The sequence below is a fragment of the Polynucleobacter sp. P1-05-14 genome, assembly GCF_018881675.1.
Taxonomy (GTDB): Bacteria; Pseudomonadota; Gammaproteobacteria; order Burkholderiales; family Burkholderiaceae; genus Polynucleobacter.
Map to the genome: position 1 here is coordinate 55,954 of NZ_JACVPV010000007.1, position 112,048 is coordinate 168,001.

Sequence of the window (112,048 nt, forward strand, 5' to 3'; positions counted from 1 at the left end):
TCAGTGAAATATTCAGCGATCTGAGGGTCTTGGTCAAGAAATATTCCGATACTGCTTATCAGGCAGTAGATGTTTTAGCTTGGTTCAACCGTGCAGATGTTTGGCGTAAGCCAGATCGAGCCCAAGCACTTTTGAATCTTGCGGACAAATTGGGAATGCCTGTTTCCCCTTTGATCAATGCAATGCGCACCACTCAAGCCATCAATACCGCCGAAATAATTGCTGGGGTTGCTGCAGAAGATCGATCTAATGGTGAGCGCATTGGTAGTGCATTTGAGTCTGCTCGGTTGTCTGCAATTGCTGCTGCTCTAGCGGCTTAAAAAACTTCTACAGCCTATTTCTGCCGCGTAGACCTGGCAGATCTTCAAGTACATATCCCGGTAGTAGGCTCTCTAATTTCTTAGAAAATGCAAAAGTTTTAAAGAGTTCGCCCATCTCTGCTTCAGACAATAATTTTTGCAAAGAATTTGAGATTGGCAGGAAGGTTTCTGGATCGCTTGGATCGCCAATTTCTAAAGCAATTTCACCAATACCAGCATCCAATAGATACGCAGCCTGGTTTGTAAGATATACATCATCTACATTTTCAGCCAATGCGCTACGAGCAATTTGCGACCATTCAACGTGTGTTGTTAAATCACAAAGACCAGGTAGATGAAATGGATCTTGAATTGCATGATGGCGATGGTGGGCCATTAAGGTGCCTTCAAGTCTTTGCTGGTGGTAATACTCGCTTTCTGGAAAGCCATAGTCAAACGTGAGGAATAGGCCGGCATCTAAATGTTTTGCAACCTGTTGCATCCATGCATTTGCTGGCGCGTGTAGTTCAGTGATATAGTCTTCAGAGAAGTTGCCGCTGAGAAGGCCTTTAGGAAGTAGTTGTTGCTCGACTGGCAAGCCTGCCCTCCAAATGAGCTTATCGTTTTCAAATGCAACACCGTACCAATACCAAAATCCATTTTGATAAATGATGGCATCACAAGGAATGGCATCGATCACTTCATTGGCCAGAATGATGCCTTTGAAATTTTCAGGCAACTCCGTTAACCAATTGCATTGCGTCTTAAGATTGAGTAGCCCAACGGAGCCTCCAATTCTTTCTTGTTGTCTCTGGGCTAAGTCAGGTGAAATTTCGATAATGTCGTAGCGATCCAAATGAAAGCCGAGATCATTAAGACGAGTGAGTATTGAAGTGGCGAGCTTGCCCGTCCCGGCGCCAAACTCTAGGAGTTGAGTGGGAAGACCTTTTCCCCTTAACCCCTCGAGCACTGGCAAGAGAGTAGAGCAAATAGCTGCGCCAAAGAGGGGGCTTAATTCCGGGGCAGTAGTGAAATCGCCGCCGGCACCTAGTTTGTGAGCGCCAGCGCTGTAATAACCCATTCCGGGCTCATATAAAGCCATCTCCATATAGCGAGAGAATGGCAGCCAGCCGCCCTTTAGGGCGATTTGAGAGGCTATTTTGCCCTTTAGAAGAGCACTATGCTCCGTTTCAAGGCTGGTCAAGGTAATATCCATAGCTCGCTAGTCTAAGAGAATTTAATTGAACCCTAGTTCAAAGCCCCTATCCCAGCAAGGAAAAGCAGTTTTAGTGACTGGCGCCGCAAAGCGTCTAGGTCGCGAAATTGCCTTGCAGTTTGCCCGTCAGGGCTGGGATGTTGCCGTTCATTATGGGCGATCTGAGCAGGAGGCCCAAGAAACTGTCAGAGAAATCGAAATGATGGGTGTGAAAGCCCAAGCTTTCCAGGCGGACTTGGCTGATGAGGTCGCCACTAAAAATCTTTTTTTAGCTATTAGCAAGACATTCCCTAATTTGGTCTGCTTAGTAAATAGCGCGTCTATCTTTGAATATGACCGCGCCAACTCCAGCACCCCGTTAAGTGGGAAAAGTTTGCAAGACCATATGCAAGTCAATTTGACTACACCAATTTTGTTGTCTCAGATGATGTTTGAGTTTCAAAAAAGTAAGCCAAATACATCCGATACGATCTCAGCATTGATTCCAGTAGTAATTCAATTGCTAGATCAAAAGTTGATTAACCCTAATCCAGATTATTTGTCTTACACATTGTCTAAAGCAGCGTTACTTTCTTCCGTTGAATTATTGGCAATGGATTTTGCGCCTCATCTAAGAGTCGTTGGATTAGCGCCCGGAATCTCTTTGCCATCAGGTGATCAAACAATGGATGGTTTTTCCAAGGCCCATCAAATGACGCCGCTAGGTAGATCCTCATCGCCTGCAGATATTGCAAAGGCAGCCGTATTTTTGGCTGACTCTAGTGCCATCACCGGAACTACCTTATATGTAGACGGCGGGCAACATTTATTGCCATCATCACGTGATGTGATGTTCAAAACTAATTAAGTATTTTAAAAAGCAAATATACATGCACGCTATTCTTTCTCATCCCGCCCTTGTCGACTGTCGCCGTTTATTTCTCCGGGACTATGAGATTTATATCAACATCGGAGTTCATGACTTTGAGAAAAAAGCAGAGCAGCGCGTCATACTCAATGTGGACTTATATATTCCCCTTGAAATGAATACGCCAACCAATGATCAGTTGGATGAGGTGGTCGATTACGACTTCATGCGTGAAACTATTAAGGCTCGGGCCTTTCAGGGGCATATTCATTTACAGGAAACCTTTTGCGATGACATCGTGACGGCAATGTTGTTACACCCAAAGGTGTTGGCTGCGCGTGTGAGCACTGCTAAGCCGGATGTCTATCCTGATTGCCACTCTGTGGGTGTTGAAGTATTTCGTATCAAGACTTCTTAAATAGAATTTAGAAAAGAACTCTTATGGGCGATATTCGTAAAGTGGTCTTCGAAGAAAATAAGCTAGAGAAAAAACTCTGTCGCTTGGTAGGTCAGGCCATTGGCGACTTTGGCATGATTGAAGAGGGCGACAAAGTGATGGTGTGTGTATCGGGTGGCAAAGATAGCTATGCCATGCTCGATATCCTGATGAAGTTGCGAGAGCGCGCACCGATCAATTTTGAAATTATTGCAGTGAACTTAGATCAAAAGCAGCCTAATTTCCCCGCTGAAATCTTGCCCAATTATTTGAAGAGTTTAGGTGTTCAGTATCACATTGAAGAACAAGATACTTACAGCATTGTGAAGCGCGTTATTCCAGAGGGTAAAACCACTTGTGGATTGTGCTCACGCTTGCGTCGTGGCATTTTGTATCGTGTGGCGGATGAGTTGGGCGCAACGAAGATTGCTTTAGGTCATCATCGTGATGACATTCTAGAAACTTTGATGCTCAATATGTTTTATGCGGGCAAGCTAAAAGGGATGCCGCCCAAGTTGCGCTCAGATGATGGCAAACATATAGTGATTCGCCCCTTGGCATATGTCCCCGAGAAACTGCTTGAACGTTATGCGGCAGACATGAATTTCCCGATTATTCCGTGCGATTTATGTGGAAGTCAGCCTAATTTGCAGCGTCAGGTCATGAAAGAAATGCTGCGCGATTGGGAAAAAAAGCATCCAGGACGGGTAGAGAACTTATTTCGCTCTATGCATCACATTGTCCCCTCCCATTTGATGGATGGCGAAGCTTTTGATTTCAAAAATCTGGAGATTTCCACCGAGTTAGCGGGTATTGCTGCTAGATCTTCTGGCGACAGGGCAATTGATGAGGCCGAATTGGATGAATTAGCCTGTGGAACCATGATTCAGGGGACTTATAATCCCCCTTTATGAATATCGTCATTTTGGCTGCTGGGCAAGGAAAGCGGATGAAATCCGCGCTGCCCAAGGTCCTGCAAATTCTCGCAGGCAAGCCCCTGCTCCAACACGTTCTCAATACCGCGCTTTCACTACAAGACAAGAAGTCTAAATCTGGCCCCGTTGTAGTGATTGGTCATGGCGCAGCAGATGTAAAAACATTCTTGCTAAACACAAGCAAGGAAGACCCAAGCTTTGACAAAGTAAGCACTGCGCTGCAAGCTGAACAAAAAGGAACGGGTCATGCGCTATTGCAAGCCTTGCCTAAATTAGATGTTCAAGAGCCCACTTTAGTTTTATATGGCGATGTTCCCCTCACTACAAAAAAGACACTAGCCAAATTAGCGAAGTTAGCTGATGGTGTTCGCGGTCAAGACAGTGCACTCGCGCTCCTAACTCAAAACCTTGCCAATCCAACTGGATACGGCCGGATTGTTCGTGATGCAGATGGTTCTGTGAAAGAGATCATCGAAGAAAAGGATGCGACGCCTGCACAAAAATCGATTCAAGAAATTAATACCGGCATCATGGTATTGCCAACGAACTCATTAAAGAAGTGGCTCAAGTCTTTACGCGCCAGCAATGCACAGGGCGAGTACTACTTGACTGACGTGATTGCCATGGCTGTTAAAGATGGCGTGCCGATTCGCACAACGCAAGCTGATGATGAGTTTGAAACGATTGGTGTCAATAGTCGTGATCAACTCGCCGCATTAGAGCGTGTGCATCAACTCAATATTGCCCATCAATTAATGGATGCTGGCGTATCGCTTGCTGACCCTGCACGTATTGATGTGCGCGGTACCTTAGAGTGCGGCACTGATGTATCAATTGACGTGGGGTGCGTATTTGAAGGTTGTGTCACTCTAGATGCTGGTACGAAGGTGGGACCATATTGCGTTATTCGCAATAGCGTGATCGGCAAAGCCGTAGCTATTCATGCATATAGCCATGTGGACGGCGCAAGAGTCGGCAATCAATCATTGATTGGCCCCTATGCTCGTTTGCGTCCTGGCGCAGATTTATCAAATGATGTGCATATTGGTAATTTTGTGGAAGTGAAGAACAGCAAAATTGCAGCCAATAGCAAGGCTAATCATTTAGCTTATGTTGGTGACTCCATTGTTGGTTCACGAGTCAATATTGGTGCTGGCACCATTACTTGTAACTACGATGGCGTTAACAAACACCAGACCATTATTGAAGATGATGTCTTCATTGGCTCTGATACTCAGTTGGTTGCACCAGTGCGTGTTGGCCGTGGTGCCACATTGGGCGCAGGAACAACCTTGACTAAAGATGCGCCTGCCAATCAGCTTACAGTATCCAGAGCAAAACAAATTTCCTTACAGTGGCAACGCCCTGTAAAGCAAGAAAAGAAACCAGTGAAAAAAGTTGCCATCAAGAAAGCAACCTCTAAAAAATCAGCAGTAAAGACGGCTGTGGATAAGCCCGTCAAGAAGACGGTTAAAAAAACTGCAAAGGGTAAAAAATAATGTGCGGTATTGTTGGCGCGGCCTCCCATAAAAATATTGTTGATGTTTTGGTTGAGGGTTTACGTCGCCTAGAGTACCGTGGTTATGACTCTTGTGGTTTTGCGGTCATTAATGGCGAGGATGCCAAGCACCCCATCGAAAGAGCTCGAACTACCGCACGTGTTTCTGAATTAGGTGAGCAAGGTAAGGATTTTTTCGGCACCCTGGGTATTGCACACACACGTTGGGCTACCCATGGCAAGCCAGATACCCAAAATGCACACCCACATACTTCAAATGACTTAATTGCTGTCGTACATAACGGCATTATTGAGAACTATGAAGTTCTGCGTTCAGATTTAAAAGCTGCTGGATATGTGTTTACCTCTGAAACAGATACCGAAGTTATCGCCCATTTAATTCACCAGCAATATGTTGCTAGTGGCCAAAAGGATATTGCGGCATCAGTAAGAGCAGTGCTTCCTCAGTTGCATGGTGCATACGCTATTGGTGTGATCGCACAAGATAATCCAAGCACTTTAGTAGGCGCTCGCGTTGGATCCCCTCTAGTGGTTGCTATTGGCGACCATGAGCACTTCTTAGCCTCTGATGCTTTGGCTTTAGCAGGACGTGCTCATTCCATGATGTATCTGGAAGAGGGTGATGTCGCCGTGCTTAAGGCAGATTCCGTTGAGGTAATTGATCAAGCTGGTAAGGGCGCTCAAAGAGAGCTGAAGCCTATGCCTGCTCAAGCTGACTCAGTTGATCTTGGCCCTTATCAGCATTACATGCAAAAAGAAATCTTTGAGCAGCCTAGAGCAATTGGCGACACGCTTGCCAATATCGCTGACTTTGGTCCTGGGCTATTTGAAGCAAAGCCAGAAGATTGGAAAGCTTTTGAGCAGATTTTAATATTGGCATGTGGCACAAGTTATTACTCCGCATGTGTTGCTAAATATTGGCTAGAAGATATAGCTGGTATTCCAACACAAGTAGAAATTGCTAGTGAGTATCGCTATCGCACAACCGTACCTAATCCAAAAACACTCATTGTGGTGGTTTCACAATCTGGTGAGACAGCAGATACCTTGGCAGCATTGCGTCATGCCAAGAGTTTGGGTCACCGCTTTACATTGGCTATTTGTAACGTTGCCAGTAGCGCCATGGTCCGTGAAACCGATTGGCATTTCTTGACCAAGGCTGGTGCTGAAATTGGAGTGGCCTCAACAAAGGCATTTACTACGCAGCTTTTAGCGCTTTATCTCTTGGCGGTTTCGATTGCTAAGCGCGATGGCAGAATTTCTCCAGAAAAAGAGAAAGAGCTCCTGCGTGAATTGCGTCACCTGCCAAAAGCATTGCATGCAGTACTGGCGCTTGAGCCACAAATCATTGCCTGGAGCGATGCTTTTTCTAAGTGTGAAAATGCATTATTCCTTGGGCGTGGAATGCACTACCCAATTGCGCTTGAAGGTGCATTAAAGCTCAAAGAAATTTCTTATATTCATGCTGAGGCATATCCAGCAGGTGAGTTAAAGCATGGGCCGCTTGCTCTAGTTACAGACAAGATGCCGGTTGTTACTGTTGCACCTAATGACGTCTTATTGGAGAAACTCAAATCCAACATGCAAGAAGTCAAAGCGCGTGGTGGCAAGCTTTATGTGTTTGCTGATCAAGATACTCATATCTCTAGCAGCGACGGCATCAATGTCATCAAGCTGCCTGAGCACTATGGCAACCTCTCACCAATATTGCATGTAGTTCCCCTACAGCTATTGGCTTATCACACAGCCTGCGCACGCGGCACTGATGTTGATAAACCCAGGAACCTGGCGAAGAGCGTTACGGTCGAATAATTTTTTACTTGTTTGACTTTCATCTAAAGTTGTGAACAAAATTCAGTAGATAAATCAGGGCTTTACGAAGCTCTGATTGCATTTCTGTGGTCAAATAACCCTTGTAAAAGAGGATATTTGTTGTAACTTATGTTTCTGTCGATACCCCATCTTTCAGGTTTGAAATTGCTTCCGCTAATTTGTGCGCTAGCTCTCTCTGCATGCGCGGTCGGTCCAGACTTTAAGCAACCCGAGGCGCCCAACACATCTTCCTATACTGAAACCCCTCTAGCTAAGAAGCTCGCTACTGCGCCTGGTGTGCCAGGTGGTACAGATCAAGAGTTTGTTGAAGGTGCAGATATAGGGGCGCAATGGTGGGAGCTTTATAAATCTCCTGAGCTTGATGCGCTGATTAAAAGAGCGCTTGAGCAAAATCCAAATTTAGGTGCAGCAGACGCAGCATTGCGTGCTGCGCAAGAAAATGTCAACGCACAGATTGGCGGCCAATACTTTCCAGCGATTGGTGTTGGTGCAAATGCCATAAGACAGAAACAACCTTCAGCCGTATATGGCATGAACTACGGTTCTGATACTTATAACCTCTACAACGCCACAGTTAATGTGACTTACAAGTTAGATGTGTTTGGCGGAGCTCGGAGAGCGGTTGAAGGTGCGCGCGCGCAAGCAGAAGTTGCACAGTTTCAATTGGAAGGCGCTTATCTTTCGTTAACGGCTAACGTAGTGACGAGCGCTGTTAAAGAGGCCGCACTACGTGCACAGATGCAAGCTACCGAAGAAATTCTGAAGGCTCAAACGAATCTTGCCGAAGTAACTGAAAAGCAATTAATCATTGGCACTGTTTCTAGGGTAGACGTCACTTCACAGCGTACCTTGGTATCGAATTCTCAAGTGGATCTCTTCAGCTACGAAAGAAACCTCGCATTTGCACGCAATCAATTGGCAGTGCTAGTGGGAGAGATTCCGAGCAACGCCAATATTGCCAAATTTGATCTGGCCAATTTGCATTTGCCAGAGAAGCTACCTCTATCGGTGCCTTCCAGCCTGGTGCGTCAGCGCCCTGATGTGCGGGCAGCCGAAGCCCAGTTAAAAGCGCAGAATGCTTTCGTGGGTGTTGCAACTGCCAATTTATTGCCGCAATTTAATATCACGGGATCTATTGGTGCGGCCGCGCTGACATCTAGTGGGCTGTTTGGGCCGAACTCTGCCTTATGGAGTTTGGGTGGCGGCATCTTGCAGCCTTTATTTCAGGGTGGTGCTTTGCTGGCGCAACGTCGTGGCGCGATTGCGAACTACGAGCTAGCAGCATTTCAATATCAAGCAACCGTCTTAAATGCATTCCAAGAAGTAGCCAATGCATTACGCGCACTAGAGACTGGTGCACAGGCACTCAAGGCAGCTTCAGATGCAGAGCGTTATGCCTACGAAACTCTGGACTTAGTGCAGCAACAGTACAAACTCGGTACAGCCAGTTATTTAGCAGTGCTCTATTACCAAAATCAGTATCAGCAAGCAAAAGTGAAATCTGTTGCAGCACAAGCAACTCGCTTCTCAGATACGGCAGCTTTATTTGCAGCATTAGGTGGCGGCTGGTGGAATCGTGAAGGCCCTGCTTTTAAACCAAAAGACATAGCGAACAAAGATCAAAATGAAACTTCTGGAACAAATTAAGAACAAGCTCGTTGCTTTGGTTCTTGCCTTGTGGGCATGGACGCAACGTAAAGCAATTGAATGGAAATTACGTGAGAGAGCAATTGCTCTGTGGGAAAAGACCAGGGCCTTTTGGGCGAGCATGGGTCAAAAATGGCGCGGTACCAAGGCTCATGAAAAGCTCATGGCAATGGAGCCCTTGCAACGTCGTATGACCATCATGCTTTGCGGTGTATTTTTATTATTGGGCCTGATCTTCGCTTTCAATCAGCTGAAGACTTTCATGATTAAGCATTTCATTGCGGGCATGGGATTGCCTCCTGCAACGGTATCCACCCTGGTGATTACAAATGCAGAATGGCAGCCTAAATTAACCAGCGTAGGTAATGTCCGTGCATTTAGGGGTGTTGAGCTCAGCACTGAGATTGGCGGCTTAGTGCAGACTGTACCCATTAAGTCAGGTCAAGACGTTAAAGAGGGGGAACTCCTCATTAAATTAAACGATGCATCTGATGTAGCTCAGCTGAATTCTTTAAAAGCAATGGCTGATCTAGCTAAAGTCATTAATGAGCGAGATAGACAGCAGTTAGCAATTCAGGCAATTAGTAAGAACGTATTTGATACGAGCGCTGCTGATTCCAAATCAAAACAAGCGCAGGTTGAGCAACAAACTGCTTTAGTAGCCAAGAAAAACCTCAAAGCGCCATTTAGTGGTCGTGTAGGTATTGTTTCTATCAATCCAGGGCAGTATGTAAACCCTGGCGATAAGTTACTAACGCTACAAACCTTGGATCCTATTTTTGTAGATTTCAACTTACCGCAAAACAATGCCGAACTCATTCAGGTTGGCCAAGAGGTTGAGGTGACTACCGATGCATTTAAGGATGCAAGCTTCACAGGCAAGATTACTGCTGTTAGTCCAAAGGTCGATACCAATACACGCAATATTCAAGTGGAGGCGCAACTCGCTAATCCGGATAAGAAAATTTTGCCGGGCATGTTTGCTAATGTGAATATCAAGCTAGGTGATCAAGTGAAATACCTGACCCTGCCTCAGACAGCAGTTACTTATAACCCATATGGCTCGACCATCTTTATTGCTAAACCTACCGGCAAGAAAGATAAGCAAGGCAATCCAGCCCTTGAGGCACAACAGGTATTTGTAACGACTGGATTAACTCGTGGTGATCAAGTGGCTATTTTGAAGGGTGTTGATGAAGGCGCAACGGTGGTTACTAGTGGCCAGCTCAAACTCAAGAATGGCACGCCGTTGATTATTAACAACAAAGTGCAGCCAGCTAACTCACCCGATCCAAAGCCGCAGGAATAAATAGCAGATGAATTGGACTGACATATTCATCCGTAGGCCAGTGCTCTCCATGGTGGTGAGCGCTCTTGTATTGATTTTTGGTTTGAAGGCAATTGGCTCTTTACCTGTAAATCAATATCCGCAAACGCAAAATGCGATTGTGACCATCACTACGGCCTACTATGGTGCCGATCCTGAAACGATTGCAGGCTTTATTACTCAGCCTCTTGAGGCATCTATAGCTCAGGCGCAAGGGATTGATTACTTATCTTCTGCCAGCGTGAGTGGAGTCTCCACCATTACTGCAACGCTCAAACTGAACTATGACTCAAACGCGGCATTAACGCAGATACAGACTCAAATTAGTGCGGTAAAGAATCAGTTGCCACCACAGGCGCAACAACCTATTTTGACAGTGCAGGTAGGGCAATCTACTGCCGCAATGTACATGGGTTTCTATAGCGATGACATCCCCAACAATGCTATCACCGACTATCTACTGCGAGTTGTAAAGCCAAAGCTGGATTCTGTTGAAGGGGTTCAGAATGCAGAGATCACTGGCGGACGTAAATTCGCCTTACGCGCCTGGTTGGATCGAGAGAAGATGGCCGGTCTTGGTGTGGGCGCCGATGATGTGTATAACGCCATGTCAGCCAACAACTATTTATCAGCAGTTGGAAGCACTAAAGGCGAGATGGTCTCGGTTGACTTGGTTGCCGGTACCGACTTACATACTCTGGATGAGTTTCGCAAGTTAGTCATTAAAAAAGATGGCGTGAATATTGTGTATTTAGACCAGGTGGCTAATGTCACCATGGGGTCTGAGGACTACAACACGAACGTTGCCTTTAGCGGTAAGAGGTCAGTGTTTATTGCTATTAAGGTTGCGCCGCAGGCCAACCTGTTAGACGTGGCACAAAGGGTCCGCGATGTCGTACCAGATATTCAGAAGCAATTACCCATTGGCATGACAGGCAAGATTGTTTACGACTCTACTAAATTTATTACCAGCTCTATTGATGAGGTAGTGTCCACCTTAATAGAGGCCTTGGTGATTGTGACTGTGGTGATCTACCTCTTCTTGGGTAGTGCTCGTGCGGTTGCTGTTCCAGTGATTGCAATGCCTTTATCGCTCATTGGTACTTTCTTCCTCATGCAAGTGCTGGGCTACTCGATTAATTTGCTTACCCTATTGGCTTTAGTGTTGGCAATTGGATTAGTGGTGGACGACGCCATCATCGTGGTGGAAAACGTTGACCGCCACATGAAAGAAGGTAAGTCACCGCTAGAGGCATCTTTAATTGCTGCCCGCGAATTAGGCGGACCTATTTTGGCAATGACAGTGGTACTGATTGCGGTGTATATCCCGATTGGCTTTCAGGGTGGCTTGACGGGTGCGCTATTTACTGAGTTTGCCTTTACTTTGGCTAGTGCCGTAGCTGTTTCAGGATTAATTGCCTTAACACTCTCGCCCATGATGTGTTCTCGCATCTTCACAGAGGAGCAAGAGGCGTCACCTTTTGTGCAGAAGATTGATCGCATATTTGAGAAGGTGCATCACAGCTATCAAACTACTTTACGTGATTTGCTCAGCACTTGGCAGGTCATTATCGTGATGGGAGTCATCTTGCTGGGGGGCGTAGCTTATTTATATTCAACTGCGCGTGCTGAATTAGCGCCAACCGAAGACCAGGGCATTGTTTTGATGCAAGCATCAGGACCCCCTAATAGTACGGTGACGCAAATGCAGACTTATGCAGATCAAATTTACGCAATTGCAGCTGCAGAACCAGAATACGAACAGGCTTTTCAGATCACCAGCCCAACTTCGAGCTTTGGCGGTATCTTGCTTAAAGACTGGGGTGAGCGCAGTCGTAATGCAACCAAGTTCCAAGAAGATATGCAGCAAAAGTGGAACTCTATTGCAGGCGCACGCGTGGCTGCCTTCCAGTTCCCGGCTTTGCCGGGCGCTCAAGGCTTGCCTGTGCAGGTTGTTATTAATACAACAGAATCTTATGCAGCGTTAAATGAAGTCTCGCAAGCAATGCTTGATAAAGCGCGCCGCAGTGGCAATTTCTTCTTCGTAGATTCTGACCTCAAGATTGATAAGCCACAAGATGTTTTAGAGATTGATCGAGAAAAAGTTGCTGCCCTAGGCATGACTCAGCAACAAGTCGGTTCAGCCTTATCTGCTGCTTTAGGAGGTGGATATGTGAATTACTTCTCGGTGGCCGGACGCTCTTATCGTGTGATTCCACAAGTAAAGCAAGTGGATCGTCTCAATCCAGATCAAATATTGGATTACTACATACGTACACCAAGTGGCGCGATGGTTCAAGCGCGCACTATCGCAACGATTAAACAAAGGGTGGTGCCGCAGTCTATTAATCACTTCCAGCAATTAAATTCAGCAACAATCTCGGGTGTAAGCACACCATTTATTTCGCAAGCGGATTTATTGGAGTACATGCGTCAGACCCTGAAAGAGGTTGCGCCTAATGGTTACACCATGGACTACGCAGGTCCGTCACGTCAATTTATGGCTGAATCTGGCGGCTTCTTAGTTACCATGTTCTTTGCGATTCTGATTGTGTTCTTGGTGCTTGCAGCACAGTTTGAAAGTTTCCGCGATCCCATTGTAATTTTGGTTTCTGTGCCGCTAGCCTTATTTGGCGCCTTGATATTTATTAATTTGGGGTTCACGACCTTAAACGTCTATACCCAAGTTGGCCTAGTCACACTCATGGGCTTGATTAGTAAGCACGGTATTTTGATCGTGGAGTTTGCGAATGAACTTCAGGAAGCAGGGCGCAGTAAGCTCGATGCCATCGTTGAAGCAAGTAGCGTTCGTTTGCGCCCGATTTTGATGACAACTGCAGCAATGGTTTTAGGCGTATTGCCTTTGGTGATTGCTTCTGGCGCGGGTGCCGCAGGACGCAAATCTATGGGCATTGTGATTTTCACTGGCCTATCAATTGGTACGCTGTTCACACTCTTTGTAGTGCCGGCAATGTACTTATTTATTGGTGCCGATCACCACGCCAAGAAATTTAAGCAGCAGTAAAAATGAAAGACAGAAAAACTATTTAACGATATTGAGTTCTTTTTCAACAATATCGTTAAAGTAGGTTTCTATTTCTAGCCGCTGCAACCAGGCATCGATATTCTTAAGAGGCGCACGCTCGCCAGTTTGCTGCGGGAAGGCTTGATTCAGAAGAATCCAACGGCTGACACAAAGGGCTAAAACAATATCTCCAGGCTGAAATTGATTGCCCGCGCAATAGCTTTGCTTAGACAATGTTTGATCTAGCAATCCAAGCAGCCGATTAGTTTCTTGATATCCCTTGAGAATCGATTCGAATTGACGTTCTACCTCGGGTGTTCTAGTAAGACCCAGAAATGCTATGCGCAGCGCTGGCCACATTGTGCCCAACTGCCAATCCATCCATTTCTCGGATTCGTAATGAGTCTTAATATCTGCTGTAAAGCGCCCAGCTTGATCATGCTGATGGCTTAAGTAGCGCATGATGGTATTGGATTCCCACAGCACAATTGCACCGTCTTGTAGCGTCGGTACTAAGCCATTGGGATTGAGTTTTAAAAACTCTGGAGTGTTATTGATTCCAAATTGTAGGCCAGCATCGATGCGCTCAAAGTCTTTGCCTTCTTTTAGTCCAAGCTCAGCAAGACACCACAATACTTTTTGAACGTTAATAGAACTTTTGCGACCCCATAAACGCATCATGGCATTTCCTTACAAAGAAGAATTGGTATTAGCTAGCTTAGTTTCTGTGAAATCGAGACCAACAAACTGACTGCGCGCAAAAATGAGCGGCTCTCGTTCAGGATGATTTTTTAAGTTAATTACTTTGGCAACAATGATGTTGTGATCGCCGCCTATATGAACACATACAGTTTCACATTCATAGTAAGCAACGCAATGATCTATTTGCGTTAGTCCACTAGCTGCTGGCTTGTGATCAATTCCCTTGAATTGATCTGTCTTCACGGTAGCGAAATGCATTGCCAGATTCTCTTGCGAGCGCTCTAGCACATGAATCAGATGTTTCTTGCCAAGCTCAACCCAAGGCATTAGACGTGAATGCTTCTTGAGACTCCAAAGAATGAGTGGTGGCTCGAGTGAGACAGTGTTGAAGGAGCTAATCGTAATGCCGTGAGAATTGTTTTCCTCATCCAGGCAGGTGATAACAGTGACCCCAGTTGCAAATGATGCGAAACCTTTGCGTAGCTCTTGTGAAGTAAATGGGGTCATTAATCTTTACTTATTTAGCTTCAGCTTTTGCTGTAGCGGTCAGTGTTGTGCCGGGAACGGGATTTAAAACTTCATTCTCTTCAGCTTTTACGCACTTGAAGCTATATTCTTTGCCTGCCTTGGACAGAAAGCTGGCGCCTTCATAAAAATCATCTTTACAGGTCTTAGTGGCGAAATCCATGACATCCTGCGGTGCAGCGCTAGAGGTGATCAGACGCATATTGCCCATGGACATATTAATTTGGGTGGAATAGCAGCCAGACAGCGCCAAGCCAGAAATCGTAGTTAATAGTAGAATTTTTTTCATGGAAACCTCCATAATCAGCAATGCTCGTTAGGATAAACCTATTAAGCAATTGCTGCGGGGAAATACCTCGCTCTAAAAGGAAGAGACATGTTTAAAGCAATATTGGTAAATAAGGATGACCAAGGGTATCGCGCAGAATTAGCCCAGGTCGATGAGGCTAACCTCCCAGAGGGAGATGTTCGCGTAAAGGTCCTGTATTCCACCCTCAATTACAAGGATGGCCTGGCTATCACGGGCAAAGGTCCGGTGGTTCGCAGCTTCCCAATGGTGCCAGGCATCGATTTTGCCGGTGAAGTGATGGAGAGCACCAACCCCGACTTCAAGACTGGCGACATGGTGCTTCTCAACGGCTGGGGAGTTGGGGAAGGGCATTGGGGTGGCTTAGGTCAGCAGGCTCGTGTGAAGGCCGATTGGTTGATTCCGCTGCCCAAGGGGTTTACTGCTAAACAAGCATTAGCCATTGGCACTGCAGGCTATACCGCCATGCTCTGCGTCATGGCGCTACAAAAGCATGGGCTTAAGCCAAGCGATGGTGAGGTTTTGGTCACTGGTGCTGCAGGCGGTGTTGGCAGTTTTGCCATCACGCTTCTCAGCAAGCTAGGTTTTACTGTTGTCGCGAGTACAGGCCGTATGGCCGAAGCAGAGTACCTGAAGAAATTGGGTGCAACTGAAGTGATTGATCGCGCCATCTTATCTGCTCCTGGCAAGCCATTGGCAAAAGAGCGTTGGGCTGCAGTAGTTGATAGTGTGGGCAGTCATACCCTGGCTAATGCGTGTGCGCAGACCAAGAGCGATGGCGCAGTAGCTGCTTGTGGCTTGGCTCAGGGCATGGATTTTCCTTCAAGTGTTGCACCATTTATTTTACGCGGCGTGACTTTGTACGGCATTAATAGTGTGACTGTGCCACGTGCAAAACGCATTGCTGCCTATGAGCAGTTGAGTAAGTTAGTGGATCTGAAAACCTTAGATGAAATCTCTCATGAGATTACGCTTGAGGAGTCAATAAAATACGCGCAAGAATTAATGGCAGGAAATGTACGCGGGCGCTTGATTGTCGACGTCAATAAATAAAAAAGAAATAACAAGCAACTAAAGATTAGCTTTACTGGGGTGCTTGGGGTTTGCGACTAGGTAGTTTTGACCAAACCTCAAGCTTCTCAGGATTAGTCAGCTCGGACCAATCAGCAATTTCGGTCAGGGTGCGATAGCAGCCGCGACAGTAACCATTTTCAGGATTAATGTCACACCAATTAATGCAAGGCGATGGAACTGTTGTCAAAGCAAACCTAGAAGTAAAAAATCAATCAATAACACTAAGCCATGAATACTCAAAACAAAGCAAGCGCTGAAGCTGCAGTTCATTATCCCTTAGGAGACGTCCTTCCGGAAGTGGGTAGCAGCATAGAGGTTGCGCCAGGTGTTCGCTGGATCAGAATGCGTCTGCCCTTTGCTTTAGATCACATCAATCTTTGGCTGCTGCGCGACGAAATTGATGGTCTTGCGGGTTGGACGATTGTGGACTGCGGTATTGCTAATGAAGAGACAAGAAACTCTTGGGAACAAGTGTTTGCTACTCAGCTTGAAGGCATGCCAGTCTTGCGCGTCATCGTGACGCATATGCATCCTGACCATGTGGGTCTATCGCAATGGCTCTGTGAAAAATGGCATGTCCCCATGTGGATTTCCATGACAGATTATTTAACTGCCCAATGGTTAAGTTGCAAAGAGGGTGGCGCCGCAGTTGGTTCACGCGCTGGCAGTGGCGGTTCTGCAGATCACTTTCAAAGACATGGTTTAACGGGCTCAGAAGATTTAGAAAAAATTCGCGGGCGCTCCAATTACTACAGCAATATGGTTCCTGGAGTGCCGCGTCAATATCGCCGCATTATTGATGGCGAATTGATTTCAATAGGTGGTCGTACCTGGCAAGTCATTATGGGCTATGGGCATGCGCCTGAGCATGCTTCACTATTTTGTAAAGATCTTGGAGTGTTGATTTCTGGAGACATGTTGTTGCCTCGCATCTCTACCAATGTAAGTGTCTATGATGCAGATCCAGATGCAGATCCGCTAGGCTTATATCTTGATTCTATTGAAAAATATTTAGTATTGCCTGAGGATGCATTGGTACTTCCTTCACACGGCAAACCATTTACTGGAATTAGGCCGCGTGTTGCGCAACTAAAAGCGCATCATGATGATCGCTTGGCGGATACTTTGGCCGCATGTAAAAAACCGGCACATGCCAGAGAGATTGTGCCGGTCTTGTTTAAACGTGAATTAGATATTCATCAACTCACATTTGCAATGGGTGAGGCTATTGCTCATCTGAATTACCTACTTCGTCGAGGAAAGTTGCGTCGCCAGCTTTGCGAGGACGGCGTGTTGCGGTTTTCCGTGGTTTAGCGCTAGTTGTTTTAGTCTTGGATTCTTCCTTTGGGGCGCTTGTTGAGCTGGCTGCAGCGCCAGCCGCTGAGACGGCATCACCAAAGGATTTGAGCGCCATCATGGTGGCATGCTGAACTTCAAGACCCTGAATAGTTGATTTGAGGATGTTGAGGTTCAAATTGAGCCAGTTTTCAACGCTTTTCAGGTCCTTGATGCGCTTTTCAAGCTCATCTACATCCAAGCCAGGAAAAGCCGATGCAAAGCCGCCAGCAGCCTTAGAGGGGTCTGCCGTGAAGGGGAACTGTCCGGCCTGACCTACAGCGCCTTGTCCCCACATGGTTTTAAACATATCTAGGCTTTGATTGAATTCTGGAATGGTTCCAAACATAAGGGCTCCGGGGTGAATGAAAAGTGGCTTTTCCAATAGAATAAGGGATTCTAGAGATTAATCCCGGTTTAACAATGCAATCTAATGGTTTGTCCCAGCCTTATACCCGTGGTCAAAAGCTTCCCGAGCTTTTGAAGCAGCGCATCCTCATTTTGGATGGCGCCATGGGCACCATGATTCAGCAATATAAGTTGACCGAGGCCGACTATCGTGGTTTGCCGGGAAATACCCGATTTGCCGATCATCCTGGCGATATCAAAGGTAACAATGAGCTCTTAGTTTTGACTCAGCCGCAAATTATTAGCAAGATCCATGAGCAATATTTGGATGCTGGCGCAGACATTATTGAAACCAATACTTTTGGTGCAACCTCAGTGGCGCAAGAGGACTACAAAATGGCTGGCTTGGCTCGTGAGATGAATGAAGTCTCTGCCAAATTAGCGCGCGCAGCTTGTGAAAAATACACTACTCCAGAAAGACCTCGTTTTGCCGCGGGCGCAATTGGACCTACACCAAAGACAGCGAGTATTTCACCGGATGTTAATGATCCGGGTGCGCGCAATGTGACCTTTGATGCTTTACGTGCTTCGTATCGTGAGCAGATTGAAGGATTATTTGCGGGTGGCGTTGACTTATTTTTGGTTGAAACTATTTTCGATACGCTCAATGCCAAAGCGGCACTCTTTGCCCTCGATGAATTTTTTGAAGAGACCGGTGAGCGTTTGCCGGTAATGATTTCTGGAACGGTGACAGATGCATCTGGCCGTATTTTGTCTGGTCAAACAGTTGAGGCGTTCTGGAATAGTTTGCGTCACATCAAGCCACTCACCTTTGGTTTGAACTGTGCATTAGGGGCTGCTTTAATGCGCCCCTATATTGCAGAGCTAGCAAGAATTTGCGATGCGGCAGTGTCTTGCTACCCCAATGCGGGCTTGCCTAATCCGATGAGTGATACGGGCTTTGATGAGACCCCAGAAATCACTTCTAGCCTAGTAGATGGTTTTGCTAAAGATGGCTTAGTTAATTTAGTAGGCGGCTGCTGCGGCACGACACCCGATCACATTCGCGCAATTGCTAATGCGGTTGCCAAACGGAAGCCACGCGCTTTCTATCGTGAGAATGCGGAGGTATCAGCATGAGCACGACGGAGAAAAAAGCGATGCCAGCGATGAAGCTTTCTGGTCTTGAGCCATTTAACGTTACAGCAGATGTTGGCTTCGTCAATATTGGTGAGCGTACCAATGTCACAGGCTCCAAAGCATTCTCTCGCATGATTTTGAATAATCAGTTTGATGAAGCGCTCGTAGTGGCGCGTCAGCAGGTTGAGAATGGCGCACAGGTTATCGACATCAATATGGATGAGGCGATGTTAGATTCTGAGGCGGCGATGACTCGCTTCCTCAACTTAATCGCTTCTGAGCCTGATATTGCTCGTGTTCCCATCATGATCGACTCCTCCAAGTGGAGCGTGATTGAAGCGGGTCTGAAGTGTATTCAAGGTAAGCCAATTGTGAACTCGATCTCCTTAAAAGAGGGTGAGGAGTCCTTCAGAAAGCAAGCGCGTTTAATCCGTCGTTATGGTGCTGCCTCAGTGGTGATGGCTTTTGACGAGGTAGGGCAAGCTGATACCTTTAAGCGTAAGACAGAAATCTGTCAGCGCTGCTATGAGATCTTGGTAAACGAGATTGGCTTCCCAGCAGAAGACATTATTTTTGATCCGAATATTTTTGCAATTGCTACCGGCATTGAAGAGCACGACAACTATGCGGTCGACTTTATTAATGCCACCCGCTGGATTAAAGAAAACCTACCGGGTGCTAAGGTTAGTGGCGGCGTTTCCAATGTGAGCTTCTCGTTCCGCGGTAATGACCGTGTTCGTGAAGCAATTCATACAGTGTTCTTGTATCACGCTGTCCAAGCTGGTATGGATATGGGCATTGTGAATGCTGGTCAATTAGGTGTGTACGCTGATTTAGATCCAGAGTTGCGTGAGCGTGTTGAGGACGTTGTTCTCAATCGCTTTAAAGAAAAAGATGGCAAAACACCTACCGAGCGTTTGCTCGATATTGCTGACCAATTTAAGGGTGGTGGCGCTAAGCAGGTCGAGAACCTAGTGTGGCGTGAAGCGCCTGTACGTGAGCGTCTAACGCATGCCCTAGTGCATGGCATCACCACCTTTATCGAAGAAGACACCGAAGAGTTGCGCGCAGAAATTATGGGCGCTGGCGGCAGACCTATTGAGGTCATTGAAGGCCCTCTGATGGATGGTATGAATGTCGTGGGCGACTTGTTTGGTGCGGGCAAGATGTTCTTGCCTCAGGTAGTCAAAAGCGCCCGCGTGATGAAACAAGCGGTTGCCATCTTGATTCCGTACATCGAAGAAGAAAAGCGCCAACATATTGCAGCAGGCGGCGAAGCCAAAGCTAAGGGCAAGATTGTCATGGCAACCGTGAAGGGCGACGTGCACGATATCGGTAAAAATATTGTGACTGTTGTTCTGCAATGTAACAACTTTGAAGTAGCCAATATGGGTGTGATGGTTCCCTGTGCAGAGATTCTCAAGCGTGCCAAAGAAGAGAATGCAGATATTGTTGGTTTATCTGGATTGATTACACCTTCGCTAGAAGAGATGACTTATGTTGCGCAAGAGATGCAACGTGATGATTGGTTTCGCGAACGCCAAATTCCGCTGATGATTGGTGGCGCAACAACTTCACGCGTTCATACGGCGGTAAAGATTGCCCCGCATTACGATGGCCCAGTGGTGTATGTGCCTGACGCATCTCGTTCAGTTTCAGTGGCTTCCAGCTTGCTTTCCGATGAAAGTGCTAAGAAATTTATTCAAGATTTGCGCGATGACTATGTACGCATTCGTGAACAGCATGCCAATAAGAAGGCGGCGCCAACGATTTCTTTAGAAGCAGCACGTAAGAATCGCGAGATGATCGACTGGTCTGCTTATGTTCCAAAGAAGCCGAAGTTCATTGGCCGTCGTGTATTTAAAAACTTTGCACTGAGCGATATTGCTAAATATATTGACTGGACACCATTCTTTCAGACTTGGGACCTTGCAGGTAAATTCCCAGCAATTCTGGATGATGAAGTTGTTGATGTTGAGGCTCGCAAGGTGTTTGCTGACGCCCAAGCTCTGCTCGATAAGTTGATTAAGGGGCAATGGCTACAAGCCGATGCGGTGGTGGCTTTCTATCCCGCTAATACCGTTGGCGACGATATCGTTTTGTATAGCGATGAAGCACGCGAGCATCCTTTGTTTGTTTGGCATAACTTGCGTCAACAATCCGAGCGTCCAGTTATAGAGGGTGTACGCAGACCTAATCGTTGTTTGGCCGACTATGTTGCGCCAAAGGACTCGGGCGTCGCTGATTACCTGGGTTGTTTTGCAGTGACCACCGGTCATGGTGTTGAAAAGAAAGTAGCTGAGTTTCAGGCAAAGCACGATGACTACAGTGCCATTATGTTGAAGGCCTTAGCTGACCGATTGGCAGAAGCGTTTGCTGAACTCATGCACCATCGTGTGCGCACTGATCTGTGGGGCTATGCAACAGATGAGATTTTGACCAATGATCAGATGATTAATGAGGAATACCGCGGTATTCGTCCGGCACCTGGTTACCCAGCCTGTCCTGCACATGAAGTTAAAGAAGATCTATTACGAGTCATTGGCTCTGAAGATATTGGCATGACTCTGACCGAGTCAATGGCCATGAATCCAGCTTCAAGCGTGAGCGGTTTCTATTTAGCCCATCCGGATGCGCGCTACTTTAATGTGGGCAAGCTATCGGATGATCAGGTTGAAGACTTGGCTAAACGCCGCGGTCAAAGTATTGAAGACACCCGTCGCCAGCTGGCGAGCTTGCTAGATTAGACGCCCCACATGACGGGTTCGTCTGTGGCTTTGGATTGCTTCATCAACTCCAGGAATGGGTAGGCTCGCTGTCCAAGGCGATCGGCCAGCTTAGGCTTCTCAGCACCCTTCTCGGACTCGTCATTTGCTTTAGCCCGCTCCTCAAGATCTTTGAGGATGGCAGTTTCTAGGGCAGTGATGAGGTCAGGAAGTTGCTCAACGGTCAAAATTCCGCGAGGCTCCAGGGGGCGCCCCAAAATATCAAAAATTCGTTTAGTCAGATCCGCCAGCATGATGACATCTGGACCAGCCTTTGAGCGAAATTGATAGATCATTTCGATAGCTTACCACCTGATAAACTCACTAATCTATGTTGTTAACCAATAAAAATCGTTTAATTCAAATGCTGAGTGCTGCGCTTGCAGGCTTGGCTCAGGAGCGCGACCTAGGAGAGGCTCCTACCCCCCGTTTGGAGCGTCCCAAGGCTGTTGACCATGGTGATGTCGCTTGTAATGTCGCCCTTCAGCTAGCAAAGGCTTGGAAGCTGAACCCGCGTGAGCTGGCACAGGCTTTGGTAGAACGCTTGCAGCAGCAAGCGGGATTCAATGAGCTGATTGCATCCTGTGACATCGCTGGTCCTGGCTTTATTAATTTTCGCCTTAGTAATGCAGCTAAGACTACCGTAGTTCAGGAGATACTTGCTGCAGGGACTCATTTTGGTGAGTCTGTGCAAGTCGGCGAGTCTGTTCCAAACGCCATGATTGAGTTTGTCTCTGCCAATCCAACTGGACCATTGCATGTTGGTCACGGTAGACAAGCAGCGCTGGGTGATGCCTTAGCTAATTTATTAGCCACCCAGGGAATCAAAGTTCATCGTGAGTTTTATTACAACGATGCCGGTGTGCAGATTGCGAATTTAGCCCTGTCTGTTCAAGCTCGCTTACAGGGTTTGAAGCCTGGTGATGCCAAGTGGCCTGAGCAGGCATATAACGGCGAATATATTGCAGAGATTGCTAGTGCATTTCAAACTTCTCCAGAATTTAAAGATGATCTTGAGGCCATTCGCCAATTTGCTGTTGCTTATTTGCGTAATGAACAAGACATTGATTTGAAAACTTTTGGCGTGAAATTTGATTGCTATTACTTAGAGTCCTCTCTATATACCGACGGTAGCGTTGCACAAATTGTTGGCGACTTACAAAGCATTGGTAAGACATATGAATCCGAAGGTGCGCTCTGGTTGAAGAGTACGGATGATGGCGATGATAAAGATCGCGTGATGCGTAAGTCTGATGGTAGCTTTACCTACTTTGTGCCTGATGTGGCCTATCACACCAGCAAGTGGAATCGCGGCTTTCAGAAAGTAATTAATGTGCAGGGTAGCGATCACCACGGCACCATTGCCCGTGTCCGCTCAGGCCTGCAAGGCGTAGCACAGAAGCGTGGCTGGGATATTCCTAAAACGTATCCAGAGTATGTGCTGCATAAGATGGTTACGGTTATGCGCCATGGTGAAGAAGTCAAAATTTCTAAGCGTGCGGGCTCATATGTCACTGTGCGTGATTTGGTTGAATGGTCAGGCGGCGTTACTCCAGAGATGACGCCAGAAGAGAGGGAATTGGCTTTGCAGCGCGGTCGCGATGCCGTGCGCTTTTTCTTGATTTCGCGTAAAGCAGATACCGAGTTCGTTTTTGATATTGATTTAGCCTTGCAGCAAAACGATGAGAACCCAGTGTTCTATGTTCAGTATGCGCATGCGCGAATTAATTCAATCTTGCAACAGTGGGGTGGCCAAGTATCGGATTTGGCTACGGCTGATTTATCGCTTTTGCAAAGCAAGGCATCTGATCATTTGCTGCGTCGTTTGGCAGAATACCCAGAGGTTCTGACGGCCGCTGCCGAAGAATTAGCGCCCCATGCATTGGCTTTTTACCTGCGTGACTTGGCTGGTGATTTCCATACCTTCTATAACGCGGATCGTGTCTTGGTTGACGATCAAAACTTAAAGCAAGCGCGTCTTGCATTGCTGCTAGCAACCCGACAAGTTCTACAAAATGGCTTAAAAGTACTCGGGGTATCTGCGCCAATAAAGATGTAATAGCGAGGTATGAAGTGAAGATGTAAGATGAGGAAATGATGAAAACACCGAATCAACAAAACTCCCAATACGGCGGCACTATTCTCGGCTTTATTTTGGGTTTGGGCGTCGGCCTTGGAATCGCCTTTGTCATTGCCTTTTATCTTTCTAAAAATACCCCTCAAGAAAGACCGGGGATGCGTGCCCCAAGTCTGCCTTTGATGATTAAGCCTTCTACAGCACCTGCGGAGGGTGAAGCGGGCGCCCCTGCTGAGCCTGTAGATTTGAATAAGCCGCTCCAGGGTAAATCACCCGCCCCTGCGTCACCCGATCCGATTGGAGATTTGGTAAATGGCAAGAAAACTGCTGACAAGCCAGCGGACGCATCCCCTGCAAGCAAATCAGACGCCATGTATTTCTTGCAAGTGGGTGCGTTTACAAAGCGTGCTGATGCAGATGCGCAAAAAGCGAATTTAGCTATTCAGGGAATTCAAGCCCAGCTAAGTGAAGTCACAAGTGACGGGAATACTCTTTGGCGCGTACGTGTAGGTCCTTACAACAGTGTTGATGAGAGTAACTCAGTGCGAGATAAATTGAGTGGCATTGGCATTAAACCAACCTTAATCAAATCCAGTAAATCATGATTTCATTCAGCAAAAGATTCATTACTTTATTAGCACTGCTTTCTTTAAGTAGTTTCGCTAGCGCACAAGCTCAAAAAATCGAAGAAGGTTTTGATTACCGTATATTGCCTGTTGCGCAGCCGGTCGAAACCAAGGGAAAAGTAGAAGTTATTGAATTCTTTTGGTATGGTTGCCCACATTGCTATGACTTTGAGCCTGAGCTCAGTAGCTGGGTAAAGCGTCAACCTAAAGACGTTGTTTTCAAAAGAGTCCCTGTAGCCTTTCGCGATGACTTTTTGCCGCATAGTCAGATGTACTACGCTCTAGAGTCGATGGGCAAAGCTGATGCTCTAAATGAAAAAGTCATGTACGCAATACACAAAGAAAATAAACATCTCCTCACGGAGACGGAGATCGCAGATTGGGTTGCGTCTCAAGGCATTGATCGCAATACCTTCTTGGCGACCTATCGCTCTTTTGCAGTAGTTTCTAAAGCACGTGCTGCCAAGCAATTGACGGAAGCCTATCGTATTGATGGAGTGCCAACCGTTGTGATGCAAGGCAAGTACGTAACATCACCATCCATTGCTGGATCTAAGGCTAAAGCAATCGCAGTAATGGGTTATCTAGAAGAGAAAATTCGTAAAGATAAGTACAAGTAGTAAATTCGAAACAGCTTGCTACGTAACACTTTAGCGCCGCTTAAATTTTGACGAAGCGGCGCACAATCCAAAAGTAGATTGGGTAAGGCAAGATTCTCAGAAACTTTAAGAATCTTGTGAATCGCTTAGGGAAGTGAATATCAAACTCTCCCTTCTGAATGCCGGCCAATATCTCACTGGCTGCTTCCTCGGCACTAATTAAGGCTGGCATTTCAAAGTCATTTTTTGCGGTAGCCTCAGTAGCTACAAATCCTGGCGAGATCATGTGCACACTGACTCCTGTCGGCAGCAAGTCGTAATATAAATTCTCACAAAAATTAATGATGGCAGCTTTACTTGGGCCATAAGCCAAAGCTTTTGGCAGACCGCTATAACCTGCAACACTGCCAACAATAGCAATATGTCCTGAGTGAGCTTTGAGCATTTCCGGTACCACTAGAGCAACCGCTCTCATTGGTCCTAAAAGGTTTGCATCAATGATCTTCTCGGCAACCTTGATATCAAAATTGTCTGCGCGTAGTGGTACATACATGCCCGATACAAAAAGGAGCAGATCAACCCCATCCCAGGCCTTCACAATGGTTTTATAGCCATCTTGCAGTTGAGCATCATCTGTGACATCCAATGGAATAACGAGTGATTGATCAACCTCTGCAGTACTGGCAATTTCATTTAATCGTTCAGCTCTTCGGCTGGAAAGCGCTACTTTAGCGCCCTTGAGAAGAAGGGTTTTCGCACAAGCTTCACCAATACCGCTGGATGCGCCTATGACCCAGACTCTTTTGCCTGAGAAGTGAGCTATTCCGCTTTGTTTCATGCGCTTAATGTATCAGAAGATGCTGGTGAAGATTGATGGCTCAATGTGAATTGCACTACATCGATATTACGCTCAGTAAAGCCAGCGGCACAATACATGAGATAGAAGTTCCAAAGACGTATAAATGCTTCATCAAAGCCAAGTTGGCGTACCTCTTGCAGTTTTTGATTAAAGCTATCACGCCACAAGCAAAGAGTTCTTGCATAATCTCCGCCAAAGGCGAACTCGTCATCAATTCGTAATCCAGCTTTAGCAGCGCTCGCTTTAAAACTTGCCCTAGAGGGTAGCATGCCACCAGGAAATACATACTGTTGAATAAAGTCAGTGTTGCGTCTGTAGCGATCAAAAAGATCCTCGGCAATCACAATCGTCTGAATGCAAGCTTTGCCACCCGCTTTTAGGCAATGAGCAATCGTTTCAAAATACTCCGGCCAATGTTTTTCACCAACTGCCTCAAACATTTCGACGGAAGCAATGCCATCAAATTTTTCTTGGCAATCACGATAGTCCTGAAGGCGCACTTCAAATCTAGGAGGGTTAGCAATTTGACTTTGCACTTCTAGCAAACGTTTCTCTGCAAATACTTTTTGCTCTGTAGATAGAGTTAGGCCAGTAATGGCTCTCTTGTTACGAAGAGACTCCTCCATAACGCCGCCCCAGCCACAACCAATTTCAAGTATGTGCTCCCCTGGCGTAGTCTTTAAGGAATCTAGAATGCGCCCAATCTTCGCACGCTGCGCATCAGCTAAGACTTGCTGAGCGCCTTCAGAAAACCAGGCGCTCGAGTAGCTCATCGTGGGATCAAGCCACAGCGTATAAAAAGCATTGCCTAGGTCATAGTGCGCATGAATATTCTTGCGACTTCCCGCTTTGCTGTTATCACGCAACCAATGCTTTAGTCGATAAAAAATCGAGCCATACCAATTGCCATAGATGGCTTTTTCTAAAATGGTTCGGTTGCGTATGACTAGCTCAAGGAGCGCCTTAAGGTCGGGGGTATTCCATTTGCCCTGAATGTAGCTCTCGGCAAATCCAATATCTCCGTGGGACATGATCTCTTTAAATACAGACCACTCCAAGATATGAATTTCCGCATGTAATTGATCACTTTGAATGCCAAACTCGCGCTTTTCGCCATTGGGAAGGGTAAGCTTTAAATGGCCACTGCTTAGCTTCGTCAAAAGAGTTAGGAGTGCCTTAGCTTTAATTTGGTGTTGTGGCGAAGCGCTATCCCGCCCTTGCGGACGAGAAAAGTTGAGTCTGGAGAGAAGGGATTGTCCTGGACGATTCATCTGCTAACTTCAAGTTCTGGTGGTTTAGGCTTTGAGTGAAAGGGTACACCTTTTACCCACAATTTCAATGCTTGCCAATGTATTCGAAAAATGACGCCCACGCTCATTAAAGGGTAGCGAAGTAAGGCCAGAATGATATTGGCGCGACTAAGTGGGTGGCTGATGCCACTAATGCTGGTGTTGATGAGGGGTTGGCCGTCCTCATGAAGCTCAATGCGACAGACATTATTCTTGCCGCTACTACTATCTTGCGGAAATAAGAAGCGGAAATGGTAATCACCACGTACCGCGCAAAATGGTGAAACGTGAAATACCTTTTCACTACTAAGTGTTTCGCCAGAGTGCAATGCCTTACCCGAATCTTTGTGTAGTAAATAGCAATGACGCTCACCAAAGGTATTGTTAACCTCAGCCAGTACCGCTTGTACTTTGCCGTCAGCGCGCGTGCAGATCCAAAAGCTCACGGGATTAAAGACGTAACCCAATACCCTTGGAAAAGTCTGAAGCCAAATTTCTCCATCGATATGCTGTACATGATTATCTGCCAGAATCTTTTCGATCCAAGCAAGGCTATTGGATTCTCCTAAGCCATGGTCCTTATCAAAAAATGCACAGAGGCCCCAACGGTTATCGCTTAAGCCGTTCTGACTCAGTAAATTCGGGTTAGCATTGCGAGTACGCATAGGGATGGAGATGGTGAAAACCCCATAACCAAAGGCATTCTTAGCCGGCCTCAAGCGCTGGTGTTTTACTACCCCAAAGTTAATTTTGGCATCTGACATCAACTACACATCTTGTTTGGTTTTGATCGGCTGATGAATGCTTTCAATTAAAGCTTCTGCCACTAATTCTCCGGAGCGTAAACCATCTTCATGAAACCCAAACCCCGTCCAGGCGCCGCAATACCAAATCGATGCTGTGCCCTGAATTAAGGGTAGCTCCTTCTGAGCTTGTATCGCACTCATATCAAAGACAGGGTGTGAATAGTGAATCTCTTGATACACAAGCTTTGGATCTGGCTCTTCCGAGGGATTTAAGCTCACAATAATTTGGGTATCTTGAAGTTGAGCTGGCAGAGGTTGTAGACGATTAATTAAGTAGTTAACGCTGACATGTTGCTTTGTGTCTGGTTTGGCACCAGATTTGGCGGTGTAATTCCAGGCAGCCCAACAACGTTTTGCGTCTGGCAAGAAGCGAATATCGGTATGTAATATTGCTCGATTCTTTTGGTATGGAACTGATGCCAGGATATTTCTTGATTGTTGGTCAATGCCATGAACTAAATCTAGTGTTTGGTCGCTATGACAAGCCATGATGACTTCATCGAAGTGAGCCGAGCCAGCCTGACTGATAACCTCAACTGGCCCGCCATCATGACCTGTATTTACTCTCAGGACACATTCCCTTTTAATGGCAACCCCATGCTTTTCTAGTGCTGTCACAAGGCGCTTTACATATTCTCGTGAACCGCCCTTGATGGTCAACCATTGCGGACGATTTTGGATTTGCAAAAGGCCGTGGTTATGGCAGAAGCGCACCATGGTTTGAATGGGGAACTCTAGCATCTGTTCGATTGAACAAGACCAGATGGCACCGATCATGGGTAAAAAGTAATTTTCTTTAAAGCTTTGGCTGAAGCGATGACGTTTTAAAAAATCGGCAATTTTTTCATCAGGCTCTTTATATTGATGACCAGCTTCAATTTGATCATGCGCTAACTGAGTGGCCAAACGATTAAAACGCATGATGTCATAAGTCATCCTCCAAAATGATGGAGACAGGAGATTGGATCTTTGTCCAAAAAAAGAATTGATGTCATTACCAGCCCATTCAATCTTTTTCCCCGTCCCAGATTTGTTGGCTGTATCAATCGATACGGAAAACGACATTTCTGAGGGGGCTACTGGCGCTTGAATTTCTTCGAATAAACGAACGAGACGTGGATAAGTTTTGCGGTTAAATACCAGGAAACCAGTGTCTACGCCATGTGTGATGTCTTTGCCACCGATATTGCAAGTGATATCAACGGTATTGCTGTGGCCACCAATGTGATCGCCAGCTTCATATAAGGTAATTTCAAATTCAGGATGTTGTCTTAAGGCGTAGGCACAGCCTAATCCAGAGATGCCTGCGCCAATAATGGCAATTCTTTTTTTACTCACTGAGCTTTTTCTCCTAAAAGCTTTTCAACTTCATTTGTCATGCTGCTACTGGTGGGTTTGGTAACGCTTCCAAACGAATCAACCACGTTACCATTTCGATCGATTAAATACTTATAAAAATTCCATTTTGGAGTTGTGCCAGTTTTAGCTATCAACATCTTAAATAATGGATTTGGGTTGCTGCCGGAAACCCCACTCTTAGCAAACATCGGAAATTTCACGTCATAGGTGTTCTTGCAGAAATCGGCTATCTCTTTATTGCTGCCAGGCTCCTGTTGCCCGAAGTCATTAGAAGGAAAGCCCAGAATGACAAAGCCTTGCTCTTTGTATTTGGCGTAAATCTTCTCAAGACCTTCATATTGGCTTGTAAAGCCGCAAAAGCTGGCTGTATTTACTACCAATATGACTTTCCCTTGGTATTGACAAAGGTTTTGCGGCGCTTCATCCTGCAGGCGAGGAAAGGTATGGGAGAGCAGGGGGCTGCAAGTGGGCGCAGCATTGGCAAGCTGAAATCCAGACAAGAATGCAAATAGCCCAAATAGGCAGTTCATTACAAAACGAGGCATATTGCACCTTTTTTATTCACGAGTGAGAAGCCAAGTCTAAGACATTCTGGGTAATATCGCTGGCCTCGCAAGATTGCCATTAATATTGGGTTATGAGTCATTTGCCACCCCCCTCTTTTGAAGCAAAAGTCTGCTCACCAGAACAGCTTGCTGCTCGCCTGGAAAATCTTCCTAGACCATTGGTATTTACTAATGGAGTCTTCGATATCCTGCACCGTGGCCATGCCAGCTATTTGGCCCAGGCCCGCGCCTTGGGGGCTAGCTTGGTCGTGGGTGTGAATTCTGATGCCTCAGTGAAAATGTTGGGTAAAGGCGACGACAGGCCTATTAATTCAGAGGCTGATCGCCAGGCATTATTGGCTGCATTGGAAAGCGTGGATATGACGATGTTGTTTACTGAACAAACACCAGTCAATTTGATTGAAAAAATTCGTCCTGATATTTACGTCAAGGGTGGTGATTACGATATCGACACTTTGGCAGAAACCCATCTGGTAAAAAGTTGGGGTGGTAAAGCAGTTGCGATACCTTTCCTATATGAGCGCTCAACTACAAGCCTGTTGGGTAAGATCCGCTCTTAGAGGCTTTGCAGTAACCACGCCCAGATACCGCGAAGTACTAATCCTTCAGTTACTTCCACGGATTGCTTGATTGGTAAATTAGTTTTTGTAATTTCTTGCGCTAGGACCTTGGCATTACCGCCATCAAGCCAAATTTTTTCGATGGGAAAATTTAACTCTTTTGCATGTTGTATGCCATAGAGGATTGCACCAATTTGCGCCGCATCACATCCTCCGATAATTGCGTCATTGGTAGAGCATCCAAATCCATGATGTTCCGCACGCTTCGCCAAGCCTAACTGCGCAGTATTACTTGCCAGACTTTCTTGCATTAATCCTAAGCCAGGCAAAATCCATCCGCCGTAATGTACGCCGTTAGAACCCAATAAGTCGATGGTGGTGGCAGTACCGGCATTCACAATCAAGGTGTTTTTATTTGATAAGACGCGTGCCCCAATCAGCGCGGCCCAGCGGTCAGCGCCGAGCTTTCTGGGATCTTGATACAGGCTACGCATCCCAGCATAAGCGCTATCCCCTTTGAGCTGCCTCCAATCCAAATCACTCCATTGCGGAAATAGTGATTTGAGATTGGCCATGGCTGCTTGGCCAGCAACGCAGGCAAAACCAATAGCTGTAGGTTTCGGTAAGGTTTTAGCAATATAGTCAGCCAACTCAGCTCGATGTTCTGCTGATTGTAAAGACTTGCTACTAATGGAGCCCGAGTATGCCCACAATTTTTTTTGTTGAGCGCTAGGATTTTGTGTTGACTCCACAGCCGCCCACTTCAGGCGCGTATTACCAACATCAAAAAATAAATAAAGGCTCATGATTGAATCCGCAAAGAAACATCACCCGCATGAATGGCGATGATTTTTTTTTCTTGTTGCAATAGTAATGCCCCTGTCTCATCCACACCTTTTGCAATGCCATAAATAGCCTCTTTACCAGCGCCCGAAATGTACACGGCCTGATCTCGATAAGCATCCCAGCTCATCCAACGTTCTTTGTAGAACTTAAATCCATGCAGGTCAAATTCTGCAAGACTATGTTCGAGTGAGGCGATTAGTTTGAGCCAGAGATATTCTGTATCAGGAAGTAATTTTGTCAGCTGAGCAAGTGAGCCCACTTTCAGTCCAGTATCTAGATTTGCTTCAATTGTTTCTGGATTGCGCAAGTTAATACCAACCCCAATAACCATCCAAGTAAGATCACCCGATTTTGCTTGGCCGCCTTCAATAAGGATGCCGCCGAGTTTATGCTTGTTCAGCAATAAGTCATTGGGCCATTTCAGTTGCAGGCCGGCCTGTTGAAGCTCTTCCTCGCTCAGGTTGCAAGCTTGTGCAATACCGTCTATCACTGCAAGACCAACCAATAAACTCAGTCCGCTGAGTTCGGCCGGAGTTCTTTTAAATGGAAATGCGAGAGAGAAGCAAAGTGAGTCCTCGGGGTTGGCTAGCCATGCTCGGCCTGCCCGGCCCTTGCCCGCAGTTTGTTTGTGGGCAATCCGAGCCACTGGATCAATGAGTTCCCCTGCACGCCAGCGACTCATAAGATCATCATTGGTGGATTTAGTCTCAGTAACGCGCTCAAGTATGCAATTTGCAGTCATTCCGCCATTGTAGAAAGGTCTGACCTAGAATTGTGGGATGGATCAAAAAGATCAACGACCTCGGAAGCTGGTATGGCCACTACAGGCTATGCCCTTAGCGAGGGCTATGAGCTTAAGCTACGCGCTTTTGATCATCTACGTAAGCCTGAACCCCTTTGACTTTGATTTTCAGAATGGGATCTTTGCTTGGGCATGGTTGGATGCTCCTTTGCCTCGTTTTATGACTTTATTTGATGTATCGGTCAATATCTTGGCTTACATTCCATTCGGATTTTTGGTGATGTTTGCTGCCTATCCCCGTTGGCGTAACTACGTAGCTCTTGGAATTGCCCTTAGCTTGAGTGCTGGCCTGGCGCTAGGTGTAGAAACTTTGCAGTCTTGGCTGCCTACTCGCATACCGAGTCAGATGGACTGGTGGGCCAATATATTAGGAGGGTTGTTAGGTGGCTTATTAGCGATTCCGCTAGGACCACAATGGCTTTCTGGAAGCGCAATTCGTCGGCGCTTTGATCAATGGTTTGGCCTTAATTGGGCAGCGTGTGCCCTGTTCTTATTGTTTCCCTGGTCACAAATTTATCCACAAAGCTCTTGGCTTGGCACAGGTGTATGGGGCCATGCCATATTTGGCTCGGTCGATTGGGGTACTGTGGTGATTAATCAGGTTATTCAAGAGGCGGCAATCACCTCGCTATGCTGGCTTGGAGTGGCCTTGTTGCTATCTCTAGGATTGCGCACTAAAGCCCCCCAGTGGCGCATTCTCAATGGACTGCTTGGTCTAACCGTGATGGTGAAGATTCTATTTACCGCCCTTCAATTTGGCGCTGAGTTTAGTTTGATCTGGCTTACGGCTGGAGCTCTATGGGGAATGGTAATAGGCGGCATCTTATTAAGATGGACGTTAAAGCTCAAGCAAATGACTAAGTTTTGGTTAGCTTTGATTTGCTTGCTGGGAACCACAATAGCGGTCAATGTTTTGCCTGACAATCCATATTTCATTCTGACGCTCAGACACTGGTATCAAGGGCGCTTATTGCACTTTAATGAGTTGATGCAATGGGTTTCCGTAGTATGGTTACCTCTGGCACTGATTTGGATGGTTCGAAGTGCCGTGGAATTTAAACCGAAACATTGATGAATATAATTTTCCTATGAGTTTTTCACACCACCTATTTTTTTGTCTCAATCAGCGTGCCAATGGTGAAGATTGTTGCGATCAACATAATGCTTTTGCTTTGTTTGACTACGCCAAGAAAAGAGTGAAAGAGCTTGGTCTTGCGGGCCCAGGAAAAATTCGGGTGAATAAGGCGGGATGCTTGGATCGCTGTGCTGATGGCCCAGTCATGGTTATCTATCCAGAGGGTATTTGGTACACCATGGTTGATGTGGATGATGTTGAAGAAATTATCCAGTCCCATTTAATCGAAGGTCGTCCAGTAGAGCGCTTGCAATTAGCTTAGTCATTTCAGAGAGTTGAAAGTTTTTTATGAATAGCCGTACAAAAGTAATTCAGATTGAAGGCATTGTCGGATCAATGGAAATGTCTATTGATCTGCCGGATGAATTAAAAAATGATCCTGCATTTGCTGTGCGTGGCTTGGCCCTCGTGGCACATCCCCATCCATTGATGGGTGGCACGATGGATAACAAGGTGGCCCAAACTATGGCGCGTGCTTTTAACCAGTTGGGTTACGTCAGCGTGCGCCCAAACTTTCGCGGTGTAGGTGGAACTGAGGGTGTTCATGACGACGGTGTTGGTGAGTTAGAGGACTTGCTACATGTAACCGATTGGATGCGAACACCATCAAGTTGGAGTCAATTTGAAGCAACGGCGAATCATTCCTGGACAAGGGAGGCGAATACGCTACCGCTAGTAGTTTCAGGTTTTTCTTTTGGAAGCTTTGTTGGTAGTCACTTAGTGCAACGGCTTTCACAATTAGGTCGTCCAGCTGAGCGCCTAGTGATGGTGGGTAGTGCTGCAGGCAAATGGACTCTAGCCCCAGTGCCTGCCGATACGATTTTGATTCATGGGGAACTGGATGAAACCATTCCCTTGATTGATGTTTTAGATTGGGCGCGTCCGCAAGAGTTGACTGTGCAAGTAGTGCCTGGCGCAGATCACTTTTTCCATCGCCGCCTACATTGCATTCGCAACATCATTACTGGCGCGTGGTTAGGCATGCCAGATCATCGTAAGTAATTAGAAATAGAAAGACTATATGGCCGAAGAAAAATCATTAATCGAGTACCCATCATTATTTCCTATCAAGGTCATGGGTAAAGCAAACCCAGAATATCTTCCAGCGATAGTGCATATTGCCAAACAATTTGATCCTACGTTTGATGAGAGTAAGGTCGAGCAGCGTCCTTCTAAGGATGGAAATTATTTAGGCATTACTTTGCCAATTACTGCGACTAGCCGTGAACAGTTAGATGAGTTGTATAGAACCTTGTCCACTCATCCATTAGTTAGTGTTGTTCTGTAATTGAATTCATGCCAGCTTTAGTAAAACAACTGGGTTTAGCAGATTACGCCTCTACATATGAGGCGATGAAACTTTTTACTAAAGAGCGTACTAGTGAAACGCCTGATGAAATTTGGGTCCTAGAGCATCCCCCTGTTTTCACTTTAGGTTTGGCAGGTGATGCGGGTAACTTGCATACACCCAGCAATCAAATTCCACTCGTGCAAGTAGATCGGGGTGGAGAGATTACCTATCACGGGCCAGGTCAAATTGTGGTTTATCTTTTGCTAGATCTAAAGCGTCTAGGGATCTTTGTAAAAGAATTGGTCTCTCGTATAGAGCAGGCGCTGATAGATACGTTGTCAGATTTCGGGATTAAGGCTGAAAGGCATCCGGGGGCTCCGGGAATTTATGTCTCTGAGCAGTCAGGAGTGCCCTCAGAATGGATTGGCGCCAAGGTGGCTGCCTTGGGTCTCAAAGTCTCCAAAAGCTGTTCCTATCATGGTCTAGCCCTGAATGTCGCTACCGATTTAGAGGCCTTTCAGCGTATCCACCCCTGTGGGTATGAGGGTTTAAAGACGGTCGACATGCAAACTCTTGGGATCAAGGACAATATAGACACTATTAGCCAAAGGCTTTTGCAGCATTTACAAAAGCAACTGATGCCATCATGACCACAAATAAGCCTGACACCAAGACACCTATCGAGGCGCGCCAAGATCTCAATTACGACGCATCACGTAAACAAAAATCAAGCGAGAAAACTGCGCGCATTCCGATCAAAATCATTCCTTTAACAGAGGTATTAAAAAAGCCTGACTGGATTCGGGTGAAGGCGGCCTCTAATAATTCCCGCTTTTCTGAAATTAAAAAGATTTTGCGCGAGAACGAATTGGTAACCGTTTGCGAAGAGGCCAGCTGCCCCAATATTGGTGAATGTTTTGGTAAAGGGACTGCCACATTCATGATCATGGGGGACAAGTGCACGCGTCGTTGTCCATTCTGTGACGTAGGACATGGCAGACCAGATCCTCTTGATGAAAAAGAGCCTGCTAATTTAGCGCGCACTATTGCCGCTCTCAAACTGAACTATGTGGTGATTACAAGCGTAGATCGTGATGATCTTCGTGATGGTGGCGCAATGCACTATGTTGATTGTATTTCTCAATCACGCGGACTCTCCCCAAATACCCGAATTGAAGTGTTGGTACCAGATTTCCGTGGTCGTCTAGATAAAGCCTTAGATATTTTTGCTGAGCATGCGCCTAGTGGTTTGCCTGATGTGATGAATCACAACCTCGAAACAGTGCCACGTTTATACAAACAGGCTAGACCAGGTGCAGATTATTTGCATTCTTTAAAGCTCTTGAAAGATTTTAAAGAGCGCTTTCCTCATGTCCCAACTAAAAGCGGTCTAATGGTGGGTCTTGGTGAAACAGATGATGAGATTTTGGAAGTCATGCGTGATATGCGTGAGCACAACATCGACATGCTCACTATTGGTCAGTATCTTGCCCCGTCAGGACATCATCTACCTGTTACGCGTTACGTTCATCCCGACGTCTTTAAGATGTTTGAAGAAAAGGCGTATGAAATGGGCTTCTCTCATGCGGCTGTAGGCGCTATGGTGCGCTCAAGCTATCACGCAGATCAACAGGCGCACGGAGCTGGGGTTGTTTAGAGAGATATTCAAAGCCGCCTCCTTACTAGCGACCTTCATTTTTCTCATTGCATGTAGTCCTAAATTAGATTGGCGTACAGTCCAAGCGCCGCAAGAAAGATATACCGCTTTATTTCCTGGCAAGCCAGATAAATTAGAGCGCCGCATTCCTTATCTTGATCAAGAACTCTTACAGACACTTGAGGCGGTAAAAATTGATGATGATATTTACTCGGTTAGCACTATCCAGTTGCCGGCCAATCAAAGTGCCTCACTAAGTAAGTTACTTTCGCAATTACAGGCTAACTTAATTGACAGGGCAAAAGCATCTGGTGGCGATGTCACTGTTGAGGATGCTTTTTATAAAACAGCAGATCGACAGCGTTTACCGATTAAAGATTATTTTCTGGATTTGAAATCCAACGGTAAATCGCAGCAACTAATGCGCGTTCGTTGGATTAATCGAGTTGCGCCGAATGGCGATAACTGGATTTATCAGATCTCAGTCTTGCATGCAAATCCAGGTGCAGACAGTGCAAAAACTTTGTTGTCTAAAGAAGAGTACGAAAATTTCTTTAGTGATTTCTCTCCAGAGTAGCCTGAAGAGAAGATCATGTAATTATTGTTTTTCTAGTACGGCAACTTTAGCCTCAAGCGCCTCTAACTTTTCACGCGTCTTAGCAAGTACTTTACTTTGAAGATCAAATTCTTCACGCGTTACCAAGTCCATCTTCTGAAATCCTTGATTCATCATGGCACGTACGTTCTTCTCAATTTCTTGAGCTGGTGAATTGCGGATTGCATCACCAACTTTGTTCTGCATATCGTTGGCGATACGTTGGATTTGTTCGAGGATTTCGCCTGGTTTTTGCATGATGAGAGATCGCAGTTCTATTGAGAGTTGCAGAAAAGATACACATTCGTATTTTAAGTTGTATGCGTAAAACTGCCCAAAAAGGGGTTAAAACCCGAAAAATGCCCCATATTCACTCATTCGGTGCAATATTTAGCACCAAAAAAGAGCATTTGCCTTATTTAGGGGATTTGTGACAAGGCCATGAACCCCTGGGGATTCAATATCACCCCATGCAATAAGCATTCAACCCATTTTTTTATTACAACCAGTAAGGAGTAGTTCATGAAAACTTTGCAAAAGACAGCAATCTCTGCGGCAGCAGTAGCTTTGTTGGCAGGCCTTTCATCTGCAGCATTTGCAGCAGATGAGCCAGCAGCACCAGAAGTAAGCCCAATCACTGCTAACGTAACTGTGGCAAGCAACTATATTTATCGTGGTATCACACAGACGAATAACAAGCCAGCCATCCAAGGTGGATTTGACTATGCGCATGAGAGCGGTTTCTATGTGGGTAACTGGAACAGCTCAATTAGTTGGATTGGTGATGGCTATGGTTCAGCTGTTAATTCAAATGGTTCACCTGCTAAGACTCAGTCAACCGCCTCAGCTCCAGTAGAGATGGACTTCTACGCAGGCTTTAAGAAGGAATTCATCGGCGAAGGTTTTGCTAGTGACTTCGGTGTACTCCAGTATTACTATCCAACTACTGGCCTGGGTGGGGTTCAAACACAAGCTTATGTTGCTACAAACCCTAACTTACGCCAGGCTTCTGGTGTGAACCCAAGTACAACTGAGTTGTATGCAGCACAAAACTTCACATTTGGCCCGGTTACTGGTTTTGGTAAATTCTCCTACGCTGTTTCAAATTTATTCGGCCTTCAAAACAGTAAAGGCGCTTTCTATCCAGATTTGACAGCTAACTATGACACTGGTTTTTACGGTATTACTGTAAATGCACACGTTGGTTATCAATATGTTCCTAATAACATTGTGACAACTACTGCAGCTACTGGTTACAACGGTACCTGGAATGCAAGCTATGCTGACTGGAAGTTGGGCTTGACTAAAGACTTTGGTGGCGGCTTATCTGGCTCTGCTTACTATACTGGCACAAGTGCTCAGAAAGTTGGCAGCAATTATGTGTATGCAACTCCAAACGGCGGCAACGCTGGTCGTGGTAACGCAGTTGTAGCTTTGACAAAAACTTTCTAATTTCCACTCTGAACGGAGAAACACATGAAATTAATTACCGCAATCATCAAGCCCTTCAAGCTTGACGAAGTGCGCGAAGCTCTCTCGGAAGTGGGAGTTTCGGGCATTACCGTCACTGAAGTTAAAGGCTTTGGTCGTCAAAAAGGTCACACCGAGTTGTATCGTGGTGCTGAGTATGTTGTCGACTTTTTACCTAAAGTAAAAATTGAAGCTGCTGTTGAAGATGGCATCTTGGAGCGTGCGATTGAAGCAATTGAAAAATCAGCACGTACTGGCAAGATTGGCGATGGCAAGATTTTTGTCTCTCCAGTTGAGCACGTCATTCGTATTCGCACCGGTGAAACCGGCGCGTCAGCACTTTAAAGAGAGGTTCAAAATGTTAACTTGGATGAAACGACTCGTTGCTGGTGGTGCTATGGCTTTGGCTATTGGCGCTACTGGTGTAATGGTTACTTCGCCAGCGCATGCTGATGAAGTAAAAAAACCAGCTGTAACAGCTCCTGCTGCTACTCCTGCTGCTGCAGAACCTGCTCCTGTTCTTTGCTCTGAAAAGTGCAATAAAGGTGACACTGCTTGGATGATGGTCTGTACAGCATTAGTGCTGTTGATGACTCTTCCTGGCTTGGCGTTGTTCTACGGTGGTTTGACACGTAGCAAGAACATCTTGTCTATCTGTATGCAATGTTTCATGGTCTTCTCTTTGATTTCAGTGCTATGGGCGATTTATGGCTATAGTTTTGCATTCACGGAAGGCGGGGCATTCATCGGCGGATTAGATCGTCTCTTCTTGGGCGGTATGAATCCAGACTCAGTAGCGGCAACCTTTAGTAAGGGTGTTGTGATTCCTGAGTATGTATTTATGGCTTTCCAAGCGGTGTTCGCAACAATCACTTGCTGCTTGATCATTGGTTCTTTTGCTGAACGCGCTAAGTTTTCTGCAATCTTAGTGTTTATGGTGATTTGGTTTACTTTCAGCTACTTACCAATCGCTCACATGGTTTGGTTCTGGCCTGGTCCAGATGACATCAAAGATGCTGCATCACTCGAAGCAATTACTGCTCGTGCTGGTTGGTTGTGGCAAAAAGGTGTTCTCGACTTTGCTGGCGGAACTGTTGTGCATATCAATGCTGCGATCGCTGGTTTGGTTGGCTCCTTTGTTATCGGCAAGCGTTTGGGCTACGGCAAAGAAGCAATGAAGCCACATAACTTAGTTTATGTAATGGCTGGCGCTGCTCTCTTGTGGTTCGGCTGGTTTGGTTTCAATGCTGGTTCAGCTCTTGAAGCAAACGGTAGTGCTGCCTTGGCATTCGTGAATACTTATTTAGCTACCGCTGCTGCTGTATTGGGTTGGTCAGTTGCTGAGTGGGTTCTCAAAGGTAAGCCATCAATGTTAGGTGCTGCATCTGGTTGCGTAGCTGGTTTAGTTGCAATTACTCCTGCTGCTGGTTTCGTTGGCCCAATGGGTGCAATCGTAATCGGTGTTATCGCTGGCGTAATCTGCCTCTGGGGTGTTACTGGTCTCAAGAAGATTTTGGGTTCAGATGACAGCTTGGACGTGTTTGGTGTTCATGGTGTAGGTGGTATTACTGGTGCATTATTGACTGGTGTATTCGCTGACCCAGCTTTGGGTGGAACAGGTATCTGGGATTATGTAGCCAATGCAGTTGCTCCTGATTACTCTGTTGCTAGCCAATTGTGGATCCAGGCTCAAGGCGTGATTACCACTGTAATTTGGTCTGGCGTAGTTTCTTTCGTAGCCTTCAAATTGATCGATATCGTGATTGGTTTGCGCGTTAAGGAAGAAGAAGAGCGCGAAGGCTTGGATATCAGCTCACACGGTGAGACTGCTTACGAGTCTTAATCAGTAGAATTACCCCTCACTGGGCGGCCCTAGTTGGCTGCCTAGTTTTAAGCGCGGGATCCTCGGATCCCGCGTCTTTCTTTTAATAATCTTACAATGGTGGAATGGTTCCACATCTCATTACTGCACTCACCGGCCCTTTGCTCGAATTAGAGTCAAAGGTTCTAGAAGCGACCCCAACCATTGAGCGTTGGTTCAGGCTGGAATGGCAAGAACATACCCCGCCTTTCTACTGTTCTGTCGATTTACGCAATTCTGGCTTTAAGTTAGCTCCAGTTGATACCAATCTTTTCCCTGGAGGGTTTAATAACCTTTCGCCGCAGATGTTGCCGCTTGCTGTTCAGGCTGCCATGGCTGCCATTGAGAAGATTTGCCCTGAGGCCAAAAACTTATTGCTGATACCAGAACGACATACACGCAATACTTTCTATTTGCAGAACATTGCGCGCTTGTCTTCGATTTTGCGTCAAGCTGGCTTAAATGTTCGACTAGGTACTTTCTCTGAAGAAATTAAGAAGCCAACCTGGATTGATTTACCCGATGGCAATCGCTTGTTGATGGAGCCACTTTCTCGATTAGGTCTCAAGAAACAACGTTTAGGGTTAAAAGATTTTGATCCTTGCTCGATCCTGTTAAATAACGACTTATCCGCAGGCATTCCTCCGATTCTGGAGAATATCTATGAGCAGTACTTGCTGCCAGGCTTGCACGCTGGTTGGCATGTGCGTCGTAAATCTAATCACTTTGCCGCATATGAAGAGGTGGCAAAGAAATTTGCCAAAGTAGTGGATATCGATCCATGGATGATTAATCCTTACTTTACTAGTTGCTCCAATATTAATTTCCACGAGCGTAAGGGTGAGGACGAACTTCAAACTGCTGTAGAGCAAGTTTTAAAAAAGACCGCTAAGAAGTATCGTGAATACGGTATTAAAGAGAAGCCTTATGTTGTCGTAAAAGCTGATGCCGGTACTTACGGCATGGGCGTGATGGTAGTGAATGATCCCTCGCAGTTAAAGGGCTTGAATCGTAAGGACCGCAATAAGATGAGTGTGGTCAAGGAAGGTCTTGAAGTTAGTGATGTACTGATTCAGGAGGGTGTTTATACCTTTGAGAAGGTCAATGAAGCGGTTGCTGAACCGGTGGTGTACATGATCGATCGTTATGTCATTGGCGGCTTCTATCGCGTTCATACTGACCGTGGACCAGATGAGAACCTGAATGCTCCAGGTATGCATTTTGTGCCTCTAGCCTTCGAGCAAAACTCGATGCCTGATCTCGGAGCTAAGCCGGGTAGTGCCGCTCCAAATCGCTTCTATCTATATGGTGTGGTTGCTCGCTTAGCGCTGCTTGCTGCATCATTGGAGCTAGAGCGAACTGATCCCAATGCTGAAGCCGCATAAATAAATCACTAATCTCTCAATAGAAATAATGAACCTTCTTTTTATTGCAGATCCCCTTGAATCTTTTAAGATTCAAAAAGATTCCACACTCGCAATGATGCGAGCAGCGCAAGAGGCAGGCCACCATTTGTGGTTTTGTCAAAGTCGCAATGTGTTGTGGAGAGATGATTTCGTAGTGGCTGATTGCCAATCTTTAGTGATTAAGCCCAGCTCCACTCACTGGTTTGAGTTAGGTGATATTGAGTCTCGAACACTCAAGTCTTTTTCTGCTGTGCTTATGCGCACAGATCCTCCTTTTGATATTGAATATCTCAATACCACTTGGTTGTTATCGGCCGCAGCACGTCAGGGCGCGAAAGTATTTAATGAGCCAAGCGCTGTTCGAGATCATTCAGAAAAACTATCCATCACAGAGTTTCCAGAGCTGATTCCGCCTACCTTAGTCACGCGTGAATTAGCTGCAGTAGAGCTTTTTCATCAAGAACATCGCGATATCGTGATTAAACCGTTAGACGGCATGGGCGGCATGGGTGTATTTAGAGTTGGGGCTGATGGCCTTAACCTTGCGAGCATTGTAGAAACCCTTGGTGAGAATGGCGCAAGAACCCTGATGGTTCAACGCTTTCTTCCAGAAATTGCCCAGGGTGATAAACGGGTACTTTTAATTGGTGGAGAGGTGGTGCCATTTGCGCTAGCCCGCATTCCGCAGGGTAGCGAAATTCGGGGTAATTTGGCTGCCGGCGGCAAAGGCGTAGCGATGCCTTTAACCGAGACTGAAAAAAGGATTGCTGAAAAATTAGCACCTGTTTTAAATCAGCGTGGATTATTCTTAGTTGGGCTGGATTTAATTGGTGGTTATCTCACTGAAATTAATGTGACGAGCCCTACTTGTTTTGTAGAAATTACTGACCAAAGCAACTTTAATGTTGCGCAATTTTGGTTAGCAGCGCTAGAGAAAGCATTGGCATAAATATGGTTGGAATTGTCATCGTTGCTCACACACCGGTTGCCAGCGCAATGCTGGGGTTTGCTGAGCATACTTTTGGTGTATTGCCTGAGCGTGTTCGAGCAGTGGATATCCCTCCTCATGAAGATACCAAGGCAAGCTTTGATCGCGTAATGAAGGCGGCTTATGGTGTGAACACAGGCAATGGCGTCTTGATCCTGACAGATGTCATGGGCGCAACCCCTGCTAATGTGGCTTCCAAGCTAGAGGCCTTGGGCCCTTTATCAGGCTTAAATGCTCCTGTCATCGTATTGGCGGGATTAAACCTACCTATGCTGATGCGTTGCATTTCTCATCGCAGTGAGAATCTAGAAGAGTTAGCGCAAAAAGCCCTTGCCGGTGGGCAGAATGGCATCTTACGCTTAGGTACAAAAGTAAATCAAGAATAGATAAGGTCCAGCACACTATGCCTTCGGCAGAAATCGAAATCATCAATAAATTAGGCTTGCATGCGCGCGCATCTGCCAAGCTATCTCAATTAGCTGCTCAGTTTCCTTGTGAAATATTGTTGTCACGTAATGGGCGTCAAATTAATGCGAAGAGCATTATGGGTGTGATGATGTTGGCGGCCGGTATCGGCAGCACTGTGACCCTTGAGACTGTGGGTGAAAAAGCGGATGAAGCTATGCAGGCACTCACTGCCTTAATTAATGACCGATTTGGTGAGGGTGAGTAATTAGCATGACTTTTGCATTGTACGGAATTCCAGTATCGAAAGGCATTGCCATAGGCAAGGCGGTACTGATTTCTCGTGCAGCATTAGAAGTCAGTCATCACCTGATTGAGGCTGGTAAAGAAGAGGCTGAAGCGCAAAAGCTATTGGATGCATTTGATCAGGTTCGCCTAGAGCTTGAGCAATTGCGCCAAGGATTGCCAAAAGATGCGCCGCAAGAGATGGCGGCATTCTTAGACGTGCACGGCATGATATTGGCGGACCCAGCATTGGCTGAGAAGCCTATTAAACTCATTCGTACGCAACGCTTAAATGCAGCATGGGCCTTAACTACTGAGTTGAATGATCTGTTGGAGCAATTTGCAGATATTGAGGATGCGTATTTAAAGGAGCGTGCTAACGATATTCGGCAGGTTGCCGAACGCGTTATTAAGGCTTTAAATGCCCAGAAAAAAGATCCATTAAACGATGCTGATTTTTTGCCAACCAGCGATATTGGTGTTGAGTCAATTATTGTTGCTCACGATATTGCTCCGCACGACATGCTGCGCTTTAAAGAGCATGCATTTACCGGATTTGTCACGGATCTGGGCGGTAAAACTTCCCATACGGCTATCGTGGCACGCAGTATGGAGATACCCGCAGTAGTTGGCGTACGCCATGCCAGCGAAATGATTCGTCATGGTGATTGGTTGGTGCTAGATGGCGATCGAGGAGTTGTAGTAGTTGCCCCAGATGAGCAGCTGCTAGCCGAATATCGCAAACTACAAGCTCAGGTTCTCAAAGAAGCTCGCAAGCTCCAACAGTTAAAGCATGCAAAAACAGAAACAGCCGACCGTGTTGAGATTGAGTTGTTTGCCAATATTGAATTGCCAGAAGATGCTATTCAGGCGGTGAAGTTGGGTGCTGTAGGGGTTGGTTTATTCCGCTCTGAATTTTTATTCATGGACCGTAAACAGGCTTTGCCAGATGAAGAGCAGCAATATCAAGAATATCGTCGCGTAGTCGATTTAATGCATGGCTTACCTGTCAACATCAGAACGATTGACGTTGGTGCAGATAAGGCATTGGGCGGCGGTGGCGATATTTCTCAAACAGGCACATCACCATTGGGCTTGCGGGCAATCCGCTGGTCTTTAACGGAGCCTGAAATCTTTTTAACGCAGCTCAGAGCAATCCTGCGTGCATCAGCACATGGTCAAGCGCGCATCATGATTCCAATGTTGGCTCATGCTAAAGAGATTGATGAAACATTTAGACTGATTGAAAAAGCGAAACAACAATTGCATCAGCGTGGCAAAGCATTTAATCCGAATATTCAAGTTGGCGCAATGATTGAGATTCCGGCCGCTGCTTTAGTCTTGCCTTTGTTTATTAATCGATTCGATTTTCTTTCTATTGGAACGAATGATTTAATTCAGTACACACTAGCGATTGATCGTGCAGATCATGCAGTTGCCCATTTATATGACCCATTACATCCAGCGATATTGAATTTATTAGCCAATATCATTGAGCAAGCTAAACGTGCCAATGTGCCTGTGGCTGTTTGTGGTGAGATGGCTGGCGATCCTGCATTAACAAAGTTATTGCTTGCCTTGGGCTTAACGGATTTCTCAATGCACTTCAGCCAGTTATTACTGGTCAAGCGAGAAATTCTTCAGGCCAATGTCGGTTTATTAAAAGCCCGCGTTAATAGGGTCTTGAAGGCGTATGAGCCCGAAGAGCAGGAAAAGGCTCTAGAGCGACTGCTGTCTTAACTACTTAGCGAGTTGCTTAGTGGGCTGAGCCGCATACCGAGCACTCGGAATTACGGCTAATACGGATTGCATCGATTTGGGTCGTACGCCCATTCCAAAGCAACATGCGGCCCACCAAGGGCTCTCCAAAACCAATTAATACCTGCAGGGCTTGAGCGGCTTGCATGGCTCCAATGATCCCTACTAGAGGCGAGAAGATACCCATGCTGGAGCAACTGACTTCTTCAAATACTTCATCGGGAGAAAAGATGCAGGCATAGCATGGTGAGTTTGGATTTCGCAGATCAAAGACACTCACTTGACCATCAAACTTGAGTGCTGATCCAGAAACTAGAGGAATTTGATGTTTAACGCAGGCGGCATTAATGAGGTGCCGAGTTGTAAAGTTATCCGTGCAATCGAGAACAACATCAACGCTTGGCAATATTTCATCTAATAGCGAAGCTGTGGCTTTAGCCTGAATGGTTTCAATCTGAATGCTGGAGTTAAGACGTTGTAAAAATTCTTTTCCTGAGACAACTTTACTTTTGCCAACGCTACTTTCGGCATGCATGATTTGGCGCTGCAAATTGGTGAGCTCTACATCATCATGATCTACTAAGGTGATGAGTCCAACTCCGGCAGCAGCTAAATAGGGGGCGGCAGCACTACCTAAGCCGCCGGCACCGATGACTAAAGCATGTGATTGGAGAAGCTTCTCTTGGCCAGCAACATCAATCTCGTCAAGCAGTAAGTGCCTGGAGTATCGAAGTAACTGCTCGTCATTCATGTGCCAGCCGCAGAGATTAAAAGGTTATTCGAGTTTGGATGAAGAGCGCTTCACAGGCTGGCCATTAATAAAGGCCACCGCTTGAGAAAGCATGAAGTCATCCGCACTACCTAGTTCTGTAGGCTTCTTATCTTTCTCTTTCTCTTTTTCTTCAGGAGTCTTCTTGGCATTTTTTTCTTCAATGCGCTGCAACTCTTCGATACGACGTTGTTCCCGATCTTTAATCAACTTATCTTCGGCAGACTGCTTATTGCGGAGATGTTTTTCGCTATCAATCTCACGAGTGATTAATACATCATCTGGATCACCATCTTTGTTTTGATCTACTGGGATATCTGGTTTCACACCAAAAGCCTGAATCGACTTGCCACTTGGGGTGTAGTAATAAGCGGTAGTAATCTTCAGTGCTGAATCATTGGTCAGGGGGCGAACGGTTTGGACGGAGCCCTTACCAAAGGTCGTTTTTCCAATAATGGTTGCGCGTTTATAGTCCTGGAGTGCGCCAGCCACAATCTCGGAGGCTGAGGCGGAATAAGCGTTTACCAAGACCACCATAGGCAATTTCTTAAATATCGCTGGAACACCCGCCAAAGGGTCGCCAGACTCATTTAGGCGATACATCGCTGGCGTTGCATTAAATACCTGTTTTGAATCTGGGGACTGGCCTTTAGTGGAGACAATGACTGCGTCAGCAGGCAAGAATGCTGCAGCCACACCCACAGCTCCTTGTAATAGACCGCCGCCATTGTTACGAAGATCAAGAATGATACCTTTGAGTTTTGGATCTTGATTGGCAATATCAGTTAGTTTCTTGGCAAGATCGGGAACGGTGCGCTCTTGAAAGCTTGTGATGCGTACCCAAGCAATATCGTTATCCAGAATTTTTGTTTTGACTGATTGAACTTTAATCTCTGCGCGAGTGATTGTGACCGGAAAGCTACGCTCCTCACTCTTACGAAATACCGTCAAAGTAATTTTGGTTCCAGGTTCGCCGCGCATAGTCCGCACAGCTTTGTCTAGAGACATACCACGAACAGGTTTGTCATCAAGGCGTGTAATGAGGTCTCCAGCTTGAAGGCCTGCGCGAGCAGCAGGACTATCTTCAATTGGATTGAGTACTTTCACTACACCATCTTCAGAAGTGATTTCAATGCCAAGTCCAGCAAACTTTCCAGAGGTCATCTCTTGCATTTCTGCAAAATCTTTTTTATCTAAGAAAGTGGAATGAGGATCAAGACTACTGACCATTCCTTTAACGGCATCTGTTAGTAGTTGCTTATCTTCTATGGGCTCAACATATTCACGCTTAATTTGGGCAAAGACATTGGAGAGCGTGCGGAGCTCATCCAGCGGTAGCTGAGGGCTTTGCTGGGCGGTCGCGGAGAGCTGGATCGTGGCTGCTACGCCGGCGATAAGGCCAACGGCTATCAGGGCGAAATTCTTTAGAAATTGGCGCATATCTCTTTTGCTTTAATCCAAATAAAAGTGTTGAATGGGTTTGAGGTTGTCGTCTAACTCATAAACAAGTGGCACACCATTAGGTACATTCACTTCCATGATGGCTTCATCAGACATTTGATCTAAATACTTAATGAGTGAGCGAATACTGTTGCCGTGCGCCACTAATAAAACGCGTTTGCCAGCTTTGAGTGCGGGTGCAATAGATTCATTCCACAAGGGTAATACTCGCTCAACATTATCTTTCAGGCATTCGCCCAAAGGAATATCGGAAGGATTGAGCTTTGAGTAACGGGGATCATTTTTGGGGTGACGCTCATCATCATGCTCAAGTAGCGGTGGACGTACATCATAGGAGCGACGCCAAATATGAACTTGTTCATCGCCATATTTAGTTGCCGTTTCAGCTTTATTCAATCCGGTGAGTGCGCCATAGTGACGTTCATTTAAGCGCCAGCTATGAACAACAGGGAGCCACATCAAATCCATGGCATCTTGAACGTGCCAAAGAGTGCGAATGGCACGCCTTAAAACAGAGGTATAGGCGATATCAAATTCATAACCTGCATTTTTGAGGTTTTCACCTGCTGCGATGGCTTGTTCTGCGCCTTTAGGGGTTAAGTCAACGTCCGCCCAGCCAGTAAAGCGGTTTTCAAGGTTCCAGGCGGATTCGCCATGACGAATAAGGACAAGTTGTTTCATAGAGCCATTCTATAATCCGGTGATGAACTTTCTCACGCAAATTGATAATTTAGCGCTTATTGCCCTGTTGTTGGTTTCAGGCATAGCGCTTTTCCTACCCTCATTATCTACGCTTATTGGCGGAAAAGGCTTGTCGCCTACCGAAGCGACGATTTGGATTAATCGACGCAAAGCCTATGTCTTGGATCTGCGCTCGGAAGAGGCCTTTAAATCGGGTCATTTACCTGGCGCCAAATTCGCTAATGCTGCTGGTTTAACGGCAGCGATTGAAAGGCTCAAGCTTGACCGTAAGCACCCAGTAGTCCTGGTTTGTGAAACCGGATCTCAGTCACGCAAACTCGTGGCCGAAGCTCAAAAGTTGGGCTTTGCCGAAGTAGGGGCCTTAGATGGCGGTGTGCAGGCTTGGAAAGCAGCAGCTCTACCATTAGTGAAATAAGGATAAATCGATGCCTCCAGTAATAATGTATAGCACCCAAGTTTGCCCTTACTGCGTCATGGCGGAAAAGTTGCTGGCTAAAAAAGGCGTTGCTAATCTCGAAAAGATTTTGATTGATCGTGATCCGGCCCAACGCGAAGTTATGATGACACGCACTGGCCGCCGCACTGTTCCACAAATCTATATTGGTGATACGCATGTTGGTGGTTACGACGACTTAGTGGCATTAGATCGCGCTGGAAAGCTTGATCCTTTATTAGCTTAATAGATTAACATTCAAAGAAAGTTAGCAATGACTGAACAAACCCCAGCACCTCAGGCAGGCACCGATCAAGCTAAAGAACCTGGATTTCGTATTCAGCGAATTTACTTAAAAGATGTATCTCTTGAGCAACCAAATGCTCCGCAGATTTTGTTGGTGGCTTCTGAGCCACAAGTTCAGGTTGAGATTGATATCTCCGTTGCACCCTTAAGTGAAGGTATCTTTGAGGTAGCTCTAAGCTCCACTGTGACTGCTAAAGTCGATACCAAAGTACTATTCTTGGTAGAAGCAAAACAAGCCGGCATCTTTGAATTTAGCAACATTCCGGTTGAGCAAATTGATCCTATGCTTGGCATTGCTTGCCCAACAATTTTGTATCCGTATTTACGTTCAAATATTGCCGATATTATTAGTCGCGCAGGCTTCCAGCCAATTCATTTGAATGAGATTAATTTCCACGGCATGTACGAACATCGTTTGATGCAAGCTCAACAAGAAGCTGCTGCCAAGGATGGCGCAGCCGCTGAGAGCAAGCCTCACTAAGCTCAACGAGCGAGCCCACAGATCATGAAGGTGACGCTGCTTGGTGCTGGTGCCTGGGGAACGGCGATGGCTGCACAAGCAGCTCGCTTTCTCCAAGAAGGTGATGTTGTTTTATGGTCTCGTAGCAAACAACAGCTAAAAGAAATTGAAGAGAGCGCTGAAAATCGCGCTTATCTTTCAGGCATTCAGTTGCCTGCAAGCCTTAAGTTTGAGAGCAACTTTTCTGCTGCCATCAAGCGACTTTCGAGCAATGATTTATTGGTCATTGCTACACCAATGTCAGGGCTTTCAGAAACTATCGCCCAAGCTTTAAAGATTGCTGAGCACCCACTTAATATTATTTGGCTCTGCAAAGGGCTTGAGCCGAATACCGCCCTATTGCCCCACCAGGTAGTAGAGCGTGAGAGCAAGATGCATTCTCATGGAATAACGCATTCGTATGGTGCCCTATCCGGCCCGAGCTTTGCACGTGAGGTTGGTGCGGGTATGCCTTGCGCTTTAACTGTTGCTAGCAAATCTCCTAAGTTATGTGAAGCAGTGCAAACCGCTTTCCATCACGGCAATATGCGTGTGTATTCAAGTGATGATTTGATTGGTGTGGAGTTAGGCGGCGCTATTAAGAATGTCTTGGCGATTGCTGCAGGTATTGGTGATGGCTTAGATTTGGGCTTGAACGCACGCGCTGCTGTTCTCACACGCGGTTTAGCAGAGATGATGCGAATTGTGAAAGCCGCAGGCGGTAAATCCGAAACTTGCATGGGTCTTACTGGGGTTGGGGACTTGATCTTGACCGCCACTGGAGATCTATCGCGTAATCGGCGCGTTGGTCTTGAGCTTGCTGCTGGTAAGTCGCTGCCTGAGGTTCTTGCCAGTCTTGGTCACGTTGCTGAGGGTGTGCTTTGTGCAGAGGCGGTTGGCGACTTGGCAAAACGCTTAGGGGTTGACATGCCGATCACTACGATGATGGGTGAAGTGCTCTCTGGAAAATTGAAGCCACATGTTGCCGTTAAAAAACTTATGGGGCGTGATCCTAAAATCGAATCGTAATTACAGCATCTGGGTCAATTTCTTATTGACCGCCAGCAAGGCCATTCTGGCGCCATGCTTCATAAACTACGATTGCTACAGTATTTGATAGGTTCAGACTGCGACTACTATCTTGCATTGCCAGACGCATGCGATTCTCATTTGGAATCGAGTCTCTGACTTCATCCGCAATACCTTTGGTTTCAGAGCCAAATACAAAGTAATCATCTGGCGCGTATTTGCCTTCATGAAATTTTCCTGAGCCCTTGGTAGTCAATGCAAAGAGATGCTGAGGATCGGGTTGCTCATCCTTTAAAAACTGTGCCCAATTTTTATGTACTTTGACTCGTGCAAACTCGTGGTAGTCCAGGCCCGCTCTACGCAACTTAGCATCTTCCATCGGAAACCCAAGCGGCTCAATTAAATGCAGCTTGGCGCCAGTGTTTGCACACAAACGAATAATGTTTCCAGTGTTAGGTGGAATCTCGGGTTCGAATAAAACAATATTAAACATACGGCACTCTTTAGATTGGTCGCGCAGCTCGAAGTACTACCCAATTAATGACGCGAGATACACCATTGTCCTTCAGAACGCGCGCAATTTCATTAAGAGTTGCACCACTTGTCATCACATCATCAAACACAATCACAGTCTTGTTTGCGAGCTGATCAATATAACGCTCTTCAAGGTAAAACATTCCCTGAATGGCTAGGTGGCGATTGCTTAAGGTGCTTCCGGCCTGTCGCTCTGCATAATGATGGCGCTGCAGCACATAAGGTGATTTTTGAATATGCACTCCACACTGAATCCGTTTAGCAATTTCCCAACTTTGATTGAAACCACGCTGCGCTAACTTCTCAATACTAAGCGGCACTGGCAGTAAATAATCAGCAGAGATATCTTCAAATTCCTGACTAAAAAGTAAGTTCCATGTTCTGCCAAGGGCATTAGCAAATGCAATGCGTTTTTGATACTTCAATTCATGTAGCGGAGTTTGTAACAATCCATCGTAGCGATCTAAGCAATAGGTTTCATCAAAGCATGGTTGAAAGGTTTGGCATTGCATACAGCGTTGTTGTGCAATTTCTGAAACCTGAAGTGTTATGCCACATTGGTAGCAGCATTGATAGTTCAATAAACCTTCATCGCGAAATTGATTGAGACAGCGATCGCATAGGGATGTTTTTTGGAACCCCTGACAAGCAATGCAAGCTGTCGGCAAAAGCTGTTCACAAATGGCTTGAAAAATGTTCTCTGGAAATCGCATGGGGCGCTGAGTATACTGAGTCAATGACCCAGCCCCTTAGATGGTTACAAGACGAAATTGCAGCTCGCATGCTGCAGAAATTAGACATTGTTAAGCTTGATGTAAAAGACATCTTAGTGGTGCCCGATTTTGCTGGTAAGCATTTAGATACGCTCGCTCAGCGCTATCCAAAGGCGCGCATTTTTAGCATCACCGAAAAAGGTGTTTCAGGATTTCAAATGTGGCGCGCTAAAGCGCTGAGTAATTGGCGTTCTTTATTTGCGTGTAACACTAGCTCCTTGACAAGCTATGCCTCGTCTGGAAGATTCGATATTCCCGATAATTCTGTTGATTTAGTGTTCAGCGATCTTTTGCTGCACGATTTGCCTGATCCGAAGCATTTTTTGCAGGAGTGTTGGCGCGTTCTGCGCGAGGGCGGCTTAATCACATTTAGCTATTTAGGGCCTGATACCGGAAAAGAGTTGCGCGCCTTAGAGCTTTCGGACGTAAAGCTGAAGAATTTATTAAGTCCTTGGGATATGCACGATATGGGAGATGCTTTGCTTGGCGAGCGGTTTTCTGATCCTGTAATGGACATGGAGTGCCTCACTTTGGATTACGAGAAGCCTGCTTTATTGCTGGCCGATATGAGTGCGCTGAAATTGGTGCATTCCACCCCTCCTGAAGTCACTGAAAAAGAGGTTTTGCCGCAAAAAATCACCTTAGAGGTGGTTTATGGGCATGCATGGGCACTCGGAAAGCACCTCGCAAAGGCAAAGGACAACGTCGCCTACATTGATCTAAATCAAATTGGGCACAAGACTAGGCCAGATTCTGCCTAAGTGTAAGTGCTTACTATCATTTAAACCTCGACCAAGATTGGTTCAAGCTGGGTTAACCCGGTTTGTTCTTGCGCTTAATTCACCCTATAATCACGGCTGTAAGTATTAGCTTAAGACCGTTTTTTGGGCATTTTGTGGCATTTTTGCTGCTTTGCTCACGACAATAAACAGAGAATAAGATGAATTTATTTGGAAAAGTCACTAGGGCTTCGCTCTATTTCGCAGTAGCTTTTGGCACTGCATTTGCTCATGCAGCAGAGAATATGCCTGGTGGGCCAGCTGTTAATCAGCTGAATTTTGCGCCTCCTGCTACCAAAATCATGCAAGAAATCCATTGGTTGCATTGGATGATGCTGGTCATTTGCGCAGTGATTTTTATTGGCGTTTTTGGGGTGATGTTTTATTCCATCTTGAAGCACCGTAAATCATTAGGTCACAAATCCGCTTCTTTTCACGAGAGCACAACTGTTGAAATTATTTGGACAGTTGTTCCATTGCTGATTGTTATCGGCATGGCATTGCCAGCAACAAAAACTGTTGTGGCGATGAAAGACACTACCAACTCTGACATCACTATTAAGACCACTGGTTATCAGTGGAAGTGGGGTTACGATTACATTAAGGGTGAGGGTGAAGGCATCAATTTTATTTCCACTTTGGCAACATCACGTGAAGCAATCAATAACTTAGCACCTAAGTCAGATACTTATTTGATGGAAGTGGATAACGAAATGGTTGTGCCAGTTGGCAAAAAAATTCGTTTAATTACTACTGCTAACGACGTTATTCATGCTTGGACTATCCCAGCATTTGGCGTAAAGCAAGATGCGATCCCGGGCTTCGTTCGTGACACTTGGTTTAGAGCTGACAAGATTGGTACATTTCGCGGTCAGTGTTCTGAGCTATGCGGTGCAGAGCATGCATTCATGCCTATCGTTGTGAGAGTAGTGTCACAAGAGGACTACACCGCTTGGGTTGCTGAGAAGAAAAAAGCAATGGGTGCTGGCGGTGACGATCCATCAAAGGTTTATACCTTGGATGAACAAAAAGAGCGCGGCGCTAAAGTTTATGCAGCAAACTGTGCAGCTTGTCACCAGCCGAATGGTAAGGGCGCGGGTGCATTCCCTGCATTGGATGGCAGTAAAGTAGTGAACGGTCCTAAGGAGGGTCAGTTCAATATCTTGCTCAATGGTAAAAATGCAATGCCGAAATGGGGTGGTGTTCTTTCTGATGCCGATATTGCTGCTGTAATTACTTATACCCGTAACTCCTGGGGCAATAAGACAGGCGAAGTGATTCAGACCCAAGAAATCATGACCGCACATGGCGGCAAGTAATCCAGATTAACTAATACAGATAAAAACGAAACCGGAGTAATCCATGAGTACAGTCTCTACTACCCACGATCACGCACACGACCACGCGCATGATGATCATATGCCACACGGATGGCGTCGTTGGTTGTTTGCAACCAACCACAAAGATATTGGCACGATGTATTTGCTCTTCTCATTCATCAGCCTATTAGCTGGTGGCACGATGGCTTTGGGTATTCGCCTGGAATTATTCCAGCCTGGTTTGCAATTCTTCCGCCCTGAGTTCTTTAATCAGCTGACCACCATGCATGGCTTGGTAATGGTATTCGGTGCGATCATGCCGGCATTCGTTGGTTTCGCGAACTGGATGGTGCCTTTGCAAATTGGCGCATCCGATATGGCATTTGCTCGTATGAACAACTTTAGCTTCTGGATTCTACCGGTGGCTGCAACCTTGTTATTGAGCTCATTCCTTGTCCCTGGTGGTGCTCCAGCAGGCGGTTGGACTATGTATGCTCCGCTGACCTCACAAATGGGTCCTGGCATGGACATGGCAATTTTTGCCCTCCACTTATTGGGTGCTTCTTCCATTATGGGTTCGATCAATATCATCGTGACCATCTTGAATATGCGCGCTCCGGGCATGACTTTGATGAAGATGCCAATGTTCTGCTGGACTTGGTTGATTACTGCTTATTTGTTGATTGCTGTGATGCCTGTACTGGCTGGTGCGATCACGATGACTTTGACTGATCGTCACTTTGGCACCTCATTCTTCTCCGCAGTTGGCGGTGGCGACCCAATCATGTTCCAGCATATTTTCTGGTTCTTTGGTCACCCAGAGGTTTACATCATGATTCTTCCAGCATTTGGAATCGTGAGTGAAATTATTCCTGCTTTCTCCAGAAAAACATTGTTTGGTTACAGCTCAATGGTTTATGCAACCGCATCTATTGCGATCTTGTCATTCATCGTTTGGGCTCACCACATGTTTGCAACTGGTATGCCTGTCACTGGCCAGCTTTTCTTCATGTACGCAACCATGTTGATCGCTGTTCCAACTGGTGTAAAGATTTTTAACTGGGTAGCAACAATGTGGAAAGGTTCGATGACTTTCGAAACCCCAATGTTGTGGGCCATTGGTTTCATCTTCGTATTTACGATGGGTGGCTTTACTGGTTTGATCTTAGCAATGGCGCCAATTGATATCGGTTTGCAAGATACCTACTATGTTGTGGCTCACTTCCACTATGTACTGGTAGCAGGTTCATTGTTTGCCATGTTCGCCGGTTTCTACTACTGGTGCCCCAAGTGGACAGGTCGCATGGCTAGTGAAACTCGCGGCAAGATCCACTTCTGGACTTCCATGATTTTCTTTAACATCACATTCTTCCCGATGCACTTCTTAGGCTTGGCAGGTATGCCACGTCGTTACGCTGACTACCCAACGCAATTTGCTGATTTCAATATGGTTGCTTCAATCGGCGCATTGGGCTTTGGCTTGTCGCAGGTCTATTTCTTGATCTTCGTCGTGCTTCCTGCATACCGCGGCCAAGGTGAAAAAGCACCAATGAAGCCATGGGATGGAGCTAAAGGTTTGGAGTGGACTATTCCTTCTCCAGCACCACACCACACTTTTGAAACTCCGCCTAGTGCTGAGCAAATGCATGAAGCAGGAATTTAATTCTTCAGAGAAACAAGCCCTTGCTGCGAAGAATCGCAGGATGGGCCTCATTCTTTTGAGTGTGTCACTGATATTTTTTATTGGTATTGTGATTAAACGGAGTATGTTGGGTTAATCCCGCAATGACGATGGTTTCAACTCAATCACTAAATCGCCAGATTTTATTAAAGCTCTTAATTGCAGCGGTAATGATGTTTGGATTTGGTTACGCACTAGTCCCAATGTATAAAGCCTTGTGTGAAGCTACCGGGATTAATGTTGTAACGAGCAAAAATGACTATGGCGTTAGAGCTTTCAGCCCAAATAGGGTTGGTAATACCCAGGTTAACTATGCTCGCACGGTGATGGTTGAGTTTGACTCCAATAGCCGTGGCCCGTTTACTTTCAAACCAGTAAAAAATTTTTTAGAAGTGCATCCTGGTGAAATGACTGAGATTGTTTATGAAGTCACCAATAATCAAAATCGCCAAGTGCGAGCACAGGCAATACCAAGTTATGCGCCTAAAAGCGCAACAGAGTTTTTTACAAAGTTAGAGTGTTTTTGTTTTCAAGAGCAGATATTAGCGGCAAATGAGACAAAAAAGATGCCGGTAGTTTTTGTGATCGATGCGGGTCTCCCGGAAGATGTGAAAACCATTACTTTGTCGTATACCTTCTTTGAGTTGGGCGCGGGTGGTACACCACCGGCTCCAAAATCAAAGGTGGTGTCGTGAAGAAAAAAAGTAGTTTTATGCAGTCTATGAAAGCCGTAATGTGGGGTTTCTTGGGGGTGCGTAAACAATCAGGTTTGCAGGAAGATGTCGCTTCACTTAGTTTTGTTCACATTATCATTGCAGGTGTTGTTGGCGCCTTGATTTTTATGGGTGTTCTCCTGTTGATAGTGAAAGCAGTTGTTTCCCATTGATTATTTTTTGATTGAATAGAGAGAATAAGATGTCATCCAATTCAACCCCATACTATTTCGTTCCTGGACTATCTAGGCATCCTGCCATGGCCGCCGCCGGCTTAATTGCATTTGGCGCTGGTATGTCTGGCTGGGTAAATCACACTTCTTGGGGCGGTGCCCTAAGTTTGGTTGGTGTGGCATGGGTTCTATTTGTGCTCTATCACTGGTTCGGCGATACGATTGCTGAGTCCAATGCTGGTAAGAATGGTATCAACGTTGATATTTCTTATCGCTGGTCAATGGCTTGGTTCATCTTCTCAGAAATCATGTTCTTCGGCGCATTCTTTGCGGCCCTCTTTTACGCACGCAATATTGCAATGCCTTGGATGGGTGACGTTACGAGCAAATTACTTTGGCCTAATTTCCAGGCTGTCTGGCCAAATGATGGTCCTGCTGGATTGGTTGAGAAGTTCACCACCATGGGCCCATGGCCGATTCCAACTATCAACACATTATTGTTATTGAGCTCTGGCGTGACGATTACTATTGCTCACCATGCATTGGTAGCGAACCACATGAAGAAGGCCATTATTGGCTTGGCTGCAACTGTTGGCCTGGGTTTTATCTTCTTGTGCTTCCAGGTTTTTGAGTACTACCACGCTTACCATGAGCTCAATTTGAAGCTCACATCAGGTATCTACGGCTCTACATTCTTTATGTTGACTGGATTCCATGGTTTCCACGTATTCCTTGGCGGCACTATGCTGGCCATCGTATTGCGCCGTATGATTCGTGGCGACTTTACTGCTAAACACCACTTTGCTTTTGAAGGCGCTGCTTGGTACTGGCACTTCGTTGACGTAGTCTGGCTTGGACTGTACATCGCTGTTTACTGGATGTAGTTTGAATAAAAAATCGGGGCTTTAAAGCCCCGATTTGTTTCAGCGCTCTTGTGTTGTTCGCTAGCGACTAGTTTGTTCCCACCCTGATGCCGGTAGCTTCAATGAGGCCAAAGTAGTGGGCTAGCAAAATTCCTAAAAATAGCGCGACGGACAACCCAATGCGTAGCATCAGTGAATGAACCATACGGGAGCTATTCCCCCTATCTTTCATCATGTAATACAAAGCCGATCCTAAGCTAAAAACAATCATTAGTAGGACAATAGGAATAATCCACTTCATTTCAAATCCCTCAATTGAATAAGCTGTTTTTTGCCCTCGTTGCCAAGCGCATAGTCGCTACTTTATCAGCCTTGCTGGTGATTGGGATCGGCTGTGGTGCTGGGGTCTGGCAATTAAGCAGGGCTGATACCAAAATTGCCTTGGCAGCGAATTTACAGGCTCGCCAACAAATGTCCATCTTAAGTGCCAATGCAACACCATGGACTTTGGAAGAGGCTAGTGAGCGCCGTATGATTGCTCGTGGGCGATATGTTCCTGAGGCAGCAATTTGGCTGGATAACAGGCCAAGACCCATTCCTCCTGTTGGTAGCGCCACTGCACAGTCCGGCTTTTACCTGATGATGCCATTGAGGCTTGAGGGGAAAGACGAGGTTCTTTGGGTGAATCGGGGTTGGGCGCCGCGCAACAATGAAAATCGCGAAACCCTTCCACCCGTGCAAACCCCAAATACAGTAGTCAATATTGAAGGCGTTGTATTTGCTCATCCCGGAAAAGTCTATGAGCTTGGGAGCAGCAAGATTTCTGCTGATATAAACAAACCAAGAATTGAGCAAAATTTTGATTTAACAGCTGAAGGCAAGTTACATGGTTGGAGTCAAGCGCCCTTTATCTTGCGTGAGATTGAGGTTGGCATAGAGGATGGCTTAATCCGCGATTGGGCGCCTCTGACAAGTGGGGTCGATCGCCATTATGCTTATGCATTCCAGTGGTTTGCTTTGGCTTTTGCTGGATTTTTATTTTGGTTGCTAAGTGGCCTGCGGCAATATAAACGACAGGGATTAGTGAATGGGGATCAAGAGTGAGTGATAAAGAGTTATTAATTCCGGCTTCACAGGTGGATGCATCTGCGATTAATGCGCGTACGCGTCGTGGCCGTATTCAGATGTTGTTGTTATTGCTTGCCTGTGCCTCACCAGTCCTCGCTTCTTACTTTGCTTATTACGTGATTAAACCTGAGGGTGGAAAAACCAATTTCGGAACACTCGTATATCCAGCGCAAGAGTTCAATACGGCGTGGCTTAATGCCCCCCTCCAGGGTAAATGGACCCTCTTGGTTGCTCGTCCAGCTGGCGAATGCCACATCAAAGATGAGAAATGCATTGAAGCTTTATTTCTGATGCGCCAAACCAAAGTTGCCATGGGTAGAGAAAGCGAACGCTTGCAGTTGATCTGGGTGAATACAGATGGCAAACCTGTTGACCCTGAAGTCCTCAAGATTTATGACGAAAAGACGGCGGGGCTTAAGGTACTTACATTGCCCTCCGACCCAAAGCAAAGGGCTGACTTTGAGACTTGGTTAAATAAAGAAGGTGTAGGACAGGAAATTCAGTTGATTGATCCAAGTCCTGCCAAGATGATGTATTTCCCAGTGACAAATTCTCCTAAAGAATTTTCTAGCATGAAGAAGGACTTGGAAAAGCTTCTGAAGTTAAATCACAAGGGCGAGAATTTGTAATGCCCAGTTTCATTTTATTTCTGGAGTTGGCAGCCATCGCTATTATTTTTGCTGGCCTACCGCTCTTCTTCATTTGGAAAAAACCTGGCTATAGCTTGTTGCAAAAACTCAATTGGGTCTTGGTCTTCATGACCTTTGATCTAATTGTATTTGGCGCATTTACACGCCTCACTGACTCTGGGCTGGGCTGCCCTGATTGGCCTGGATGCTACGGTACTTCCAATCCTTTTCATGCGCTAACGGATATACAGCAAGCTGAGAGCGCTTGGCCTACCGGGCCAGTCACAACTATTAAAGCCTGGATTGAGATGATTCATCGCTACTTAGCCATGACAGTAGGTACATTGATTTTGGTACAAGTGGCTATTGCATTTTCTAAGCTGAAGTCCTTGGGAAAAAATCCTTTGCTCGGCAGCTTGGGCTTGCTCTTATTGGTCTGCATTCAAGGCGCCTTTGGTGCTTGGACTGTCACCCTGAAGTTGCAGCCAATCATTGTTACAACACACCTGATGTTGGCCTTAGTCTTGTTGGCTTGCTTAACGGCGTATGCGCAGCAGTCATGGGAGAGCAAGTCCTCTGCTATTCGTACTATTCGGGTACGGCCGCTTTCTGCGCAACTCCTCATCCTTTCTTTTATGGTTTTATTCATCCAAATTTTTCTAGGCGCATGGGTGAGTACTAATTACGCTGTATTAGCGTGCCCTGATTTTCCGATGTGTTTGGGAGGTGCTTGGCCTGAGACTAATTGGGGTGAGGGCTTTACTCTCTGGCGTCAGTTGGGCCTTAATGCGCAAGGAGAATTTATCTCTCCAGAGGCCTTGCAAACAATCCACTGGGCACATCGCCTCTTTGCCATGCTGGTATTGGTTGTACTTGGGACCCTGGCCTGGAGAGCTCTTGCGCTGGCAACCCCAGTTCTAGCAGGCCTTAGTCAAGTGGCTAAGCTATTGCTAGGAGTGCTTTTATTGCAAGTCATCACTGGTATTTCTAATGTGGTGTTTCAGTGGCCGTTATTGGCGGCTTTATTACACACTGCCGGCTCTGCGGCTTTGGTATTCTGTTTGGTCAGAATGAGTTATTGGGCTTCTTGGAAGCCTTTCATTCAAAAGAAGATGGCGTAAATATGAGTGACTCTAAAACAAGCGCACCAGTGGCTATGCCACGTTGGCGTCAATATTGGGTTTTAACTAAACCCAGAGTGACTCAGCTCGCTGTTTTTTGTGCAGTGATTGGTATGTTCTTAGCGACGCCTGGCATGGTTCCGTATCCAGTGCTATTTGGTGGCATTGTTGGTATCTGGCTTTTAGCTGGTGCTGCATTTGCAGTGAACTGTTTGATTGAGCAAGCTGTTGATGCCAAGATGAAGCGCACTGCTTGGCGTCCATCAGCCACCGGCGAAGTCACACCTTTTCACATTATTATTTTCTCAATTGTTCTGGGTTCACTCGGAATGATTATTTTGTGGAATTTTTGTAACCCATTAACGATGTGGCTTACCCTTGCTACCTTCGTTGGTTATGCAGTGATCTATACCTGGCTACTAAAGCCTGCCACGCCGCAGAATATTGTGATTGGCGGTTTATCCGGTGCGATGCCGCCGGCTTTGGGCTGGGCTGCAGTGACTAACACCCTTTCTGCAGAAGCCTGGCTTTTGGTTTTGATTATTTTTGTGTGGACCCCTCCACATTTCTGGGCACTCGCTTTGTATCGTCGCGATGACTATGTTCAATCGGGTTTACCAATGCTGCCAGTGACCCATGGCGAGCGTTTCACACTTCTGAATATTGTTCTCTACACTCTTATATTGATTGCAGCTACGATGCTGCCATATATCTATGGCATGAGCGGTATGGTGTATTTAGTTTCGGCAATCGTCCTAGGCTTAATGTTCCTGGCCTATGTCATCGCCTTATTTATTTCCTATAGTGATGCTTTAGCCAAAAAGACCTTCCGCTTTTCTATTACCTATCTTTCGCTACTCTTTGCAGCGCTTTTGATAGACCATTATTTCCTCTGAGAGTCATATGAATTTTTTGCGCATTTGCTTTTTAGCAATTCTTTGTTTTGTATTGACTGCTTGCAGCCCAAAGCCAGAGTTTAAAAATATTGATATCACTGGCAGCACCGCTTTCGGAAAAGACTTTAGTTTGGTAGATCCTGATGGCAAGGTGAGAACCTTGGCGGACTTTAAGGGAAAAGTAGTGGTGATGTTTTTTGGGTATACCCAGTGCCCTGATGTTTGCCCGACCACCTTAACTGAAATGCAGCAAGTTATGACGCTCTTGGGGTCTCAGTCCGATAAGGTGCAAGTACTTTTTGTCACTGTAGATCCTGAGCGCGATACTGCAGAGATTCTCAAGCAGTATGTCCCTGCCTTTGATCCTCGTTTCTTGGGTTTGCGTCCCGCAGATGAGGCAGCTTTGGAGAAGGTGACGAAAGACTTCAAGATTTATTACAAGAAGGTTCCAGGATCTAAGCCAGGCTCTTACACCATGGATCACACAGCGGGTAGCTATGCATTTGATCCTGAGGGTCATCTACGTTTGTATATCAAGCACGCTCAAGGTCCAGAGACCTTGGCGCATGACTTGAAAGAATTGCTGAAGTAAGAGAATTAAAGAAGTTTGCTGCCTGCAAACTTCTTGCTTGATTAAGCTGCTTGCAACAGGCCGCGCATCTTTTTGAGAGCGGCCGTTTCAATTTGACGAACACGCTCTGCTGAGATGCCATATTCGCTAGCAAGATCATGTAACGTCTTAGTGCCATTACCTTCGGCATCCATGGCCAACCAACGAGATTGCACAATATTGCGACTACGCTCATCTAAGGCCATCAGTGCTTGGTCTAGCTTCGGGCCTTGCAAGGCATCTGCTTCAGCGCTAGCAATGCGAGCGGTAGGCTCTTGAGAGTTATCCGCTAGCCATTGAATAGGGGCGTAAGCAGATTCATCATCGCTGTCATCGCCTTCTAGAGCGACATCTCCACCAGCAAGGCGCATTTCCATTTCTTTAACATCGGAACCTTTGACATCAAGTGCTTTGGCCAAGGCTTCAACTTCGCTCGGAGTAAGCGCACTTAATGTAGGTTTATTGCTGCGTAAGTTAAAGAATAGTTTGCGTTGTGCTTTGGTAGTTGCAGTTTTTACTAAGCGCCAATTCTTAAGAATGTACTCATGAATCTCTGCTTTGATCCAATGGATTGCATACGACACTAAACGTGCACCATTGTTTGGGTCATAGCGTTTAACGGCTTTCATCAAGCCAATATTGCCTTCTTGAATTAAGTCAGCATGCGGGATTCCATAGCCAAGATATTGGCGAGCAACAGAAACTACTAGGCGTAAATGAGAGAGCACTAAAGTTTTAGCGGCATCGACATTTTCAGTGCGACGAAATTCCTGCGCAAGATGTAACTCTTCGGCAGCACTAAGCATTGGCACGCGATTAACGTACGAAATGTATGAGTCGAGAGTGCCAACCCCAAGAGTTGGCAGCATCGGAAATGCAGACGCCGACGCAGTCTGCGCGACTGGCAGCGTTTGCAAATTCGGTTTGTCGGATTTCTTTTGAGCCATTTTTTTTATAAATATGATGTATTAGTAGAAGTCTATTTTAGCACTCTTGTCAAGAGAGTGCTAATGGTTTTAATGACCTCTAAGCTATTGAATTAATTGAATAATTCAGATGAATATTGTTCTGCTGTGAAGGGGGCTAAATCTTCAATCCCTTCGCCCTTGCCTAGAGCTAGAACAGCGGGTTTTGGGCCATCTTGTAGGGTGTGGGCTAGGGCGCAGATCACTCCGCCCTTAGCGGTGCCATCAAGCTTGGTAACAATGATTCCAGTGAGGCCAAGGGCGGCATGGAAGGCCTTTACCTGGCTCAAGCCGTTCTGTCCGGTATTGCCATCCAAAACAAGCAGGGTGTGGTGAGGCGCCCCAGGTAGCGCTTTACCAATGACACGTTTGACTTTCTTAAGCTCTTCCATGAGGTTGTCTTGGGTAGCAAGACGCCCTGCAGTGTCAATGATGAGAATATCGTTCTTACGAGAGATGGCAGCATGAATGGCGTCGTGTGCAACGGCTGCTGCATCACCACCTTCTTGAGTAATAACGTCAACCTGGTTGCGTCCACCCCACTCCTGAAGCTGGTTACGTGCCGCAGCTCTAAAGGTATCGCCAGCAGCCAAAAGAACTGACTTACCTTGAGACTGAAAGAGTCGGCAGAGTTTGCCAATAGTCGTAGTCTTGCCGGCTCCATTTACCCCTACAACCAACCACACCTCTGGGGTGTTAGGCTTATCACTTGTAAACAGTGGGTTTGGTAAAGGTTCAATAGCAGTTAATAGAGCGCTGACTTCTTGAATGAGAAGAGCTTGTAACTCCTCTGGACTAGAAGCCTTTTCAGACTTTGCTGCTTTACGTAGTTTGGTGATGAGTTGTTCGGTCGTAGGCAGACCCACATCACTTTGAATGAGTGATTCTTCTAAAGTTTCAAACCAAGATTCATCAATCTTGCTTGATTTAAAAAGGGATCCGAGGGTTTTACGTAAGCCGAACATAATCGATACAATTTAAACCTTGCATCTTATCAATTTAATTCTAGGGATATGGTGATTTAGCAGATGCTTTCCAATTTACTTCGATTTTCCTTTTTATTCTTTGTATTTAGTCAACTTACTTGGGCTGCTGGTCCTGATTCAGAGGATACGCATGAGTATCAGTTGAGCAATGGCCTCAAATTGATTGTCAGGGAAGACCATCGTGCGCCAACGGTAGCTCATATGGCTTGGTATCGTGCTGGATCAATGGATGAGGTCAATGGGAAGACGGGCGTTGCACACGTGCTTGAACACATGATGTTTAAGGGTACCGACAAAGTGAAGGCAGGCGAATTTTCTCGCTTGGTAGCCGCGGTCGGTGGGCGCGAGAATGCATTTACCTCGCGCGATTACACCGCTTATTTTCAGCAAGTTGAAAAATCAAAATTAGAAGACGTGATCAAGCTTGAAGCGGATCGTATGTCTAACCTCAATTTTGATGATGCAGAATTCTTAAAAGAAATTCAGGTCATCATGGAAGAGCGCCGTTTACGAACAGAAGACAATCCTAGTAGTTTGCTCAACGAATCATTAATGGCAACTGCTTATATGAGCTCCCCATATCGCCATCCGGTCATTGGTTGGATGAATGACTTAGAGAATATGAAAGCATCCGATGCGCGAGATTGGTATCGCAGTTGGTATAAGCCAAACAATGCAACCGTAGTCATCAGCGGTGATGTGGATGCTAAAAAAGTGTTGAATATGGTGGAGAAGTACTACGGCGCTGCCGCTGCTCATGAGTTGCCAGTGCGTAAGCCACAAATTGAGCCGCCTCAAAAAGGTATTAAGCAGGTTCAGGTAAAGGCGCCAGCTGATAGCGCTCAATTAGCCATGGCTTGGAAGGTGCCCCGTCTTGAGCATGGCAAGCTGGATGACCCCGAGCCATATGCCTTAGAGCTTCTGACAGCAGTGCTGGATGGCTATGACAATGCCCGCTTAAACCGCACTCTCGTTAAGCAGGAAAAAGTAGTGAATGATGTGGGTGTGGGCTACGACATGATTTCTCGTGGGCCAGAACTATTTTTAATTAGCGCCACGATGGCTAAAGGAAAAACAGTCGATCAGGCTCAGGCAAGCATCCGCAAGGCGCTTGACGAATTAAAGCAAAAAGGAATTCTTGAATCTGAGCTCAAAAGAATTAAGGTTCGCATCCTGTCGGAGCAAATCTATAAGCGCGACTCTATCTTTGGTCAAGCAATGGAAATTGGCAGTACAGAGATGGCAGGATTTTCTTGGAAGGACATCGATTACATACTGGAGAAAATGCAAACCATTACACCTGAGCAAGTGCAAGCAGTTGCAAAAAAATATCTGGTTGATGAGGGTTTGACGATTGCGGTATTGGATCCTCAGGCGCGTCAAGCTGCAGGTAAGGAGAGCAAGTGATGAATCTCTTTGTTAAAGGTATTTCAGTTTGCCTCTTTGCTTTTGGCTTGCTTAGTAACGCGCACGCCATCTTACCGATCGAGAAGTTAGATTCTTATAAGGGTGCCAAGGCATATTTAGTGCAAACCAAAGCGCTGCCGATGGTAGACATTGAAGTGAGCATTGATGCAGGCGATCGCTATGACCCTGCTGGCAAAAGTGGCCTAGCCGATATGGTTGCAGGCCTTATGAATTATGGGGTTAGGGGTAAAAAAGGGGCTCTCACTGAAGCTCAAATAGCTGATGAAATCGCTGATCTTGGAGCCAATATTGGCCTATCAGTGAGCGGTGAGCGAGCAATCTTGCGCATTCGCAGTTTGAGTCGAAAAGACTTGCGCGATAGAGCGGTACAACTAGCCTCTACTATGTTGAGCGAGCCGACTTACGATTCAAAAATTGTTGAGCGTGAGAAACAAAGAACGATAACAAGTTTGCTTGAGGCGGAAACTAAACCCGAGTTTGTTCTAGAGCGTCGTTTTAAAAAGTCAGTGTATGAAAACTATCCTCTAGCTGATTCGCCAACAATAAAATCAGTTGCTGCTGTAAGCGTAAATGACTTAGTGCAATTTCATAAGCAGTTTTATCGCGGTGATCGCATGATTGTGAGTATTGTTGGCGATGTTGACCGTGCTCAAGCAGAAGAAATCGTTAAAGCTTTGTTAAAGCAGATTCCAGCTTCGGGTCAGCCCATCGCAAAGTTGCCCGAACTCGAGCGCTCTCCTGTAGAGCCTCTGGCGCAACGAGAAATTCAAATTCCTTTTGACTCTCAGCAGGCCCACATTGCTATGGGGATGACGGCGGTTGCTCGCAACAACCCTGATTACTTCCCATTGCTGGTTGGTAACTATGTTTTGGGCGGCGGCGGTTTTGTTTCTCGTTTGATGGCTGAGGTGCGCGAGAAGCGCGGTCTTGCGTACAGCGTGTTTAGCTATTTTATTCCTGGAAAAGAGAATGGCATTTTTCAAGCGGGCCTACAAACCAAGAGTGATCAGGCTGCGCTGGCTTTAGAGGTGATGAGTTCTACCACTGCTCAATTTATCGCCGATGGACCTACTCCATCTGAGCTTGTGGCTGCTAAAGCAAACTTAGTGAATGGTTACCCGCTGCGGATTGATAACAATCGTAAGTTGTTGGATAACGTCTCTTCAATTGCATGGAATGACCTGCCGCTCGATACGATGGATGTATGGACTAAGCAAGTTGAGGCGGTAACTTTGGAGCAGGTCAAGACTGCATTCCAAAAATACCTTGCAATGGATCGTATGAAGATTATTGTATTGGGAGCAAAAAATAAATAAGCCCAATAAAGTAAGCAAGCCTTTAAAGACTGAGCCGCCGAAGAAGGTGCGGATTATTGGTGGTAATTGGAGAAGTCGTTTGCTAACGGTTTTGGACCTGCCTGGCCTACGCCCTACAACTGATCGCATTCGGGAAACGCTCTTTAATTGGTTGGGACAAGATTTAACAGGTTTACGATGCCTAGATCTTTTTGCGGGTACCGGTGCTTTGGGTTTTGAGGCCGCATCAAGAGGCGCTGCATTGGTTGTGTTGCTGGAGAAAGAAAAAAAGGCTTACATAAATTTAACAGCCAATTTTGCTTTATTGCAGTCTTCACCAGCTGCTGGCCTTGTAGAAATTTTGCAGCGAGATAGCCTTGAGTTTCTGAAGCAGCAGGCAGATCGTTCTAGCAATTTAATTTTTATTGATCCACCATTCCAGGATTCGGGTTTATTAGATCGCGCCGTTATCCAGGCAGCTAGGGTTTGTGATGACTCGGCAGGCGGTGGTATTTATGTGGAATTTCCCTCTAGTCGACCACGCGAGGAGGTGGAGGCCCTACTACCGGACTGGCATTGTGGAAAATACTTAGAGGCTGGACAGGTAAAAGCCTGTCTATTTCGGGGTGGAAGAGGCTAAACTCTTGCCTGTAGCCGATAAAGCCTTAGGAACGTTATGACAGTTGCCGTATACCCTGGAACATTTGATCCATTTACTCGTGGTCACGAGGACTTGGTCCGCCGCGCATCGAGCATTTTTACGGAGTTGATTGTGGGTGTTGCCGACAGTCGCAGCAAACGTCCATTCTTCAATTTAGAAGAGCGCATTGCTATCGCCAAGGAAGTACTTGGCCACTATCCGAATGTAAAAGTCGTTGGCTTTACTGGCTTATTAAAAGATTTTGCACGCGAGCATCAAGCGCGCGTGATCGTGCGGGGGTTACGTGCTGTATCTGATTTTGAGTATGAGTTCCAAATGGCAGGCATGAATCGTTACCTGCTTCCTGACGTTGAAACTTTATTCTTAACCCCATCCGATCAGTATCAATTTATCTCAGGCACTTTCGTACGTGAGATTGCTTCAATGGGTGGTGATGTGAGTAAGTTTGTTTTTCCATCAGTGGAAAAATGGCTCGTCAGGAAAATTGCTTCAGGTACTCAGAATAAAGAGTGACCAAATGAAATTTGGCGAGTAAATCATGGCATTAATGATCACGGACGAATGCATCAACTGCGATGTCTGCGAGCCAGAGTGTCCGAATGATGCTATTTATATGGGTCTGGAGATTTATGAAATCAATCCCGATAAATGTACCGAATGCATAGGTCACTATGATGCCCCCCAATGTCGCCAGGTCTGTCCAGTCGACTGCATCCCATTTAATCCTGAGCACACAGAAACTCAAGAGCAGTTAATGGTGAAGTTCACGCGTTTAACTGCTGCCAAAAAAGCCAATACAGCTTAACTGAGCAGCTTAGTTCAGTAATTAGCCCTTGGAGTGCAACTCCATCATAGCGTTTTGAGTGTCGCCTTTTAAATAGAGCGGCAAAATTTGCAGGCTATTTTCAATGCTGATATCAATAAGTTTTTGCTCGTCCAATTGAGGTCTACGCAATACATAATCTGCAACATCCATCGGGCGTCCATCACCAGCTAAATCTCTGGGGTGGCCAATGCCTAAGCGTAAGCGCCAATAATCTGGGGTACTTAAATGCGCTTGGATATCTTTCAAGCCATTGTGACCGCCGGTGCCGCCACCTAACTTCAGTCGTGCAGTACCAGGCTTCAAATCCAGTTCATCTTGGACTATCAAAATATCCGCAGGAGTGATTTTGTGAAAGCGGCATAGCGCGCCAACCGATTGCCCACTCAGGTTCATGTAAGTGCTTGGCTTGAGTAAGTAAAGATCTTCGCCTTCCCATTTAGCTTTAGCTACTTTGCCATGAAAGCGTTTTTCAGATTCAAAACGAGTGCTTAGTTGTTTTGCCAAGACGTCAACAAACCAGAAGCCAGCATTGTGCCGATCTTCTTTATGTTCATCTCCAGGATTGCCTAGGCCAACAATTAATTTAGTCATGTTGAGAGTTTAAAGATATAAAAGTATTTCGCCAAAAAAGAGTGAAAACTTAGGGCAATAAAAAAGGCCCGCTTGCGCAGGCCTTCTTGTACAAGCGATTGAGCTAAAAATTAAGCTTTATCTTTTGGTGCCTCAGCTGCAGAGGCTGCGGCTGCTGGTGCAGCAGGCGCGTCTGTAGGCTCAGCACCTTTAACTGATGGGATACGTGCGTTAGCAAGTACTGGATTCTCTTGCTCAACATGCAATACCAAGGTAACGCCTTTTGGCAATGCGATGTCTTTAGCGTGAATACCGTGACCAACTTCAATCTTCGCCAAGTCCACTTCAATGAACTCTGGCAAGTCTGCTGGTAAGCAAGAAACTTCGAGTTCAGTGAGGATATGGCTAATAACAGCGCCTTGCAATTTCACAGCAGCTGAAGTGTCAGCATTAGCGAAGTGCAATGGAACGCGCATATGAACTTTCTCAGTCGCAGATACGCGCTGGAAGTCAATATGCAATACCAATGGCTTGAATGGATGCATTTGGTAATCGCGCAACAACACTTTTTGTGTCTTACCGCTAATTTCCAAATCCAAAATGGATGAGTGGAATGCTTCCTTGCGGAGAGCATGGAACAACGCGTTGTGGTCTAACTCGATTACCAAGGCTGGATCTTTACTACCGTAAACGATTCCCGGAGTTTTTCCGGAATTGCGCAGACGGCGGCTCGCACCCGTTCCCTGTACGCTTCTTTCAAAGGCAACTACTTTCATGATGATTTTCCTAATTAAGGTTAATTTCCGTCCGCGACCAAACAGAAAAGCCTTCAATTATATCGTGGGAAAGAGTGTTTTTGCCTACAAAAGGCTTAAAACTGCCAAAAACCGGGGTAAAACGGTGATTTTTGACTTATTCAGCAAACATCGACATCACTGAATCACCTTTGCTGATGCGGGAAAGGGTTTCAGCGAGGATCGGAGCAACGCTCAATTGGCGAATTTTGGATACTTTCATGGCCTCTGCAGTCAGGGGAATGGTGTCGGTAACAACCAACTCATCCAATTCAGAGGCTGCAATACGGGCTACAGCACCGCCTGAGAGCACGGCGTGAGTACAGTAGGCGGTAACGCCCTTAGCGCCGCGCTCTTTAAGCGCTTCAGCGGCTTTACAGAGGGTTCCACCGGTATCGATGATGTCATCCATGATGACGCAATGGCGGCCTTCTACTTCGCCAATGAGGTGCATCACTTCGGATACGTTTGCTTTAGGACGGCGTTTATCAATAATCGCCAAATCAGTGCCTAATTGCTTAGCCATTGCACGGGCTCGAACCACGCCGCCAATGTCTGGAGACACAATGATCAAGTCTTTTTTAGTTTTCTGTGCCTCCAAGTCAGCCAAAAGGACTGGGGAAGCATAGATGTTGTCTACCGGAATATCAAAGAAGCCCTGAATTTGGTCAGCATGCAGATCCATAGTCAAAACACGCTCAATGCCAGCTACTGACTGAAGCATGTTAGCCACAATCCGAGCGGAAATAGCTACGCGGGCAGAACGAGGGCGGCGGTCTTGACGGGCATAACCGAAGTAAGGAATCACTGCGGTTATGCGACTTGCAGATGCTCGTTTCAGAGCATCAATCATGATCATGAGCTCCATTAAGCTGTCATTTGTAGGTGCGCAGGTTGATTGGATCACCACGACATTCTTGCCGCGGACGTTCTCTTGAATTTCTACTTGAATCTCGCCATCAGAGAATCGGCCAACAAAGGCTTTTCCCATTGGGAGTTTTAGTTCTTTGGCTACAGCCTCAGCCAAAACGGGATTTGCGTTGCCTGTGAAAAGAGTCAATAAATCTGCGTTTGTGGAGGACATAGTCTTATGGGTTTTGTGGGGTCAAAAGGTTATCTTTATCGTTTCTACAGTACTTGGCAGGGGAAGAAGGATTCGAACCTTCGCATGCTGGAATCAAAATCCAGTGCCTTAACCAGCTTGGCGATTCCCCTACAGGTCAATCTGAAGAAATCAAATTGTAAGCGGGATTTTTATTTAGCCCCCGAACAACCCGACCTACCCACCCTTCAGGAAGATTTTGCAGAAGATTTTCTAGTTTTGCGGTGTCGGTCTTAGGGTCTAAGACTGCGAAAACGCTACTACCAGAACCAGACATTCGGGGCTGTGAGCCCGGTACTGCCTGGGTAATCCAATCCAAAGCTTGCTTCACTTCTGGGCAAATCCGCATCGCTACAGCCTGACAATCATTCAATTGATATGACAATGGCGATGCAAGAAAGCCATCAATTGTAATCTGAGCGTGATCTCGGGTCAATTCCGGGTCTAGAAAAATGCTTGCTGTTGAGATGCCTTGATTGGGAAATATCACCAAAAAATCAGGGGTTTGGAGGGAAATTTCTTGAATTTTCTCCCCAATGCCTTCAACAAGGGCATTTTGACCAAAAATGAAGAAGGGGACATCGGCACCGAGCTGAAGCCCAAGGGTGCAAAGCATTTCTTTAGAGAGATTGAGATTCCAAAGGGCGTTAAGACCAATCAATGTAGTTGCTGCGTCAGAGGACCCGCCCCCCATACCCGCCCCCATCGGAATTTCTTTATGAAGATGGATTTCAACGCCAGCCTCAATCTTGCAAAAATCTTTTAGTAGCTTAGCTGCGCGAACCACCAAATCTTGTTCTGGCGGAACTCCGGGAATGGGATTGATGCGGCGCACTTCATTTTCAGAAATGCTTTTTAGGTGGATGGTGTCACACCAGTCAATTAGTTGAAAAACAGACTGAAGTAGGTGATAACCATCTGCTCTACGTCCGACGATGTGTAAAAAAAGATTGAGCTTAGCCGGCGAACGAAGAGATAAAGAATCGGGTTTCGCCATTGTTCTTTTGCTTAGTCATTCGGGCGGTCAAACACGAGGCGTATATCAATCGATCCGATATTCGAGCTACGCGTCATGGTGAGTTTTTCGAGGCGATTGGTATTGCTCCAGGTGTATACCAAGTCCCAGCCATCCTGACTAATTTTACTTACTTGACCATTTGCATTTCTATCAACACTTGCCTCGCTTCCAGGACGCACTTCGCCTCTTAACCAGTTTGATAATCCGCGAGCTGGTAGTGGTAGGCCTAATGTGTTTTGCAATAAGGTATCTGCATCAACTGCAGTAACTACTTTGCCATCACTTTCGAGTGTGGCTTCACCTGGCGTAATAGTAATTTTTGCAATCGAGCCACCCATGGGATTGCGTATTTCTAAAACATCCTTTAATGCTTCTTGGGTCAAGGTAAAGCCACCAGAGCCACCTTGGTTTTGTGACACAGTTAAGCCAATGACTTTGACGGCAAAGCGCCCATCCCATGAGCCCTTAGATGCTTGGTCATCCCTTGCCCAGTCTGGCTTTAGACGTTGTAAGGTTTCTTTCAGGGTTGGATTATTGGCGTCTATTTTTTGTCCCTGGCGCCACATCTCTTCAGCTTCCGCACGGCGATTCATGGCCCACAACACTTCACCAGTATGAGCCGCAATATCAGCTTCTGGTTTCATAGCAAATGCTTGTTGTAATTGTTCTAATGCGAGGGTATTTTTACCTAGACGAAAATTGACCCAACCCAAGCTGTCCAAAATAAAACTATCTTTTGGAGACAGTTGATGTGCTTTACTGATGAGCGCATATGCCTCAGGTAACTTCAAATTGCGGTCAGCTAGAGAATAGCCAAGGGCATTAAGAGAATTTACATCGTTTGGGTTCTTGCGCAAAATGTCACGCAGTGTTTTTTCCATTACATCCATGTGACCTACTTTTTCAGCAGACATGGCATAGGTATAAAGCAGGCCCGGATCTTTGGGTGGAATCTTGACAGTAGATGCGATTTCATAAAAAGCGCGTAAAGCATCCGACTCATCTTTCGCTTTAGCAAGCAATGCTTGTAATTGCAAAAGAGTATTCTCCTGTTCGGCGGGAGTTTGTTGGCGCAATAGAGTAATTGCTGGCTTGACAGCATCAGACCAGCGATTACTTAAGATCAATAGCGTTACCAGGACTTCTTTAGGTTTGGTATCCGAAGCTGGAGAGAGTTCATCCCAAGCTTTCGCTGCTTGCATGGCTAAATCTGGGGAACCTCCAGCAATCGCAATTTCCATAGCTCTTTGAGCAAGCCTGGGGTCCTGGTATTGACGCGCCATCTCCAGGTAGGTGTTGTAAGCCAAGCCAGCCTCACCCCGCTGAAGGGCGATTTCAGAGGCGAGCACCTCAAAGACCGCTTCGCCAGTTTGTAATCCATTTGCCTGGGTTTGGGCATGAGCTGATGAAATGACTCCACCAGTGAGGGCTGCCAGGAATAAACCCTTTAAAAGAGGTTTCAGTGTGAATTTACTCATAAGCACATTCTAATCCGCGAATCTACAATCCATTTATGCCAGAACTTCCAGAAGTAGAAGTCACCCGATTAGGAATCGCCCCCCATCTTGAGGGGCGCAAGGTCAGCGCCGTCAATATTATTGATGGACGCTTGCGTTGGCCAGTGCCCGCCAACCTCTCTAAAAGCTTGCCTGGGCAAAAAGTGCATGCTATTGAAAGGCGTGGGAAGTATCTTTTATTAGAAATGGATACGGGCTACTTACTGATTCATTTGGGGATGACGGGAACTTTGCGTGTACTCCCAAGCTCGGACCCCCTTAAGATTCATGATCGCGTGACGCTAGAGTTCGGTAAGTTCAGTTTGCGTTTACATGACCCACGAAAATTTGGTGCCGTTTTATGGCATCCCAAATCAAAAGGTCCCATTGAAGCATTTGCGCTTTTGCAAAAGTTAGGCGTTGAGCCATTTTCTCCGGAGTTTGCGGGTGAGCTGGGCGCGGATATTTTGTATCAAAAATCCCGCAAACGCAGTGTTGCTGTGAAGCAGTTTCTTTTGGCAGGGCAAGCGGTTGTCGGTGTTGGCAATATTTATTGTTCTGAAAGTTTATTTGAGGCGGGTATTCATCCAGCTAAAGCTGCAGGAAAGCTCACACGTCCGCAATGTTCTCGTTTGGCTGAAGCGGTGAGATTGATTTTGAAAAAAGCGATTGCAGCTGGCGGCAGTAGTTTGAAAGATTTTGTAAATAGCGATGGTGATCCTGGACACTTTATGGTCCAAACCAAGGCCTATGACCGCAAAGGACTTCCGTGTAAGGTATGTGGGACGCCTATTAGTCAAATAGTGCAGGGCCAACGTTCCACTTATTTTTGTACTCAATGTCAAAAACGCTGATCAACACATTTGCATCAAAGCTAGTTGCTTGGCATGCGATCAGTGGGCGCTCAGGCTTGCCTTGGCAAGGTAATCGAGACCCTTATGCGGTGTGGGTCTCAGAAATCATGTTGCAACAAACTCAAGTGGCTACTGTCCTTGAGCGCTACCCACGTTTTATGGAGCGCTTTCCTACAGTTAAAAAATTAGCTTGCGCTGATATCGATGAAGTATTGGCTGAGTGGGCGGGATTAGGGTATTACTCGCGCGCGAGAAATCTACACGCGTGCGCAAAGCAGGTCATGACAGAGTTTGGTGGCAATTTTCCAAGTGACCCCATTTTGCTTGAGCAATTAAAAGGGATTGGGCGATCTACAGCTGGCGCAATCGCTGCATTTGCTTTTCATGAACGAGCACCTATTTTGGATGCGAATGTGAAGCGCATTCTGGCGCGTTTATTTGCCATTGAAGGTGCGATACAAGATAAGAAGATCAACGATCGACTGTGGGATTTAGCAATAGATTTACTACCAATTGAGCCTACAGATATGCCGGTCTATACCCAGGCACTGATGGACTTTGGCGCTACTTGGTGTACGTCACGCAAACCAGTATGTTTAGGGTCAGAAAAAAAATGCCCATTCGCAAAAGACTGCCAAGCCAATTTAAGCGGTCAAGTCCTTTTGCTTCCACAAAAAACCAAGAAGACTAAATCCCCAGAATTTGATTGCAATATGTTGTTGATGCGTTCCGGCAACTCCATCCTCTTGAAAAAGCGCCCAAGTAAAGCTATCTGGGGCGGTCTGTGGTCTTTGCCTGAAGGGCCTTGGACCCCCAGGGTAGCTCGTGCAAAAATTGTTGAGATAAGCCCACCGGAATTATTTGCAGCTACATTGCCCGAAGAAAAATTGGCAGCCCTTACAAAAGCTTGTAAAGCCATAAAGCAGACCGAAGAAATTAAGCATGTCTTTACGCACCGCAAATTGTGGATGCAGATATGGCAGGTAAGCGCTCCAAAAGAGTTGGCCTTCTTAAATCCAGATCTGAAGTGGGTGCCGTTGGCTCAGCTAGGGCGCCATGGCCTGCCGCAGCCGATTAAGCTTTTGCTGCAGGGATTGAATCTAGTTCGCGGTGACGATCTAAAAAATTAAGTTGCAAGTCCATGAGGTCCTTTTGGGCGCGGAAGTGTTCGCTCAAGCGGCCTACGAGATAGACAGAGCGATGTTGGCCGCCAGTACAACCAATAGCAACCGTTAAATAACTGCGACCATCAGCAATGTAATGGGGCAACCACTTGTTAATGAATTGGGTGATGTCAGATTCCATGCTCATCACCTCCGGAATTTTTTCCAGAAATTCTTGCACGGGCTTGTCGTTGCCAGTAAGGGGCCTCAGTACTTTGTCATAGTGAGGATTTGGTAGACAGCGCACATCAAAAACTAAGTCCGCTTCGCTGGGCACACCCTTTTTAAAACCAAATGATTCAAAAACTACTGTGAGACCTACCGGTTTGTCTTTGAGAAGATCTTGAATCCAGGAACGCAGTGCATGAGCAGGTAGGTTGCTGGTATCGATGCTGTGCGCTTGGGCACGTAAGGGCTCCAGCAAATTACGCTCTTTATCAATTGCCTCAATCAGGGTTGCCGATTGAGATTGTTTGCCATTAGTAGATAAGGGATGGCGACGACGGGTTTCCGAGAAGCGTTGCACCAAAGTATTGGTATCGGCATTTAGAAATACCACTCTGACCTGATGATTTTTACGTAGGTTCTCGAGAATGGACGGCAAGTTTGCAATAGATTGTCCGCGACGAGCATCTATGGCGACCGCAACTTGCTCGCACTTTTCTTTTTCAAGAGTGGAGATGAGGTTTTCTAGAAGCGAGACAGGAAGATTGTCAACGCAGTCATAGCCTGCGTCTTCAAAAGCCCTCAGGGCTACTGATTTACCTGAGCCTGAGATTCCGGTAATCAGATTGATTTGCATGGCTTAGAGTAGGCGTCCTTGGGACTTTGAGGATTCTGACTCAGCATTCATCTGAATACGTTGACGCTCGATAAATTCTTTTAAGGTATCGATACCGCGCAATTGCAAAATGGTATTGCGTACAGCAGCTTCAACTAGTACGGCTAAGTTGCGACCTGCAGCCACCTGAATTTTGACCGTACGAATGGGGATGCCTAGTACGTCGATATGCTGGGCCTCAAGGGGTAGACGCTCAAATTCGCCATCGGTTCTACGAACGAGCTGAACAATGAGGCGTAGTTTTAATTTACGACGTACTGCGGTTTCACCAAAGATCGTCCGAATATCGAGCAATCCCAGTCCACGTACCTCAAGTAGGTTGCGCAAGATGACGGGGCAGCGACCCTCAATGTAATCAGGTCCAAGACGTGCAAAGTCAACCGCATCATCGGCTACCAATCCATGTCCACGAGAAATGAGTTCGAGACCTAATTCACTTTTACCTAGGCCAGATTCGCCAGTAAGAAGTACACCCAAGCCCAGAATGTCCATGAAGACACCATGCATTGTGATTTGAGGGGCACCAATTTTGGTTAAGTAAGTGCGTAAATGATCAATCACTTCCGCAGCAGAAATAGTGGTGGTGAATAGTGGCGTTGAGGAGCGCTGGCAGAATAGTTGCAGATCTGGATCTGCACTCTTACCATCAGCCACAATGACACAAGGAGGCATCTTGGAGATCAAACTGGCAATTTGCTCTTGCCTTTGTTTTGGCTCCAGAGCTGCGTGATATTCAACCTCTTGCTCGCCGAAGATTTGAATACGACTCGGGTGAATAAGGTTTAAGTGACCTACTAAGTCGGAGCTGGCTGCAGCTATTTTTACAGCTTCTGGGGGGAAGGTGCGGTCGGCACCTTCAAGACCGCCAATCCAAGACAGCTTTAATTCTGAAACATTGTCATCAAAAATCTGCTGAGCAGTTACTCCCTCTAGGAGTAATGGCTGAGTCATTTTGCTGTACCCCAGTGTTGTAAGAGTTCGCAAACCTTTAAGGGGTCTGCAGTAGACGATAAGGACTCGCGAGCGTCGGCATCCGATAGCAGCTGAGCAATCGAAGACAAAATTTCTAAATGTTGTTGGGTTGCTTTTTCTGGCACCAGCAAGAAAATTAAGATGGAAACCGCTTCACCATCCGGAGCTGCAAACTCAATGGGGTTTTGCAGTCTCATAAAAGCTGCGCTCGGCTGCTTTAAGCCTTTCACACGACCGTGAGGGATGGCCACACCAGCACCGAGGGCGGTGGAGCCTAAATCTTCACGAGCATTGAGGAACTCTATAACGGAGTTGGCTGTTATTCCTGTTTGTTTAGAAAACAGTTCTCCAGCGGCTGCAAATGCATCAGCCCTGCTTGTGGCGGGGATATCTAATGCAATGCAGTCGGGAGTAAAAAGATTGGTCAGGGCATTCATGTGAATTGATTATAGGTGTCCTGACGCACTAGATCACTCAAAATGCTTTTCGTGGTGATGATCTTGAATCTTTTCTTTGTGTTTAACAACTTGGCGCTCTAACTTATCAACCACTGCATCCATGGCGTGGTAGAGGTCGGCATTGTGTGCTTCAGCGAACAGATCTTTCCCCTTAAGGTGAATGGTGATCTCGGCGCTTTGACGTAGGTCCTTCTCTTTGGCTTTATCTACTACCAGGAAGGCAGACGCATCAATGACGTGATCGAAGTGCTTACGAATTTTGGCTAGACCCGCCTCAAGATGAGAGCGCATGGCAGGGGTAACTTCCACGTGACGGCTATTAATTTTCAAATTCATTAGCGACTCCTTTTATAGATGCTATAGATGCGTGCGCATAGTCATGCCCGGGGTGCGCAGCAAGCCCCTGAAATTTTTTGTGCTGTTTTTTTGGAAGATAAACCATGAGCCTCCAGCGTATCAGCGAATTTGCTGAAAACCAAGAGGGAAGTGAAATTATTATTGCTTTAAAAGCGGGAAGCCTCGTCTGGCCTACATCCGGAAGTTTTCGCCCAGATAGACTCTGCGGACGGCATCGTTCTGAATAATCTGATCAGGCTTGCCTTCTGCCAATACGCTACCTTCGCTGATGATGTAGGCGTGGTCACAGATACCTAGGGTTTCGCGGACGTTGTGGTCGGTAATTAGTACCCCAATTTGGCGGTCCCGTAGGAAGCGAACAATGCGCTGGATTTCCCCAACGGCGATAGGGTCAACACCGGCAAAGGGTTCATCTAGCAAGATAAATTTTGGCTGGGAAGCTAGTGCTCTCGCAATTTCTACCCGTCTACGTTCACCACCCGATAGAGAGAGGGCTGGGTTATTGCGCAGATGACTAATTTGGAGTTCACCCAAGAGCTCATCTAGGCGGTTGGCAATTTCAGCCTTAGTCAGGGGTTTGCCACCTTGAGCTTGAAGCTCTAAGACTGCCTGAATATTTTCAGCTACGTTGAGCTTTCTAAATACAGAGGCTTCTTGTGGTAGATAGGAGAGACCCATTCGAGCACGTTCATGAATCGGTAAATGCGTAATATCTGCGCCATCTAAAACGATATTTCCACCATCGAGTGGGACTAGTCCAACAATCATGTAGAACGAAGTTGTTTTGCCTGCTCCATTTGGGCCTAGTAGTCCTACCACTTCACCGCATCTGACTTGTACGGATACATCACGAACCACGGTTCTTGAGCCATACCGTTTTTGTAGATTATGGGCGCTTAGTGTGGGCGCATTATCGATGTGGGCTAAATCCGCTGTCATTTCTCTAGGGTTGCTTTTCGTCTTGGTGAAAGGATGGCTCTTGCTAAGGGCAGATCATCCGGTTTTGCATCTTTAGGGGGCGTGACATGATAGTACTGCTTTACATCATCGTACTCAATTTTCCAGCCCTTTAATTGATCGAGCATTTGCATATTGAGCAAGCGCTTCAAGCTGGCATCGCCTGTCAACGTCAGAAATTCTGTCTTGGCGTCATAGGTAACCTGGGCGCCGCGTCCTTGCATGAATTCATCTGCAAGGCCTTCGCGACGTTGTCTAAAGCTCGCAACCGCTTCTGGAGTACCCACGACATCGACAAACTCATAACCCTGGGGATCGACTTCAATGTGGCCATCCTCACCAGTAACAATAATGCTGCCTTTGATCAGTAGCACCTGACCGTTGAGGTCATAGATTTGCTTAACGTCGTTTACAGAAACTTTTTCCGCTTCCAGAATGACGGGTTTATCTTGGTCTGCTTTTTCTGCGAACGACAAAGATGCAAGGGAGAGCCCAAAGCTCAGGAGCACAAGCCGAACCAATAATATTTTCATCGACATCATTTTATTGGTGGTTCCGTGGGGCGCGCTCAATACGTCCTTTAACTTGGCCGCTGAGCACCATACTTTGTTCGATGTTGTTAAACACACCACCTTCAGTGGAGTTCAGGATCGACATTCCTTGCTCAAGGGTAATTGGACGATCGGTTTCAATAATGTCATCGTTAATAAGCACTTTGAAATAGCTTGAGCTAGCCAACATTCTTAAGGTAGCTGGCTGTGATGCAGTCGCCTCTTGAGCTGGGCGAAAGATGCTAGCGTTATCGTATAAATCTAGGATGGTGAGGTCGCCGTCGAGATGTCCTGTATCCGACTTTACAGTTACAGGCGCTTTCTCAGCTTGGAATAGGCGCATGCGCGGCGTCAGAATATCGATAGAAGCATCGTCATCATAGTGAGTGACTTTAACGCCTAACACTCGGTATTTGGTATTGCCTAATTCATTTAGGGCAGATAGTGCACCATCTTTGATGGTGTAGTCAGGCTCATGCAGACGCACGCGTTCTAGGGGGGATTTTTCTGGTGGAGTATTTTTTTGGACCAGCCAAAAAGTTGCCAGCGTGAGTGCTCCCATTAATATCAAGGGTAGTAGGCGCAACAAAGCGCGCCCGATGCCGACCTTAATTTGCTGAGGTTTTAACTGCATTGCTTAGCTACGAGCCTTAAGAAGTAATTCTTCGTAGCGATTCTGGGCTTTGAGAATCAGGTCACATACTTCACGCACTGCACTATTACCGCCATTGCGTGTCGTCACCAAGTGGGAAAATTCTTGAACAGCTTCGTGACCTTGTGCTGGGCAAATACGAAAGCCTGCATTTTTCATCATTTGCATGTCTGGCCAATCGTCACCCATAACAGCGCAGTCAGCCGCAGTCAGCCCCAGAGATTGAAGAACTTCTTTCAGGGCAATAGCTTTGTTTTCAACACCCATGTGAACATGTTTAATGCCAAGCTCTTCGCAGCGCGCCAAAACCATTTTGGAGTTTCTGCCGGTAATGATGGCAGTCGGAATGCCGCATTGCTCTAATAATTTGATGCCTAAACCATCTTGAATATCAAAGGCTTTTAAAGATTCTTTGCCATCAGAGCCAATCCAAACTTGCCCATTTGTTAATACGCCATCAACATCCAATACCAAAAGCTTCACTTTGCCTGCACGCTCCCATGCTTGTGGATATTGAGTTAGAGGGTTGGTCTTGTGAGTATTGAAAGCGCTGGGCATGAAAGGGAAACTCGATTACTAATGGAGGTTAAATGACTTTGGCTGCAAATAAATCATGTAGATTTAATGCGCCTAATAAATGGCCTTGGTTATCTGTTACCACTAAATGATTGATGCGATGTTTCTCCATCATCTCGATCGCTTCTTCAGCAAGTAACTCTGCTGGAATGGTGCGAGGATCGGCAGTGGTTGCACTCTCGAGTTTGATGCCGCTCAGGTCAGTAGTTTTTTCTAGAAGGCGACGCAAGTCGCCATCAGTCAATATGCCAAATACTTTTTTGTTGGCATCTAGGATTACCACCATACCCATACGCTTTGAGGTCATCTCTAACAAGGCATCTTGTAGTGATGCATCAATGGAGATTTTTGGTGTGTCTGCAAGGCTGCGCATTACTTCACTGACATGCATCAATTGCTTACGACCTAGTCTGCCGCCGGGATGTGAGCGAATAAAGTCTTCAGCTTCAAAGCCGCGTGCATCTAGTAAGGCGACAGCAAGTGCATCGCCCATGGCTAGTGCTGCAGTAGTGCTGGTAGTGGGCGCTAGATTTAAAGGGCAAGCCTCTTTTTCAACACTGGTATCTAAATGCGCGTCTGCCAATTTGGCAAGGGAGGAATTTGGAGCGCCAGTGAGGGCAATGAGTTTTGCGCCAGTGCGTTTCACGATTGGCACGATAGTCAAAAGCTCATCGGTCTCGCCGGAATTAGAAAGTGCGACAAAAACATCATCTCTAGTAACCATGCCTAAGTCACCATGGCTGGCTTCAGCGGGGTGAACAAAAAATGCAGGGGAGCCTGTGGAAGCAAAAGTAGCGGCAATTTTGCGAGCAATATGGCCCGATTTGCCGATTCCAGAAACGACGATTCTGCCTTTGCAGTCATGTAAAAGTTCAACCGCCAGGACGAGGGCATCAGCATTGGCGCCCTCAAGGCGATCACGCATAGTTTGCAGTGCAGCAGCCTCAATAGTGAGGGTGTCGCGCGCAAGCTTTAGGGTACGTTCACGAGTCTTAGCTATCATCGAGTAAGTATATGCCGTCAGTCCTTCAATTAACCCTCATTCTCCTGGCCTCGGGTGTGGCCGGAGTGGTTATTTTCCGCTATTTTGGCTTACCCCCCATTTTGGGCTATTTGGCCATTGGCGTGCTGATTGGGCCTAATGCCTTGGGCTTGGCGAATGATTCAGCCACAGTGAAGTATTTGGCTGAATTTGGCGTGGTTTTCTTGATGTTCTCGATTGGTTTGGAATTTAACCTGCATAAATTAAGGGCAATGCGATCGATCGTATTTGGTCTTGGTGGCAGCCAAGTCATTTTGACAATGCTTTTAGTAATCCCCGCCAGTTTGCTAATGAATTGGATTTATCCCATCTCATGGCATGCTGCGATCGCTTTGGGTGGTGCGCTGGCAATGTCATCCACCGCAATTGTGACCAAATTGATTTCTGATCGCGCTGAATTAGAGACAGAGCATGGTCGCAATGTCGTGGGTATTTTGTTATTCCAGGATTTGGCCGTGGTCTTCCTGTTGATCTTATTGCCATCACTTGGAAAAAATCCATCGGATTTATTTGTTGCGCTCACTGCGGCCTCAATCAAAATTACCGTTGCTTTGGTGTTAATTTTCTTTATTGGCCAAAGCTTGATGAGCCATTGGTTTAAGTTGGTTGCTAAGTTGCGCTCACAAGAGTTGTTCATGCTCAATCTGTTGTTGATTGTTTTGGGTATGGCGGCGCTTACCGAGCACTTTGGTTTGTCGCTAGCGCTTGGTGCGTTCTTAGCTGGCATGTTGATTTCTGAAACGCCTTACCGCCATCAAGTGGAAGAGGATATCAAGCCGTTTCGCGATGTTTTGCTCGGCCTCTTCTTTGTGACGATTGGCATGTTGCTCGATTTCAACGTCATTCGTGAGCAGTGGATATTGGTTTTGGTTTTACTCGTTGGCCCACTCATCTTCAAGTTTGGCCTTATTGCTTTGCTATCACGGAGCTTTGGCTCTAGTCCTGGCATCTCCATTAGAACGGGCTTGTGCTTAGCTCAAGCAGGTGAATTCGGCTTTGTTTTGCTCAATCAAATTGATGGCCTGGATCTAATTGATCCCACCTTGAGTCAAGCAGTATTGGCAGCGATGTTGATCTCCATGTTCTGCGCACCATTCCTCATTGAATATAGCGATCGCATTGCGATGCGTTTTGCCAGTAACGAATGGTTGCTGCAATCGCTTGCATTAACTCGTGTTGCTTCCAAGAGTGTTCGTAATGAAAACCATGTGGTCATTTGTGGCTTCGGTCGTTCAGGTCAAAGTTTGGCCCGCATGCTTGATCAAGAAAAAATTCCATACATTGCCTTGGATTTAGATCCTGATCGCGTTAAAGAAGCTGCGGCTGCTGGCGACAATGTAGTTTATGGCGACGCTAGTCGTGAAAACTATTTAGTAGCTGCTGGCCTTTCAAGGGCAAAGGCGGTCGTGATTACTTATGCCGATACCGCAGCAAGTATGCGAGTCTTGCGTCAGGTAGAGCGCTTACGTCCTGGTATGACGGTATTGGTGCGTACTAGAGATGATGCGGATATCGCCAAGTTGCAGGCAGCTGGAGCTACTGAGGTCGTGCCCGAACTCATTGAAGGTAGCTTAATGATCGCCTCCCATGTTCTATTGATCATGGGTGTGCCAATGCGTAAGGTAGTGAGACGCATCACAACAGCAAGGGAAGAGCGCTACAGCCTATTGAGGGGCTACTTCCGCGGATCTGCGGACGATGACTTTGGCTCCAATGAATCTTGGCGTTTACATGCCATTACGCTGCTGCCCCAGTCAAAAGCGATTGGTAAAGCTTTAGGCGAGCTTGACCTAGAGAAAGAAGGCGTCAATGTTCAGGCAGTACGTCGCAAGGGTCGAAACGCAGATTATGTGAAGTTGGACCCCATTCCGGATCTCAAGCTTGAGGCCAACGACATTTTGGTGATCTCAGGCAATTCAGAGGCAACCGATTTGGCTGAAGCTAAATTACTCTGAGATCAATCTAATAGCGCTGCGCGCTTTTATTGCTTTACTTACTTTTCTTTTTACCGGCTACAGGAGTAGGCGCTTTACGAGTTAGCAATGGCGCTAAGTAGTGACCTGTAAAACTCAATTCATTTTTAGCTACGTCTTCTGGTGTCCCGGTGGCAATGATTTGCCCGCCACCGGCGCCGCCCTTAGGCCCTAAGTCAATAATCCAATCCGCAGTCTTAATCACATCAAGGTTGTGCTCAATGATGACAATCGTGTTGCCTTGCTTCTTCAGTGTTTGAATCACAGTTAGCAATAATTGAATATCGTGGAAATGCAAACCAGTAGTTGGCTCGTCCAAAATATATAAGGTTCTGCCGGTGTCACGCTTGGAGAGTTCAAGAGAAAGTTTTACGCGTTGTGCTTCACCGCCAGATAAGGTGGTTGCGCTTTGTCCAAGCTTCACGTAGCCCAGACCTACGTCTAGCAATGTTTTGAGTTTGCGCTTAACAACGGGCACCGCTTCAAAAAACTCATGGGCCTGTTCGATAGTCATCGAGAGCACTTCATGAATATTCTTGCTCTTGTAGCGAATATCTAAAGTTTCACGGTTGTAACGCTTTCCATGACAAACATCGCAGGGAACATACACGTCAGGCAAGAAGTGCATCTCTACTTTAAGAACGCCATCGCCTTCACAAGAATCACAGCGCCCACCTTTAACGTTAAAGGAGAAGCGACCCGCTTCATAGCCCCGTTCACGTGATGCAGGAACGCCTGCGAAGAGTTCTCTAATTGGGGTAAATAGTCCCGTGTAGGTGGCGGGGTTGGAGCGCGGAGTTCTACCAATAGGAGATTGGTCAACGCTAATGACTTTATCAAAATGTTCTAAACCCTTAATTGCATCGTGCGCCGCAGGCTCTGCATTAGAACCATAAAGGTGCTGAGCAACTGCATGATGCAAGGTGTCGTTAATTAAGGTGGATTTACCAGAGCCTGATACACCAGTAACGCAAGTTAACAAGCCAACGGGAATTTTTGCATGAACAGATTGCAAGTTATTGCCGCGCGCACCAATGATTTCTAAAAAGCGATCATTTACCGGAATCCGTTTTTCTGGAACCGCGATTGCTTCACGGCCGGCAAGGTAAGCACCAGTTAAGGAATTTGGGTTGGCTTCAACTTCTGCTGGCGTGCCTTGAGCGACCACTTCGCCACCATGAACACCAGCACCAGGACCGATATCAATAACCCAGTCAGAGGCGCGAATCATATCCTCATCATGTTCAACGACTAAAACGCTATTACCTAAATCTCGCAGGTGCTTCAGGGTGCCAATCAGGCGATCGTTATCGCGTTGATGCAGGCCAATTGAAGGTTCGTCCAATACATACATCACCCCCGTTAAGCCAGAGCCAATCTGGCTTGCTAGGCGAATACGTTGGGCTTCACCGCCAGAAAGAGTGTCGGCACTACGCTCGAGTGAAAGGTAGTCTAGGCCTACATCATTTAAGAAGCGTAGACGTGCGCCAATCTCTTTAATAATCTTGTCAGCGATTTCTCGTTTGGCACCCTTGAGCTCAAGGGTCTCGAAATATTCTTTTGCTTCTTTTAGTGGTAGGGCGCTGATCTCGTATATCGCACGAGATTGTTTCTTCTCACCCACTTTGACAAAGCGAGCTTCTTTGCGTAAACGGCTGCCATTGCATTCAGGACAAGTTTGGACATTTTGATAGCGCGATAGTTCTTCACGAACTGTCATGGAATCGGTTTCGCGATAGCGTCTTTCAAAGTTGGCAACAATGCCTTCGAAGGCATGTTCACGAATGCTGTTCTTGCCACGCTCGTTGATGTATTCGAAAGGAATAGTGACATCGCCAGAGCCCAAGAGAATCAGATCTTGCTGCTTTTTGTTCAGCGTCTCAAATGGCTTCTCCACATCAAAGCCGCCATGCTTAGCTAGGGTTTGAAGTAGTTTGAAGTAGAACTGATTGCGGCGATCCCACCCCTTAATGGCACCAGAGGCGAGTGACAAATCAGGATGCGCAACGATGCGCTTTGGGTCAAAGAAAGACTGGTGACCCAGGCCATCACAGGAAGGGCAGGCGCCCATCGGGTTATTAAAAGAGAAGAGACGCGGCTCTAATTCTTGCAAAGAGTATGAGCAAACTGGGCAAGCAAACTTGCTGGAGAAAATCATCTCTTTGCCAGTATCCATATCGACGATCATGGCTTTGCCATCCGCCAAACGTAGGGCTGTCTCAAAAGATTCTGCCAAACGTTGCTGAATATCGGGACGTACCTTGATGCGGTCAACCACTACTTCAATCGAATGCTTATCATTCTTTTTGAGCGCTGGTAATTGATCCACTTCAAAAATCTCGGCTTTTGCTACGTTTGCTGTACCACCACCAGAGCGCACACGAAAGCGCACAAAGCCTTGTGCCTGCAGGTCTTGAAAGAGGTCAACGAATTCACCTTTGCGTTCGCTCACTACTGGAGCCAAAATCATCAACTTCGTATCTTCAGGCATTGAGAGTACGGTATCGACCATTTGAGAAACGCTTTGTGCTTCTAAAGGTAGATCGTGGTCTGGACAATGGGGCGTGCCTGCGCGGGCAAATAACAAACGCAAGTAATCATGAATTTCAGTAACGGTACCCACGGTGGAGCGAGGGTTATGGCTGGTGGCTTTTTGTTCAATCGAAATCGCTGGTGAAAGCCCTTCAATCGTATCGACATCTGGCTTTTCCATGAGTTGCAAAAACTGGCGGGCATAAGCTGAGAGAGATTCCACGTAGCGGCGTTGACCTTCTGCATACAGCGTGTCAAAAGCCAATGAGCTTTTGCCTGAGCCAGATAAGCCAGTAAGGACGACGAGTTTCTCTCTAGGGATGTCTAGATTGATGTTTTTGAGGTTGTGGGTGCGGGCACCGCGGATCTTGATTTCGTTATTCATGATTTTTTAGCGTAACTTGTTAATATAGCTCTTTCCCATGAATCCTTCTGAACTTCGCTCCACTCTGGCCTTAGCAGGCATATTTGGCCTCCGTATGCTGGGCCTATTCTTGCTACTGCCCATCTTTAGCCTCCATGCGCGTGGCTTGCCGGGTGGTGAGCACGCACTTTGGGTCGGTTTGACTCTCGGAATCTTTAATATTGTTCAGGCCTGTTTTTACATCCCTTTAGGCCGTTTATCGGACCGAATTGGGCGTAAACCCGTTGTTTTATGGGGTCTATCCCTGTTTGTGGCTGGAGCTTTAATTTGTGCCGCCAAAGATGATTTGCTTTGGATTGCGATTGGCCGCGGGATTATGGGGGCTGGGGCCGTCTCAGCGGCGATTTCTGCATGGGTAGCGGATTTGACTCGCGAGCAGGTTCGCACTCGAGCTATGGCATTGGTAGGTGGCAGTATTGCCCTCTCGTTTGCTTTGTCTTTAGTGATTGCCGCCCCGATTTATCGAGCGATTAGTCTGAGCGGAATTTTTATCGTTCTGGCAGTGTTGGGTGTGATTGCGATGTTTGTGACTTATTACGTTTTGCCAACGAGTAAGCCTGAAGCGAAAGTGCAACAAGCTTCATTGAAAGAAGTTTTCTTTCGTCCGGACTTGATGCGCTTGAATCTCGGTGTATTTGTATTACATGCAACTCAAGTTGCGATGTTCTTGGTGGTTCCTAGACTCTTGGTGCAGGCAGGATTACCACTTTCTTCACACTGGGAAATTTATCTTCCTGTAGTACTACTGTCATTTGTCTTCATGGCACCCGCCATTATCTATGGTGAAAAGAAGCAGAAGTTAAGAACCATTTTGTTAGTTGCGATTGTTTTATTGCTGGTTGCAGAATTGATTTTTACGCAAGCCAATTCAGTCATGACGATTGCAATTGCGCTACTAGTGTATTTTGTAGGCTTCAATCTACTCGAGGCCTTACAACCTTCTTTGGTGTCTCGTTTTGCTAAAGAATCCAAGGGCACTGCATTAGGTGTTTACAACACTACGCAATCCATTGGCTTGTTTTCAGGGGCGGTCATTGGGGGCTATTTGATGGATAGCCACGGTGATTTATCGGTCTTTGCCATGGGTGCAGCACTCCTCGTTTGCTGGCTTATAATTGCTTGGTCGATGGGTGAAATGCCAACGAGAGCATCAGGTTCCAAGGATGTAAGCACAACGACATAACCGCAGCTTCATTGATTATATTAAAGCGAGCAGTTTATTTTTTAGCAGTAATAACAGTAGTATTTTTCTTCGGGAGACAACATGGCTTCGGTAAATAAGGTCATCATCGTAGGTAACGTAGGACGTGATCCAGAGACGCGTTATATGCCAAGTGGCGACGCAGTTACAAACATCTCAGTAGCAACATCTGATCGCTACAAAGACAAACAAACTAACGAAATGAAAGAAACCACAGAATGGCACCGTGTTGCATTCTTTGGCAAGCTTGCAGAAATCGCTGGTCAGTACCTCAAAAAAGGTTCGCAGGTTTATGTTGAAGGTCGTTTGCGCACACGCAAATGGACTGACGCTAGTGGCCAAGAAAAGTATTCCACAGAGATCGTTGCAGAAACAATGCAAATGCTTGGTGGCAAGCCAGTAGGTGGAAGTGGTGATGGTGGCGAGAGCTATAGCCGCTCAAAGCCGGCTGAGCAGTCTGCCCCAGCAGCATCAAACGCTGCATCATTAGGTGCAATGGACGACGATATTCCGTTTTAATAACTTCGGAATGCCTAGTAAGTAGTTTTTACTAAAAACCAGCAAAACCCCAATTAGTTATTGGGGTTTTCTTTTATGTGATCGGGATTCTTGGGTGCATGTAAATCTAACATTCACTATTGACCTTAAAATAACCATATGAATATCAGAGGAATAAGGCAGTTAGTATTTTTGCTATGCACAGTAGTGCTTGCGGCCATCATGCCTAGCTTATCTTATGGTGCCCCCTTCTTCTTTCCGGATATGAATCCTTCCTTTGTTAAAGGAGATTCCCCCGAATGGTTGCAAGAAGGCCGGGGCAATGACGGCTACCTAACAATTACTTCTGAAGTGATTCCAGTTAATACATGCACGCAGATGGCTAGTCGTAGTTTCTGGGGATCGGATAAAACTCAGCTTGTTCTATCGGTTGTTACCTATGGGTTTAAGAGTAAGCTTGATAAAGTAGACATTCCAATTGGGACTTTTGATGGTAGAGATAGTGGCTCTGAGTGCTCTTCTCTGAGCACTACACCATTGCAGATAGTGCCAATCACCAGTCTTGGTGCTTACTCAGTATTTAATCCAGGAAATCTATCTTTGGTCCTGAATGTCAGAAGCTCGAATGATTCCAATCAAGACTTTGTGGGTTCTGCAAAATTACTTCTCGGCGCAGCGGCAATGGTGGCAACAGGCGGATCAGCAGCGGCGATTGGGGGTATTTCAGCGACTGTTGGTAATTCAGTGATGAGCGATACCCAGAAAAAAGCCAATAGTCTTTTGCAGGGAATGATTGATGCAAAAGTGCCCGTGACATTTAGCTGGTCAGAGTTGCGTCGAGGAATTAGCGCAGTGCAAATCCCTGTATACAAGATTGATCAAAGCGTAAGTAGTCTGACGGATAAACAAATTCAGCAACTACAAAAAGATCCCAAAGCAGATAAGCAATTAATGTTTACAGTGAAGTTAGAGGTTCAATACTTCAGAAGCATCTTCTATCCAACCGTAGCGAACATTGTGGATTTGGCTACCCGTGAAAACCTGTCATCAGATTATATTTTAAATTTCCAGGTGCCTGGTTCTAGTCAAAACTTTATGCAACTCTTAAATAGTTCAGCGCCAAGTCTTTTGCAGCAAGTGACAAAAGTGGAGGGGGCCGATCTCACTCGCGCCTGCTCCATTGCCTTATCGAAATTGAAGTCAGCAGGTCTTGATGACGTTGACAGTGCAATTGTGATGAAGTCATTTATTGATGAGGCAAAAGGCTATGTAGGCTGGTACTTGAACCCAGCTTTAGTAAATAGCTGCTTTTCTCAGGCCCCAAGTATTCATACAAATCTGGAAAAGATATATGGCAAGCCCGCACAAGTAAGCATCCAGACTACGACGCCTTAAGTTTTGACTTATTGACGTGCGTGTCGAATATTTTCTGGCCAAGGGGAGTTGTAGTCAGTACGGAATGGATTGATATCTAAACCGCCGCGTCTTGTGTAGCGCGCATAGACAGAAAGTTTCTCTGGTTTGCACTGATGCTTGATATCAGTAAAGATGGTTTCCACGCAATGCTCGTGGAACTCACCCAACTGCCTAAAGCCAATGAGGTAGCGTAATAAACCCTCTTCCAAAATTGGACGTCCTTGATAACGAATCTGTACGCTCGCCCAGTCTGGCTGGCCAGTAACGGGACAGTTGGATTTCAATAGATGCGAAACCAAGCATTGTTCAATAGGGCCAAAGGATTCATTAACACCCAGTAGGCTTGGGTCTGCTGGTAGGTTTGGATCAATCTCAATATCGAGCCGATCCATCAAAATGCCACCCATTTCTCGCATTCCCTTTTTAGAGACCACTTCTGTTGGGTTAATGCGGGTGGTGATCTTGCTGCCTGCAACTGCAGATAAATCTGTAATGAGGCGCTCTTTAACTTCATTCTCATCTTCAAAGCGTGCGCTGTTAAGGCTGTTGAGATAAAGCTTGAAAGATTTAGACTCAATCATGTTCGGTGAGTCTGCAGGAATCTGAAACTCCGCCAAAGCAATCTGCGGTTTACCTTTTTGATTAAGCCAGCTCAGCTCAAAGGCGTTCCATAGATCAACACCAACAAAGGGTAGGGCTTGATCTTCTTTAAGGCCCAACTTCTTTCTGTTCTCAGATCTGGGGATGGGAAACAGCACACTCGGATCATATTGATCTGGGTATTGCGTTGATTGTCCGAGGGGTAAGGTTGCCATTACAGTATTTCACTTACTTCTTAGGTTTATTTGATACGCCAGATACCACGTGGCCCGTTGGTGCTACGGACGCAGCTGACTGGCAATGACCGGTTTGATCATCAAAGAAAAAGTCTGGTTCGAATTCTCGCAAAAACTCGCTCTTCGAGAGGCCGCCTAAGAACATTGCTTCATCTACATCAATACCCCAAGCCATCAGTGTGCGAATGGCTCGTTCATGGGCGGGTGCAGAGCGTGCTGTAACTAATGCGGTACGAATGCGCATACCGTTTTCACTAGTGGAGCGTTGCAGTCTATGTAAGGCCTCTAGCAAGGGCTTGAATGGGCCGGGAGGCAAGGGAATATCGACCTTCTTGCTTTCGTGGTCCACAAAGGCTTCAAGACCTTTTTTTTGGAAGACTTGTTCGGCTTCATCAGAAAAAAGGACGGCGTCTCCGTCAAATGCAATACGGATTTCATTAGGATGAGACTCAGCGGTTTTGCTGGACTCTGGATACACACGAGCGGCAGGAAAGCCTGCATCAATCGTTGCTCGCACATCATCTTCATTTGCAGACAAGAAGAGATTGGCATGTAGAGAGCGCAAATAATGATACGGAGGTCTACCTCTGGTAAATACGCCACGCTCAAGATGGAGGCCATGATGTTCGGCAGAGCGGAATACACGCAGACCACTGACTGGATCGTTGCGAGAAAGAATGACTACTTCGACACGTTGCTCACCTTCATCATTAAAAGCGAGGAGTTTCTTGACCAAGGGGAATGCCACCCCTTTTTGAGCGGCCTCACTGAGGCGCTCTAACTGCAACTTCATATAAGCGCTGTCATCGGTCGATTCGAAGATGCGATTTTCTTCTTCGAAATCAAACAGGGCGCGCGAAGAGATCGCGACGACGAGTTTTCCAGTGAGTGTGTATGACATTTGAGATTGGGCTTATTTCAGGAATAGGCGATAGGCAGGGTTATTGGTTTCATCCCAATGTGGATAGCCTAAGGTTGCCAAGAAACTCTGAAATTTCTTCTGCTCATTCTTAGGCACCTGAATACCAATCAGAATGCGGCCATAGTCAGCTCCATGATTGCGATAGTGGAACAAGCTGATATTCCAGTTAGGAGCCATGCTGGTTAAAAACTTCATCAAAGCGCCTGGTCGCTCTGGGAACTCAAAGCGATAGAGCAATTCATCTTTAGCCAGCGCTGAGTGGCCTCCAACCATATGGCGTAAATGTGATTTTGCTAGCTCATCATGCGTGAGATCAATGGTTGCAAACTTGGCTTTTCGGAAATGCTTTGCAATCGTCTCGCTATCACCGGATTTTTGTGTGCTGATACCAACAAAAATATGGGCTTCACTTTGATCACCAATGCGATAGTTAAATTCAGTCACGTTACGTTTGCCGAGTAATTCACAGAAGCGTTTAAAGGAGCCACGTTCTTCCGGAATAGTGACTGCAAACACGGCTTCGCGGAACTCACCAACATCTGCTCTCTCAGCCACAAAGCGGAGACGGCTAAAGTTCATGTTGGCACCGCAAGCCACAGCCACTAAGGTTTTCTTCTTGATGCGCTTTTTCTCGACATACCTCTTCATGCCTGCAATAGCGAGTGCGCCAGCGGGCTCAAGAATACTGCGGGTGTCAGTAAACACATCATTAATAGCTGCACAGATTTCATCTGTATCGACAGTAACAATCTCGTCTACTACTTTCTTGCAGATACGGAATGTTTCTTTGCCAACCAATTTCACAGCAGTGCCATCAGAGAACAAACCGACGTCTTTCATCTCAATACGTTTATTTACTTTGAGTGACTGATTCATAGCATCTGAGTCAGAAGCTTGAACGCCGATGACTTTTGTTTTAGGGCTAACAGCTTTGATGTATTCGCCAATGCCGGAAATCAAACCACCACCACCAATAGCTACAAATATTGCATCGATGGGTTTTTCGTATTGGGTAAAAATTTCGTGGGCAATCGTTCCTTGACCTGCGATGACATCGGGATCATCAAAAGGGTGGACAAAAGTTAAGCCTCGTTTTTTGCCGAGAATCTCAGAATGTTTAAAGGCATCGCTATAGGATTCACCATGAAGGATGATTTCCACCCAGGATCCGCCTCTGGCCTTGACTGCGTCAATTTTGACGCTAGGGGTCGTAACCGGCATCACGATGACGGCTTTGCACTTCATTTTGGCTGCCGATAGGGCTACACCCTGAGCATGATTGCCTGCGGAAGCTGTAATAACCCCGCGTTTTAAGGCTTCTGGGGGTAAATGGGCCATTTTGTTGTAGGCGCCACGGAGTTTGAAGGAGAAAACCGGCTGGTTATCTTCTCTTTTGAGTAAGACCTGGTTGCCCAAACGCTTAGTCAGTTCTGGGGCGAGCTGAAGTTCGGTTTCTCTGGCTACGTCATAGACGCGAGCCGATAAAATTTTCTTTAAATAGTTCGTTGCCATCCGATGAGCGTACCACGGATGGCTCCTAAGCCCTTAGATTTGCAAGGGTTTATCCCTTTGGGGAGCAACTTTCTCGGAATCCTGCCACTATCAGGTTCACTCAATTAAAATGCTTATTTATCAAATATGTCGCTATGAACGCACCATTAGCTTTGAACCAGTTGCTAGATGCTGAGGCGGGCTCCCCCCGTCTTCGCGAAATTCCCTACAACTACACCTCCTTTTCTGATCGAGAGATTGTGATTCGCCTATTGGGCGAGGAGTCATGGCGTGTTCTCAATAACTTGCGTGGCGTTCGTCGTACAGGCCGTTCCGCTCGCATGTTGTTTGAAATTCTGGGTGATATTTGGGTGGTGCAGCGCAACCCTTTCTTGCAAGATGATTTGCTGGATAGTCCCAATCGCCGCAAACAATTAATCGATGCACTCTGGCATCGCTTGGGCGAAGTCAAGAAGCGCAATAGTGGCGATTCTGCTGACCAAGTAGAAATTTTATTAAGCGCTGCTTATCGTGCAATCGAAAATTTCGAAAACGGATTTAAAGAAGTTGAAGTCATTCGTAAGCGTGCTCGTAAGGAGTTAGGTCGTCATACTGCTGCAGACAATATTTGCTTTGATGGCGTGTCTCGTGCCGCTCACGTTACCGATGCAACAGACTGGCGCGTGGAGTTTCCACTCGTTGTTCTAAAGCCGGATTACGAATCTGAAATTCCCGGCCTAGTTAAAGCTTGTATTGAATTAGGTCTCACGATCATTCCTCGTGGAGGCGGTACTGGTTATACCGGTGGCGCTATTCCGCTGTATGCAATGTCGGCAGTGATTAACACTGAGAAGTTGCAAGATATTGGTGGTGTAAAAGCTAAAAAACTGCCAGGCTTAGATCGCGAAGTATCTACCATCTTCACTGGCGCAGGCGTTGTGACCCGTCGCGTATCTGATGCTGCAGAGCATGCTGGTCTTGTGTTTGCAGTTGATCCTACTTCTGCTGATGCAAGCTGCATTGGCGGCAATATTGCCATGAATGCGGGTGGTAAGAAAGCTGTTCTTTGGGGAACGGCTTTAGACAATCTTGCTAGCTGGCGCATGGTGGATCCGCAAGGTAATTGGTTGGATGTCGAGCGTCTTGAACACAATATGGGCAAGATCCATGATGTGGCGACTGTCCGTTTTCAGCTCACTTGGTCTGATGGCAATAGCGAGCCGGGTCAGCGTATTCTAAAAACAGAATTATTGGAAGTTGAAGGCAGACGTTTCCGCAAAGAAGGTTTAGGTAAAGACGTTACTGATAAATTTTTATCAGGTTTACCTGGTGTGCAAAAAGAAGGTTGCGATGGTTTGATTACTAGCGCAACTTGGGTATTGCATCGCATGCCTAAATTCATGCGCACGGTTTGCTTGGAGTTTTTTGGTCAAGCGCGAGAGGCAATTCCGAGTATTGTGGAAATCAAAGCTTACTTAGATGGTTTAAGCAAGCAAGGTGGTCCAATTTTGGCTGGTCTGGAGCACTTGGATGATCGCTATTTAAGAGCGGTGGGTTATTCAACTAAATCGAAGCGCAATAGCTTGCCGAAGATGGTATTGATTGGCGATATTGCTGGCGATGATGAGGAAGCTGTTGCTGCTGCTACTAGTGAAGTAGTGCGCATGGCAAATTTACGTGTTGGCGAAGGCTTTGTTGCAGTCAGCACTGAAGCTCGTAAGAAATTCTGGCTCGATCGTGCCCGCACAGCGGCGATTGCCCGTCATACCAATGCTTTTAAGATCAATGAAGACGTTGTGATTCCTTTGCCGCGTATGGGCGAGTACACCGACGGTATTGATCGCATCAATATTGAACTCTCTCTCAAGAACAAGTTGCAAGTACTTGATGGTCTTGAGGCTTTCTTGAAAAAGAGCGCATTACCGCTAGGTAAGAGTGATGCTGAGTATGAAATTCCAACAGCAGAAATCTTGGGTGATCGTGTTCAGCAAGCCTTAGAGCTCATTGCCAAGGTTCGTGGACGCTGGGCTGAGTGGCTCACTGAGATGGACTCTTATTTCCCGCGTCTGCAGGATTACAGTCTGCGCGCTTCATGGAAAGAGGAAGTGCGCTCAGAGTTGCGCATCATCTTTGGTGGTTTGGCGTTTGAGCCGATTCTGGCAGAGTTAGAAGCAATCCACAAAAACATTTTGCGTAAACGTGTATTCGTGGCCTTGCACATGCATGCTGGCGATGGCAACGTGCACACCAATATCCCTGTGAACTCGGATGACTACGAGATGTTGCAGGATGCGCATCGCGCCGTAGATCGGATCATGAAATTAGCCCGCTCATTAGATGGTGTGATTTCTGGTGAGCATGGTATTGGTATTACTAAATTAGAGTATTTAACAGAAGCTGAACTCAAAGATTTCCGCAACTATAAGAATCGCGTGGATCCAGAAGGTCGCTTTAATAAAGGTAAGTTGATGCCACATGCTGACCTGAGCATGGCCTACACGCCAAGCTTTGGTTTGATGGGCCATGAATCGATCATCATGCAGCAAAGCGATATTGGTGCGATTGCTGATAGTGTAAAAGATTGCTTGCGTTGTGGTAAATGCAAGCCTGTTTGCTCAACCCATGTACCGCGTGCAAACTTGCTTTACAGTCCGCGCGACAAAATCCTCGCAACATCACTATTGATTGAAGCCTTCTTATATGAGGAGCAAACTCGACGTGGTGTTTCGATTCGTCACTGGGAAATGTTTGATGATGTCGCTGCACATTGCACCGTATGCCATAAGTGCTTAACTCCATGCCCGGTCAATATTGACTTTGGTGATGTGACCATGAATATGCGCAATCTCTTGCGCAAGATGGGTCAGCAGCGCTTTAACCCTGGCACAGCAGCATCCATGTTCTTCTTGAATGCCACCAGCCCAGAGTCGATTAATCTCGCTCGCAAGACGATGATTGGCTGGGGTTATAAGTTGCAACGTTTGGGTAATGATGTCTTACGGAAGTTTGCGAAAAAACAAACTGCCCATCCGCCTTCAACAGTAGGAAAGCCGAGCGTTAAAGAGCAGGTGATCTTTTTTGTAAATAAGAAGATGCCTGGCAATCTACCCAAGAAAACGGCGCGTGCTTTGTTGGACATTGAGGATGCGAACTACGTTCCAATTATTCGTGATCCTAAGACAACTTCTGCAGATACTGAGGCGGTGTTCTACTTCCCGGGTTGCGGATCTGAGCGCTTGTTCTCTCAGGTTGGTTTGGCTACTCAGGCGATGTTGTGGAATGTAGGCGTTCAAACGGTTCTGCCACCGGGCTATCTCTGTTGCGGCTACCCGCAGCGTGGTAATGGCGACTTTGATAAAGCAGAGAAGATGATCACAGATAACCGTGTGTTATTCCATCGCGTAGCTAATACTCTCAATTACTTAGATATCAAGACCGTAGTTGTTTCTTGTGGCACTTGCTATGACCAGTTAGCGGGTTACCAGTTTGAACAGATTTTCCCTGGCTGCCGCATTATTGATATTCATGAGTTCTTGGCAGAGAAGGGCGTTAAGCTCTCTGGCGTAACGGGCGTGAAGTATATGTATCACGACCCTTGCCACTCCCCAATGAAGTTACAAGACCCTCTGAAGACGGTGAATGAGTTAATTCAACTCGAAGATGGCAAAGCGATTGCGAAGAATGATCGTTGCTGCGGTGAATCTGGCACATTAGCCGTCACACGTCCTGATATTTCTACTCAAGTGCGTTTCCGTAAGCAGATTGAGATGGAAAAAGCTGCGACTGAATTGCGCAAAGATGATTTCACTGGCGAGGTCAAAGTGTTAACCAGCTGCCCATCATGTTTACAGGGCCTGACGCGTTTTGATGCGGATAGCGACACTACAGCCGATTACATCGTTGTTGAAATGGCTCAGAAGCTACTTGGCAAAGACTGGATGCAAGACTATGTAGCCAAGGCTAACCAAGGTGGCATTGAGAGGGTCCTCGTTTAATGATTCCAAGTAATATCGTTGTGCATCAGCAATCCAAGGTCTTGGAACTCTCTTACGAGGGCGGCAAGATTTATCGCCTGCCGTTTGAGTTGTTGAGGGTTTTATCTCCTTCCGCCGAAGTTCAGGGCCATGGGCCTGGGCAGGAAACATTACAGACGGGCAAGCGTGATGTTTTGATTGCCAACATTGAACCCGTTGGGCACTATGCACTCAAGCCTAGCTTTTCTGATGGGCACGACTCTGGCTTGTTTACCTGGGATTATTTATTGTTTCTGTGCGAGAACCAGGAGCAGTTATGGAAAGAGCATTTAGATAAATTGGCCGCTGCTGGCTTAGACCGCGATACACCGATGGCTCAAGCAGGCGGTGCATCAGGCCATTCTTGTGGAAGTCACTAATGAGTAAAACGCACTTCGGGTATCAAAGTGTTGATGAAGCTGAAAAAGCCGGCAAGGTTGCTGAAGTATTTCATTCGGTAGCTAGCAAGTACGATGTCATGAATGATCTGATGTCATTCGGACTGCATCGTGTTTGGAAAAAAGTGACGATTGCTCGTGCAAATGTTCGTCCCGGCCAAAAGATCTTGGACATTGCTGGCGGTACTGGTGATCTTGCTGCGGCTTTTGCAAAAGCCGCTGATTGGGGGCGCAATCCAGATGCTCAAGTTTGGTTAAGTGATATCAACGCTTCCATGTTGGGTGTTGGGCGTGATCGTTTGTTGGATCGCGGCATGGCTTTGCCTTGCGTTCAGTTTGATGCCGAAAAAATTCCTTTTCCGAACAACCATTTTGACGTGGTGACTGTTGCTTTTGGGTTACGTAACATGACGCATAAGGAAATTGCTTTAGGTGAAATGTGCCGTGTGATCAAACCTGGTGGCCGTGTTTTGGTATTGGAGTTCTCCAAGCCTGATGCCTTTTTGCAGCCCGTTTATGACACTTATTCATTTAAGGTTTTACCTTGGTTGGGTGAGAAGATTGCGCAAGATTCAGAAAGCTATCGCTATCTAGCTGAATCGATTCGCATGCATCCCGATGCAGACGCCCTCAAAGAAATGATGTTGGGGGTTGGTTTTGATGAAGTGGAAACCCACAGGATGACTGGGGGTATCGTTGCCTTACATATTGGTATTAAATACTAATAGTCGTATAGTTTTTAAAGTCTTAAAAACTAAAGAAGTTGAGTAGTTATCAGAAGGGGTAAATCTAAAAATGAATAAACATTTTTTTAAAGCAGTTCTCTTGAGCTTTACTTTGATCATTGCAATGGTTGGTCAGGTTGATGCTGCTCGCTTAGGTGGCGGAAGAAGTCTTGGACGCGCGCCAAGTGCACCAATGCAACGTCAGGCTGCTCCTGTGCAAAAGCCAGTTCAGCAAGCACAGCCGACTTCCCCATCCCCCGCCCCTCAAGCACCTGCGCCTAGTCGTTTTGGTGGCATGGGTGGTATTTTGGGTGGCTTAGCTGCGGGCCTGGGAATTGGTTACCTCTTATCGCATTTTGGTTTAGGTGAAGCAGCCTCTTCATTAATTACTGGTTTGCTGATCGCAATGTTGGCTGGCTTTGTCATTATGTTTGTGATTCGTAGATTATTGCCAGCGATGTCTGGTGCTGGTCAAAACTCAAATGCGCCATCACAAGGCATGCAGCGCAATAGCGTTGAGATGCCCAGACAAGAACCTGCATTCACTCCTGCTGCAAATGCATTCGGTGGGGTGAGTGCAGAGCCTGAGGTATTTCAGTCAACTTTGCCCCCTGGTTTCGATCAGCAAACATTTTTGGAAAATGCAAAACAATATTTTGTAACTTTGCAAAAAGCTTGGGACCAAGGTGATCTTGCATCCTTACGTGAATTTACAACTCCCGATATGTTTGCCACGATTCAGCAAGATTTAGCTGGTAGAACTGATGGCAGTAATCAAACAGATGTCGTGACTATTAATGCTCAGCTCTTAGGGGTTGAGACGGCAGATGCCCATTATTTCTGTAGCGTTCAGTTCAGCGGCATGATTCGTGAGCAGCAGGGAGCTCCAGCGAGCGACTTCTCCGAAATCTGGAATTTAAGCAAGCCTGTGGAAGGTCCTGGCGGCTGGGTACTGGCGGGTATTTCCCAGTTGGTTTAAGCTTTAGGTACTTTCCGTTGGAAAACCCGCACTAGTGCGGGTTTTTTACACTCATGAACAGACATTTTTTGACCACCCATACGATTGCTTCTGGCGCAGCCTGCCGGGGGATAAATCACGTGTTGGGTAGCGAGCCTTGGGCGTCTGCTGAATTGGCTCGCCATGCCAACAAAACAATATTGTTACAACTTCCGCTAGGTAATCTGTGTTTCGAGATCAAGTCAGATGGTTTATTGGCTAGCTTAAAAGAGATTGAGGCGCCTTCGCTCACTTTGGAGGTTTCTGCCAAGGCATTGAGCGACTTGGTAGGTAGTACAGGTTCTTTGCGAGAGCAGGCTTTTAAAGCGGTCAAAATTACTGGTGATGCAGACTTAGCCCAATTATTGGGTCGTCTTGCCGGGCAGTTGCGCTGGGAATACGAGGAAGATTTGGCTCAGCTCGTTGGTGATGCACCTGCAAACTTTGCCGTAAGACAGGGTAAACAGTTTGTATCTGCTACGCGTTCTGCCGCAAGCGATTTGCTGGACAATATAGTGGAGTATGTCAGCGAAGAAAAGAAAGTACTTTTAAATAAACGAGACTTTATGGTTCGTAAATCCGAATTAAGTGATTTACGCGAGTCTGTAGATCGTATGGAAAAACGTATTCAACTTTTAGAGCAAAAGGCTAAATAAATCGTGCGTCGAATTGCTCGTCTCTTTTTCATTTTCTTTACCGCATGGCGTTATGGTTTATTGCCACTTCTGCGTGATCTTCTAAAGCCGGGCATTCGTCGCGGATTCTTAACAGTGCTTTGCTGGATGTCTCCTGGCAGTCATTTACCTAGAGGTGAGCGTATTCGATTGACGCTAGAGGCACTAGGCCCTATTTTTGTGAAGTTCGGTCAGGTACTGTCTACACGTCGCGATTTATTGCCAGAAGATATCGCTAATGAGTTGGCTAAATTACAAGATCAGGTACCACCATTCTCAAACGAAGAATCTCGTCGCTTGATTGAAGCGGATCTAGGTCAACCAATTGAAGAAGTGTTTATTAGCTTTGATGCAACACCTGTCGCTAGTGCCTCAGTGGCACAGGTGCACTTCGGAGTCTTGCGTGGCACAGATAAGCATCCTGAATGGGAGGGTCGTTCAGTAGCCATCAAGGTCTTGCGCCCCGGTATTTTGCCGGTGATTGAGGGTGATTTGGCTTTGATGTACGACTTAGCTAAAGTGATTGAAAAAAGCTCCGAAGATGGCCGCCGTTTAAAACCGCGTGAGAACGTTTCGGAGTTCGATACTTATTTGCATGATGAGCTTGATCTCATGCGCGAAGCCGCTAATGCGAGTCAGCTACGTAGGCAATTTGCGGATTCGAATAAGTTAATGATTCCCGAGATGTATTGGGATTTATGTCACACCAATGTGATTGTCATGGAGAGAATGTATGGCATCTCAATTGGTAAAACGGCAGCACTCAGAGAGGCGGGTGTTGATTTTAAGAAATTAGCTTCGGATGGTGTAGAAATATTCTTTACCCAAGTATTTGAATATGGTTTCTTCCATGCGGATATGCATCCCGGAAACATCATGATTAGCTTAGAGCCAGAAACTTTTGGCCGTTTCATTTCTCTGGATTTTGGAATCGTTGGCGCGTTAAGTGAATCCGATAAAAATTATTTAGCCTTGAATTTTCTGGCATTCTTTAATCGCGATTACCGCCGAGTTGCTGAGTTACATATTGAATCGGGTTGGGTTCCGGCGAATACCCGCGTTGAAGAATTAGAGGGTGCGGTACGTTCAGTTTGCGAACCGTATTTCGATCGCCCCCTGAAAGAAATTTCCTTGGGCATCGTGCTGATGCGCCTATTTCAAACATCGCGTCGCTTTAAGGTGGAAATTCAGCCGCAACTCACTTTGCTACAAAAAACCCTCTTGAATGTCGAGGGTCTGGCTCGTCAACTGGATCCCGACCTGGATCTTTGGAAAACGGCTAAGCCGATTCTGGAAAAATGGGTAAGCAAGCAGTTGGGGTGGCGTGGTCTCATTGATGGCATCAAGGAAGAGGCGCCTACTTGGGCCAAAATTCTGCCAACATTGCCCCGTTTGATTGCGGATAGCCTAGCGCAGGCCCGTTCCCCCATCAAAGACCAAAATGGCGAATTAGAGGTCTTAAAGGCCCTTTTATTGCAAGAAAGACGTACACATCGCCTTTTGGCAGGCGCTTTACTCTTTGCTGGCGGGTTTTTGGCTGGAATTTTGATCGTCAGCCTAGGCATTTATTAGTCTCTCGCTGATTGGCTGCTAACCCGCTAAAATAGCGGGTTAGGCAGAACACATGAAAAAATACTTTATCGCTGGCATCCTCGTTTGGGCACCATTGTCGATCACCATTTGGGTGATTGCTTGGGGCTTGGGCCTGCTCGATGGTGTTTTTGGTTCTGTAATGCACGCCATTATTATTGTTCTCCCTGAGGATGCCGCTAGAGATTTGCAGCATTTCCGCGACCTCCCGGGTGTTGGAATACTGATTGTGATTGTGGTCATCCTTCTCACTGGATTGACCGCAATTAATTTTGCCGGACAGTGGTGGTTAAAAGTTTGGGATAAATTTGTTAATCGCATACCGATTGTTCGTTCCATTTATTCCAGCGTTCAGCAAGTCTCATCCACTTTATTTTCTGGAAGTGGGCAAGCTTTTAGCAAAGCCTTGCTGATTCGATATCCCCATGCGGATTCTTGGGCGATTGCTTTTCAAACTGGCATTCCCGCAAGAGAAGTAACTGCCAAATTGGGTGAAGATTACGTCAACGTATTTTTGCCTACAACCCCAAATCCAACCTCTGGTTTTTTCATGATCGTGCCACGTGCACAAACGATTGAATTAGAGATGAGTGTGGAAGAGGCTCTGAAACATATTGTTTCAATGGGCTCTGTTCCCCCCAATAGTTCTAGTGGTTTAACTGCATCCCAGTTGCCACACCATTTTTGATTTATAGGAAATTGTTATGTCAATGCGAAGCCATACCTGCGGCCAGGTAACCGATTCACTGATTGGTCAAGAAGTTACTCTTGCTGGATGGGTTAATCGCCGTCGTGACCACGGAGGCGTAATCTTTATTGACTTACGTGACCGCGAAGGTTTTGTGCAGGTTGTTTGCGATCCTGATCGCCCAGAAATGTTTGCTCTTGCTGAGCAAGTTCGTAGCGAGTTCTGTATCCAGATTAAAGGTCTTGTACGCGCACGTCCTGCCGGCACTGAGAACAAGGATTTGGTTAGCGGAAAAGTAGAGATCCTCTGCCATAGCTTGGTGATTCTGAATGCTTCTGTAACTCCACCATTCCAAATTGATGATGAGAATTTGTCAGAGACTACTCGATTGACTCATCGCGTATTAGATTTGCGTCGCCCACAAATGCAAAAGAATTTACGTTTGCGTTACAACGTGGCGATGGAGTGTCGTCGTTATTTAGATGATGCTGGCTTTATCGATATCGAAACACCGATGTTGACTAAGAGCACCCCAGAAGGCGCGCGTGATTACTTGGTGCCTTCCCGTGTGCATGATGGCCAGTTCTTTGCGCTGCCACAGTCTCCACAGTTATTCAAGCAGTTGTTAATGGTCGCTGGCTTTGATCGCTACTATCAAATTACCAAGTGTTTCCGTGACGAAGATTTGCGCGCAGATCGTCAACCTGAATTTACTCAGATCGACTGTGAAACTGCTTTTTTAAGTGAGTTGGAAATTCGTGATTTGTTTGAAAACATGATTCGTCATATTTTCAAGAAGACCATGAATGTGGAGCTTCCTAATCCATTCCCAACCATGCCTTATTCTGAAGGTATGGCGCGTTTTGGCTCTGATAAGCCAGATTTGCGTGTGAACTTCGAATTCACCGAATTGACCGATTTAATGAAAGATGTTGATTTCAAGGTGTTCTCAGGTGCAGCGAATCAGGTTGGTGGCCGTGTTGTGGGCTTGTGCGTTCCTGGCGGCGCTGAAATTAGCCGTAGCGAAATCGATGACTACACTCAGTTCGTCAGTATTTATGGCGCTAAAGGCTTGGCTTGGATCAAGGTCAATTCTGTTGCTGAGGGCCGTAATGGCTTGCAGTCACCAATCGTGAAGAATTTGCATGATGCAGCGATTGAAGGCATTTTGAAGCGCACTGGTGCAAAAGATGGCTACATTATTTTCTTTGGTGCCGATAAAGAAAAAGTAGTAAACGATGCAATTGGTAATTTACGTTTGCGTATTGGCCAGTCCGCTTGGGGTAAAGCCCATGGCCTCTTTACAGAGGGTTGGAAGCCATTGTGGGTAGTAGATTTCCCAATGTTTGACTACGATGAAGGCGAAGCCCGTTGGGTTGCTTGTCATCATCCGTTTACTAGCCCTAAAGATGAGCACATGAAGTATTTGGAGTCTGATCCAGGTAAGTGTTTAGCTAAAGCGTATGACATGGTGTTGAACGGTAGTGAAATTGGTGGCGGCTCAGTCCGTATTCACCAAGAAGCAGTTCAAAGCCAGGTATTCCGTGCATTGAAAATTGATGCAGAAGAAGCGCAAGCGAAGTTTGGTTTCTTGTTAGATGCACTTCAGTATGGCGCCCCTCCTCACGGCGGTATCGCGTTCGGTCTGGATCGCATCGTAACCATGATGACTGGTGCAGAATCCATTCGTGATGTGATTGCTTTCCCTAAAACACAACGTGCGCAGTGCTTGTTAACTCAAGCTCCAAGCCCAGTAGACGAGCGTCAGCTGCGTGAGTTGCATATTCGTTTGCGTCAAGCGACCCCTGCCGCTTAAAGTAATTTAATTAGTTCCCACTTTGAAAATCCCTATTTCGGTTTTAGTCGTTATCTACAAATCGAATAGGGATGTTTTATTAATAGAGCGCGCTGATCGCTCTGACTTTTGGCAGTCTGTCACCGGTAGTCTTGATGCTCTCGATGAAGACCTGGCTTTTGCGGCCGCCCGAGAAGTTTTTGAAGAGACTGGGATTGCAGTAGATTACCTACCCAAAGGCGCATTACAAAACATGCATCATCAAATCGAGTATGAAATCTATCCTGAGTGGCGCTTTCGTTATGCCCCAGGGGTTACCCGAAATATCGAGCATTGGTTTGCGTTAGAAGTTCCAGATAACACCCCAATTACACTGGCTCCTAGAGAGCATGTTGCATATGAGTGGCTACCTTATGAAGAGGCTGCTAAGAAATGTTTTTCTCGCAGCAATGGCGAGGCTATTCTGAAATTGTTCGCTGCGAACTAAGGCAAGTCAAATAGTGAATTAGGAATAAGATAGAGCGATGAGACATTCATCAGGACATCATCACGGTAGCGCAGATTCAAAAACACCAGGGCGCGGTGATTGGCGCGTCATTCGTGATCTTCTTCCTTATCTTTTGGAGTACCGCTTTCGGGTAATCATTGCCCTGAGCTGCCTGATTGCAGCTAAGGTAGTTAATCTGGGCATTCCGATTGTGATGAAAGAGTTAATTGACTCTTTGGATATCAAAGCAAGCTCTCCTCAAGCCCTTTTGGTTGTTCCCTTGGGAATTATTCTGGCTTATGGCTTATTAAGAATTTCCGCATCCTTGTTTACAGAGTTGCGTGAAGCTTTATTTGCCAAGGTTACCCAGAATGCCGTCCGCAAAGTGGCTCTTCAGGTATTTGAGCATTTGCACTCACTAGCGCTGAGCTTTCATCTAGCTCGTCAGACGGGTGGTGTGAGTCGAGATATCGAGCGTGGTACCCGTGGTATTCAGTCACTGATTTCTTACTCGCTCTACAGCATCCTGCCAACAGTAATTGAGTTTTGTTTGGTGCTGGGCTACCTTGCCTATTCATACGATATTTGGTTTGCCGCAATTACATTCATAGCCTTAGTTCTCTATATTGTCTTTACGGTTGTAGTTACTGAGTGGCGTACCCATTACCGCCGCACCATGAATGATATGGATTCAAAAGCCAATCAAAAGGCCATTGATTCGCTCTTGAATTTTGAAACAGTGAAGTATTTTGGTAACGAGGCCTTTGAGGCCAGGCGTTACGATGAAAACTTGCTGCGCTATCAATCTGCAGCAGTGAAGTCACAAAAGACCTTGGCCGTATTAAATCTTGGCCAGCAGATCATCATTGCCACGGGCTTAATGTTAATTCTGTGGCGTGCTACTGTCGGTGTTGTCAATGGCACGATGACTTTGGGTGATCTGGTGCTGGTAAATACCTTGATGATTCAACTCTATATCCCACTCAATTTCTTGGGGGTGATATATCGAGAAATTAAGCAGTCATTGACTGATATGGATCGGATGTTTTCTTTGCTGAATACCGATAAAGAGATTGCTGATTCTCCAGATGCAAGGCCACTGCAAGTTCACGACCAGGGACATGGCCCAGATGTTAGGTTTGAGCATGTCTCGTTTCACTATGATGCGAAGCGTGAAATTCTGCGTGATGTCAGTTTCAACATTCCTGCTGGAACCATTACTGCAGTAGTAGGTCAAAGTGGCGCAGGTAAAAGTACTCTCGCCAGATTGTTATTCCGTTTTTATGATGTGCAGTCAGGAGAAATTCTGATCGCTGGACAGAATATTCAAGATGTGACGCAGGCTAGCTTGCGTAAAGCAATCGGCATCGTTCCGCAAGACACCGTTTTATTTAATGACACGATTGGTTACAACATTGCCTATGGCGATCCTTCGGCAACGATTGAAGAGGTGCAAGAGGCGGCTAGGGCAGCTCAAATCGATAGCTTTATTAAGCGCTTGCCAGACGGTTATGACACTCAGGTCGGCGAGAGGGGCTTAAAGCTATCTGGGGGCGAGAAGCAACGCGTGGCGATTGCGAGAACCCTTCTAAAGAAACCAGCCATGTTGATTTTTGATGAAGCGACTTCAGCTTTAGATTCCAAAACAGAACGCGCTTTTCAGGAGGAGCTGCTCAGTTTGGCCAAGAATCGGACGACCCTCATTATTGCCCATCGTCTTTCAACCATTATTCATGCCGATCAAATTTTAGTGATGGACCGGGGTCAGATTGTGGAGCGAGGAACTCACGAAGCGTTGCTTGCAGCTCAAGGAAGATACGCGGAGATGTGGCAGATGCAAGAGCGTGCCACTGTTGATTAGAATAGCTGGATGACTCAAAACAGTTCTTCTCCCTCTATGGCAGCAAGTAAAGAAGCAATTCTTAAAAATGCTTTTTCTGCTGCAGTTGCAGTGGCTGATCCACAGGTCATTGTTCCCCAGTACTTAGCAAAGATATTTCCGGTCGGGCAGGAGCCTAAGGGTAAATGTTTGGTAGTGGGTGCAGGTAAAGCTAGTGCTTCGATGGCTAGTGCATTGGAAGCTTATGCCAAATCTCATTGGCCACAGGTGAAATTAGAGGGCGTTGTGCTGACGCGTTATGGTCACAGCTCACCAACTTCCTTCATCAAGATCGTAGAAGCTGGCCATCCAGTGCCCGATCAGGCTGGTATGGATGGAGCTAAAGAAATTTTTGCCTTAACCAATCAATTGGAAAAAGACGACGTATTGATCGCCTTAGTCTCTGGTGGTGGATCAAGCCTTCTTACCCTGCCGCAAGAGGGTATCTCGATTGATGACATGCGCAAGACCACGGAAGCGCTTTTGCGTAGCGGCGCACCTATCGAAGAGATGAACGTGGTGCGTAAACATTTATCTGCAATCTTGGGTGGCAATTTAGCTAGAGTAGCTATCGCCCGTGGCGCACGAGTCGAGGCTTTATTAATTTCTGATGTCACAGGCGACTCACCAGCCGATATTGCTAGCGGTCCATGTGCCGCAGACTACTCAACGTATTTAGATGCGCTCAATATTTTGCAAAAATATGATTTGGATGATTCGGTTATTCCCGCATCAGTATTGAATCATCTCAAACAAGGTTTGGCTGGTGAAAAGCCAGAGACTCTGAAAGATTCTGATTTTATCTCCGCTCAAGTGGCCAATCATGTGATTGCAACTGCCTATAAAAGTTTGGAGGCTGCCGCTGAGTATGTCCGCACGCAGGGTTATGAGCCTATTGTTTTAGGGGACACTATTACTGGTGAGGCGCAAGAAGTGGGTGTGGAGCAGGCTGCGTTAGCTCGTGAATACATGGCCAAGGGAAATACTAAGCCGCTTGCCTTCATTTCAGGTGGTGAATGTACCGTTACTATTCCAGCAGGCGTTAAAGGCCGTGGTGGTCGTTGTAGTGAATACCTGCTCTCACTTTTGGCTGCTAGCTCTGATTTGCCAAGAATGGCTGCTTTGGCTGCTGATACCGATGGAATTGATGGTAGCGAAAAGAATGCTGGAGCCTGGTTTGATGGCACTGTTCGTCAAGCTAGTCATACCGCAGGTCTGGTTCCAGAGAAATTCTTATCCGCGCATGATTGCTATGGCTTCTTTGCAGAATTAGGCGCTTTAGTGGAAACTGGCCCTACACTTACCAATGTGAATGATTTACGCATCATCTTGCTCGATAAATATTATGTCTAATGGTCCTACACAAATTCAACTGATTCAGCCGGATGATTGGCATTTGCACATTCGTGATGGTGAAGTGATGAAAGATGTGTTGGCAGACACTGCACGTCAATTTGCGCGTGCGATCATCATGCCCAATCTCAAGCCACCAGTGACTACTGTGGATTTGGCTAAGGCTTATCAATCTCGCATTGAATCGAATTTAAGGTCTCTGGGTGTCAGTGACTTCACGCCTTTAATGACTTTATATCTCACTGACAATACTTCTGCAGATGAAGTTCGTAAGGCTAAAACTGCAGGCATCGCAGCATTTAAGCTATACCCCGCAGGTGCAACGACGAATAGTGATGCTGGTGTCAGTGATCTTAAACATTGCCATGGGGCATTAGAAGCGATGCAGGCTGTAGGTATGCCACTCTTAGTGCATGGTGAAGTAACCAGCTCTGAAATTGACATCTTTGATCGTGAGGCGGTCTTTATTGATACGGTGCTAGAGCCTTTGCGTAAAAAATTTCCTGAGCTCAAAATCGTCTTTGAACATATCACCACCAAGCAGGCCGCTCACTATGTGCGTGATGCTGCAACCGGTGGAAAGAATACGATTGCAGCCACGATTACACCGCAGCACCTGCTCATGAATCGCAATGCTATTTTTGCAGGCGGCATTCGTCCACATAATTATTGTTTGCCTGTGCTCAAGCGTGAAGAACATCGCATTGCTTTATTGGAAGCTGCAACTAGTGGAAATGCTCGTTTCTTCTTAGGCACCGATAGTGCACCTCATGCTAAGGGCGCTAAGGAGGCGGCTTGTGGTTGTGCGGGTTGTTATAGCGCCTTTAATGCTTTAGGTTTATATGCCGAAGCATTTGAGGGTGTTGGCAAACTGGATAAGTTAGAAGGCTTTGCTAGTTTCTTTGGCCCGGATTTTTATTCTCTGCCACGTAACAGCAAAAAAATTACTCTGGTAAAGCAGGCGCAAAGTATCCCTGTTGAATTGCCATTGGGTGATACCACTATCGTTCCGCTCCGTGCTGGCGAAACCATCGCCTGGTCACTCGTTTAAAAAACACAAATCATTACTTTCTTAGCCAAATTGGCCCGACTGCGTTAGACTGCAGGCGCAGAGTCAATTGGGCAATCGCCGCCTCTTTATTGAGGGGGAGGAAAGTCCGGACTCCATAGGGAAGGGTGATGGCTAACGGCCATCCACGGCGACGTGAGGAATAGGGCCACAGAGACGAGCGTATTTAGTTACGGTGAAACGCGGTAACCTCCACCTGGAGCAATCCCAAGTAAGCAGGCGATGAGGCGTCCCGCTGAGTCTGCGGGTAGGGAGCTTGAGCCGTCAGGTAACTGCCGGCCTAGAGGAATGATTGCCCCTAGATGCAAATCTAGGCGACAGAATCCGGCTTATCGATTGACTCTGCACTTATTCCGCAATGATTTCGACGCTGTAAGTCAGTTCTGCAGTTTTAGCCAACATAGTCGTAGCTGAGCAATATTTTTCATGTGAGAGCTTTACTGCGCGATCTACCTTTGCCTGATCCAAATCTTTTCCTTTGACCGTAAAGTGCAAATTGATCTTAGTGAAGACTTTAGGGTCTTCTGTAGCTCGCTCAGCCTGGAGGACTACTTCACAGCCACTAATGGCCTGACGGGCCCTTTGTAGGATTAAAACCACATCAAATGCAGAGCAACCGCCGGCACCCGCTAAAAGCAGCTCCATTGGCCTTGGAGCGAGGTTTTTGCCACCTGCTTCAGGGGCACCATCCATATTTACCAGGTGGCCGCTGCCGGTTTCTGCAGAAAAAGCCATGCCGCCATTACCCAACCAACTTACTCGACATTCCATTATTAGTGACCCCTAACTTACTAAATTAATCAATATTATCAATAGTTTACCTATTTTATGGGAAATAAAGTTGCTGCATAGCAACATAAAAATATTGATTTTGGTCAATATTCTTGCATCGCACCATGCATATGGATACAATAACCATATTGGTAGTCAGTCTTGTATAAGACTGCGACTTACCTCCCAGTGTCTCCTCCACCCAAACATAGGTGGATTCCAACCCAGGACTCGTTCCTGGGTTTTTTTTAGGTTACAATTCAAGGCTTTACTGAATTACCGAGCCGGTCAGCGGTAATTTGTTGTACCAGTTGAATTGCAGAATCTGCGAGCTTGCAAATATAAGCAGGGCCAAGGTGGACGTAGTTTGGTTGGGGTAATTTTTTTGACCATAACAATTTGAGAAATCATGAAAACTTTTTCTGCAAAATCCCATGAGGTAGTGCATGAATGGTTCGTGATTGACGCTACGGACAAAGTCCTCGGTCGTGTCGCCAGTGAAGTGGCACTCCGTCTACGCGGCAAGCACAAGCCTGAATACACCCCACACGTTGATACTGGCGATTTTATCGTTGTCATCAATTCATCTAAGCTCCGTGTCACAGGCACAAAAGGCTTGAACAAAATTTATTACCGTCACAGCGGATACCCAGGTGGTATTAGCTCGACTAACTTCGACAAGATGCAAGACCGTTTCCCAGGTCGCGCTTTGGAGAAGGCTGTGAAGGGTATGTTGCCAAAAGGCCCACTAGGCTATGCCATGATCAAGAAATTGAAAGTTTATGGCGACGCTAATCATCCGCATACGGCTCAACAGCCTAAAGCGTTAGAGATTTAAGGAACCCAAATGGCTATTAATTACGGAAATTGGAATTACGGTACTGGTCGTCGCAAGAGTTCTGTGGCGCGTGTATTCATTAAATCTGGCAAAGGCGAAATCATTGTTAATGGTAAGCCTATCGATGCCTATTTTGCTCGTGAAACATCACGCATGATCGCTCGTCAGCCTTTGGCTCTCACAGCCCACTTAACGACCTTTGATATCAAAGTAAACGTTTCTGGTGGCGGTGAAACTGGCCAAGCTGGTGCAGTTCGTCACGGTGTTACTCGTGCATTGATCGACTACGACAACGCCTTGAAGCCAGCCCTGTCTAAAGCAGGCTTGGTGACTCGCGATGCTCGTGAAGTTGAGCGTAAAAAAGTTGGTCTGCATGGCGCGCGTCGTCGTAAGCAGTTCAGCAAGCGCTAATTCTTTCAGTCGCTCAAGTTTTATCGAAAGGGTCGCGCAAGCGGCCCTTTTTGTTTCTACAATTGAGGTATTCAGAAGTTTTAAAAGAAACTTCTCATGATCGGTATTTTGGAGAATGGCATGATTAAAGTTGGCATCGTAGGCGGCACTGGATATACCGGAGTGGAATTGTTGCGTTTATTGGCGCAGCATCCTGAGGTAGAGCTCACTGCAATTACTTCTCGCACAGAAGCTGGCATGCCAGTGGCTGAGATGTTTCCATCTTTGCGTGGCCGTGTTGCTCTGAAATTTACAACACCTGATGAAGCCAAGCTGAATGAATGTGATGTGGTGTTCTTTGCAACTCCACATGGTGTTGCGATGGCACAAGCAAAAGAATTACTCGCTAACAATGTGAAGATTTTGGACCTTGCTGCAGACTTTCGTTTGAAGGATGTCAAAGAATTTGCAAAGTGGTATGGCATGGAGCACACCTGCCCAGAAATTTTGGCTGAAGCGGTTTATGGTTTGGCGGAAATTAATCGTGAGGCCATTAAGAAAGCTCGCGTAGTTGGTTTGGCAGGTTGCTATCCAACATCGGTGCAGCTAGGTCTAGCGCCTTTGCTGTCACCTAAATCGACTGGCGGCAAGCACCTGATTGATGGCTCGCATATTATTTCTGATTCAAAGTCGGGTACTTCTGGCGCTGGCCGGAAAGCAGAGATTGGCACACTATTGTCTGAAGCAAGTGATAACTTCAAGGCTTATAGCGTGAAGGGGCATCGCCATTTACCGGAAATCGAGCAGGGTTTAAAAGCCATTGCTGGCCATGATCAGATCGGTTTGACCTTTGTGCCGCATTTAACGCCCATGATTAGAGGTATTCATTCGACCTTGTATGTGCGTTTGACTGACGCAGGTAAAGAGGTTGATTACCAAAAGCTATATGAGAACTTCTATAAGGATGAGCCATTTGTCGATGTCATGCCAGCAGGCAGTCATCCAGAGACGCGTTCTGTGCGGGGTAGCAACGGTATTCGGATTGCGATCCATCGTCCGGGCGGCGGTGACACTTTAGTTATTTTGGTGGTTGAAGACAATTTGGTGAAAGGTGCTTCAGGGCAGGGCGTGCAGTGTATGAACTTGATGTTTGGGTTGCCAGAGACCATGGGTCTTACCCAGATCGCCGTTTCCCCATAATGACCCTTCAGCAAACTGGGCATTAAAAGCCTAAAATAAGACATTGCCTTTTGAATTAGGAGTAAATCATGACCGAATTAGCTACACAACCTGCACAAGATTTAGCCGAGCCGCCAACCCCATTGGTGTTCACGGATAGCGCTGCTGCGAAAGTGGCGGACTTGATTGCTGAAGAAGGCAATCCAGAATTGAAGCTGCGCGTATTCGTTCAAGGTGGCGGTTGCTCAGGATTTCAGTATGGCTTCACATTTGATGACGCTGTGAATGAAGACGATACTCTCTTTGAAAAGAATGGCGTTACCTTGTTGGTAGATTCAATGAGCTTCCAATATTTAGTTGGCGCTGAGATTGATTACAAAGAAGATATCAACGGCTCACAGTTTGTGATTAAGAACCCAAATGCCCAAACTACTTGTGGCTGCGGATCTTCTTTCTCTGCTTAAATAAAAACGAGCTTAATTAATATTTAATTAAGCAGGATAGCAAGCGCCTAGAATTCTAGGACCCTTCGCTCCCGTAACGGCTGGCAAATTTGCTGGCCGTTTTTCTTTGTGGGCCCATGCAAGCCATGCAAAGGCAAGGCCTTCCACAAGTTGCGGATCAATTCCTGCGGATTCACTCGTAGTAATTTCTAATGGCTTTTTGAAGAAATGCTGCGACTTCACTTTGAATAAATTCATCAAGGCATTATTTTTAGCGCCGCCTCCACAGACAATCAGCTTCTGGGTTTGCGGGGCATGACGGGCTAAAGCTTCGAGGGCTGAGTGAGCAGTGAGGTGCAATAAAGTGGCCTGTACATCTTCACAAAGATGATTTTCACCATTCAATTTTTCTTGTAACCAAGCAAGATGAAAGTCGTCTCTACCAGTACTCTTGGGCGGAACTTTTGTAAAGAAAGAATCAGACAACATTTTTGTAAGTAGTGCTTCATGAACTTTTCCTTGTAACGCCCAGTTGCCATTCTCATCAAATGCGTTGCCTTGATGCTCTTGAATCCAGACATCCATCAATATATTTCCTGGCCCGCAATCAAAGCCAGTGACTTCACCATTCTTAGGAAGTAATGTGAGATTTGCGATGCCGCCAATATTGAGAATAGCTAAATTATGATCTTCTACAAACTGTTGCGCATGAAACGCTGGAACCAAAGGTGCTCCATGACCGCCAGCAGCTACATCCCGACTTCTAAAATCCGCAATCACATCAATACCCGTTTTTTCTGCCAAGAGGGCTGGGTTGAGTGTTTGATGTGTATAAGCCATATCACCTAGATGAGGTTGGTGGCGAATGGTCTGACCGTGAGCGCCGATGGCAGCGATATCAGAAGGCTGTAGATTTGCTTTTCTGAGTAACTGGCTAACGGCTTCTGCATAAGCCAAGGCCAAA

General features: G+C 46.3%; 118 protein-coding genes, 1 tRNA gene and 1 other RNA gene (2 of these 120 running past the window's edge). 76 read left to right on the forward strand and 44 right to left on the reverse strand.

Going from position 1 to position 112,048, the window contains the following annotated elements:
• Nucleotides 1-320 carry the final stretch of a polynucleotide adenylyltransferase gene (locus tag ICN37_RS05060; protein WP_216155307.1) on the forward strand. It extends 811 nt beyond the left edge of the window, so only the last 320 of its 1,131 coding nucleotides appear in the window; its start codon lies beyond the left edge, outside the window; it ends in the stop codon at nt 318-320.
• 7 nt (nt 321-327) lie between these two features.
• On the opposite strand, the gene ICN37_RS05065 is transcribed toward ICN37_RS05060, so the two are convergent.
• Entirely contained in the window at nt 328-1,515 is a 1,188-nt protein-coding gene (locus ICN37_RS05065) for a class I SAM-dependent methyltransferase (protein ID WP_216155309.1), read from the reverse strand.
• Nucleotides 1,516-1,540: 25 nt separating this feature from the next.
• On the opposite strand from ICN37_RS05065, the gene ICN37_RS05070 reads away from it, so the two are divergent.
• The 8 genes from ICN37_RS05070 to ICN37_RS05105 all read left to right on the forward strand — a co-directional run bounded on the left by ICN37_RS05070 (nt 1,541) and on the right by ICN37_RS05105 (nt 13,084).
• Nucleotides 1,541-2,362 (forward strand): SDR family oxidoreductase, encoded by an 822-nt coding sequence (locus ICN37_RS05070; protein WP_216155311.1) that lies wholly within the window; start codon nt 1,541-1,543, stop codon nt 2,360-2,362.
• Nucleotides 2,363-2,384: 22 nt separating this feature from the next.
• Nucleotides 2,385-2,780, forward strand: a complete 396-nt coding sequence (locus tag ICN37_RS05075) for a dihydroneopterin aldolase (protein ID WP_215321142.1) — start codon at nt 2,385-2,387, stop codon at nt 2,778-2,780.
• Nucleotides 2,781-2,803: 23 nt separating this feature from the next.
• Nucleotides 2,804-3,712 carry a tRNA 2-thiocytidine(32) synthetase TtcA gene (gene ttcA / locus ICN37_RS05080; protein ID WP_215321141.1) on the forward strand — a complete coding sequence of 303 codons (909 nt, stop codon included), beginning with the start codon at nt 2,804-2,806 and terminating at the stop codon, nt 3,710-3,712.
• Entirely contained in the window at nt 3,709-5,232 is a 1,524-nt protein-coding gene (gene glmU, locus ICN37_RS05085; RefSeq protein WP_216155313.1) for a bifunctional UDP-N-acetylglucosamine diphosphorylase/glucosamine-1-phosphate N-acetyltransferase GlmU, read from the forward strand. The genes ttcA and glmU overlap by 4 nt, the downstream gene beginning before the upstream one ends.
• Nucleotides 5,232-7,064 (forward strand): glutamine--fructose-6-phosphate transaminase (isomerizing), encoded by a 1,833-nt coding sequence (gene glmS / locus ICN37_RS05090; RefSeq protein WP_216155315.1) that lies wholly within the window; start codon nt 5,232-5,234, stop codon nt 7,062-7,064. Before glmU ends, glmS begins: the two co-directional genes overlap by 1 nt.
• Nucleotides 7,065-7,229: 165 nt before the next feature.
• Nucleotides 7,230-8,732, forward strand: coding sequence for an efflux transporter outer membrane subunit (locus tag ICN37_RS05095; protein ID WP_255538466.1), 1,503 nt, complete (start codon nt 7,230-7,232; stop codon nt 8,730-8,732).
• A gap of 169 nt (nt 8,733-8,901) precedes the next feature.
• Nucleotides 8,902-10,041: an efflux RND transporter periplasmic adaptor subunit gene (locus tag ICN37_RS05100; RefSeq protein WP_216155565.1), complete on the forward strand. Its 1,140-nt coding sequence runs from the start codon at nt 8,902-8,904 to the stop codon at nt 10,039-10,041.
• Between the two features lie 7 nt (nt 10,042-10,048).
• Complete coding sequence (locus tag ICN37_RS05105) at nt 10,049-13,084, forward strand: efflux RND transporter permease subunit (protein ID WP_216155319.1); 3,036 nt, start codon at nt 10,049-10,051, stop codon at nt 13,082-13,084.
• A gap of 18 nt (nt 13,085-13,102) precedes the next feature.
• Here the strand turns inward: ICN37_RS05105 and ICN37_RS05110 are convergent, their stop codons facing one another.
• The 3 genes from ICN37_RS05110 to ICN37_RS05120 are packed head-to-tail and all read right to left on the reverse strand — an operon-like array spanning nt 13,103 to nt 14,600.
• The gene (locus ICN37_RS05110) at nt 13,103-13,765 is read right to left on the reverse strand and encodes a glutathione S-transferase family protein (RefSeq protein WP_216155321.1); all 663 of its coding nucleotides are present in this window, start codon (nt 13,763-13,765) and stop codon (nt 13,103-13,105) included.
• 9 nt (nt 13,766-13,774) lie between these two features.
• Nucleotides 13,775-14,293, reverse strand: coding sequence for a flavin reductase family protein (locus ICN37_RS05115; RefSeq protein ID WP_216155323.1), 519 nt, complete (start codon nt 14,291-14,293; stop codon nt 13,775-13,777).
• A 10-nt stretch (nt 14,294-14,303) separates the two neighbouring features.
• Entirely contained in the window at nt 14,304-14,600 is a 297-nt protein-coding gene (locus ICN37_RS05120) for a hypothetical protein (protein ID WP_216155325.1), read from the reverse strand.
• A gap of 87 nt (nt 14,601-14,687) precedes the next feature.
• On the opposite strand from ICN37_RS05120, the gene ICN37_RS05125 reads away from it, so the two are divergent.
• Nucleotides 14,688-15,671 (forward strand): MDR family oxidoreductase, encoded by a 984-nt coding sequence (locus tag ICN37_RS05125; RefSeq protein WP_215321133.1) that lies wholly within the window; start codon nt 14,688-14,690, stop codon nt 15,669-15,671.
• Nucleotides 15,672-15,702: 31 nt separating this feature from the next.
• Here ICN37_RS05125 and ICN37_RS05130 read toward each other — a convergent pair whose 3' ends face one another.
• The gene (locus ICN37_RS05130) at nt 15,703-15,879 is read right to left on the reverse strand and encodes a DUF1289 domain-containing protein (protein WP_215321132.1); all 177 of its coding nucleotides are present in this window, start codon (nt 15,877-15,879) and stop codon (nt 15,703-15,705) included.
• A gap of 41 nt (nt 15,880-15,920) precedes the next feature.
• Between ICN37_RS05130 and ICN37_RS05135 the strand changes: the two genes are divergently transcribed.
• Nucleotides 15,921-17,006 carry an MBL fold metallo-hydrolase gene (locus ICN37_RS05135; protein WP_216155327.1) on the forward strand — a complete coding sequence of 362 codons (1,086 nt, stop codon included), beginning with the start codon at nt 15,921-15,923 and terminating at the stop codon, nt 17,004-17,006.
• On the opposite strand, the gene ICN37_RS05140 is transcribed toward ICN37_RS05135, so the two are convergent.
• A complete protein-coding gene (locus ICN37_RS05140) occupies nt 16,918-17,376 on the reverse strand; it encodes a PhaM family polyhydroxyalkanoate granule multifunctional regulatory protein (RefSeq protein WP_216155329.1) in 459 nt (152 codons plus the stop codon). The genes ICN37_RS05135 and ICN37_RS05140 overlap by 89 nt on opposite strands.
• Before the next feature lie 74 nt (nt 17,377-17,450).
• On the opposite strand from ICN37_RS05140, the gene ICN37_RS05145 reads away from it, so the two are divergent.
• Both ICN37_RS05145 and metH read left to right on the forward strand, forming a co-directional pair.
• Nucleotides 17,451-18,515 (forward strand): homocysteine S-methyltransferase family protein, encoded by a 1,065-nt coding sequence (locus ICN37_RS05145; protein WP_216155331.1) that lies wholly within the window; start codon nt 17,451-17,453, stop codon nt 18,513-18,515.
• Nucleotides 18,512-21,262, forward strand: coding sequence for a methionine synthase (metH, locus tag ICN37_RS05150; RefSeq protein ID WP_216155333.1), 2,751 nt, complete (start codon nt 18,512-18,514; stop codon nt 21,260-21,262). Before ICN37_RS05145 ends, metH begins: the two co-directional genes overlap by 4 nt.
• On the opposite strand, the gene ICN37_RS05155 is transcribed toward metH, so the two are convergent.
• A complete protein-coding gene (locus ICN37_RS05155; protein ID WP_216155335.1) occupies nt 21,259-21,576 on the reverse strand; it encodes a DUF1840 domain-containing protein in 318 nt (105 codons plus the stop codon). The genes metH and ICN37_RS05155 overlap by 4 nt on opposite strands.
• A 35-nt stretch (nt 21,577-21,611) precedes the next feature.
• On the opposite strand from ICN37_RS05155, the gene argS reads away from it, so the two are divergent.
• From argS to ICN37_RS05170, 3 genes are read left to right on the forward strand one after another with little or no spacing between them, the layout of a single operon-like run.
• A complete protein-coding gene (argS, locus tag ICN37_RS05160) occupies nt 21,612-23,339 on the forward strand; it encodes an arginine--tRNA ligase (protein ID WP_216155337.1) in 1,728 nt (575 codons plus the stop codon).
• Nucleotides 23,340-23,374: 35 nt separating this feature from the next.
• Complete coding sequence (locus tag ICN37_RS05165) at nt 23,375-23,962, forward strand: SPOR domain-containing protein (RefSeq protein ID WP_215321125.1); 588 nt, start codon at nt 23,375-23,377, stop codon at nt 23,960-23,962.
• Nucleotides 23,959-24,603, forward strand: a complete 645-nt coding sequence (locus ICN37_RS05170; protein ID WP_215321124.1) for a thiol:disulfide interchange protein DsbA/DsbL — start codon at nt 23,959-23,961, stop codon at nt 24,601-24,603. Before ICN37_RS05165 ends, ICN37_RS05170 begins: the two co-directional genes overlap by 4 nt.
• A gap of 40 nt (nt 24,604-24,643) precedes the next feature.
• Here ICN37_RS05170 and ICN37_RS05175 read toward each other — a convergent pair whose 3' ends face one another.
• The 5 genes from ICN37_RS05175 to ICN37_RS05195 are packed head-to-tail and all read right to left on the reverse strand — an operon-like array spanning nt 24,644 to nt 29,425.
• The gene (locus ICN37_RS05175; protein WP_216155339.1) at nt 24,644-25,420 is read right to left on the reverse strand and encodes an SDR family oxidoreductase; all 777 of its coding nucleotides are present in this window, start codon (nt 25,418-25,420) and stop codon (nt 24,644-24,646) included.
• Nucleotides 25,417-26,712, reverse strand: coding sequence for a cyclopropane-fatty-acyl-phospholipid synthase family protein (locus ICN37_RS05180; RefSeq protein ID WP_216155341.1), 1,296 nt, complete (start codon nt 26,710-26,712; stop codon nt 25,417-25,419). Before ICN37_RS05180 ends, ICN37_RS05175 begins: the two co-directional genes overlap by 4 nt.
• Nucleotides 26,709-27,494 (reverse strand): DUF1365 domain-containing protein, encoded by a 786-nt coding sequence (locus tag ICN37_RS05185; RefSeq protein ID WP_215321121.1) that lies wholly within the window; start codon nt 27,492-27,494, stop codon nt 26,709-26,711. The genes ICN37_RS05180 and ICN37_RS05185 overlap by 4 nt, the downstream gene beginning before the upstream one ends.
• Nucleotides 27,495-27,497: 3 nt before the next feature.
• Entirely contained in the window at nt 27,498-28,874 is a 1,377-nt protein-coding gene (locus tag ICN37_RS05190) for an FAD-dependent oxidoreductase (protein WP_216155343.1), read from the reverse strand.
• Nucleotides 28,871-29,425 (reverse strand): glutathione peroxidase, encoded by a 555-nt coding sequence (locus tag ICN37_RS05195; RefSeq protein WP_370623817.1) that lies wholly within the window; start codon nt 29,423-29,425, stop codon nt 28,871-28,873. The genes ICN37_RS05190 and ICN37_RS05195 overlap by 4 nt, the downstream gene beginning before the upstream one ends.
• 107 nt (nt 29,426-29,532) lie before the next feature.
• Here ICN37_RS05195 and rfaE2 point away from each other — a divergent pair, with 107 nt between their 5' ends.
• Nucleotides 29,533-30,021: a D-glycero-beta-D-manno-heptose 1-phosphate adenylyltransferase gene (rfaE2, locus tag ICN37_RS05200; RefSeq protein ID WP_215321118.1), complete on the forward strand. Its 489-nt coding sequence runs from the start codon at nt 29,533-29,535 to the stop codon at nt 30,019-30,021.
• Here rfaE2 and ICN37_RS05205 read toward each other — a convergent pair.
• Nucleotides 30,018-30,827, reverse strand: a complete 810-nt coding sequence (locus tag ICN37_RS05205) for a type III pantothenate kinase (RefSeq protein ID WP_216155347.1) — start codon at nt 30,825-30,827, stop codon at nt 30,018-30,020. The two genes, rfaE2 and ICN37_RS05205, sit on opposite strands and share 4 nt — an antisense overlap.
• Nucleotides 30,824-31,609: a biotin--[acetyl-CoA-carboxylase] ligase gene (locus tag ICN37_RS05210; RefSeq protein WP_215321116.1), complete on the reverse strand. Its 786-nt coding sequence runs from the start codon at nt 31,607-31,609 to the stop codon at nt 30,824-30,826. The genes ICN37_RS05205 and ICN37_RS05210 overlap by 4 nt, the downstream gene beginning before the upstream one ends.
• Nucleotides 31,610-31,646: 37 nt before the next feature.
• On the opposite strand from ICN37_RS05210, the gene ICN37_RS05215 reads away from it, so the two are divergent.
• The 7 genes from ICN37_RS05215 to ICN37_RS05245 are packed head-to-tail and all read left to right on the forward strand — an operon-like array spanning nt 31,647 to nt 36,329.
• Nucleotides 31,647-32,741 (forward strand): VanZ family protein, encoded by a 1,095-nt coding sequence (locus ICN37_RS05215; protein WP_216155348.1) that lies wholly within the window; start codon nt 31,647-31,649, stop codon nt 32,739-32,741.
• A gap of 16 nt (nt 32,742-32,757) precedes the next feature.
• Entirely contained in the window at nt 32,758-33,066 is a 309-nt protein-coding gene (locus tag ICN37_RS05220) for a ferredoxin (protein WP_216155351.1), read from the forward strand.
• 26 nt (nt 33,067-33,092) lie between these two features.
• Entirely contained in the window at nt 33,093-33,806 is a 714-nt protein-coding gene (locus ICN37_RS05225; RefSeq protein ID WP_216155353.1) for an alpha/beta hydrolase, read from the forward strand.
• Between the two features lie 19 nt (nt 33,807-33,825).
• Nucleotides 33,826-34,092 (forward strand): DUF493 family protein, encoded by a 267-nt coding sequence (locus ICN37_RS05230; protein ID WP_072582654.1) that lies wholly within the window; start codon nt 33,826-33,828, stop codon nt 34,090-34,092.
• An 8-nt stretch (nt 34,093-34,100) separates the two neighbouring features.
• Complete coding sequence (gene lipB / locus ICN37_RS05235) at nt 34,101-34,745, forward strand: lipoyl(octanoyl) transferase LipB (protein WP_216155355.1); 645 nt, start codon at nt 34,101-34,103, stop codon at nt 34,743-34,745.
• Entirely contained in the window at nt 34,742-35,752 is a 1,011-nt protein-coding gene (lipA, locus tag ICN37_RS05240) for a lipoyl synthase (protein WP_216155357.1), read from the forward strand. Before lipB ends, lipA begins: the two co-directional genes overlap by 4 nt.
• Entirely contained in the window at nt 35,745-36,329 is a 585-nt protein-coding gene (locus tag ICN37_RS05245) for a hypothetical protein (RefSeq protein ID WP_216860906.1), read from the forward strand. The genes lipA and ICN37_RS05245 overlap by 8 nt, the downstream gene beginning before the upstream one ends.
• A 21-nt stretch (nt 36,330-36,350) precedes the next feature.
• Here the strand turns inward: ICN37_RS05245 and ICN37_RS05250 are convergent, their stop codons facing one another.
• A complete protein-coding gene (locus ICN37_RS05250; RefSeq protein ID WP_216155359.1) occupies nt 36,351-36,605 on the reverse strand; it encodes an accessory factor UbiK family protein in 255 nt (84 codons plus the stop codon).
• Between the two features lie 264 nt (nt 36,606-36,869).
• Between ICN37_RS05250 and ICN37_RS05255 the strand changes: the two genes are divergently transcribed.
• From ICN37_RS05255 to ptsP, 8 genes are all read left to right on the forward strand, one after another.
• A complete protein-coding gene (locus tag ICN37_RS05255) occupies nt 36,870-37,799 on the forward strand; it encodes a TorF family putative porin (protein WP_216155361.1) in 930 nt (309 codons plus the stop codon).
• A 24-nt stretch (nt 37,800-37,823) separates the two neighbouring features.
• A complete protein-coding gene (locus tag ICN37_RS05260) occupies nt 37,824-38,162 on the forward strand; it encodes a P-II family nitrogen regulator (RefSeq protein ID WP_011903792.1) in 339 nt (112 codons plus the stop codon).
• Nucleotides 38,163-38,175: 13 nt separating this feature from the next.
• Nucleotides 38,176-39,660 (forward strand): ammonium transporter, encoded by a 1,485-nt coding sequence (locus ICN37_RS05265; protein ID WP_216155363.1) that lies wholly within the window; start codon nt 38,176-38,178, stop codon nt 39,658-39,660.
• Nucleotides 39,661-39,764: 104 nt separating this feature from the next.
• On the forward strand, nt 39,765-41,063 hold the full coding sequence (gene gshA / locus ICN37_RS05270; RefSeq protein ID WP_215321107.1) for a glutamate--cysteine ligase: 1,299 nt from the start codon (nt 39,765-39,767) through the stop codon (nt 41,061-41,063).
• Nucleotides 41,064-41,091: 28 nt separating this feature from the next.
• The gene (gene gshB / locus ICN37_RS05275; RefSeq protein WP_216155366.1) at nt 41,092-42,033 is read left to right on the forward strand and encodes a glutathione synthase; all 942 of its coding nucleotides are present in this window, start codon (nt 41,092-41,094) and stop codon (nt 42,031-42,033) included.
• A 2-nt stretch (nt 42,034-42,035) separates the two neighbouring features.
• The gene (locus tag ICN37_RS05280; RefSeq protein WP_216155368.1) at nt 42,036-42,458 is read left to right on the forward strand and encodes a PTS sugar transporter subunit IIA; all 423 of its coding nucleotides are present in this window, start codon (nt 42,036-42,038) and stop codon (nt 42,456-42,458) included.
• Between the two features lie 17 nt (nt 42,459-42,475).
• Nucleotides 42,476-42,745: an HPr family phosphocarrier protein gene (locus ICN37_RS05285; protein WP_215321104.1), complete on the forward strand. Its 270-nt coding sequence runs from the start codon at nt 42,476-42,478 to the stop codon at nt 42,743-42,745.
• Nucleotides 42,746-42,750: 5 nt separating this feature from the next.
• Complete coding sequence (gene ptsP, locus ICN37_RS05290) at nt 42,751-44,502, forward strand: phosphoenolpyruvate--protein phosphotransferase (protein WP_216155369.1); 1,752 nt, start codon at nt 42,751-42,753, stop codon at nt 44,500-44,502.
• Between the two features lie 16 nt (nt 44,503-44,518).
• Here the strand turns inward: ptsP and ICN37_RS05295 are convergent, their stop codons facing one another.
• Genes ICN37_RS05295 through gpmA form a run of 3 tightly spaced genes read right to left on the reverse strand, consistent with a single transcriptional unit; the run spans nt 44,519 to nt 47,431 of the window.
• Nucleotides 44,519-45,271, reverse strand: coding sequence for a HesA/MoeB/ThiF family protein (locus ICN37_RS05295; protein ID WP_215321102.1), 753 nt, complete (start codon nt 45,269-45,271; stop codon nt 44,519-44,521).
• Between the two features lie 24 nt (nt 45,272-45,295).
• Nucleotides 45,296-46,729 (reverse strand): S41 family peptidase, encoded by a 1,434-nt coding sequence (locus ICN37_RS05300; RefSeq protein ID WP_216155372.1) that lies wholly within the window; start codon nt 46,727-46,729, stop codon nt 45,296-45,298.
• Between the two features lie 12 nt (nt 46,730-46,741).
• Nucleotides 46,742-47,431, reverse strand: coding sequence for a 2,3-diphosphoglycerate-dependent phosphoglycerate mutase (gene gpmA / locus ICN37_RS05305; protein WP_215321100.1), 690 nt, complete (start codon nt 47,429-47,431; stop codon nt 46,742-46,744).
• A gap of 22 nt (nt 47,432-47,453) precedes the next feature.
• Between gpmA and ICN37_RS05310 the strand changes: the two genes are divergently transcribed.
• From ICN37_RS05310 to ICN37_RS05325, 4 genes are read left to right on the forward strand one after another with little or no spacing between them, the layout of a single operon-like run.
• The gene (locus ICN37_RS05310; protein ID WP_215321099.1) at nt 47,454-47,867 is read left to right on the forward strand and encodes a rhodanese-like domain-containing protein; all 414 of its coding nucleotides are present in this window, start codon (nt 47,454-47,456) and stop codon (nt 47,865-47,867) included.
• A gap of 10 nt (nt 47,868-47,877) precedes the next feature.
• Entirely contained in the window at nt 47,878-48,132 is a 255-nt protein-coding gene (gene grxC / locus ICN37_RS05315; protein ID WP_216155374.1) for a glutaredoxin 3, read from the forward strand.
• A 27-nt stretch (nt 48,133-48,159) separates the two neighbouring features.
• Entirely contained in the window at nt 48,160-48,672 is a 513-nt protein-coding gene (gene secB / locus ICN37_RS05320; RefSeq protein WP_215321097.1) for a protein-export chaperone SecB, read from the forward strand.
• A gap of 24 nt (nt 48,673-48,696) precedes the next feature.
• Nucleotides 48,697-49,719 (forward strand): NAD(P)H-dependent glycerol-3-phosphate dehydrogenase, encoded by a 1,023-nt coding sequence (locus ICN37_RS05325; RefSeq protein ID WP_215321096.1) that lies wholly within the window; start codon nt 48,697-48,699, stop codon nt 49,717-49,719.
• A 22-nt stretch (nt 49,720-49,741) separates the two neighbouring features.
• Here the strand turns inward: ICN37_RS05325 and trmL are convergent, their stop codons facing one another.
• Both trmL and ICN37_RS05335 read right to left on the reverse strand, forming a co-directional pair.
• Nucleotides 49,742-50,212, reverse strand: coding sequence for a tRNA (uridine(34)/cytosine(34)/5-carboxymethylaminomethyluridine(34)-2'-O)-methyltransferase TrmL (trmL, locus tag ICN37_RS05330; RefSeq protein ID WP_216155376.1), 471 nt, complete (start codon nt 50,210-50,212; stop codon nt 49,742-49,744).
• A gap of 10 nt (nt 50,213-50,222) precedes the next feature.
• Nucleotides 50,223-50,765: a ComF family protein gene (locus ICN37_RS05335; protein ID WP_255538467.1), complete on the reverse strand. Its 543-nt coding sequence runs from the start codon at nt 50,763-50,765 to the stop codon at nt 50,223-50,225.
• Between the two features lie 224 nt (nt 50,766-50,989).
• Between ICN37_RS05335 and ICN37_RS05340 the strand changes: the two genes are divergently transcribed.
• From ICN37_RS05340 to ICN37_RS05370, 7 genes are all read left to right on the forward strand, one after another.
• Nucleotides 50,990-51,787 carry a class I SAM-dependent methyltransferase gene (locus tag ICN37_RS05340; protein ID WP_255538468.1) on the forward strand — a complete coding sequence of 266 codons (798 nt, stop codon included), beginning with the start codon at nt 50,990-50,992 and terminating at the stop codon, nt 51,785-51,787.
• Between the two features lie 179 nt (nt 51,788-51,966).
• Nucleotides 51,967-53,124, forward strand: coding sequence for a cytochrome c oxidase subunit II (gene coxB, locus ICN37_RS05345; protein WP_216155381.1), 1,158 nt, complete (start codon nt 51,967-51,969; stop codon nt 53,122-53,124).
• Between the two features lie 43 nt (nt 53,125-53,167).
• Complete coding sequence (gene ctaD, locus ICN37_RS05350) at nt 53,168-54,787, forward strand: cytochrome c oxidase subunit I (protein WP_216155382.1); 1,620 nt, start codon at nt 53,168-53,170, stop codon at nt 54,785-54,787.
• Nucleotides 54,771-54,902, forward strand: coding sequence for a cytochrome oxidase small assembly protein (locus ICN37_RS11680; RefSeq protein ID WP_216155384.1), 132 nt, complete (start codon nt 54,771-54,773; stop codon nt 54,900-54,902). The genes ctaD and ICN37_RS11680 overlap by 17 nt, the downstream gene beginning before the upstream one ends.
• A 13-nt stretch (nt 54,903-54,915) precedes the next feature.
• On the forward strand, nt 54,916-55,500 hold the full coding sequence (locus ICN37_RS05360; RefSeq protein ID WP_216155571.1) for a cytochrome c oxidase assembly protein: 585 nt from the start codon (nt 54,916-54,918) through the stop codon (nt 55,498-55,500).
• Nucleotides 55,501-55,517: 17 nt separating this feature from the next.
• Entirely contained in the window at nt 55,518-55,691 is a 174-nt protein-coding gene (locus ICN37_RS05365) for a DUF2970 domain-containing protein (protein WP_083564235.1), read from the forward strand.
• Between the two features lie 29 nt (nt 55,692-55,720).
• Nucleotides 55,721-56,575, forward strand: a complete 855-nt coding sequence (locus ICN37_RS05370) for a cytochrome c oxidase subunit 3 (protein WP_215321089.1) — start codon at nt 55,721-55,723, stop codon at nt 56,573-56,575.
• Between the two features lie 67 nt (nt 56,576-56,642).
• Here ICN37_RS05370 and ICN37_RS05375 read toward each other — a convergent pair whose 3' ends face one another.
• Complete coding sequence (locus tag ICN37_RS05375; RefSeq protein ID WP_072582679.1) at nt 56,643-56,855, reverse strand: twin transmembrane helix small protein; 213 nt, start codon at nt 56,853-56,855, stop codon at nt 56,643-56,645.
• Between the two features lie 14 nt (nt 56,856-56,869).
• On the opposite strand from ICN37_RS05375, the gene ICN37_RS05380 reads away from it, so the two are divergent.
• Genes ICN37_RS05380 through ICN37_RS05400 form a run of 5 tightly spaced genes read left to right on the forward strand, consistent with a single transcriptional unit; the run spans nt 56,870 to nt 60,920 of the window.
• Entirely contained in the window at nt 56,870-57,658 is a 789-nt protein-coding gene (locus ICN37_RS05380) for an SURF1 family protein (RefSeq protein ID WP_255538469.1), read from the forward strand.
• Entirely contained in the window at nt 57,655-58,311 is a 657-nt protein-coding gene (locus ICN37_RS05385; RefSeq protein ID WP_216155386.1) for a hypothetical protein, read from the forward strand. Before ICN37_RS05380 ends, ICN37_RS05385 begins: the two co-directional genes overlap by 4 nt.
• The gene (locus ICN37_RS05390) at nt 58,311-59,432 is read left to right on the forward strand and encodes a heme A synthase (protein ID WP_216155388.1); all 1,122 of its coding nucleotides are present in this window, start codon (nt 58,311-58,313) and stop codon (nt 59,430-59,432) included. The genes ICN37_RS05385 and ICN37_RS05390 overlap by 1 nt, the downstream gene beginning before the upstream one ends.
• A 2-nt stretch (nt 59,433-59,434) precedes the next feature.
• Nucleotides 59,435-60,328 carry a heme o synthase gene (cyoE, locus tag ICN37_RS05395; protein WP_215362267.1) on the forward strand — a complete coding sequence of 298 codons (894 nt, stop codon included), beginning with the start codon at nt 59,435-59,437 and terminating at the stop codon, nt 60,326-60,328.
• Nucleotides 60,329-60,335: 7 nt separating this feature from the next.
• The gene (locus ICN37_RS05400) at nt 60,336-60,920 is read left to right on the forward strand and encodes an SCO family protein (RefSeq protein WP_072582683.1); all 585 of its coding nucleotides are present in this window, start codon (nt 60,336-60,338) and stop codon (nt 60,918-60,920) included.
• A 41-nt stretch (nt 60,921-60,961) separates the two neighbouring features.
• Here the strand turns inward: ICN37_RS05400 and rpoH are convergent, their stop codons facing one another.
• The gene (rpoH, locus tag ICN37_RS05405; protein WP_216155390.1) at nt 60,962-61,885 is read right to left on the reverse strand and encodes an RNA polymerase sigma factor RpoH; all 924 of its coding nucleotides are present in this window, start codon (nt 61,883-61,885) and stop codon (nt 60,962-60,964) included.
• Between the two features lie 92 nt (nt 61,886-61,977).
• Nucleotides 61,978-62,868, reverse strand: a complete 891-nt coding sequence (ftsY, locus tag ICN37_RS05410) for a signal recognition particle-docking protein FtsY (RefSeq protein WP_216155392.1) — start codon at nt 62,866-62,868, stop codon at nt 61,978-61,980.
• Between the two features lie 63 nt (nt 62,869-62,931).
• Here ftsY and ICN37_RS05415 point away from each other — a divergent pair, with 63 nt between their 5' ends.
• Genes ICN37_RS05415 through ICN37_RS05435 form a run of 5 tightly spaced genes read left to right on the forward strand, consistent with a single transcriptional unit; the run spans nt 62,932 to nt 67,078 of the window.
• Nucleotides 62,932-64,296 (forward strand): pitrilysin family protein, encoded by a 1,365-nt coding sequence (locus tag ICN37_RS05415; RefSeq protein ID WP_216155394.1) that lies wholly within the window; start codon nt 62,932-62,934, stop codon nt 64,294-64,296.
• Nucleotides 64,296-65,633, forward strand: coding sequence for a pitrilysin family protein (locus ICN37_RS05420; protein ID WP_216155396.1), 1,338 nt, complete (start codon nt 64,296-64,298; stop codon nt 65,631-65,633). Before ICN37_RS05415 ends, ICN37_RS05420 begins: the two co-directional genes overlap by 1 nt.
• A gap of 46 nt (nt 65,634-65,679) precedes the next feature.
• Complete coding sequence (gene rsmD, locus ICN37_RS05425; RefSeq protein ID WP_323482711.1) at nt 65,680-66,252, forward strand: 16S rRNA (guanine(966)-N(2))-methyltransferase RsmD; 573 nt, start codon at nt 65,680-65,682, stop codon at nt 66,250-66,252.
• Between the two features lie 36 nt (nt 66,253-66,288).
• Nucleotides 66,289-66,786 carry a pantetheine-phosphate adenylyltransferase gene (gene coaD / locus ICN37_RS05430; RefSeq protein ID WP_072582688.1) on the forward strand — a complete coding sequence of 166 codons (498 nt, stop codon included), beginning with the start codon at nt 66,289-66,291 and terminating at the stop codon, nt 66,784-66,786.
• A 25-nt stretch (nt 66,787-66,811) separates the two neighbouring features.
• Nucleotides 66,812-67,078, forward strand: coding sequence for a YfhL family 4Fe-4S dicluster ferredoxin (locus ICN37_RS05435; protein WP_215321080.1), 267 nt, complete (start codon nt 66,812-66,814; stop codon nt 67,076-67,078).
• 21 nt (nt 67,079-67,099) lie between these two features.
• Here ICN37_RS05435 and pth read toward each other — a convergent pair whose 3' ends face one another.
• From pth to ICN37_RS05465, 6 genes are all read right to left on the reverse strand, one after another.
• Nucleotides 67,100-67,690: an aminoacyl-tRNA hydrolase gene (gene pth / locus ICN37_RS05440; RefSeq protein WP_216155398.1), complete on the reverse strand. Its 591-nt coding sequence runs from the start codon at nt 67,688-67,690 to the stop codon at nt 67,100-67,102.
• Nucleotides 67,691-67,800: 110 nt separating this feature from the next.
• Entirely contained in the window at nt 67,801-68,445 is a 645-nt protein-coding gene (locus ICN37_RS05445; RefSeq protein WP_216155400.1) for a 50S ribosomal protein L25/general stress protein Ctc, read from the reverse strand.
• Nucleotides 68,446-68,581: 136 nt separating this feature from the next.
• The gene (locus tag ICN37_RS05450) at nt 68,582-69,547 is read right to left on the reverse strand and encodes a ribose-phosphate pyrophosphokinase (protein WP_215321077.1); all 966 of its coding nucleotides are present in this window, start codon (nt 69,545-69,547) and stop codon (nt 68,582-68,584) included.
• Between the two features lie 54 nt (nt 69,548-69,601).
• Nucleotides 69,602-69,678 (reverse strand) — tRNA-Gln (locus ICN37_RS05455).
• A gap of 5 nt (nt 69,679-69,683) precedes the next feature.
• Nucleotides 69,684-70,562, reverse strand: a complete 879-nt coding sequence (gene ispE / locus ICN37_RS05460) for a 4-(cytidine 5'-diphospho)-2-C-methyl-D-erythritol kinase (protein WP_216155401.1) — start codon at nt 70,560-70,562, stop codon at nt 69,684-69,686.
• Nucleotides 70,563-70,573: 11 nt separating this feature from the next.
• A complete protein-coding gene (locus tag ICN37_RS05465; protein WP_216155403.1) occupies nt 70,574-72,061 on the reverse strand; it encodes an outer membrane lipoprotein LolB in 1,488 nt (495 codons plus the stop codon).
• 35 nt (nt 72,062-72,096) lie between these two features.
• Between ICN37_RS05465 and mutM the strand changes: the two genes are divergently transcribed.
• Together mutM and mutY are read left to right on the forward strand one after the other, a co-directional pair.
• Complete coding sequence (mutM, locus tag ICN37_RS05470; protein ID WP_216155405.1) at nt 72,097-72,933, forward strand: bifunctional DNA-formamidopyrimidine glycosylase/DNA-(apurinic or apyrimidinic site) lyase; 837 nt, start codon at nt 72,097-72,099, stop codon at nt 72,931-72,933.
• On the forward strand, nt 72,918-74,063 hold the full coding sequence (mutY, locus tag ICN37_RS05475) for an A/G-specific adenine glycosylase (protein WP_216155407.1): 1,146 nt from the start codon (nt 72,918-72,920) through the stop codon (nt 74,061-74,063). The genes mutM and mutY overlap by 16 nt, the downstream gene beginning before the upstream one ends.
• Here the strand turns inward: mutY and rapZ are convergent.
• The 9 genes from rapZ to ICN37_RS05520 form a co-directional block, all read right to left on the reverse strand.
• Complete coding sequence (gene rapZ / locus ICN37_RS05480; RefSeq protein ID WP_215321072.1) at nt 74,008-74,898, reverse strand: RNase adapter RapZ; 891 nt, start codon at nt 74,896-74,898, stop codon at nt 74,008-74,010. The two genes, mutY and rapZ, sit on opposite strands and share 56 nt — an antisense overlap.
• Nucleotides 74,899-74,901: 3 nt before the next feature.
• A complete protein-coding gene (hprK, locus tag ICN37_RS05485; protein ID WP_216155409.1) occupies nt 74,902-75,888 on the reverse strand; it encodes an HPr(Ser) kinase/phosphatase in 987 nt (328 codons plus the stop codon).
• A complete protein-coding gene (locus ICN37_RS05490) occupies nt 75,885-76,346 on the reverse strand; it encodes a PTS sugar transporter subunit IIA (RefSeq protein WP_215321070.1) in 462 nt (153 codons plus the stop codon). The genes hprK and ICN37_RS05490 overlap by 4 nt, the downstream gene beginning before the upstream one ends.
• Before the next feature lie 33 nt (nt 76,347-76,379).
• Nucleotides 76,380-76,703 (reverse strand): ribosome hibernation-promoting factor, HPF/YfiA family, encoded by a 324-nt coding sequence (hpf, locus tag ICN37_RS05495; protein WP_012358449.1) that lies wholly within the window; start codon nt 76,701-76,703, stop codon nt 76,380-76,382.
• 192 nt (nt 76,704-76,895) lie between these two features.
• Nucleotides 76,896-77,663 (reverse strand): LPS export ABC transporter ATP-binding protein, encoded by a 768-nt coding sequence (lptB, locus tag ICN37_RS05500; RefSeq protein WP_072582701.1) that lies wholly within the window; start codon nt 77,661-77,663, stop codon nt 76,896-76,898.
• The gene (gene lptA / locus ICN37_RS05505; RefSeq protein WP_251368468.1) at nt 77,660-78,214 is read right to left on the reverse strand and encodes a lipopolysaccharide transport periplasmic protein LptA; all 555 of its coding nucleotides are present in this window, start codon (nt 78,212-78,214) and stop codon (nt 77,660-77,662) included. The genes lptB and lptA overlap by 4 nt, the downstream gene beginning before the upstream one ends.
• Before the next feature lie 10 nt (nt 78,215-78,224).
• A complete protein-coding gene (gene lptC, locus ICN37_RS05510; RefSeq protein WP_216155411.1) occupies nt 78,225-78,866 on the reverse strand; it encodes an LPS export ABC transporter periplasmic protein LptC in 642 nt (213 codons plus the stop codon).
• A 3-nt stretch (nt 78,867-78,869) separates the two neighbouring features.
• Nucleotides 78,870-79,442, reverse strand: a complete 573-nt coding sequence (locus ICN37_RS05515) for an HAD family hydrolase (RefSeq protein ID WP_216155413.1) — start codon at nt 79,440-79,442, stop codon at nt 78,870-78,872.
• 28 nt (nt 79,443-79,470) lie between these two features.
• Nucleotides 79,471-80,463 carry an SIS domain-containing protein gene (locus ICN37_RS05520; RefSeq protein WP_215321066.1) on the reverse strand — a complete coding sequence of 331 codons (993 nt, stop codon included), beginning with the start codon at nt 80,461-80,463 and terminating at the stop codon, nt 79,471-79,473.
• A gap of 11 nt (nt 80,464-80,474) precedes the next feature.
• On the opposite strand from ICN37_RS05520, the gene ICN37_RS05525 reads away from it, so the two are divergent.
• Nucleotides 80,475-82,457: a monovalent cation:proton antiporter family protein gene (locus tag ICN37_RS05525; RefSeq protein WP_216155415.1), complete on the forward strand. Its 1,983-nt coding sequence runs from the start codon at nt 80,475-80,477 to the stop codon at nt 82,455-82,457.
• Nucleotides 82,458-82,491: 34 nt separating this feature from the next.
• On the opposite strand, the gene uvrA is transcribed toward ICN37_RS05525, so the two are convergent.
• Nucleotides 82,492-85,392, reverse strand: coding sequence for an excinuclease ABC subunit UvrA (gene uvrA / locus ICN37_RS05530; protein WP_216155417.1), 2,901 nt, complete (start codon nt 85,390-85,392; stop codon nt 82,492-82,494).
• A 37-nt stretch (nt 85,393-85,429) separates the two neighbouring features.
• On the opposite strand from uvrA, the gene ICN37_RS05535 reads away from it, so the two are divergent.
• From ICN37_RS05535 to ICN37_RS05545, 3 genes are all read left to right on the forward strand, one after another.
• Nucleotides 85,430-86,614, forward strand: a complete 1,185-nt coding sequence (locus ICN37_RS05535) for an MFS transporter (protein WP_215321063.1) — start codon at nt 85,430-85,432, stop codon at nt 86,612-86,614.
• An 81-nt stretch (nt 86,615-86,695) separates the two neighbouring features.
• On the forward strand, nt 86,696-87,151 hold the full coding sequence (ssb, locus tag ICN37_RS05540; protein WP_215321062.1) for a single-stranded DNA-binding protein: 456 nt from the start codon (nt 86,696-86,698) through the stop codon (nt 87,149-87,151).
• Between the two features lie 138 nt (nt 87,152-87,289).
• On the forward strand, nt 87,290-88,525 hold the full coding sequence (locus ICN37_RS05545) for a hypothetical protein (RefSeq protein ID WP_216155420.1): 1,236 nt from the start codon (nt 87,290-87,292) through the stop codon (nt 88,523-88,525).
• A gap of 8 nt (nt 88,526-88,533) precedes the next feature.
• On the opposite strand, the gene queF is transcribed toward ICN37_RS05545, so the two are convergent.
• From queF to ilvA, 3 genes are read right to left on the reverse strand one after another with little or no spacing between them, the layout of a single operon-like run.
• Nucleotides 88,534-89,361: an NADPH-dependent 7-cyano-7-deazaguanine reductase QueF gene (queF, locus tag ICN37_RS05550; RefSeq protein ID WP_215321060.1), complete on the reverse strand. Its 828-nt coding sequence runs from the start codon at nt 89,359-89,361 to the stop codon at nt 88,534-88,536.
• Nucleotides 89,362-89,374: 13 nt separating this feature from the next.
• Nucleotides 89,375-90,283 (reverse strand): 5'-nucleotidase, encoded by a 909-nt coding sequence (locus ICN37_RS05555; protein WP_072582710.1) that lies wholly within the window; start codon nt 90,281-90,283, stop codon nt 89,375-89,377.
• Between the two features lie 12 nt (nt 90,284-90,295).
• Nucleotides 90,296-91,816 (reverse strand): threonine ammonia-lyase, biosynthetic, encoded by a 1,521-nt coding sequence (ilvA, locus tag ICN37_RS05560; protein ID WP_216155422.1) that lies wholly within the window; start codon nt 91,814-91,816, stop codon nt 90,296-90,298.
• A gap of 134 nt (nt 91,817-91,950) precedes the next feature.
• Between ilvA and ICN37_RS05565 the strand changes: the two genes are divergently transcribed.
• From ICN37_RS05565 to rnpB, 13 genes are all read left to right on the forward strand, one after another.
• A complete protein-coding gene (locus ICN37_RS05565; protein ID WP_216155424.1) occupies nt 91,951-95,790 on the forward strand; it encodes an FAD/FMN-binding oxidoreductase in 3,840 nt (1,279 codons plus the stop codon).
• Nucleotides 95,790-96,188 (forward strand): gamma-butyrobetaine hydroxylase-like domain-containing protein, encoded by a 399-nt coding sequence (locus ICN37_RS05570; RefSeq protein WP_216155426.1) that lies wholly within the window; start codon nt 95,790-95,792, stop codon nt 96,186-96,188. The genes ICN37_RS05565 and ICN37_RS05570 overlap by 1 nt, the downstream gene beginning before the upstream one ends.
• Nucleotides 96,188-96,931, forward strand: a complete 744-nt coding sequence (ubiE, locus tag ICN37_RS05575; protein WP_216155428.1) for a bifunctional demethylmenaquinone methyltransferase/2-methoxy-6-polyprenyl-1,4-benzoquinol methylase UbiE — start codon at nt 96,188-96,190, stop codon at nt 96,929-96,931. Before ICN37_RS05570 ends, ubiE begins: the two co-directional genes overlap by 1 nt.
• Before the next feature lie 70 nt (nt 96,932-97,001).
• Nucleotides 97,002-97,910, forward strand: a complete 909-nt coding sequence (locus tag ICN37_RS05580; protein WP_216155430.1) for a Tim44 domain-containing protein — start codon at nt 97,002-97,004, stop codon at nt 97,908-97,910.
• A gap of 53 nt (nt 97,911-97,963) precedes the next feature.
• Nucleotides 97,964-98,584 carry an SCP2 domain-containing protein gene (locus ICN37_RS05585; protein WP_216155432.1) on the forward strand — a complete coding sequence of 207 codons (621 nt, stop codon included), beginning with the start codon at nt 97,964-97,966 and terminating at the stop codon, nt 98,582-98,584.
• A gap of 3 nt (nt 98,585-98,587) precedes the next feature.
• Nucleotides 98,588-100,174 carry a ubiquinone biosynthesis regulatory protein kinase UbiB gene (ubiB, locus tag ICN37_RS05590; RefSeq protein ID WP_216155434.1) on the forward strand — a complete coding sequence of 529 codons (1,587 nt, stop codon included), beginning with the start codon at nt 98,588-98,590 and terminating at the stop codon, nt 100,172-100,174.
• Between the two features lie 52 nt (nt 100,175-100,226).
• Nucleotides 100,227-100,880: a DUF502 domain-containing protein gene (locus ICN37_RS05595; RefSeq protein WP_072582718.1), complete on the forward strand. Its 654-nt coding sequence runs from the start codon at nt 100,227-100,229 to the stop codon at nt 100,878-100,880.
• 16 nt (nt 100,881-100,896) lie between these two features.
• Nucleotides 100,897-102,696, forward strand: a complete 1,800-nt coding sequence (gene aspS, locus ICN37_RS05600; protein WP_216155436.1) for an aspartate--tRNA ligase — start codon at nt 100,897-100,899, stop codon at nt 102,694-102,696.
• A gap of 22 nt (nt 102,697-102,718) precedes the next feature.
• Entirely contained in the window at nt 102,719-103,162 is a 444-nt protein-coding gene (nudB, locus tag ICN37_RS05605; protein ID WP_215321051.1) for a dihydroneopterin triphosphate diphosphatase, read from the forward strand.
• Between the two features lie 37 nt (nt 103,163-103,199).
• Nucleotides 103,200-105,023, forward strand: coding sequence for an ABC transporter ATP-binding protein/permease (locus tag ICN37_RS05610; protein ID WP_216155438.1), 1,824 nt, complete (start codon nt 103,200-103,202; stop codon nt 105,021-105,023).
• 9 nt (nt 105,024-105,032) lie between these two features.
• A complete protein-coding gene (locus ICN37_RS05615) occupies nt 105,033-106,394 on the forward strand; it encodes a glycerate kinase (protein WP_216155440.1) in 1,362 nt (453 codons plus the stop codon).
• Nucleotides 106,387-107,445, forward strand: coding sequence for a dihydroorotase (pyrC, locus tag ICN37_RS05620; RefSeq protein ID WP_216155441.1), 1,059 nt, complete (start codon nt 106,387-106,389; stop codon nt 107,443-107,445). Before ICN37_RS05615 ends, pyrC begins: the two co-directional genes overlap by 8 nt.
• A 59-nt stretch (nt 107,446-107,504) precedes the next feature.
• An RNA gene (gene rnpB, locus ICN37_RS05625) (RNase P RNA component class A) lies at nt 107,505-107,811 on the forward strand.
• On the opposite strand, the gene ICN37_RS05630 is transcribed toward rnpB, so the two are convergent.
• Nucleotides 107,812-108,234 (reverse strand): OsmC family protein, encoded by a 423-nt coding sequence (locus ICN37_RS05630; protein ID WP_215358648.1) that lies wholly within the window; start codon nt 108,232-108,234, stop codon nt 107,812-107,814. It lies immediately after the preceding RNA gene.
• Nucleotides 108,235-108,643: 409 nt separating this feature from the next.
• Here ICN37_RS05630 and rplM point away from each other — a divergent pair, with 409 nt between their 5' ends.
• From rplM to erpA, 4 genes are all read left to right on the forward strand, one after another.
• Nucleotides 108,644-109,072: a 50S ribosomal protein L13 gene (gene rplM / locus ICN37_RS05635; RefSeq protein ID WP_072582725.1), complete on the forward strand. Its 429-nt coding sequence runs from the start codon at nt 108,644-108,646 to the stop codon at nt 109,070-109,072.
• Nucleotides 109,073-109,081: 9 nt separating this feature from the next.
• Complete coding sequence (gene rpsI, locus ICN37_RS05640) at nt 109,082-109,483, forward strand: 30S ribosomal protein S9 (protein ID WP_072582726.1); 402 nt, start codon at nt 109,082-109,084, stop codon at nt 109,481-109,483.
• A gap of 120 nt (nt 109,484-109,603) precedes the next feature.
• The gene (gene argC, locus ICN37_RS05645; protein ID WP_215322359.1) at nt 109,604-110,662 is read left to right on the forward strand and encodes an N-acetyl-gamma-glutamyl-phosphate reductase; all 1,059 of its coding nucleotides are present in this window, start codon (nt 109,604-109,606) and stop codon (nt 110,660-110,662) included.
• Between the two features lie 68 nt (nt 110,663-110,730).
• Entirely contained in the window at nt 110,731-111,105 is a 375-nt protein-coding gene (erpA, locus tag ICN37_RS05650; RefSeq protein ID WP_068319574.1) for an iron-sulfur cluster insertion protein ErpA, read from the forward strand.
• Nucleotides 111,106-111,132: 27 nt separating this feature from the next.
• Here the strand turns inward: erpA and ICN37_RS05655 are convergent, their stop codons facing one another.
• Nucleotides 111,133-112,048 carry the 3' portion of an anhydro-N-acetylmuramic acid kinase gene (locus ICN37_RS05655; RefSeq protein ID WP_216155443.1) on the reverse strand. It continues 212 nt past the right edge of the window, so 916 of the gene's 1,128 nt are visible here — the last part of the coding sequence; the start codon falls outside the window, past its right edge — the gene reads right to left on this strand; it ends in the stop codon at nt 111,133-111,135.

What these genes read in the sequence shown, in the direction of transcription:
- ICN37_RS05065 (WP_216155309.1), bottom strand. Translation starts at nt 1,515, where the DNA reads ATGGATATTACCTTGACCAGCCTTGAAACGGAGCATAGTGCTCTTCTA.
- ICN37_RS05075 (WP_215321142.1), top strand. Translation starts at nt 2,385, where the DNA reads ATGCACGCTATTCTTTCTCATCCCGCCCTTGTCGACTGTCGCCGTTTA.
- ttcA (WP_215321141.1), top strand. Translation starts at nt 2,804, where the DNA reads ATGGGCGATATTCGTAAAGTGGTCTTCGAAGAAAATAAGCTAGAGAAA.
- glmU (WP_216155313.1), top strand. Translation starts at nt 3,709, where the DNA reads ATGAATATCGTCATTTTGGCTGCTGGGCAAGGAAAGCGGATGAAATCC.
- glmS (WP_216155315.1), top strand. Translation starts at nt 5,232, where the DNA reads ATGTGCGGTATTGTTGGCGCGGCCTCCCATAAAAATATTGTTGATGTT.
- ICN37_RS05100 (WP_216155565.1), top strand. Translation starts at nt 8,902, where the DNA reads ATGGAGCCCTTGCAACGTCGTATGACCATCATGCTTTGCGGTGTATTT.
- ICN37_RS05105 (WP_216155319.1), top strand. Translation starts at nt 10,049, where the DNA reads ATGAATTGGACTGACATATTCATCCGTAGGCCAGTGCTCTCCATGGTG.
- ICN37_RS05110 (WP_216155321.1), bottom strand. Translation starts at nt 13,765, where the DNA reads ATGATGCGTTTATGGGGTCGCAAAAGTTCTATTAACGTTCAAAAAGTA.
- ICN37_RS05115 (WP_216155323.1), bottom strand. Translation starts at nt 14,293, where the DNA reads ATGACCCCATTTACTTCACAAGAGCTACGCAAAGGTTTCGCATCATTT.
- ICN37_RS05120 (WP_216155325.1), bottom strand. Translation starts at nt 14,600, where the DNA reads ATGAAAAAAATTCTACTATTAACTACGATTTCTGGCTTGGCGCTGTCT.
- ICN37_RS05125 (WP_215321133.1), top strand. Translation starts at nt 14,688, where the DNA reads ATGTTTAAAGCAATATTGGTAAATAAGGATGACCAAGGGTATCGCGCA.
- ICN37_RS05135 (WP_216155327.1), top strand. Translation starts at nt 15,921, where the DNA reads ATGAATACTCAAAACAAAGCAAGCGCTGAAGCTGCAGTTCATTATCCC.
- ICN37_RS05140 (WP_216155329.1), bottom strand. Translation starts at nt 17,376, where the DNA reads ATGTTTGGAACCATTCCAGAATTCAATCAAAGCCTAGATATGTTTAAA.
- ICN37_RS05145 (WP_216155331.1), top strand. Translation starts at nt 17,451, where the DNA reads ATGCAATCTAATGGTTTGTCCCAGCCTTATACCCGTGGTCAAAAGCTT.
- metH (WP_216155333.1), top strand. Translation starts at nt 18,512, where the DNA reads ATGAGCACGACGGAGAAAAAAGCGATGCCAGCGATGAAGCTTTCTGGT.
- ICN37_RS05155 (WP_216155335.1), bottom strand. Translation starts at nt 21,576, where the DNA reads ATGATCTATCAATTTCGCTCAAAGGCTGGTCCAGATGTCATCATGCTG.
- argS (WP_216155337.1), top strand. Translation starts at nt 21,612, where the DNA reads ATGTTGTTAACCAATAAAAATCGTTTAATTCAAATGCTGAGTGCTGCG.
- ICN37_RS05165 (WP_215321125.1), top strand. Translation starts at nt 23,375, where the DNA reads ATGATGAAAACACCGAATCAACAAAACTCCCAATACGGCGGCACTATT.
- ICN37_RS05170 (WP_215321124.1), top strand. Translation starts at nt 23,959, where the DNA reads ATGATTTCATTCAGCAAAAGATTCATTACTTTATTAGCACTGCTTTCT.
- ICN37_RS05175 (WP_216155339.1), bottom strand. Translation starts at nt 25,420, where the DNA reads ATGAAACAAAGCGGAATAGCTCACTTCTCAGGCAAAAGAGTCTGGGTC.
- ICN37_RS05180 (WP_216155341.1), bottom strand. Translation starts at nt 26,712, where the DNA reads ATGAATCGTCCAGGACAATCCCTTCTCTCCAGACTCAACTTTTCTCGT.
- ICN37_RS05185 (WP_215321121.1), bottom strand. Translation starts at nt 27,494, where the DNA reads ATGTCAGATGCCAAAATTAACTTTGGGGTAGTAAAACACCAGCGCTTG.
- ICN37_RS05195 (WP_370623817.1), bottom strand. Translation starts at nt 29,425, where the DNA reads ATGAACTGCCTATTTGGGCTATTTGCATTCTTGTCTGGATTTCAGCTT.
- rfaE2 (WP_215321118.1), top strand. Translation starts at nt 29,533, where the DNA reads ATGAGTCATTTGCCACCCCCCTCTTTTGAAGCAAAAGTCTGCTCACCA.
- ICN37_RS05205 (WP_216155347.1), bottom strand. Translation starts at nt 30,827, where the DNA reads ATGAGCCTTTATTTATTTTTTGATGTTGGTAATACGCGCCTGAAGTGG.
- ICN37_RS05210 (WP_215321116.1), bottom strand. Translation starts at nt 31,609, where the DNA reads ATGACTGCAAATTGCATACTTGAGCGCGTTACTGAGACTAAATCCACC.
- ICN37_RS05215 (WP_216155348.1), top strand. Translation starts at nt 31,647, where the DNA reads ATGGATCAAAAAGATCAACGACCTCGGAAGCTGGTATGGCCACTACAG.
- ICN37_RS05220 (WP_216155351.1), top strand. Translation starts at nt 32,758, where the DNA reads ATGAGTTTTTCACACCACCTATTTTTTTGTCTCAATCAGCGTGCCAAT.
- ICN37_RS05225 (WP_216155353.1), top strand. Translation starts at nt 33,093, where the DNA reads ATGAATAGCCGTACAAAAGTAATTCAGATTGAAGGCATTGTCGGATCA.
- ICN37_RS05230 (WP_072582654.1), top strand. Translation starts at nt 33,826, where the DNA reads ATGGCCGAAGAAAAATCATTAATCGAGTACCCATCATTATTTCCTATC.
- lipB (WP_216155355.1), top strand. Translation starts at nt 34,101, where the DNA reads ATGCCAGCTTTAGTAAAACAACTGGGTTTAGCAGATTACGCCTCTACA.
- lipA (WP_216155357.1), top strand. Translation starts at nt 34,742, where the DNA reads ATGACCACAAATAAGCCTGACACCAAGACACCTATCGAGGCGCGCCAA.
- ICN37_RS05250 (WP_216155359.1), bottom strand. Translation starts at nt 36,605, where the DNA reads ATGCAAAAACCAGGCGAAATCCTCGAACAAATCCAACGTATCGCCAAC.
- ICN37_RS05255 (WP_216155361.1), top strand. Translation starts at nt 36,870, where the DNA reads ATGAAAACTTTGCAAAAGACAGCAATCTCTGCGGCAGCAGTAGCTTTG.
- ICN37_RS05260 (WP_011903792.1), top strand. Translation starts at nt 37,824, where the DNA reads ATGAAATTAATTACCGCAATCATCAAGCCCTTCAAGCTTGACGAAGTG.
- ICN37_RS05265 (WP_216155363.1), top strand. Translation starts at nt 38,176, where the DNA reads ATGTTAACTTGGATGAAACGACTCGTTGCTGGTGGTGCTATGGCTTTG.
- gshA (WP_215321107.1), top strand. Translation starts at nt 39,765, where the DNA reads ATGGTTCCACATCTCATTACTGCACTCACCGGCCCTTTGCTCGAATTA.
- gshB (WP_216155366.1), top strand. Translation starts at nt 41,092, where the DNA reads ATGAACCTTCTTTTTATTGCAGATCCCCTTGAATCTTTTAAGATTCAA.
- ICN37_RS05280 (WP_216155368.1), top strand. Translation starts at nt 42,036, where the DNA reads ATGGTTGGAATTGTCATCGTTGCTCACACACCGGTTGCCAGCGCAATG.
- ICN37_RS05285 (WP_215321104.1), top strand. Translation starts at nt 42,476, where the DNA reads ATGCCTTCGGCAGAAATCGAAATCATCAATAAATTAGGCTTGCATGCG.
- ptsP (WP_216155369.1), top strand. Translation starts at nt 42,751, where the DNA reads ATGACTTTTGCATTGTACGGAATTCCAGTATCGAAAGGCATTGCCATA.
- ICN37_RS05295 (WP_215321102.1), bottom strand. Translation starts at nt 45,271, where the DNA reads ATGAATGACGAGCAGTTACTTCGATACTCCAGGCACTTACTGCTTGAC.
- ICN37_RS05300 (WP_216155372.1), bottom strand. Translation starts at nt 46,729, where the DNA reads ATGCGCCAATTTCTAAAGAATTTCGCCCTGATAGCCGTTGGCCTTATC.
- gpmA (WP_215321100.1), bottom strand. Translation starts at nt 47,431, where the DNA reads ATGAAACAACTTGTCCTTATTCGTCATGGCGAATCCGCCTGGAACCTT.
- ICN37_RS05310 (WP_215321099.1), top strand. Translation starts at nt 47,454, where the DNA reads ATGAACTTTCTCACGCAAATTGATAATTTAGCGCTTATTGCCCTGTTG.
- grxC (WP_216155374.1), top strand. Translation starts at nt 47,878, where the DNA reads ATGCCTCCAGTAATAATGTATAGCACCCAAGTTTGCCCTTACTGCGTC.
- secB (WP_215321097.1), top strand. Translation starts at nt 48,160, where the DNA reads ATGACTGAACAAACCCCAGCACCTCAGGCAGGCACCGATCAAGCTAAA.
- ICN37_RS05325 (WP_215321096.1), top strand. Translation starts at nt 48,697, where the DNA reads ATGAAGGTGACGCTGCTTGGTGCTGGTGCCTGGGGAACGGCGATGGCT.
- trmL (WP_216155376.1), bottom strand. Translation starts at nt 50,212, where the DNA reads ATGTTTAATATTGTTTTATTCGAACCCGAGATTCCACCTAACACTGGA.
- ICN37_RS05335 (WP_255538467.1), bottom strand. Translation starts at nt 50,765, where the DNA reads ATGCAATGCCAAACCTTTCAACCATGCTTTGATGAAACCTATTGCTTA.
- ICN37_RS05340 (WP_255538468.1), top strand. Translation starts at nt 50,990, where the DNA reads ATGACCCAGCCCCTTAGATGGTTACAAGACGAAATTGCAGCTCGCATG.
- coxB (WP_216155381.1), top strand. Translation starts at nt 51,967, where the DNA reads ATGAATTTATTTGGAAAAGTCACTAGGGCTTCGCTCTATTTCGCAGTA.
- ctaD (WP_216155382.1), top strand. Translation starts at nt 53,168, where the DNA reads ATGAGTACAGTCTCTACTACCCACGATCACGCACACGACCACGCGCAT.
- ICN37_RS11680 (WP_216155384.1), top strand. Translation starts at nt 54,771, where the DNA reads ATGAAGCAGGAATTTAATTCTTCAGAGAAACAAGCCCTTGCTGCGAAG.
- ICN37_RS05360 (WP_216155571.1), top strand. Translation starts at nt 54,916, where the DNA reads ATGGTTTCAACTCAATCACTAAATCGCCAGATTTTATTAAAGCTCTTA.
- ICN37_RS05365 (WP_083564235.1), top strand. Translation starts at nt 55,518, where the DNA reads ATGCAGTCTATGAAAGCCGTAATGTGGGGTTTCTTGGGGGTGCGTAAA.
- ICN37_RS05370 (WP_215321089.1), top strand. Translation starts at nt 55,721, where the DNA reads ATGTCATCCAATTCAACCCCATACTATTTCGTTCCTGGACTATCTAGG.
- ICN37_RS05375 (WP_072582679.1), bottom strand. Translation starts at nt 56,855, where the DNA reads ATGAAGTGGATTATTCCTATTGTCCTACTAATGATTGTTTTTAGCTTA.
- ICN37_RS05390 (WP_216155388.1), top strand. Translation starts at nt 58,311, where the DNA reads ATGCCCAGTTTCATTTTATTTCTGGAGTTGGCAGCCATCGCTATTATT.
- cyoE (WP_215362267.1), top strand. Translation starts at nt 59,435, where the DNA reads ATGAGTGACTCTAAAACAAGCGCACCAGTGGCTATGCCACGTTGGCGT.
- ICN37_RS05400 (WP_072582683.1), top strand. Translation starts at nt 60,336, where the DNA reads ATGAATTTTTTGCGCATTTGCTTTTTAGCAATTCTTTGTTTTGTATTG.
- rpoH (WP_216155390.1), bottom strand. Translation starts at nt 61,885, where the DNA reads ATGGCTCAAAAGAAATCCGACAAACCGAATTTGCAAACGCTGCCAGTC.
- ftsY (WP_216155392.1), bottom strand. Translation starts at nt 62,868, where the DNA reads ATGTTCGGCTTACGTAAAACCCTCGGATCCCTTTTTAAATCAAGCAAG.
- ICN37_RS05415 (WP_216155394.1), top strand. Translation starts at nt 62,932, where the DNA reads ATGCTTTCCAATTTACTTCGATTTTCCTTTTTATTCTTTGTATTTAGT.
- ICN37_RS05420 (WP_216155396.1), top strand. Translation starts at nt 64,296, where the DNA reads ATGAATCTCTTTGTTAAAGGTATTTCAGTTTGCCTCTTTGCTTTTGGC.
- coaD (WP_072582688.1), top strand. Translation starts at nt 66,289, where the DNA reads ATGACAGTTGCCGTATACCCTGGAACATTTGATCCATTTACTCGTGGT.
- ICN37_RS05435 (WP_215321080.1), top strand. Translation starts at nt 66,812, where the DNA reads ATGGCATTAATGATCACGGACGAATGCATCAACTGCGATGTCTGCGAG.
- pth (WP_216155398.1), bottom strand. Translation starts at nt 67,690, where the DNA reads ATGACTAAATTAATTGTTGGCCTAGGCAATCCTGGAGATGAACATAAA.
- ICN37_RS05445 (WP_216155400.1), bottom strand. Translation starts at nt 68,445, where the DNA reads ATGAAAGTAGTTGCCTTTGAAAGAAGCGTACAGGGAACGGGTGCGAGC.
- ICN37_RS05450 (WP_215321077.1), bottom strand. Translation starts at nt 69,547, where the DNA reads ATGTCCTCCACAAACGCAGATTTATTGACTCTTTTCACAGGCAACGCA.
- ispE (WP_216155401.1), bottom strand. Translation starts at nt 70,562, where the DNA reads ATGGCGAAACCCGATTCTTTATCTCTTCGTTCGCCGGCTAAGCTCAAT.
- ICN37_RS05465 (WP_216155403.1), bottom strand. Translation starts at nt 72,061, where the DNA reads ATGAGTAAATTCACACTGAAACCTCTTTTAAAGGGTTTATTCCTGGCA.
- mutM (WP_216155405.1), top strand. Translation starts at nt 72,097, where the DNA reads ATGCCAGAACTTCCAGAAGTAGAAGTCACCCGATTAGGAATCGCCCCC.
- mutY (WP_216155407.1), top strand. Translation starts at nt 72,918, where the DNA reads ATGTCAAAAACGCTGATCAACACATTTGCATCAAAGCTAGTTGCTTGG.
- rapZ (WP_215321072.1), bottom strand. Translation starts at nt 74,898, where the DNA reads ATGCAAATCAATCTGATTACCGGAATCTCAGGCTCAGGTAAATCAGTA.
- hprK (WP_216155409.1), bottom strand. Translation starts at nt 75,888, where the DNA reads ATGACTCAGCCATTACTCCTAGAGGGAGTAACTGCTCAGCAGATTTTT.
- ICN37_RS05490 (WP_215321070.1), bottom strand. Translation starts at nt 76,346, where the DNA reads ATGAATGCCCTGACCAATCTTTTTACTCCCGACTGCATTGCATTAGAT.
- hpf (WP_012358449.1), bottom strand. Translation starts at nt 76,703, where the DNA reads ATGAATTTGAAAATTAATAGCCGTCACGTGGAAGTTACCCCTGCCATG.
- lptB (WP_072582701.1), bottom strand. Translation starts at nt 77,663, where the DNA reads ATGACAGCGGATTTAGCCCACATCGATAATGCGCCCACACTAAGCGCC.
- lptA (WP_251368468.1), bottom strand. Translation starts at nt 78,214, where the DNA reads ATGAAAATATTATTGGTTCGGCTTGTGCTCCTGAGCTTTGGGCTCTCC.
- lptC (WP_216155411.1), bottom strand. Translation starts at nt 78,866, where the DNA reads ATGCAGTTAAAACCTCAGCAAATTAAGGTCGGCATCGGGCGCGCTTTG.
- ICN37_RS05515 (WP_216155413.1), bottom strand. Translation starts at nt 79,442, where the DNA reads ATGCCCAGCGCTTTCAATACTCACAAGACCAACCCTCTAACTCAATAT.
- ICN37_RS05520 (WP_215321066.1), bottom strand. Translation starts at nt 80,463, where the DNA reads ATGATAGCTAAGACTCGTGAACGTACCCTAAAGCTTGCGCGCGACACC.
- ICN37_RS05525 (WP_216155415.1), top strand. Translation starts at nt 80,475, where the DNA reads ATGCCGTCAGTCCTTCAATTAACCCTCATTCTCCTGGCCTCGGGTGTG.
- uvrA (WP_216155417.1), bottom strand. Translation starts at nt 85,392, where the DNA reads ATGAATAACGAAATCAAGATCCGCGGTGCCCGCACCCACAACCTCAAA.
- ICN37_RS05535 (WP_215321063.1), top strand. Translation starts at nt 85,430, where the DNA reads ATGAATCCTTCTGAACTTCGCTCCACTCTGGCCTTAGCAGGCATATTT.
- ssb (WP_215321062.1), top strand. Translation starts at nt 86,696, where the DNA reads ATGGCTTCGGTAAATAAGGTCATCATCGTAGGTAACGTAGGACGTGAT.
- ICN37_RS05545 (WP_216155420.1), top strand. Translation starts at nt 87,290, where the DNA reads ATGAATATCAGAGGAATAAGGCAGTTAGTATTTTTGCTATGCACAGTA.
- queF (WP_215321060.1), bottom strand. Translation starts at nt 89,361, where the DNA reads ATGGCAACCTTACCCCTCGGACAATCAACGCAATACCCAGATCAATAT.
- ICN37_RS05555 (WP_072582710.1), bottom strand. Translation starts at nt 90,283, where the DNA reads ATGTCATACACACTCACTGGAAAACTCGTCGTCGCGATCTCTTCGCGC.
- ilvA (WP_216155422.1), bottom strand. Translation starts at nt 91,816, where the DNA reads ATGGCAACGAACTATTTAAAGAAAATTTTATCGGCTCGCGTCTATGAC.
- ICN37_RS05565 (WP_216155424.1), top strand. Translation starts at nt 91,951, where the DNA reads ATGAACGCACCATTAGCTTTGAACCAGTTGCTAGATGCTGAGGCGGGC.
- ICN37_RS05570 (WP_216155426.1), top strand. Translation starts at nt 95,790, where the DNA reads ATGATTCCAAGTAATATCGTTGTGCATCAGCAATCCAAGGTCTTGGAA.
- ubiE (WP_216155428.1), top strand. Translation starts at nt 96,188, where the DNA reads ATGAGTAAAACGCACTTCGGGTATCAAAGTGTTGATGAAGCTGAAAAA.
- ICN37_RS05580 (WP_216155430.1), top strand. Translation starts at nt 97,002, where the DNA reads ATGAATAAACATTTTTTTAAAGCAGTTCTCTTGAGCTTTACTTTGATC.
- ICN37_RS05585 (WP_216155432.1), top strand. Translation starts at nt 97,964, where the DNA reads ATGAACAGACATTTTTTGACCACCCATACGATTGCTTCTGGCGCAGCC.
- ICN37_RS05595 (WP_072582718.1), top strand. Translation starts at nt 100,227, where the DNA reads ATGAAAAAATACTTTATCGCTGGCATCCTCGTTTGGGCACCATTGTCG.
- aspS (WP_216155436.1), top strand. Translation starts at nt 100,897, where the DNA reads ATGTCAATGCGAAGCCATACCTGCGGCCAGGTAACCGATTCACTGATT.
- ICN37_RS05610 (WP_216155438.1), top strand. Translation starts at nt 103,200, where the DNA reads ATGAGACATTCATCAGGACATCATCACGGTAGCGCAGATTCAAAAACA.
- ICN37_RS05615 (WP_216155440.1), top strand. Translation starts at nt 105,033, where the DNA reads ATGACTCAAAACAGTTCTTCTCCCTCTATGGCAGCAAGTAAAGAAGCA.
- pyrC (WP_216155441.1), top strand. Translation starts at nt 106,387, where the DNA reads ATGTCTAATGGTCCTACACAAATTCAACTGATTCAGCCGGATGATTGG.
- ICN37_RS05630 (WP_215358648.1), bottom strand. Translation starts at nt 108,234, where the DNA reads ATGGAATGTCGAGTAAGTTGGTTGGGTAATGGCGGCATGGCTTTTTCT.
- rplM (WP_072582725.1), top strand. Translation starts at nt 108,644, where the DNA reads ATGAAAACTTTTTCTGCAAAATCCCATGAGGTAGTGCATGAATGGTTC.
- rpsI (WP_072582726.1), top strand. Translation starts at nt 109,082, where the DNA reads ATGGCTATTAATTACGGAAATTGGAATTACGGTACTGGTCGTCGCAAG.
- argC (WP_215322359.1), top strand. Translation starts at nt 109,604, where the DNA reads ATGATTAAAGTTGGCATCGTAGGCGGCACTGGATATACCGGAGTGGAA.
- erpA (WP_068319574.1), top strand. Translation starts at nt 110,731, where the DNA reads ATGACCGAATTAGCTACACAACCTGCACAAGATTTAGCCGAGCCGCCA.